A 114,519-nucleotide genomic window follows, 5' to 3' on the forward strand; every position below is an offset into this window, starting at 1 on the left:
GAGGTGACCGAGTGACGTCTCCTCCCGCGGTGGCCCGCATGATCGACCAGGCGCGCCAACCGATGCCGCGCCTGGGGTTCGTGACCGCGGTCGCCGCGACCGCGGTCACGGTCCGGTTCGCCGACGGGTCCACGACCCCGTCCCTGCAGTACGCGACCGCCTACGTCCCGACCGTCGGGGACCAGGTGCTGGTCATCCCGACGACGTCCGCGTGGGTCGTGACGGGCAAGGTCTCGGCGGCCCCGTCCCTCGTGCCGGACGAGGAGATCGTCGTCGCGTCGACGTCGGGCTGGTTCCTGGACCGTCGCGTGAACTTCGGCCCGGAACCTCGGGATTGGACGCGGTACGACAACCCGGGCCCGATCACAGGGTGGGCGCAGGGTCGGCAGATCATGCCGATCGGGTCGACCGAGGAGATCGTCGCCCAGCAGATGATCGACCACGCCACGATCGGGTACTACGGGTCGCTGGCATCGCGGGTGCCGTCCGGGTCGACCATCACCGGGGTCTCGCTCCTGTGGCGCCGCGTCGGCACCGGGGCGCCCGAGCCGCCTCTGTCCTCGCCCGTGCTGTACGGGCACTCCTACACCACCGGGTCCCCGCCGCCGGTCGCGACGCCGGCGTTCCCGTTCGGACCGTACCGGTACCCGCCCGTCGCGATGGGCGAGACGGCCCGCCTCGCGCTGCCGGCCGCGCTCATCACCGCCTGGCTCGCCGGAACCGTCACCGGGATCGCGATCTGGTCCGACGCCCCGGCGGACGCGTTCAACGCCGACGCGCGCCCGGCCGACCTGGCCATCACCTACACCCCACCCGCCTAGGAGGCCGCGTGGACGACATCGCAGGGGGCGACGAGCAGGTGCTCGTCGATGACACGACACCGGTCCCGGTACCGCAGGAGCCGATTCCCGTGGACCCCACCACCCCGCCCTCGGACGTGATCCGTGCCCTCGGATACGACCCCGAGCTCATCCAGTCCCTGGTGATCACCGCGACGCACGTCGTCGCGGTCGCCGCGGACTACCCCGAGCCACAGACCCTCGAGGAGGCCTGACATGCCCACGCCCGACACCATCCAGGGCATCGACCTGCCGACCTACGACGACCCGCCAGGCGTCCCCGACGACCTCTCGCTCATCTGGTACGCGATGATCAGCCGCGGCGTGCCCCGCTTCTCCAACGGCGCCCAGCGCGACGCCGCCTACCCGTCCCCGACCGCCGGGCAGCTGTGCGCGGTCGCCGGGGCGCTGCAGCTCTTCAACGGCACCGCCTGGACGCGCATCCAGAACCCGCTGCCGCGCCAGAGCGGCCAGTTCTTCATCGCCCAGGTGTCCAACGCCACGACGAACGCGGCCGGGGATGCGTCGATCACCATCAACGGCGGCGGTTTTGGCACCTCCCTGGGCGCGGTCTGGTTCCAGGACACCCACACCTCGATGTCCCTCGGCGCGATGACGTTCCGGTGGAACGCGTCCGCGTCCTCGGCCTCCACGGTCGCCTACCGCGTCTTCGGGACCAGCGGGCCCCTCGCGAACTTTGCCCACCGTGTGTCCCTGCTGATGGTCGGTGAGTGAGCCGATGCCGCTCATGACCGATGCCGGGATCCCCGACCTCGCCGACGTCGTGACCTGGCCTCAGGCCGTGGTCGCCGTCGTGGTCGTCTTCGCGCTGCTGATGTGGCCGAGCGTCGTCACGATGGTCAGCTCGCACCGCACGAGCAAGCGCCTCAAGAACGTCGAAGCGAAGGCCGAAGTCACCGCGCACGAGGTCCGACCCAACTCGGGCAAGTCCCTCGCGGACGCCGTGAACCGGATCGAGTCCGGCCTCGCGCAACACCTCAGCGACGCGACCGAGCACAACGCGAAGGTCGACGCGCGCCTCGACCGTCTCGAACGCCGCGGCTGGCTCGCCCGCCTGCTCGGCCTCTGACCCACCACCCAGACGGCCCGGACCGGACTACTCCCCGGCCCGGGCCGTCGCCATGCCCGAAGGAGGACACCCGTGAGCACCGATCCCAGCACCGAGCGTGACGACCTCGACTGGTCGCGCGAGCGGGACGGGCGCATGCGCGACGCCGCGACCGCGGACGACGCCGTGCCCACCCGCCCCTACGACCCCGACCAGGACGACGACTGATGCCCCGCATCACCCGCCTGCCCGCAGCGCTCGCCGCGCGCGGGCTCACGGTCGAGCTCGTCGACGGCTGGGAGGTCCGCGGCAGCGCGGACTTCGACCCCCAGGGCGCGGTCTGCCACTGGACCGCCGGCGCGCGCACCGGGGACCGGCCCTCGCTCAAGGTCGTGCGCGACGGCCGTCCCAAGCTTCCCGGCCCGCTCGCGAACGTGCTCCTCGCCCGCTCCGGCGTCGCGGTCGTCGTGGCCGCCGGGCGCGCGAACCACGCCGGCGAGGGCGGCTGGCGCGGCCTGACCGGGAACCGGTCCGTCTGGGGCACCGAGGCCGAGTCCGCCGGCGACGGCGACTGGACCGACGCCCAGCGGTGGGCCTACCCGCGCATCAACGCCGCGTACTGCGACCTGTCCGGCTTTGGCCCCGACATGGTGTGCGGCCACAACGAGTGGGCTCCCAACCGAAAGATCGACATCCGCGACTGGGACATGGCGCACATGCGTCGCGAGGTCACGGACCTACTCACCGGAGGTGGCTTCCTCATGGCCCTCAGCGAGCAGAAGCAGCAGGAGATGTACGACCGGATCATGGGCGCGCTGCCGGGCAAGGAGAACGGCCGCGCGAGGTACCCGCGCGTGCTCGACGTCGGCGACGGCGCCGAGATCGTGAAGAACCTCGGCTACGTGCGCGACCAGCTCGCGGGCTTCACCCAGACCGCGATCACCAACGCGGTCCAGGCCCTGCCCGGGACCGACCCCGACACGATCGCCGCCGCGATCACCGCGGCAGCGGACAAGGCGTTCGCCGGCTTGACCGGCACCCTCACCTTCGACAACCGGGAGATCTCGTGACCACCACCCCCACACAGCAGGAGTACCCCGGCCGCGCGTCCTGGCGCACCGCGGTGCAGAACGTCGTTTCCTTCGTGCTCGTGCTTGGGATCGTCGCCCCGCTCGTAGCGGCGATCCTGCATGAGGAGCTCGGCGGCTACCTGCCCGAGGCGTGGCTCGCGTGGGTCGTCGCCGCGGCTGCGGTCATTGCCGCTGTCTCCGCAGCCCTGGCCCGGATCATGGCGATCCCGCCCGTCGATGCCTGGCTGCGTCACCTCGGCCTGTCCTCCACCCCGACCCTCGCGGTGCCGGACGACGACGGCGTCCACACCATCACCTCTCTGACCCCCGACGAACGTGCCATGGTGAACGACCTGCGCGCGCTCGACGGCCGCGACGAGTTCCCGCCCTCCTGACCGACCGTCCAGGTACGACGAAGCGCCCCGCTCTCCTTCGGGAGGGCGGGGCGCTTCGCGGCGTTGTAGCGCGGGTCAGCGGAAGTAGCTCTCGCAGGCGATGCCGTCGCCGTCGCCGTCGAGCCCGAAGACGTCACCGTAGGCGGGGTAGTAGTAGTTGAACTCGGCCTGCGCCGCGGCCTGGCTCGGGTAGTCCTTGCAGTCCTTGTCTGCCGGGCGGGCGGGGACGTTCTTCACGGTCGGGTTGGGGCGGCCCATGGCGGACCACTCGGCGTAGTTGATCGCCCGGTTGAGCCCGGGCCCGGCGTAGTAGATCGTCGAGGACCCGTAGTTGCGGTACACCTGGTCACCGGTGACCCGGTTGACGACCTTCGGGGTGGGGAAGCCCTCGGCCTGCCACTCGTTGTACCCCAGGCGGTAGCCCTGACCGGCCGACAGGTTCGTCATACGCACGATCGTGGAGTCCCACGAGTACTTGATGAAGCCCTCGTTCCACCGGTCGACATAGGGCTTGAACCCGGTGTTCTGCCACTCGTTGTACGTGAGCTTGTGGTTCACCCCACCGTTGGGCTCCTCGATCAGGATCTCAGCCGAGGTGCCCCACTTGTACACGTAGGAGCCCTCGATCCAGCCGGCGTTACGCGGCGCGGGCTTCCCAGCGCGCTGCCAGTCGGCATACCCGAGCTCGTCCCACAGCCACAGATTCGGGTCGGCCGGGTCGAAGAACGTCACCGCGTGGATCGTGGGCGCCCAGGAGTACTTCACAAAGTCCGTCGGCGCCGCCTTCGGCGTCGGGAAGCCCTCTGCGGCCCACTCGTCGTAGGTCATCGGGTAGATACCCCCGACCGTGGAGTCGACCTTCCAGATCTCCCCGGAGTACTTCGTCAGGTAGTTCCCGTCCGGGATCCACTGTGCGCTCGCCGGAGCCGCGGCACCGACCGCGACCGTCAGTCCCAGCGCCGCCGCGGCGACCGCCGCGGATGCCTGCTGCCACTTCTTCATGTGCATGACCTTTCGTGCGGGTGGAACCGCTCCCCCCGCCGCCCGCAGCATCCACGGACCCAACCTGGTACGCCAGTACCTGAGATCAACCTGTGACCAGACTTCACCCGGCCAGACGCGCTGCGGACACCGTGTCCGTGTCCGCTGTCCGTCCGCGAACCCGGACGGACACCCTCGCCGTCACGGACATACTCACGGCGTCGCTCGCGCGAGTGCTCGCCGTCGACCTGGTCGACACGCTCGCCCTCACGGACGACCTGTCCGCCGCGGGCGGGACCGTCCACCACACCCAGGACACCGTGACCACCACGGACGTCCTGACGACGGCGCTCGCGGCGTCCCGGACGTCCGCGGACATGGTGGGCGTGGCGGACACGTTGGCGGCCGTGCTCGTGCGCGAGCTCGTCGTCGACCTGGTCGACGGGCTCGGGGTGTCCGACATCGTGACGACGTCGGGCGCGCCGCTGCCGGACGACGTCGAGCTCGTCCTCGGTCCGGGGCCGGTCGGCTCGGCGTTCGCCCTCGGGGACCCGGTCGGGCACCCTCTTTCGCTCTCGACTCCACGGAGGTAGCGCATGGACATCGACCGCCGCGGCCGCGAGTGGGCGCGCTGGCCCGACGCCACCGCGCTACCCCCCCGGACCCGCTCGAGATCTCGTTCGACCGCGGGTCGACCTGGAAGCCGTTGCAGCGCGTCGACGCGAGCACCGTCCGCGTCCTCGTCGCCGGACCTGACGTCGAGACCGAGAACCCTGACGGGACCGCGGTCCTCGCGCTCGGCCGCAACGTCGCGACCGTCCGCGTCGTCGCGGCTCTCGAGATCCTCGTCCGGGAGGCAGGCGTCATCACCGTCCGCTGACCGCACTGCCCTCGAACGCGACTGCACCCCCGCTCCTCCTAGGTGGAGGGCGGGGGTGCAGTCTTGTCGGCTAGTTAGCGGCCCTGTTGGTAGGCGTCGCTCCAACCGGCGAGGGCCTTCCGCGCGGAGGGCGACCGCAGAGCGAGCCTCTGGGCGGTGACCTTCGACGATTGTGCGCGGCTGACGACGACAGGGCGTCGAACAGTGACTCTGCGGGAGATCTCCGCGGCGCTTGCATCACTACTCATCGCCATCAGCCTCTGTCTCATCCGGGATCGCGTCATCGTGCTCTCCTCTGGAGATTCGTTCCAGTTCTGCCAGGCTGAAGAGTTGGACCAGGCTAACAGGATTGTTTCGCGCAACGCTGTGCCACGCATCACAATGGAACTCCAAGTCGTAGTCTTCGATCTTCTCGACCGGCAGACCAAGGCGGTCTCTCGCTTCGGTTCGGTCGATCACGTAGCCGTGGGTTGGGTACCGCCGAATCATGCGCTCGATTCGCGGGTAGACATCCTCCAGGTCGTCTCCCGTGCGATAGGCGAGTAGTCGCGCCCCATACTCCATCGCCACGAGCAGGCTCGTGTTCGCTGCCTTGATCGCGACGGGGTCCAGCTGCTCGAGCAGGGGCCTCATGAAGTCGCCAGCGAACTCGAGGAGGTGAGAGATCGTCTTGTCTCGCGCCAGACCGGTCTGCTGGAGCACGACGCCACCGCTGAGCAGGACCTGCGTGATGGCTTCGTCCCACAGCGCCTGGATGGAGTCTGCCGTGTCGAGAGCTGAGCGCATGCGGATCTCGCCCTCACGCACCTCCTGGATATCCAGAGGTCCAAGCTCGGCTGCCGGTGCCATGTAGATGCGATCACCTGCGAGCGAGAGCAGGGTCGCCGCACTCTTCGCGTAGTCGGGGACCACGAAGTTGATCTCACTGAATTTCGATCGAAGGTAGAGGCCGAGCTTGTACGCCGAGTGGGCGTCTCCGCCAGGCGACTCGAGCCACACATCGAGCCGCCCGCCACGCGAGCTCTCAGGCAGGCGCCCAACCTGCTCCATCACCTCCTCAACCACTCCCCGGGAGATCGACCCGTGGGCGTCGTTCGTCATCTGGAACATGACCAGGATGGCGTGAGGTGCCGGGCCCGTTTCGTCCGTCTCGCCGCACTCGGGGCTCGCCGCCGTGGCGGGGTCGTCGTCATCCTCGCTGGGGGTTTGGACCACTGCCTGCGCTTGCGCTTCGTCGTCTCCGGTTGCTGATACTGGCGCGGCCTTGCGCCGACGTCTGGCTGGGCGCTCGCCTGAGGCCTCTTCGCTCTCTCCGTTCACGGGGGGAGGCTCTCATGCATGCCGCTCGTTCGGCCAGGGTGAAATCGAACCTCACATGACCGTGCCCCCGCTCTCGCCGAGCAGGGGCACGGGAACTACTTGCTGCGTCGCGAGCTCTTCGTCGGACGCTGACTGCGGCGCGGGCTGAGGCTCGCCATGAGTGCGTTCCCTCGTCGCGCGTCTCGACGAGCCTCGTCGAGGTACTGCACGGGGTCACGACGCATCTCAGCGATGCGCCGGTCCATGTCTGTGGACCACTTGCTACTTGCCACGATGCATCACCTCCATACCTAGTCTCCTTCATCTTGAGGCCAGCGCCCGCCGGAGGTGGCCAACGCCACACCGGCGAGGACGCCAAGTACACGCATAACGCCGCGGTCGCTCTCGCTCAGCTCGTCCACGCGTGTCGCGTTGATGGTCAGAAGCCCTTCGACTCGTCCGTTCACCACGATGGGCGTGGTGATGAACGCGACGTAGGCGCGTGGGCGATCCGCATCCATGCCTGGCGGTGGGTCCTTGCGGATGTCGGGGTAGAACACCGTCTCGTCCGCCTCGGCCGCTCGCCACACCTCTTTGCCCTCGCCGCGTCGTCGGAAGAAACGCGAGACGGGCTCGTCCCCCCTGCCGTGCGTGAACATCGGGTGCGGCTCGAGACAGTCCTGGCCCTCGACACGCACTCGGCGGAAGAGCGTCGCGCGCGCACGGCTCCCCTCGGTGAGGCTGAGTGCGGCCGTCAGGACCGCCATCAAGGCGCTGACGAGTTCCTCCTTCTTCGCCCCCTCCGTCGTCTTCACCGCTAGCCGGAGAAGGCAACGAGCAAGAGGCTGGAAGCAGTCCTCGAACAGAACCTTCCACTCAGTTGCGACGTGCTGCGCCAGCCGCGTCACGGTTCGCTTGGACGAGGCGTCGAGGACGAGCGCCGCAGCCCCCAAGACGCCGAGGACAACGACGACGGGCCAGCTGGTGCCAACGAAGAAGCCGGCTGCAGTGAGGAGGAGTGCGGAGAGCGCCGCCAGCCACCACCATCGCGCGGCGGCAAGCTGTAGAGCAAACCACGCTGTCTTCACGGAGGGCGACCCTAGTGCACCTGCGGTCCAACCGTCGGGGTTGCCACGTTACGAAACGCTCACGTCACGGGTCGGGGTCGGCGCGGGATGGTGCGGAACACGTCCTCGACGCGCAGCCAGACGATGAGCTCGTGCTGGTTGTAAGGCGGCGTGAGGGCCTTGATGACGACCATGGCGTGGGAGTCGGTCCAGCGGATCGCGCGCGCGGGGAGCAGCTCCTCGTGCGTCTCCCAGAGCAGGCGCACGATCACGGGCAGGTCGCCGGACGGGCGGACGGGCGAGCGCGGCGGGTTGTCGTAGTTCAGCGGTCGCCGCTCCGACCATGGCCGGTCCTCGAGCTGGTCCGGGCGCGGGGCGGACGCGGCGACGCCAGGCCGGTCGTCGCGCTTGCGACGGATCAGACGTCGCCCGTCGTCGTGCTCTCCCACGGCACGAGGGTACGCCGCGCTCGAACACCTGTACGAATCAGCGCACGGCCCGTCGACCCTCGCGCCGGCACGCGCGGCACCGTCGCCGCCCGTCCGACGGGAAGACGACCGTGTTCTCCTCGTCGTAGGGGTGCCCGTTCGGGCAGTGCGTCTTGGCCCGCTGGTGGTCCGCGCCATCGCGCCGTTCCGTCGACCCGTGCCGGTCCCACCTGTTGTAGTGCATGACGCACAGGCCCCGCCCCTTGAGCGGTCGGTCGCACCCCTCGACCGTGCACGCGGACGGTCGAGCCTCCCGCGCCGCAGCCGTCGCGGTGAAGCGTGCCCGGACCCGTGCGGCGAGGTCGTCGTCGATCCACCACGGCCCGGTCTCCCCGCCGCGGTCGACCTCCTCGCGCAGCCACTGCCGGACGGCTGACGCGGACACGCCGAGCTCGCGAGCCAGGTCGGCAGGCGTCCGGACGTCCGTGGTCATGCGGGCGAGCATACGGCGACGCCAAGGGCACCGGGGGTCTGTCGTTCCGGTCCCAGCGGCGGTGCCTTGTGATGTCCGGTCACCAAGGGGAAGGGTGCGGGATCCCGTCAGCCGAGTTGCACTCCCAGCATTCGAGGCGGGCGTTGCTCATCGTGTCCGTGCCACCGTCGGCCAGGCGGATGACGTGTCCGACGGTTCTGTAGCGGGGGTTGCGCTCGAGGCCACGCCCGGTTTCCGGGTCGAAGACCCAGAACGCGACCTCGGGGTCGGTCTCGCATTCTTCCCCGCACCGCCAACAGGTGGGTCCGTCTCGTTCGATCAGTGCAACCACGGTGGGGCGGGGTTCACCCGGCACGCGAGCCCCGCGCACCCGCTCCGCGCGCCGCTTCCCCTTCGACCAGTTCGCCCACCATCGCGCGAGCGCGAAGGCCCTGCGGTAGTCCTCGGCGTCGAACTCGTTAGCGCCGAGCTTGCAGATCAGTCCATACTGCGCGACCCCGACGACCCCTAGGAACGTGCGCCAGTCGTCGACACCCCGGGTTCCCCGTAGCTCGAGCATCCGGTCATGCGCAGCGCGGAGCAATCCAGCGTCGAGTCTCTCCTTGAGTTGCCCGACAACGGCATCGGGCTCCTCGAGGAATCGGTTGTACGCCCGTTCCAGGGGAGTCGCTCTCCGCACCTCCCTGGCTATGTTCGGGCGTCCGGTCGTCATGCGCTCGAGCCTACGGCGACGTCGAGCATCGCGGACGGGATGCCCGTCCGTCCGGCGCGGGCCTGCGTGACGACGGGGCACACGACCGTCCGGCCAAGACCGAGCCGGTCGGCGATCGCGCGCCCGGACAGGTCCGTCGTTAGCGCGAGACGGACGATCTCCTCGCGGTGCTCGGCCACGCGCCCGCGCGCCGCCGTCCGGAGCGTCCGGACGCTGTCCGGGTGTCCGCTGTCCGTCCGGGTGTCCGTCGTCTCGGTGTCCACGGCGTGCAGCTCGGGCGCGCGCTCGCCGTCGAGCGCGATCGGCGCGACGTCGCCGACGACGGCGGGCGCGTCCGCCTGTCCGGCGCTCGCGGACGTCGCCTTGGTGTCCGCGTCCGTCGCGGCCACGGTGTCCGCCACGGTCGCGGTGTCCGCGTCCGTCGCGGCCGCGATGTCCGGGCGCGCGGTGAACGCGACGTCGACGACGACGTGCGCGGCCGCGAGCGTCATGAACGGGAACATGCCGGCCAGCGCCGCGCCGACGGCACCCTGCCAGCCCTGCGGGCCCGCGTCCCAGGCGTGCGCGGCGTTGATCGCGGATGAGACCGTGGTGAGCACCCACACGAGCGTCCACGCGAGCCGGGCGCTCTGGCCGCGGTGCGCGCGCAGGAGGGCGGCGCCGACGTAGACGAGCATCGCGACCTCGAGGACGACGGGCACGAGCCAGGCGAGCGGGGCGGGGAGCGCGACCCACGGCGCGGCGGCCGAGAGGCCGGTGAACGAGAGCGTGAAGCTCGCGGCGGCGACGGCGACGAGCACGAGCAACAGCCCGGCGAGCATGACGCGGTTGTCGGGGTTGATCCGGGCGGACGTCGTCGGACGGGGCGTGGTGGTCATGGCGGTGGTCCTCTCGTGCGTGGTGGTCAGCGGGTGGCGGTGCGACCGCGCCAGGCGATCGCCTTGACGGCGGCGACGGTCTCGGGGTCCGGGGGAGCGGCCGCGTGGGCGGCGTCCTCCGCTGCGAAGAGGTCGCGGGTGGTGGTCGTCGGGCGGTCGATCGTCCGGGGTGCGGGCGGGAACGTGGGGCCGGTCTGCGCGAGCGCGGTGAGGCGGTAGCGCAGCAGGCCGGGCCCGCGTGCGCCGGTCCAGTCCTGCGCGGCGAGCTCGCGGGCGACGTCGTCGGGCGTCCACCCGGCGGCGCGCAGCTCCCGGGCGTGCCGGCGGACCGCCGCGGCCGCCAGGCCGCGGGCGAGGGGGTGTGAGCGGATCTCCTCCACCACCCCGTCGAGCAGCGCGTCCCGCTCACCGTCGACGTCCTCGACGACGGCGAGCGACCTGGTGGGGGGATGGGGCAGGGGATAGGACAGGGGATCCGGCACACCTCGCGACACGAGTTCGTCGCGAGGCGACACGAGTCCGTCGCGAGCCGACACCTGTCGCGGCGCTCGCGGCTCGTGCGCCTGGTGCTCGACGACGTCGACGTCGTCGACCTGGTCGTCGTGGTCGAGCTCGGCGTCGGCGCCGGGCGTCGTGAGCGCGTAGCGGGCCGTGGAGCCCCGCACGCCGGCCGAGGTGAGGGTGAGCCACCCCGCGTCGCGCAGGCGCCGCACGGCGGCCGTCGTAGCGGTCCTACCGAGGCTCGTGCGCGCCTGCAGGCGTTCGGACGCGACCCACACCCTGAGCGGGCCCGTCGAGGCGTGGTCCGCGTAGGCCAGGGCTACGAGCTTGTCCGTCGCGCGGAGGTCGGAGGTCCACACGGCGTCGCGCCACGCGTTCACGTGGCGACGGGCGGACGTCGTCGGGTCGGGCGCCGTCGGCGCCGTGGGCAGGGTGCTGCTAGCGTGAGCGAGAGCCATCTCGGAGGGTCCAGTCCTCTAGTGGTGGTCAGGCCCCGCTCGGTGTTGCAACCACCGGTCGGGGCCGTTCTGTTGTGGGCCTACGGGGTCGCGGGCGACCTCGAGTTGGTGAGCCGCGCGAGGCGATCGCGCAGCGCGTCGACGCCGTCGGGGTCGACGAAAGGGCCCGCGGCGGCAGGTGCCGCGCGAGGCGTCATGTGGTGGGGGAGCGGGGCGCTCGCAGGGCGGCCGTGCCCAGCATTTGCCCAGCAATATCGAACGAACGTTCGACGGATGGGGTGTTCTCGCAGGTCAGACAGTGGGCCCCGTGGGGTTCGAACCCACAACCTACGGATTAAAAGTCCGCAGCTCTGCCAATTGAGCTAGAGGCCCCGGACGCCGACGACGTCCACGCACAGGCTACCCGCGCCGACGGATCGGCAGTTCCGCCCGAGCTCGGCACGTCCTGCTCGGATCCGGCATCTGGAACTGCCGATCTGATCCACAGTGTGCCGAGCCCGGACGGGAGTACCGACGGGTCGCGCGGGCGCGGACCCTACGTGGGTCGGCAGCCGCTGTCACGCGCAGTCTTGCTCCGTGAGAAATTCGGTGAGAAACGGGCGATTCGCTTGCGAGCGGCGCGTGTTCTTGTTTCGGTGGAGTGGACCGAGGAGCCCGCGGGAGGGTGCACCGACGGCAGGTCACGCCGGCCAGGCGTGAGCCGCACGGACGTGTCCCGCAGGCTCCGCCCGGCGACGAGAGGAGCTCTCGTGCTCACCCTGACCGACAACGCCCGTACCGCTGTCCACGACCTGCAGACCCAGGCCGGCGTCCCGGAGGGAGGCGGTCTGCGGATCGCCGAGTCCGCGGACCAGGCGGGCAGCTTCGAGCTCGCGCTCGTGCCCGCCCCGCAGCCTGACGACACGGTCGTCGAGGACGGGGAGGCGAAGGTGTTCGTGGAGTCCGCCACGGCCCCGACCCTCTCGAACCTCACGCTCGACACGGACCCGAACGCGCAGGGCCCGGCGTTCGTCCTGACTCCTCAGGGCTGAACCACCACGCACCACCGGCGCCCGCGCCGGACGACCTCGACGACGCGTCCTCCTCCTCCAGGCGCGTCCTCGGTCGCACGACGGGCCGTCCGCTCCGGCGGGCGGCCCGTCGTCGTGTGCGAAAGGGCAGGCTCAGGCCGCCGGTCCGACGATCCACGACCCGCCGAGCACGGCCGCGCCGAGCGTGACGACGAGGAACACGCCCACCCAGAACAGCCCGGGCACGTGCGTGAGGCGGGCGAGGATGTCGGCGTCGGACGTCGCCGCCCGTCCGCGCGAGCGCTCGCTCTGCAGCTCGAGCACCGGTCGGACCGCGCCGAGCAGCAGGAACCACGTGACGGCGTAGGCGACGGCGCTCTGCACGTCGGGGGACGCCCACCACGACACGCCGACGAGCGCGGCACCCGTGACGAGCACGGACCAGAGCCCGAACCAGTTGCGGATCTGCAGCAGCATGAGGGCGAGCAGCACGACGAGCAGCCACAGCAGCCCGACGGCGTAACCCTGGCGCAGGAGCGCGGCGGCGCCCAGCCCGATGAGGCCCGGGCCGACGTACCCCATGAACGCGGTGAGGATCATGCCGAACCCGCGCGGCCGACCCGACGACACCGTGAGGCCGGACGTGTCGGAGTGCAGCCGGATGCCCGAGAGGCGCCGTCCGGTGAGCAGTGCGGCGAGCGCGTGCGACGCCTCGTGCGCGATGGTCACGACATGCCGCGCGACGCGCCAGACCGGCGTGACGAGCACGACCGCCAGGGCGAGCGCGCCCATCGCGACGACGACGGCGGTCGCCGGGGGAGCGACGGGCGTCGTCGCGGCCTCCCACACCTGCCCGACGACGTCCCCCACCGAGGAGGCGACGTCACCGCCCGAGGTGGTCCCGCCGTCGGACAGCACGGCTCGGGCTACGGCGAGGGAGGGCGTCAGCGCGTGCACGCGCGCCATTCCACCACAGCCTGCTGTGCCCACGGACGGCGCGACGAGACGCACCTCACCGGCGCCCCGGCGTCGGGCATGAGACACTGGGATTCGAGGGCAGCGCGATCCCGCGCGCCCCGCGTCGTGGAGATCCCCCCGGATTGCGTGCGGCGGACCCCGACCTTGAGCCCCGAGAGGCCCATCACCTGTGACTTCCTTCGCCGACTTCGGCCTGCCCACCCCTGTCGTCCGCGAGCTCTCGCGCCAGGGCATCGACTCCCCGTTCCCCATCCAGACCGCCACGCTGCCCGACTCGCTGAAGGGCCGTGACGTCCTCGGCCGCGGCCGCACCGGCTCCGGCAAGACGCTCGCGTTCTCGCTGCCGACCGTCTCGCGGCTGTCGTGGGCGAAGTCGTCGCGCCAGGCGCGCCGACCGCGCGCCCTCGTGCTGTGCCCGACGCGCGAGCTCGCCAACCAGATCAACGCCACGATGGAGCCGGTCGCGAAGGCGCTCGGCCTCGTGACGACGACGATCTTCGGCGGCGTCGCGCAGTCGCGTCAGGTCGCCGCGCTCGACAAGGGCGTGGACATCGTCATCGCGTGCCCCGGTCGCCTCGAGGACCTCCTCAACCAGCGCCTGCTCACGCTCGACGGCGTCGAGATCACCGTGCTCGACGAGGCCGACCACATGGCCGACCTCGGGTTCCTGCCCGGCGTGAAGCGCATCATGGACAAGACCCCGAAGCAGGGGCAGCGCATGCTGTTCTCCGCGACGCTCGACAACGGCGTGGACCAGCTCGTCAAGCGCTACCTCAGCAACCCGGTGCGTCACTCGGTGGACGACGCCGCAGCCGCGCCCCCGCAGATGACGCACCACATCCTCGCGGTGCGCGACGCGGACGCGAAGAAGCAGATCGTGCACGAGCTCGCGTCGGGCACCGGTCGTCGCGTGCTGTTCATGCGCACCAAGCACCAGGCGAAGAAGCTCGCGAAGCAGCTCACCGCCAACGGCGTCCCGGCCGTCGACCTGCACGGCAACCTCGGCCAGGGCGCGCGCGAGCGCAACCTCGAGGCGTTCTCCTCGGGTGCGGTGAAGGTGCTCGTCGCCACGGACATCGCGGCGCGCGGCATCCACGTCGACGACGTCGAGCTCGTCGTGCACGTCGACCCGCCGGCCGAGCACAAGGCGTACCTCCACCGCTCGGGCCGCACCGCGCGCGCCGGGTCGGAGGGCGTCGTCGTCACGGTCATGCTCCCGGAGCAGCGCGGCGACGTGCGCGACCTCACGCGCAAGGCGAAGATCACGGCCCAGCCGAAGCCGGTCGCGCCCGGTGACGCGACCATCAAGGGCCTCGTCGGCGAGGTCGCGGAGTACGTGCGCCCCGCGGACATCACGCCGCCGCAGACGCAGGCGAAGCGCGGCACCGGGTCGACCAACGGCGGGTCGCGCGCGTCGCGCCGCAACCGTGCGCGCCAGAGCGGCAGCCGTCCGGCGGCGCAGGGGGCGAGCCAGGGCACGACGGCACAGGGCGGCCAGGGCGCGCAGCGACCGCAGCGCGCGTCCGGTGCGGGCCGTGCCGAGAGCGGCGGCCGGGACGGTCGTGGCGCGTCGGGCGCGAACGCGGCGGCCGGTGGTCCGTCCGCAGGTCGTCGTCGGGGCGGCCGCGGCCGCGCCCAGCGTCCGGCGGGCGGGTCGAGCACCGTCTACTCGACCTCCAGCCCGCGCTGACGCCCGCACGCCGGGTGCATGACTTTTTCATGCGCTCAGCCGTGGAGCGGGCCGGGAACACGGGAGCGACGCGGGCGGTTGGGATCGTCGGAGGTGGATCATGACCAGCCAGACCCACGAGAACCAGCCCTACGAGGTCGTGAAGACCGACGACGAGTGGCGCGCCGAGCTGTCCCCGCAGGAGTACGCCGTGCTGCGGCAGGCGGGGACGGAGCGCGCGTGGACGGGCGAGCTGCTCGACGAGAAGCGCGTCGGCGTCTACGCGTGTCGCGCGTGCGGCAACGAGCTGTTCCGCTCGGACACCAAGTTCGACTCGCACTGCGGGTGGCCGAGCTTCTTCAGCCCGCTCGCGGGCGACCGCGTCGAGCTCCTCACCGACCGCAGCCACGGCATGGTGCGCACCGAGGTGCGCTGCGCGCGCTGCGGCTCGCACCTGGGCCACGTGTTCGACGACGCGCCCCAGACGCCGACGGGCGACCGGTTCTGCATGAACTCGGTCAGCCTGACCTTCCAGGCCGCTTCGGAGTAGCCGAGCGGGTGCCGGCCCACGCGTCGACCGCGCACGCGAGGCCGACGCCCACGAGATAGCAGACCAGGTCCCGCACCGCGAACGTGCTGCCCAGCAGCCACGCCGCGGGCGGGACCGCGTCGTTCACGGCGGCAGCCAGCCCCGTGGCCTGCAGCGCCTCGACCGCCCAGCACCACGCGAGCGCGACGGAGCCCGCGGTGAGCGGGCGCACGCGCGCGAGCACGAGGACCACGAGCACGTAGGTCGCGACGGCGTACAGGACGTCCCCGCCGACGTCCCCCCAGGGGTCGGGCACCCGTGTCGCGACGAGGAGTCCCGCGACCACGACGAGCCCGAGCACGAGGGTGACGACGAGGCGTCGCCGGCGGGGTCGCGAGAGCACCGGCGTGGCGCCGGGGCGGGGCGAGCGGGCGCCGTCGGGCACCGTCATGCGAGGTCAGCGCGAAGCGTCACCGGTTCGCGGCCCAGCGCACGACGTCCTCGGAGTAGCGGTGCAGGAGGCTCGCGAGCGTCGCGACGTCGGCGCGGTCCCAGCCGTCGAGCGCCTCGGTGATCGAGATGACCCGGCCGCTGTGGGCGGCGTGGAGCCGAGCCTCGCCGTCCGGCGTGAGCGTGATGAGCTGGCCGCGCGAGTCGTCGGGGTCGACCTCGCGCGCCACGAGGCCCAGGGCGTGGAGCCGGCTGAGCTGGCGGGAGATCGTCGCGCGGCCGACGCCGAAGTGCGCGGCGAGCTCCGACCCGCGGATGCCGGGGTGGTCGGCGATGTGCGCGAGGAGCGGGTAGGCGCTCGCCTCGAGCCCCGGGTGGATGCGGCGCGCCATCCCCGTCGCGACGGCACCCGCTCGGCGAAGCAGGACCCGCAGCTCGCGTTCCAGGTCGACGTACGCGACGTCCGGCTCGGCGTCGCGCGCGGCGTCGGGAACGGTGCGGGTGGGAGCGGTCTCGGCGGGCACACGCCCATCATGACGCCCCGGGAGGCATGCGGTCACGTTCGTCCCGAAAACCTCACCCGCTGGACGCTCGACCAGCACGCCGGGCGCAAAGAAATGTGCGGCCCCGAGGAATCTCGGGACCGCACATTCCGTGCACCCAGCGCGGGGGCGGGATCAGCGCGACGAGCGCGCCGCTCGCTCGTCGTCGACCACGCCCGCGGGCTCGTACGCCTCGAGGAGCGTCGACTCCGTCGCCTCGGCCGGCGTGACGCGGCCGGGGGTCGCGTCGGCCGGGGGCTCGCTCCCGGCGAGCGCGGCCTCCTTCTCGAGGCGCTCCTGCAGACCGGTCTTGGTGCCGAGCGGCACCTCCTTGAGGAACGACACGGCGATCAGCGCGACGAGCGCGAGCGGCACCGCGACGAGGAAGATCTCGGCGATGCCGTCGCCGTAGGACTTCTCCACGAGGTCCTTGATCGGCGCGGGCAGGGTCGCGACGTCCGGCACGGCGTTGCCGCCGCCCATCGAGTCGGCCGGGATGCCGAGCTTCGTCAGGCCGTCCTGGATCGACGTCGTGACCTTGGTGGCGAGCACCGCGCCGAGCACGGACACGCCGATCGCGCCACCGAGGCTGCGGAAGAACGCGACGGTCGAGGTGCCGGCGCCCATCTCGTCGACGTCGAGCGTGTTCTGCACGGCGAGCACGAGGTTCTGCATGAGCATGCCCATGCTGACGCCGAGGAAGAACAGGTAGACGCTGATGAGCGTGAAGCTCGTGTGGTAGTCGATCGTCGACAGGGCGAACAGCGACGCGACGAGCACCGCGCCACCCGTGACCATGAAGGCCTTGTAGCGGCCGTACCGCGTGATGAGCTGGCCGAAGACCGTCGACGCGACGAACGTGCCGACGATCATCGGGATCGTCAGGAGGCCCGACTCGGTCGGGGTCTTGCCGCGCGCCACCTGCATGTACTGGCTGAGGAACACGGCGGTGCCGAACATCGCGACGCCGACGGCGACGGACGCGACGACCGCGAGGACGAACGTGCGGTTCTTGAACAGGTGGAGCGGGATGAGCGGTTCGGGGGTCACGCGCTCGACGAGCACGGCACCGACGAGCGCGAGGACCGCGCCGCCGACCATCGCGAACGTCTGCCACGAGAGCCACTCGAAGTTCTGCCCGGCGAACGTCACCCACAGCAGGAGCGAGGAGACGCCGGCGCTGATGAGGATCGCGCCCCAGTAGTCGATGCGGACGACGCGGCGCGCGACCTTCGGCAGGTGCAGCGTGCGCTGGAGCACGATGATCGCGGCGATCGCGAACGGCAGCCCGACGAAGAAGTTGAGGCGCCAGCTCACGACGTCGGTGAGGACGCCGCCCAGGAGCGGTCCGCCGATCTGGCTCACGGCCATGATGCCGCCCATGAGGCCCATGAACTTGCCGCGCTCGCGCGGCGAGATGATGTCCGTGATGAGCACGGTGGCGAGCGCCATGAGGCCGCCTGCGCCGATGCCCTGGAAGGCCCGGAGCGCGATGAGCGTCCCGACGTTCTGCGACAGGCCGGCGAGCGCCGAGGAGACGACCGCGACGATCAGCGCGATCTGGATGAGGACCTTGCGGTTGGTGAGGTCGGCGAGCTTGCCCCAGATCGGGGTCGAGATCGTCATGGCGAGCAGGGTCGAGGTGACGACCCAGGTGTAGGACGACTGCGAGCCGTCCAGGTCGCTGACGATCTTGGGGAGCGAGCTCGACACGATCGAGCTCGCGAGGATCGCGACGAACATGCCGAGGAGGATCCCGGAGAGGGACTCCATGACCTCGCGACGGGTCATGGACGTCTCGGTGCCGCCGGGCGGGGCGGTGCGTTCTGGTGTGGTGCTGGTCATGAGGCGCTGAGTTCCTTGCTCACGGGGCCGTGTCGGAGCGGCCGTGTCGTGTGGCGTGTCGTGTGGCGGTGTCGGTGTCGGTGGTCAGGTGGTCCGTGGTCGATCGCGCGGCGGCGCGGTCCGCGGTCGTGGGGGCGTGCCCGACGGCGGTGGGCGCCGGCGGGCGCCGTCGGTCACCCGGCCGTGCGGGGAGCGTCGTGGCCGGCGACGACCGCCGCGACGACGCGCTCGATGTGGCGCGTGGCCTCGACGATCTCGTCGTCGTGCCACTCGGCGAACGTCGTGGCGGCCAGGGCGTCGATGTGCTCGTACGCCCGCAGGACGAGTGCCCGCCCGTCCTCGGTGAGCTCGACGGTCCGGGCGCGCCGGTCGTCGTCGTCCACCGTGCGGCGGACGAGCCCCTCGTCCACCAGGTGGCTCACCTGGCGGCTCGCGACGGACAGGTCGACGCGGAGCCTCGCGGCGACGTCCCCGAGCTGGACGGGGCCGCACCGCTGGAGCATGCGGAGCAGGCCGAACGACGACCGCGGGATGTCGAGGTCGCGCGCGATGCGGACGGCCGACTCGCGCTGCGCGCGGGCCAGCTCGTCGAGCGCGCGGATGAGGCCCGCCGCGGGGGACGGGTCGGGGGCGAGCTCGGGGGCCGCGGTGGTCGCGGAGGGGGTGATGACGGGCACGGCTACTCCTTGGTTGCTGCAGGCAAGCATACTCCTCGCAGTTGCTTTCAGCAACCATTGTCTGCGGCAAGGAATTCCCGGGCTCCCTGCGAGGCCCGGAGACGGCCGAACCCGGGGCAGGTCCGCACGCGGCGGCTGCCGCGAGGACCGGTCCCGGGTTCGGGTCAGAGAGTGATCAGCTCGCGGTACGACCCACGCGCTCGTCGCCCATGTCCTCGAGCTCCACGCCCTTGGTCTCGGGGACCTTGGTGAAGACGAAGACGAACGACAGCGCCGCGAAGATCGCGTACATGAGGTAGGGGATCGTGGCGCCGAAGGCCGACAGCATCGGCGGGAACGTGAGGGTGATCGCGAAGTTCGCGAGCCACTGCGCCATCGCCGCGACGCCGAGCGCGGCCGCGCGGATCCGGTTCGGGAACATCTCGCCCAGCAGCACCCAGACGAGCGGCCCCCACGACGCCCCGAAGAACACGACGAACGCGTTCGCCGCGACCAGGGCGATGGGGCCCCAGGGGTCGGGCAGGGTGATGTCCTTGCCGCTCCCCACCGCCTGCGTGAACGCGAGCGCCATGAGGCCGAGCGAGATCGTCATCCCCGCCGAGCCGATGAGCAGGATCGGGCGACGCCCCACCTTGTCCACGAGCGCGATCGCGATGAACGTCACCGCCACGTTCGTCACGGACGTGATGGTCGAGACGAGGAACGACTGGCTCTCGTCGAACCCGACCGCCTGCCACAGCGTGGTCGAGTAGTAGAAGATCACGTTGATCCCGACGAACTGCTGGAACACCGAGAGCAGGATGCCGACCCACACGATCGGCTTGAGCCCGAACGTCGAGCCCTTGAGGGTGCCTTCCTGGGCGTTCTTCTCGTCGACCGCGATCGAGCGGTGGATCTGCGCGATGCGGTCGTCGACGTCCTCCTCGGGGCCGAGGACGGACTCCAGCACGGCGCGCGCCTCGTCGTCGCGCCCCTTGGCCACGAGGTAGCGCGGCGACTCGGGGATCCGGAGGGCGAGGATGCCGTAGACCGCGGCCGGGACCACGCAGACGAGGAACATCCACCGCCACGCCTCCCACCCGAACCACAGCTCGTTGGCGGCGCCGCCGGCCGTCTCGGCGAGCAGCTGGTCGGAGAGCAGGGCGGCGAAGATGCCGACCGTGATCGCGAGCTGCTGCAGCGATCCCATGCGGCCCCGCAGGCGGGCCGGCGCGATCTCCGCGATGTACGCCGGGGCGATGACCGAGGCGATGCCGATGCCGACGCCGGCCATGAAGCGCCAGATCGCGAGGTCGAACGCCGACCAGGCGATGGCCGACAGGATCGACGAGGCGAAGAACAGGATCGCGCCGAACACCATCACGCGTGTACGACCCCAGCGGTCGGCCAGCTTCCCACCCGACCATGCGCCGAGCGCGCACCCGAGGAGCGCGATCGCGACGACGAGGCCGGTGACCGCGGAGTCGAGGTCGAACTGGCCCTCGATCGCGGCGACCGCACCGTTGATGACGGAGCTGTCGAAGCCGAAGAGGAATCCGCCGACGGCCGCGGCGACGGCCAGACCGATCGCCTTGCGGTGGGCGCTGCGTGCGCTCACGGTCCCGTGACCTGCTGCGTCGCTGCTCGACATCTCTCCTCCGCTCCTTCCGGAGCCGGTAGGAGGCCCCTTTCGTCACTGTAGGACGGGGTGCTCGCGGCGGCGCGGTGAACGGGGTGCGGCGAACGTCACGCGCGGGGACTCGAGCCGTGTAGCGGCCGGCGGCGGGCCGCGCCGGTGCGACCGCCCCCGCGCCGGGTGGAGACTGGGCGGGTGCCCGACGACGTCCCCGCCACCCCCGGAGCCCGGCCCGACCCCGGCCGGTCCGACCGCACGCAGCGCCCCCGCCGCCCGGCGATGCTCGACCCGCGCGACGCGGACGAGCTCCCCGGCGAGCTCGACCCCGCGCTGCGCGACCAGGTCGCGCACACCACCGCGCACGCGATCGTGCACCGTGCCCGCGACACCGAGGACCCGCAGGTCGTCGAGCGTCTGGTCCACCTCGTCGAGACCGAGGGGCTCGACGTCGTCGCCGGCCTGTGGTCCGACGCGGCGCCCAACTCCCTGCCCGGCGCGCTCTGGCGGCTCTACGTGCTGCGCGAGTGGGTCCGTCGCGACCCGCAGACCGTGACGCTGCGGTACCGGCTCGGGGTCGACGCGGCCCCGGTCCACGAGGCCATCGCCGGCGTGCCCCGACCGCCCGGGCCGCAGGACGTGCGCGACCTCGCCGACGCCGTGCTCTCCGGCGTGTTCACCGGCGACCTCGCGGTCGCTCTCGAACGCGCCGGGTCCTTCTGCCGGATCCTCGCCACGGGAGCCGCGTTCGACGCCGACGCCCGCGAGGTCGCCGACCCGGACGGCGCCCTGCGCATGACCCGGGGCGCCGGCTCCCTGCTCCGCACGGCCCAGGAGCTCGAGCACGCCGCCGAGCTCTGGCGCGCGGACCGCCTCGACTGAACCGCCGAGGTAGAGCCGTGGTGGCGCGAGGTAGAGCCGTGGTTCTTGTTCTCGACGGCGTGTGGTCGCCCTGGGTGGTCGGGGGTGGTGGTGCCGCGTCTACCATCCCCGCTCGTTCCTCGCGGCTCCCGCCAGGCCCGCCACGACGCGGCACCACCACCCACCCCGCCCGGCGTCGTCCCACCCTGGTCCCTGCCCACCCGGGCGACCGCGGCCCTCCCTCGCATGACCAGGGCTCTACCTCGGTAGACCACGGGTCTGCTCCGCGCGACCGGGGCCTCCCTCGGCGGGGCCGGTGCGGAGGATGCGGGGAGACCGGGGCGTGCGCACGCCGGGTGGCGGGGTTCTCGCGGAGCGCGAACACGGGGCCGGCGAGGTACCTCGAGGGCCGGTCGGCACGTACGATGGTTCACGACGCCGGGCCGCGGTAGCCCCGGGCTCCACACTCAGCCGCTACGAGCGGCCACGCGCCGAGAGGCGCTCCCGGTCCGGCGTCACTACTTCCCTCCTCGCGCGAGCGCGACGCCGCGCAGGAAGGTCGCCGCCCCGGCGAGGACGCCGGGTGCCGGCTGTGGGCGTCCTGAGGATCCGGGACCTTCGCCTTGAGGATTCCAGCATCGCTCCGCGCGTCGGCTACATTTGACGAGAGTTCGACGTGCGTTCATCCAGAGATCATCCGACCCGAGATCGTGACCACCCCGGCCGACCGGCCCGTCCGGCGGCCGAGCGGCCATCGTGGCCGACGCCAGCTCAGACCCCTACCCCGCGTCCCTTCCGGAGCCCCCCGTGCGCCTGCGCCTGACACCGCGCGACACCTCGTTCTTCGACCTCCTCGCCGCCTCGGCGCAGCACCTGGTCACCGGATCAACGCTCCTCGCGGAGCTGCTGGGCGCGGACCGCCCGACGCGCAAGCAGCTCGCGAAGCAGCTCAGCGAGACCGAGCACCTCGCCGACGACGCGACGCACTCGATCATGCGGCGCCTCAACCAGACGTTCGTCACGCCGTTCGACCGGGACGACATCTACGCCCTCGCGTCGGCGCTCGACGACTGCATGGACTTCATGGAGGAGGCGGCCGACCTCATCGTCCTCTACAAGGTGGACGAGCTCCCGGCCCGCGTGTCCGAGCAGGTCCAGGTGCTCCAGCGCGCGTCGGAGCTCACGGCGGAGGCGATGCCGCGCCTGCGCTCCATGGACGACCTCCCCGAGTACTGGGTCGAGGTCAACCGCCTGGAGAACCAGGCGGACAAGGTCCACCGCAAGCTGCTCGCCGAGCTCTTCGACGACGTGTCCGACCCGGTCCTGCTCATGAAGCTCAAGGAGATCGTCGAGGTCCTCGAGCAGGCGGCCGACGCGTTCGAGAAGGTCGCGAACACGGTCGAGACCATCGCGCTCAAGGAGTCCTGAGCCCCGTGGAGGTAGTGCTCGTCGTCGTCGTCGTGGCGTTCGCCCTGGCGTTCGACTACACCAACGGGTTCCACGACGCCGCGAACGCCATCGCGACCTCGGTCTCGACCCGGGCCCTCACGCCCCGTGCGGCGCTCCTCATGGCCGCGGTGTTCAACCTCATCGGCGCGCTGCTCGGCACCGCGGTCGCGCAGACGATCGCCGAGGACATCGTCGCGGTCAACGACGTGCCACCGCATCAGGGCCTCGTGATCGTCCTGTGCGGTCTCGTCGGCGCGATCACGTGGAACCTCATCACGTGGTGGCTGGGGCTGCCGTCGTCGTCGACGCACGCCATCATCGGCGGCCTCGCGGGCGTCGGCATCGCGTCCGGGATCACGGTCCACTGGGACGCGATCCTCGACAAGGTCGTGCTGCCCATGATCTTCTCGCCGCTCATCGGCTTCGGCCTCGCGTTCGCGCTCATGGTGCTCGTGCTGTGGGTCTTCCGGAACGCGGCCCCGGCGCGGGCGTTCCGCCGGTTCCGCATCGCGCAGACCGCCTCGGCGGCGGCGATGGCCCTGGGCCACGGCCTCCAGGACGCGCAGAAGACCATGGGGGTCATCGTGCTCGCCCTCGTCGCGGGCGGGTTCCAGGACGACAACACCATCCCGCTGTGGGTCAAGCTCTCCGCGGCGACCGCGATCTCGCTCGGCACCTACGCCGGCGGCTGGCGCATCATGCGCACGCTCGGGCGCAAGATCATCGAGCTGGACCCGGCGCGCGGCTTCGTCGCCGAGTCGGTCTCGGCGGTCGTGCTCTACGCCAACGCGTTCATCTTCCACGCGCCGGTCTCCACGACCCACACGATCACGTCGGCGATCATGGGCGTCGGCGCGACGAAGCGGCTGTCCGCCGTGCGCTGGGGCGTCGCCAAGAACATCGGCGCCGCGTGGGTGCTGACCATCCCCGCCGCCGCGCTCGTGGCGGCGGTCGTCTACTGGATCCTCAGCCCGATCCTGCTCTGACCGTCGGCGTCAGTGCAGCGGCGGGGCGACCTTCTCCGCCGCGACGACGCGCGGGCCCTTGGGCGTGCGGGCCACGTGGGCGACGATCATCTCGCCCGGCTCGAGGAACGGGTCGTGCGTCGGCAGGGCGTTCGCGACGGGTCGCCGCGAGTGCTGGCCGAGCACGTCGAGGACGGTGGGCAGCACGGGCCGGTGCGTGCACAGCACCGTGGACCGCTCGGCCTCGAGGAGCTCGCGGACCGTCCGGGCGACCCGGGACGGCGAGCGCTCGTGCTGCGCCTCGGTGAGGTGGTCGATGCTCACGGTCTCCAGTCCCGACGCGGTCGCGTACGGCGCGATCGTCTGGGCGCAGCGGTCCCACCGGCTCGTGACGATCGTCTCGACGCCGTAAGCCGCGAGCACCGGCACGAGCGCGACCCCCTGGGCGTGGCCGGCGGGCGTGAGCGGACGGTCCTGCTCGTCGCCGTGCCACGCCGACCGGGCGACGGCCTTGCCGTGCCGCGCGATGACGACGACGTGCGTCGCGAGCCGCCCCTCCTCGCGCTCGCGCACGAGCGCGTCGAGCGGCGCCCGGTCGGCCTGGCGCGTGAGCCGGCGTGCGGCGTCGTCGGCCGACAGCCAGGCGGCGCGGTCGATCTCCTGCGGTGACACCGGGGGGACGGGCGCGCGCGCGGCGAGCGCGCCGGCGTCGGACCGGCGCGACGCCTTGCGCGCGGCCCAGTAGTGCACGCGCTTCACGCGGCCCTCGGGCGTGAGGTACTGCAGGCCGGGCAGCGGGACGCCCAGCACGACCGGCTTGCCCGTCTCCTCGGCGACCTCGCGCGCCGCGGCGGCCTGGAACGTCTCCCCGGGGTCGAGCTTGCCCTTGGGCCACGACCAGTCGTCGTAGCGCGGACGGTGCACGAGGCGGACCTGCAGGTCGCCGTCGCGCACCCGCCACACGAGGGCACCCGCCGACTCGATGACCGGGGCGTGCGAGACGTGCGTCGGGCCGAGGGCGTCCACGAGGGGAAGCCCGCTGCGCAGGGCGGGGGAGGGCACGCCCATCCGCTACCGCCTCCCGACGAGCCGGCGCCGCTGGCGCTGCACGAGGCTCGCCTGGAGGTCGACGAGGGGCGCGCCGTCGGGCCCGGACTCGGGCCGGTGCCACGTGCCGTCGGCGTCGAGGTGCCACGACGCGGTGCGCTCGGACATCGACGCGTCGAGCAGGTCGAGCAGCTCGATGACCTGGTCGGGGTCGGTGATGCGCACGAGAGCCTCGACGCGGCGGTCGAGGTTGCGGTGCATGAGGTCGGCCGACCCGATGAACACCTCCGGGCCGCTCTCCGGCCCCTCGCCGATCGCGGGACCCGCGGAGTTGGCGAACGCGTAGATGCGCGAGTGCTCGAGGAAGCGTCCGAGGATCGAGCGCACGCGGATGTTCTCGCTGAGCCCGGGCACCCCCGGGCGGACGGCGCAGATGCCGCGCACGACGAGGTCGACCTTCACCCCGGCCTGCGACGCGCGGTACAGCGCGTCGAGCGTGGTCTCGTCGACGACGGAGTTGACCTTGATCTTCACCCACGCCTCGTGGCCCTCGCGCGCGGCGGTCGCCTCGCGGTCGATGCGCTCGACGAGCCCCGAGCGGACCGTGCGCGGCGCGACGAGCAGACGGTGGAAGCGCGACTGGGGCGCGTACCCGGAGAGCTGGTTGAAGAGGCGGGTGAGGTCCTGCCCGACGTCCGGGTCGCACGTCAGCAGCCCGTGGTCGGTGTACAGGCGGGCCGTCTTCGGGTGGTAGTTCCCCGTGCCGACGTGGCAGTAGCGGCGCAGGCCGTCCGACTCCTGGCGCACCACGAGCGAGAGCTTGCAGTGCGTCTTGAGCCCGACGATCCCGTACACGACGTGCACGCCCGCCTGCTCGAGCTTGCGCGCCCACGAGATGTTGGCCTGCTCGTCGAACCGGGCCTTGATCTCGACGAGCGCGAGCACCTGCTTGCCCGCCTCGGCCGCGTCGATGAGCGCGTCGACGATCGGCGAGTCGCCCGACGTCCGGTACAGCGTCTGCTTGATCGCGAGCACCGCCGGGTCGGCCGCCGCCTGCTCGAGGAACGTCTGCACCGACGTCGAGAACGAGTCGTACGGGTGGTGCAGCAGGACGTCGCGCTCGCGGATCGCGGCGAACACGTCCGTCGGGGACGAGCTCTCCACCTCGGCGAGGAGGCGGTGCGTCGTCGGGACGAACGGCGGGAAGTGCAGGTCCGCGCGGTCGAGGTCGGCGATGAGGTTGAGCCCCGTGAGGTCGAGCGGCTCGGGGATCTCGTAGACCTCCTCCTCGACGACGCCGAGCTCGCGCACGAGCAGAGCGCGGATGCGCGGGCTGATCCCCGGCGTCAGCTCGAGCCGCACGGGCGGCCCGAACCGTCGGCGCAGGAGCTCCTTCTCCATGGCCTGGAGCAGGTTCTCGGCGTCGTCCTCCTCGACCTCCACGTCTTCGTTGCGCGTGACGCGGAACAGGTGGTGCTCGCGCACCTCCATGCCCGGGAAGAGGTGGTCGAGGTGCTGGGCGATGACCTCCTCGATCGGCACGAACGACGTCGGGCCGCGGTCCGGCGCGGCGGTCTGCGACGTCGGCGCGCTGGGGCGGCCCCGCGCGTCCACGGCGATGAACCGTGGCAGGAGAGGCGGCACCTTGACGCGCGCGAAGTGCTCCTTGCCCGTGGTCGGGTTCGCCACCACGACCGCGAGGTTGAGCGAGAGGCCCGAGATGTACGGGAACGGGTGCGCCGGGTCGACGGCGAGCGGCGTGAGCACGGGGAAGATCTGCTTGCGGAAGAACTTGTGCAGGCGCTCCTGCTCCCGCGTCTCGAGCTCGTCCCAGTGGACGAGCGTGATGCCCTCCGCGGCGAGAGCGGGCTGCACGTCGTCGGCGAAGACGCGCGCGTGCCGTGCCATGAGCTCGTGCGCGCGCTCGCTGATCGCGTCGAGCACCTGACGCGGCGAGAGCCCCGAGGCGGCGGTGACCGCGATGCCGGTCGCCATGCGGCGCTTGAGGCCCGCGACGCGCACCATGAAGAACTCGTCCAGGTTGGACGCGAAGATCGCGAGGAACCGGACCCGCTCCAGGAGCGGCTGGCTCGGGTCCTCCGCGAGCTCGAGCACGCGCTGGTTGAACGCGAGCCAGCTCAGCTCACGGTCGGCGAACCGGTCGTCGGGCAGCGGACCGAGGTCGAGCTCCGCGCCCACCGGCTCGATCTCGGGCTCCTCGGCGATGTGCTCGGCGATGTGCGCGGCGAGGTCCGGGTCGAGCGTGCGCTGCGTGGACGTGTCGGTCATGGGTTCATGGTGGCACCAGTTGGTGAACGGTGCGTGACACGGGTCACCGTGCGGTCGGGCGCGCGTACTGCACGTGCACCGCGCGGCGCGCGAAGCCGGCTCGCTCGTACGTGCGCACCGCGGGCACGTTGTCGCCGTCGACGTACAGCACCGCGGTCGTGACCCCCCGCCCGGCGAGGTGCGCGAGCCCGACGGCGGTCAGGAGCCGACCGAGCCCCTCGCCCTGTGCGGACGGCACGACGCCGACGACGTAGATCTCGCCCTCGCGCACGTCGTCGGGCTGGCCTGTCGGGATCTTGGTCCACACGAACCCGACGAGCTCCGCCGCGCCGGACCCCTGGCCCGGGGTGCGCTCGAGGAGCAGGAGCCCGGCGGCGTCGAACCAGTCCTCCCGCATCCGGGCGTGCAGGTCGTCGACGGTGAGCCGGCCCTGCTCCGGGTGGTGCGCGAAGGCGAGCGCGTTGGCCGCGACCCACGCGGCGTCGTCGTCCCCGGGCACGAACGCGCGCAGCCGAAGGCCCGCCGGGACGACCGGCCGGGGGTGCGCGCTCGGCCCGTCGAGCGGTCGTTCGAGGACCAGCAGCTCGCGCACGACGTCGTAGCCCGCGCGCGCGGCGAGGCCGCGGGCCGCGGGGAGGTCGCCATGGGCCCAGACGCGCAACGACGCGCGCGCGGGCGTGCCGTCGGGGCCGCCGTCGTGGACGGAGCCGCCGTCGTGCCGGGTCCGGTCGGCGTGGTCCGCCCCGGGGCGCGGCTCGGCCGCACGGTCGGCCGCGCTGCCGAGCAGGTGGAAGCCGAGGCCGTGCCGCCGGTGCTCGGGGCGGACGACGAGCTCGGCGCTCGGTGCGTCGCCGCGCTTGTCGACCTGCGCGTACCCCGCGAGCTCGCCGGCACGCCACGTGAGGAGGTGCACGACGTCGTCCGTCGCCTCGCGCAGGTTGAGCAGCGGCTGCTCCGAGAGGGGAGCGACGCCGTCCTCGCGCTCGGCCGCCGCGGCGAGGTCGTGGACCTGCGCGATCTCGACGTCGTCGATGAGCGGCCCGGTGTGCCAGAGGATCGCGGTCTCCACCGGTCCATCTTGCCCCCGGCGCCCACGCCGGGCCGAACCCGGGCCGCGCGGCCGACGCGTCGCGCCTGGTGCGCGTCCTGTCCGGCACGTCACCCGGTGGCGGGGAAGGTTCGGCGGGCCGGGGTCGTTGAGGCGGTCGTGAGAAAGGCGACGGACGTGCGGGAGACGGTGGACGCGGCCGCGGGGGAGCCCGGTGGGCCGGGCGACGCCGTGCGCGACGTCGTGGTCGTGGGCGCCGGGCAGGCGGGGCTGTCCGCGGCCTACCACCTGCGCCGCGCGGGGCTGGACCCGCTCGTGCTCGACGGCGGTCGCGGCCCGGGCGGGGCGTGGCAGGACCGCTGGGACGCGCTCACCATGGCCGAGACGCACGCCGTGCACGACCTCCCGGGCGTCCCCCTCCCGGCCGGGGACCCCGCGGAGCGCGCGAACGTCGCGGTGCCGCGCTACTACGCCGCGTACGAGCGCGAGAACGACCTGCGCGTCGTGCGCCCGGCCGCGGTCGACGACGTCACGCAGGACCCCGACGACCCCGCCCTGCTGCGCGTGCGCGCGACGGTCGGCGCCGGGCCCGACGCGCGCGGGCTCACCGTGCGCACGCGCACGCTCGTCAACGCGACGGGCACGTGGACCCGGCCGTTCTGGCCCCGCTACCCGGGCATGGAGACGTTCCGCGGCCGCCAGCTGCACACGCACGACTTCCGCGCGGCCGAGGACTTCGCGGGGCAGCACGTCGTGGTCGTGGGCGGCGGGGCGTCCGCGACGCAGCTCCTGCTGCAGATCGCCCCGCACGCGTCCGGCACCACGTGGGTGACGCGCCGCGAGCCCGTCTGGGTCGAGGAGGAGTTCTCGCCCGAGCTCGGGCGCGCGGCCGTCGCACGCGTCGCCGAGCGGACGTCCGCGGGTCTCCCGCCCGGGAGCGTCGTCTCGGTCACGGGACTGCCGCTCACGCCGCGCTACCGCGCGGGGATCGCGAGCGGGGTGCTGCGCCGTCGGCCGATGTTCGAGCGGGTGACGCCGTCCGGCGTCGAGTGGGCCGCGGGCGCGAACGACGACGGGCTGCTCTTCCAGCCCGCCGACGTCATCCTCTGGGCGACCGGCTTCCGCGCCGCGCTCGACCACCTCGCACCGCTCACCCTGCGCGAGCCCGGTGGCGGGATCGTCCTCGACGGCACGACGGCGGCCCGCGACCGGCGCGTGCAGCTCGTCGGGTACGGGCCGAGCGCGTCGACGATCGGCGCGAACCGGGCCGGGCGGGAGGCCGCGCGCGGAGTCCTGCGCGCGCTCGGTGCGAGACCGGAGCTCGGGTACGCGGCAGGATCTCGCCTCCCGGTGGCGGTGTAAGCGCTCGTCAGGGCGGGCCGCCGCGGCCTACCGTGCACCGGTGAGCACCGAACCGCCCTCCGCCCACCCGTCGCCCGTGCACCCCGTGGCCGCGCCCGACGACCCCGCCCTCCCGACGCAGCGCCGCACCCTCACGACGCTGGCCGCGACGCAGGTGCTCTCGGGGGTGGGCGTCGCGAGCGGGATCGCGGTCGCGCCGCTCGTCGCGTCCGCGCTCTCGGGGTCGGACGCGATCGCCGGGCTGACCTCGACCTCCGGGGTCGTCGGCGCCGCGCTCGTCGCGCTGCCGCTCGCGCACGTCGCGGGGCAGCGCGGGCGACGGCCGTCCCTGCTCCTCGGCTTCGGCGTCGCGACCGGCGGTGCGGTCCTCGCGACGCTCGCCGTGCTCGTCGGCTCGTGGCCCCTGCTCGTCGTGGCCATGCTGCTGTTCGGTTCGGGCACGGCCGCCGGGCTCGCGTCCCGGTTCGCGGCGACCGACCTCGCGACGCCCCAGCGGCGGGCGCGCGACCTGTCCGTGGTCGTGTGGGCGACGACGGTGGGTTCCGTCGTCGGGCCGACGCTCGCCGGTCTCGCGGACCGCGTCGCCGGCGCCGGCCTGCGTCTCGACGACGCGCACGCGCAGCACGGGTCGACCGCGCCGAGCGCGGCACCCTTCGTCCTCGCGGCGGTCGCGTTCGCGCTGGCGGCGGCCGTCGTCGCGGTGTGGCTGCGGCCCGACCCGCTGCTCGCGTCGCGCGCGACGTCGGACGCGGAACCCGGTGCGGTGGGCGTCGCTGCGCCCGGTGCGGCCTCGGGTCCGGTGCCGGGCGGTGGCACGGGGGCGTCGTGGCGCGACGGCCTGCGCGCGGGATGGGCCGTGGTCTCGGCCAGCCCGACGGCGCGCCTCGCCCTCGGCGCGATCGTGCTCAGCCACCTCGTCATGGTCGGGCTCATGTCCATGACGCCCGTCCACATGAACCACGGCGGCGCCACGCTCCAGGTCGTCGGCCTCGTGATCAGCGCGCACATCGCGGGCATGTACGCACTGAGCCCGGTCGTCGGGTGGCTCGCCGACCGCGTCGGCCACGCGCGCGTGCTCTACGTCGGGGGCGCGCTGCTCCTCGCCGCGGCGGTCGTGGTGGCGGGCGCGCCGGGCGAGGACTCGGCGCGGCTGACGGTCGGCCTCGTGCTGCTCGGGCTCGGCTGGTCCTGCGGGCTCGTCGCCGGGTCGGCGCTGCTCGTCGACGCCACGCCCGGTCCGTCGCGCACGTCCGTGCAAGGCCTCTCCGACCTTGCGATGAACACCGGCGGCGCGGTCGGCGGGATCCTCGCCGGTGCGATCATCGGCTTCTCGTCCTACGGCGCGCTCGCCTGGGGCGCCGCCGCGCTCGTCGTCGTGTGCGCCGTCGTGGCGGCACCGCTGGCGCGGCGGGCCACCCTGCGCTGACCGAGACCGACGAGAGATCGGCGGACCCGGTCGAGATCGGCGGTCGCGGCTGCCGATCTCGACCGTGAGTGCCGATCTCGCGGTGTGGCCGGTCGGAGCGGACTCAGGCGACGGCCGCCGGGAGGGCCGTGCGCTCGTCCCGGCGGATCGCGCCGGCCTGCGCCGGGGTGAGGAACAGCGCCCGGGAGAGGTCGGTGCCGCGCGCGTCGGCGCCGCGCAGGTCCGCGCCGAGGAGGTCGGCGGCGTCGAGCCGGGAGCCCCGCAGGTCCGCGCGGAGCAGCAGCGCGCCCCGGAGATCGGACCCGGTGAGGTCGAGCGCACGCAGGTCGGCGCCGACGAGGTCCGCGCCGGGCCGGAGGCGGCGGCGCACGGCCGCTCCGGGAGCCCGGTACCGCGCGGTCGTCCGGTGGGCGGCGGCTCGGGCCGCGTCCCGCACGAGCGCGCTCGCACGGTCGATCAGCGGCCCGACGTCGCGGCGGACGGTGCCGACGTCGAGCGCGAGGAGGGCGGCCGGGGCGAGGTCCGCGAGGGGCGCGGTCTGCGCGAGGGCCCGTCGTGCGTCGTCGTGCACGGGGGCCGCGGCGGGCAGCGACAGCACCTCGGCGAGGTACCAGAGCAGCTTTTGGAGCTGCGTGACGACGGGGAGCGTGGCGAACGCGTCGCGCGCGGCGGCGGGGTCGTCGCGCCACGTCGCGCCGCCGTGCGCGGACCGGACGGCCGCCGTCACGCGCTGTCCCGCGCCGAGGCAGTCGTACGCGACGCAGCCGGGGAACCCGGTCTCGCGCAGCCGGGCGTGGATTCCGCAGCCGAAGTCGGAGCGCAGGTTCGGGCACGGGGTGCCCGCGGGCTTGTCGATCGCGAAGTCGGCGGAGCGCACGAGGTGCAGACCCACGCAGCACAGGCCGGTGCAGCGCGCGCAGTCGCTGCGCAGGCCGAGCTGCTCGACGAGGAGGGCGCGACCGTCGGCCGCGGGAACGGGTGGCACGTCCCGACGCTACGCCGTCCGCGGGAGGTCGGGCACGGACATATCGACCGCCGGGCGCGGGAGGGCGACCGGGCCTCGGGTGATTTGGTCGCCGGTCCCGCGCCCGGCGTGCGGGCTCAGGGAGCGGTGCAGGCCGCCGTGGGGGCGGTGGTCGGGGCGGCGCCCGTCGCGATGAACCCGGCGGTCGTCGTGCCGCCCGCGGCGAGCGCGCCGTTCCACGCGGCGTTCGTCACCTGCTCGCCCGCGGCGGTCGCGCCGTGCACGCCGCCCCACAGCTGCGCGACGGCGGTGCCCGACGGCAGCGCGAACGTCGCCGTCCAGCCCGTGACCGCGGCGTCACCCGCCGTGACGACGAGCTCTCCCTGCCACCCGCCGGGCCAGGCGTTCGCGACGCGGACCGTCGCGGAGCACGCCGCGTCGTCCGAAGGATCGGTCGGGTCGGGCGGGTCGGTGGGGTCCGGCGGGTCCACGGGGCCGTCGCCGCCGAACCACGACGCCTCGACCGCGGTCTCACGCAGGCCGCCCGGCCCGTCGATCACGCGGGTGCCCCACGCGCTCGGGTTCGCGGCGTCGAACCCGAGGACCATGTCGAGGTACGGGTCGGTGTTGCCGCTCCACGACCACGCGAGCCAGCCCAGGTCGAGGCGGTTCGCCTCCGCGATGACGACGTCCGCGTCGACGTCGCCCTCGGCGCGCTTCCAGCCGAACTCGCCGACCATGATCGGCAGCCCGGCGTCCACGAAGTGCTCCAGGTAGTCCGTGACGGTCGCCGCGTGCGCGTACACGCCGTACATGTGGATGGAGAAGATCGTGTTCGCGTCCGGGTCGGCGTCGAACACGCCCTGCGCCTCGGCGCGCATGACGTTCGTCCAGTCCTGCCCCCAGTTGGGCGCGTCGACGACGATCGCGTGCTCGTAGCCGATGCCTCGCAGCCGCTGGATCGCGGCCGACGTCTCGGGCGCCCACCGCTGGTTGACCGTCGCGTCGTTGCCGAACGGCTCGTTGCCGATGTTGACGAGGACGAAGTCCTCGGTGCCGGCGAGCGTCGGGTACAGGTCCTCCCAGTAGTCGACCGCCTGGTCGAGGGTCCCGGCGTCGGGCGCGTGCTGGTCGCCGTAGCCCGTGGTGTCGTGCACCTCGAGGACGCACACGAGGCGGTTCTCCTCGCACAGGTCGACGACGTTCGCGACGTCCTCGGGGGAGTTGCGCGTCCACTGGTCGCCGCTCGACAGGACGACGCGCACCGTGTTGGCACCGGCCGCCTTGATGTCGGCGAACGACCCCGTGGCGTGCGTGTACCAGGTGTGCGCGTGGTTGACGCCGCGCAGCACGAGGTCCGTGCCGTCGGCCTCGACGATCCTCCCGTCGGCCACGTGGATGCCGGGCGGCGTGCCCGCCTCGGCGGCCGCCGCGGACCGCGCGGTCGCGGTCGCGACCGCGCCGCACGTGGCGAGGATCGCGGCGGTCGCGAGCGCGGCGACCAGCGGGGCGGACCGTCCGGTCCCGGGCGGTCGGGCGGCGCCGGCGTCGGGTGCGGGGGCGGTGCGGCTCATCGGACGACCTCGTCTCTGTCGGCTGCGCACGCCCGGGTCGGCGTGCCCGGACATCGTGCGGCGGGCCGTCGCCGTCGAGCAGGGACTGAACCGATTCAGCGAGGCGGCGTCCCGCCGAGCACGAGTCTGCCCGCACGAGAACGGGGCCGGTGCCCTTCTCGCGCGGAGAACGACACCGACCCCGTGGTCGGCGCAGGGCCGGTCAGTCCTCCGAGGACGACGGCTTCTGCAGACCGGCCGAGATGAGCTCCATCACCGACGAGTCCGCGAGGGTCGTCGCGTCGCCGACGGTGCGGTTCTCCGCGACGTCGCGTAGCAGGCGGCGCATGATCTTGCCGGACCGGGTCTTGGGCAGCTCCGGCACGACGAGGATGCGCTTGGGCTTGGCGATCGGGCCGATCTCCTTGGCCACGTGGTTGCGCAGCTCGGTCTGCACCGCGGCGGCGCCGTCGGCGTCCGACGCCCGGCTCGCGTGCTCGCCGCGCAGGATGACGAACGCGACGACGGCCTGCCCCGTGAGGTCGTCGCTCGCGCCGACGACCGCGGCCTCCGCGACGATCTCGTGCGACACGAGCGCCGACTCGATCTCCGTGGTGGACAGGCGGTGGCCCGAGACGTTCATGACGTCGTCGACACGGCCGAGCAGCCAGATGTCGCCGTCCTCGTCCTTCTTGGCGCCGTCGCCCGCGAAGTAGATCCCCGGGAAGCGGGACCAGTACGTGTCCTTGAAGCGCTCGAGGTCGCCCCAGATGCCGCGCAGCATGGACGGCCAGGGCTCGGAGAGCACGAGGTACCCGCCGCCGCCGTCCGGCACGGAGTGCGCCTCGTCGTCGACGACGTCCGCGACGATGCCCGGGAGCGGGACCTGGGCGGAGCCCGGCTTGGCGGCCGTCACGCCGGGGAGCGGGGAGATCATGATCGCGCCGGTCTCGGTCTGCCACCACGTGTCGACGATCGGCGTGCGGTCGCCGCCGATGACGCGGCGGTACCACATCCACGCCTCGGGGTTGATGGGCTCGCCCACCGAGCCGAGCACGCGCAGCGAGGACAGGTCGAACTTCGCCGGGATGTCCTCGCCCCACTTCATGCACGCGCGGATCGCGGTCGGCGCCGTGTAGAGGATCGAGACCTTGTACTTCTCGACGAGCTCCCACCAGCGGCCCTGGTGCGGGGTGTCGGGCGTGCCCTCGTAGATGACCTGCGTCGCGCCGTTGAGCAGCGGACCGTAGACCACGTAGGAGTGGCCGGTGACCCAGCCGATGTCGGCCGTGCACCAGTAGACGTCGGTCTCGGCCTTGAGGTCGAAGACGTTGCGGTGCGTGTACGCGGCCTGGGTGAGGTACCCGCCGGTCGTGTGCAGGATGCCCTTGGGTTTCCCGGTCGTCCCGGACGTGTAGAGGATGAACAGCGGGTGCTCGGCCTCGACCCACACGGGCGTGTGCGTCGTGTCGGCCGACTCGAGCGCGTCGTGCCACCACACGTCGCGGCCCTCGGTCCACGCGGTCTCCTGGCCGGTGCGGCGCACGACGAGCACGTGCTCGACCGTCGTCGGCTCCGCGCCCTCCTTCGGTGCGAGCGCCTCGTCGACCGCGGGCTTGAGCGCGGAGGCCGCGCCGCGGCGGTACCCGCCGTCGGCCGTGATGACGAGCTTCGCCTCGGCGTCGGCGATGCGGCTGCGCAGCGCGTCGGCCGAGAACCCGCCGAACACTACCGAGTGGGGCGCACCGATCCGCGCGCACGCGAGCATTGCGACGACAGCCTCGACGACCATCGGCAGGTAGATGACGACGCGGTCGCCGGTCTCGACGCCGAGCGCCGCGAGAGCGTTGGCGGCGCGCGACACGTCGCGCTGGAGCTCGGCGTACGTGACCGTCCGGGTGTCGCCCGGCTCGCCCTCGAAGTGGATCGCGACCCGGTCGCCCAGACCGGCCTCGACGTGGCGGTCCACCGCGTTGTACGCGGCGTTGAGCGTGCCGTCCGCGAACCAGCGCGCGACGGGGGCCTGTGACCAGTCGAGCGTCTCGGTGAACGGCGTGCGCCAGGTGACGAGGTCGTTCGCCTGCCGCGCCCAGAACGCGAGCCGGTCGGCCCGGGCCTCCTCGTAGAGCTCGGGCTTCGCGTTCGCCTGCGCGGCGAACTCCGGGCTCGGCGGGAAGCTGCGGGTCTCGTGGAGGAGGTTCTCCAGCCCGGGCTGAGCAGTGGTGGACTCGTTCTCTGGCACGCTGACCTCCGGTGCGCATCGACTCTGGTGCGGCGCCCGTGCGTGGGCCGCCGGGGGAGCGGCGGACGCGGGGCGGTCGGCCGCCCACCCTGTGGGCCCCGACCTTCGGGAGTCTAGACCTGTTGCGGTGAGCGCGGTCACAGGGTCCACCATTCGGCGGGGCCGCTCGCAAATGTCCCGAGCGTGGACCGCCCGGGCTGCGGTGCCGGGGCCGAGCCGGCGAGCCGGCGTCAGCGCGCCCGGCGCTGGCGGACCGCCTCGTACAGCACGACCGTCGTCGCGCTCGCGGCGTTGAGCGAGCTCGCCGAGCCGAGCATGGGGATGCTCACCATGACGTCGCACGCCTCGCGCCAGCCCGCGCTGAGCCCGGTCGTCTCGTTGCCGGTGAGGACGAGCGTCGGGCCGGTGAGGTCGTGCTCGGCGAGCTCGACGTCGCCGTGCTCGTCGGTGCCCACGAGGGTGAGGGGGACGCCGGCGGCGCGCCGCGCCGCGACCCAGTCCAGCACCTCGCGCCCGGACGGGACGCGCACGGTCGGCACGGAGAAGATCGAGCCGGTGCTCGCGCGGACGGCGCGCGGGTCGTACGGGTCGGCGGCGTGCCCGGCGACGATCAGCCCGCCGCCTCCGAACGCGTCGAGCGAGCGCGCGACGGTCCCGATGTTGCCGGGGCTGTTCGGCCGGTCGAGCACGACGCCGAGGAAGGCGGCAGCGTCCCCCTCCACGCGGCGACCCGCGTCGAGGCGCCCCAGGTCGTCCGGCGGCGTCGCGACGACGGCGAGGAGCTCGGGTGCGTCGTCCTCCTTGCCGCCGAGCTCACGCAGCAGCTCCGAGGACACGGCGAACCGCTTCGTGCGGACGCGGTCGAGCATCGCGTGCGCCCAGCTCGACAGCGACCGGTCGGCGTCGACGAGCCACGTCCGCACGGTCCAGCCCGACTCGACCGCGAGCGTGATCGGGCGCACCCCCTGGACGACCATCTCGCCTGCTCGGTGGCGCTTGGTGCGGTTGCTGAGCAGCGCCTCCCACTGCTGGAACGTGGCGTTGCGGGTCGTGACGCGCTGCACGGGTCAGGCCCCCGGGGTGGTGGTCGTCGCGACGCGCGGGAGGCCGCCGGTGAGCGCGGCCGGCTCGGCGGCGTCGGCCTCGCGCGCGGCCCGCTCGACGGCGGCGGCGACGAGCGTCGTCACCTCGGGGTTGAACACGCTCGGGATGATGTAGGTGGGGTTGAGCTGGTCCTCGTGGATCGCGGACGCGAGGGCGCGCGCCGCCGCGAGCAGCATCCCGTCGGTGATGCGGTGCGACTGCGCGTCGAGCAGCCCGCGGAACACGCCGGGGAACGCGAGGACGTTGTTGATCTGGTTGGCGAAGTCGGAGCGCCCGGTGCCGACGATCGCCGCGTGCCGCGCCGCCTCGACCGGGTCGACCTCGGGCCGCGGGTTCGCCATCGCGAAGACGACGGCGCCGGGCGCCATGCGTGCGACGTCGTCGCCCGTGAGGACGTCCGGGGCGGAGACGCCGATGAACACGTCCGCGTCCACGACGGCCTCGCGCAGCGTCCCGGTGACGCGCCGCGGGTTCGTGTTGGCGGCCGTCCACGCGAGCGACGGCGACAACCCCGGTCGCGCCGGGTGGACGACGCCCTCGATGTCGGCGACGACGACGTCGTGCGCGCCTGCCGCGAGGAGCAGCTTGAGCACCGCGGTCCCGGCCGCACCGGCACCCGAGAGGACGATGCGCACGTCCGGCAGGTCCTTGCCCACGACGTTGAGCGCGTTCGTCAGCGCCGCGAGAGCGACGATCGCCGTGCCGTGCTGGTCGTCGTGGAACACGGGGATGTCGAGCTCGGCGCGCAGACGGGCCTCGATCTCGAAGCACCGCGGCGCGGAGATGTCCTCGAGGTTGATGCCTGCGAACACGGGCGCGATGGCCTTGACCGTGCGCACGATCTCCTCGACGTCGGTCGTGTCGAGCGCGATCGGGAACGCGTCGATGTCCGCGAACCGCTTGAAGAGCGCGGCCTTTCCCTCCATGACCGGCAGCGAGGCGAGCGGCCCGATGTCGCCCAGCCCGAGCACGGCCGACCCGTCGGTGACCACCGCGATGGTGTTGCGCTTGATCGTGAGGCGGCGCGCGTCGTCGGGCTTGGCCGCGATGGCCTCGCACACGCGTGCGACGCCGGGCGTGTAGATCATCGACAGGTCGTCGCGGTTGCGGATCGGCACCTTGGAGTCGATCTGGAGCTTGCCCCCCAGGTGCAGGAGGAACGTGCGGTCGGAGACGCGGTCGACGACGACACCCGGCAGCGCGCGCAGCGCGTCGACGATCTGCCCGGCGTGCTCCTCGCCACGGGTGGCGACGGTCACGTCGACCGTGATGCGCTCGTGGCCCGACGCCGTGACGTCGAGCGCGGACACGATGCCGCCGGTGTGCTCGATCGCCGTCGTCAGCTCGCTCACGGCGGTGGGGCGCGCCTCGACCTGGAGGCGGACGGTGATGGAGGAGGAGACACTCGGCGCTGACGTCATGGGCTCCAGTATCGCGCGGCGACCAGGCGCCCGGCGCGACGACGGCGCCCCTTGCGGAGCGCCGTCCCGCCAGCATCGCGGCGGCTATCAGGCGTGCAACCGTGTCCGCTGCAACGGTGCGAGGTGGCCGTCGTGGCCGGGTCTCGTCCGGTCAGCGAGTCCCTACGTGGACTGCCTGCGCGTGGGTACCGCCGCGATGCTGTTGTCCCTCCATGACAGCCCGGGCGGTCGGCGAGCGCAACCGTTCCGCGGGGACTTCCACACCGTGTTCTACCGGCGTTCGAACGGCTCGGAGCGGTTGGTCCGGGAGGTCCGGAAAGGGCCTTTCGGCGGGCGTCGCGGCCCGTCTCGCGACCCGTCTCCGGCTCGTCTCGTGGCCTCGGAGCCGGCCCCGGTCAGCCGCGGCTGCGACGGCGCAGCGCGCGCCACACGACGCACGCCACCACCCCGAGCGCGACGACGCCCGCCGCGGCGAGGGCCGGCGTCGACCCGGCAAGGTGCGACCGCAGCGCGACGGGCTTGGAGAACGTCAGGGCACCCCAGCCGTGCTCCGCGGCGAGCCGGCGCAGCGTCCGGTCGGGGTTGACCACGAACGCGTGCCCGACGGCACCGAGCATGGGGGCGTCCGTCACGGAGTCGGAGTAGGCGTAGCTCGCGGCGAGGTCGTACCCCTCCCGCTCGGCGAGCTCGCGGATCGCGACGGCCTTGTTCTCGCCGTACGCGTAGAAGTCGATCGCGCCCGTGTACCGGCCGTCCTGGACCGCCATGCGGGACGAGATCGCGTGGTCAGCCCCGAGCACCGCCGCAATGGGCTCGACGACCTCGCTCCCGGACGCGGACACGATGACGACGTCGTGCCCGTGCTCGTGGTGGGACTCGATGAGCTCGACCGCCTCCGCGTAGACGACGGGGTCGATGTGCTCGTGCAGCGTCTCCTCGACGATGCGCGACACCGTGGCCACGTCCCACCCGGTCACGAGGCTGGAAAGGTGCGCGCGCATGCGCTCGGTCTGGTCCGCGTCGGCCCCGCCGACCATGAAGAGGAAGTGCGCGTAGGCGCTGCGCAGCACGTCCCCGCGGTTGATGAGCCCGCCCGCGAAGAACGGCCGGGAGAACGCCGCGGCCGACGACGTCGCGATGATCGTCTTGTCCAGGTCGAAGAACGCGGCGACCCGGCCGGCGCGCGGCGGGTCCGTCGGGTCCGGGAGCGGGGTCACGGTCGCGAGCCTAGCCGCGGATCGTGGCCGTCCACAGGAGCGCTCGCCGGGGCAGCCGCCCACAGGTCACGCATGCGGCCCGACGACGTCCGGCCGGTGAGGGCAAGGTGGGGCGCCGGTCGGTCGACGGGCAGCGGGGGAGGACGCGATGGGCGGAGCGGTCGTGGCGGTGGTCGGAGCGCGCGGCGGGGCGGGGGCGAGCGTCGTCGCGGCCTCGCTCGCGCGCGCGGTGGCACGGCGCCGCGCGCCCACCTGCCTGGTCGATCTCGCGCTCGCGGGTGGTGGCCTCGACGTGCTCCTCGGCATCGAGCAGGACCCCGGGGTGCGCTGGCCCGACCTCGCCGACGCGCGCGGCCGGCTCGACGGCGAGGACCTCCTCGCGCGCCTGCCGCGGTGGGGCACGGTCCCGGTCGTCAGCACCGAGCGCGGCGGCGGCCCGGAGCACGCGGCGCTCGCGGACGTCGTGGCGGCGCTCGCCGAGGTGACGTCAGCGCGGTCGGGGGTGCTCGTGCTCGACGTCGACCGCGCCGCGACCGGGTCGGGCGCGGCCGGCGCGGGGCTTCTCGGGGTATGCGACGAGGTGCTGGTCGTGACGCCGCTCGACGTGGCCGGGGTCGCGGGCGCCGCGGCGGTGCGCGACCGGCTCGCCGGTCCGGCGGCGCTCGTCCTGCGCAGGCCGGCCCCGGGGCGGTTGTCCGGCGACGAGGTCGCGGACGCCGTCGGGCTCGAGGTCGCCACGACCGTCGGCTGGGACCGGGCGCTCGCCGGAGCGATCGAGCGCGGTCAGGGTCCGTGCGTCGGTCGGGGACCGGCCGTGCGCGCCGGCCGAGAGCTCGCGGCGCGCTACGTGGGGAGCGGTCGGTGAGCGGGCGCGACCCGGCCCCGGACCGTCCCGGACGGGGACGCGGCCCGCTGCTCGACGGCGTCCGGGACCGCCTCGTGCGGGCCGGCGCCGAGCCGGGAGCGGGCTCGGGGGCGGGGTCCGACGACGCGGCCGTCGCCGACGCGCTGCGGGCGTCCGGGCGCGTGCTCGGCACGACGGCCCTGCGGGAGCTGACGCGCGCGGCGCACGCGGAGATCTTCGGCGCCGGACCGCTCCAGCGGTACCTCGACGAGCCGGGCGTGACCGACGTGCTCGTCAACGGGTCGGACGAGGTCTGGGTCGACCGCGGGGCCGGTCTGGAACGGGTCGTGGTCCCGCTCGGCGGGCCGGAGGCCGTGCGGGCGCTCGCGGTGCGGCTCGCCGCCGCAGGCGGGCAGCGCCTCGACGACGCGTCGCCCGTGGTCGACGCGCGGCTCCCGGACGGGACACGCCTGCACGCCGTGGTGGCGCCCGTGTGCGAGACGGGGGCCGTGATCTCGCTGCGCGTGCTGCGGACGCGGACGTTCGGGCTGGCCGACCTCGTCGCGTCCGGCACGGTCCCGCGCGCCTGGGAGCCGGTCCTGCGCGGGCTCGTCGCGCGGCGTGCCAGCGTCCTCGTCTCGGGCGGGACCGGCACCGGCAAGACGACGCTGCTCGCCGCGCTGCTCGCCCTCGTCCCGCCCGACGAGCGCATCGTCTGCGTGGAGGAGGCGCGCGAGCTCGACCCGGACCACCCGCACGTCGTCCCGCTCACCGCGCGCCGGGCGAACGTCGAGGGCGCCGGCGGCGTCGACCTCGCCGACCTCGTGCGCGCAGCGCTGCGGATGCGCCCCGACCGCATCGTGCTGGGCGAGTGCCGCGGGGCGGAGGTCCGCGAGGTGCTCATGGCGCTCAACACCGGTCACGAGGGCGGGCTCGCGACCATCCACGCCAACGACGTCGAGGTGATCCCGGCCCGGCTCGAGGCGCTGGCGGCGCTCGCGGGCATGGACCGCGCCGCCGTGGCAGCACAGGCGGTCGGCGGGCTCGACGTCGTGCTGCACCTGCGCCGCGTGCGCGTCGGCGGCACGACCCGGCGCGTGCTCGCCCAGGTCGGGGTCGTGCGGGGCGACCCCCGGACGGGTCTCCGGGTCGACGTCGCGGGCTCGTGGGACGGGGCGCCGGGCCCCAGCGACGGTTCCTCCGACGGCGACGACCGCAGCGGCACCGAGCCGGTCGCGGGCCCGGCCTGGGACGAGGTCGCGGCGCGGTGGTGCGACGTGAGGCGCGCGTGACGGTCCTCGTGGGTGTCCTCGTCGGGGCCGCGGTCTGGTGCTCGGCGGCGCAGGGCGGGCGCCGTGCACGCAGCGTCGTCCGCACCTCGCCGCCGCGGCCCGGGCGATCCGCGTTCCTGCGGCGCCGGTCCCAGGCTCGGGCGGTGCCGGAGCTGGTGCGCGTCGTCGTGACGCAGGTGGGATCGCTCCTGCGGTCCGGGGCCGCACCTGGGGTCGCCTGGGAGCGGGCGGTCGGGGTGCGGGTCGACGCCGCGGGCGTCCCTTGGGTCGCCGAGCTCGCGCCGCACGTGGGCGGGCCCGCGACGGCGCGGGCCCTCGTGGCGGCGTGCCGGCTGGCGCTCGAGGTGGGCGCGCCGCTCGCCTCCGTGCTCGACGAGGTCGCGGCCTCGGTGGCGGCGGACGCCGAGGCCCGCGCCGAGCGGGACGCGGCGCTCGCCGGACCCCGGGCGACCGCACGCGTGCTCCTGTGGCTCCCGGCGGTCGGTGTGCTGCTGGGCTACGTCCTCGGTGCGGACCCGCTCGGTACTGCCACCGACGGCGGTCTCGGGACGGCCGGGGTCCTGCTCGGGCTCGTGCTCCTGCTCGCGGGTCGCACCTGGTCTGGGCGCCTCGTCGAACGGGCACGCAGCGCGGGGGACGACCGGTGACCGCGCTCCTGGTGGCGGCTTGGATCCTGGCGGCGACCGCGCCGTGGTGGGTGGCGCGGGCGGCCGTCGCGCGACGGGCCACCGCGGTGTCGCGGCGTGCAAAGAGCACGGCCGGCCGCCCTGACTGGACGTGGGATGAGGGGGAGGTACCGGGCGGAGGCCGTGTGCGCACGGAAGATACCGGGCCCCTCGAGACGGGCGTGCTCCTCGAGCTCCTCGCGGCGGCGGTCCGCTCGGGCGCGGCCGTCCCGCGTGCCCTGGACGTGGTCGGGTCGTGCGTCGGTGGTCGGGAGGGTGCCGGCCTGCGGGCCGCGGGCGCTGCCCTCCTCCTGGGCGCGTCGTGGGACACCGCCTGGGCGACGGCGCCACCGCGGCTCGCGGTCGTGCAGCGCGCGCTGCGTCCGGCATGGCTGCACGGCGCGGCCCCCGCGCCCGCGCTGCGGGCCGCGGCGCAGGCGTCGCGACAGGACCGGACCGCCGCGGCCAAGGCCGCCGCGGCGCGGCTCGCCGTGCACCTCGTCCTCCCGCTCGGCGTGTGCTTCCTCCCGGCGTTCGTGCTCGTCGGCCTCGTGCCCGTCCTCGTCTCGCTGGGGTCGGGTCTCCTTGGCAGGTAGTCGACGCGAAGGGCCGGACGGCTGCGCTGACGTCGTGCGGACCCGTGCCCCCCACGAGACCGAGGAGGAGTGCGGGGACCTGCCGGCGGGCCGCTCGCTACCGTTGCTGCATGGATCCTGAAGTCGTCGGCCGGACCGAGCCGTGGCCCCTCGCGCAGGAGCTCTGGACGGAGGTCGGCAGCGGCGAGTCGTCCGCCCGGGTCTTCGTGAGCAAGGACGGTGCTCGGTACGCCAAGGTCGCGAGCGGCGACCAGGTGACCGCGCTGGCGGGTGAGCGTGACCGCGTGCGATGGGCCGCCGACCGGGGGGTGCACGGGCCGTCGTTGCTGGGATGGGTGGACGGCCCCGACGGGGCGGTCCTGACGACCGGCGCGGTGGCGGGGACGCCCGCGGACCAGGTCCGTCCCGACCAGGCCCGTCGGGCGTGGGCGAACATCGTGGCGGCGGTCAGGGCGCTCCACGACGTCCCCACAGACAGCTGCCCGTTCGATCGGGGGCTGCGCACCATGCATGCGCTCGCGCAGGACGTGGTGGCGCGTGGCGCCGTGCGCCGGGAGTTCCTGCGCCCCGAGCAGGAGTCTCGGACGGGCCACGACCTCCTCGCCGAGCTCGTCGCCGAGCTGCCCGTGCGTCAGGAGCAGGAGGCGGCCGACCAGGTGGTCTGCCACGGCGACCTCTGCCTGCCCAACATCCTGCTCGACCCCGACACGCTGGAGGTCTGCGGGTTCGTCGACCTCGGTCGCCTCGGAGTTGCCGACCGGCACGCCGACCTCTCGTTGCTGCTCGCGAGCGCGCAGGACACCTGGCCGCACGAGTCCCAGCACCTGCAGGATCAGCTCCGGCCCCTCTACGGGTCTCCGGTCGACGCGGGGCGGCTCCGGTTCCACCTCTTCCTTGACCCCTTGACCTGGGACTGACTCGCCGCGTCGCGTGCCGGGCGCCCCGACCGGCGGGTCCGTTGCCTCAGCGCCGTGCGTGCGGGCAGCGTCCTCGGAGCGGCGACGCCCCGACAGGCGGGGGCCGTCGCCGTCCACAGGTCCGTCGCGCGAGGGTCCCGTCCACCGGCGCCGCGGGGCAGGGTGCGGCTACGGTCGTCGGCCCGCCACGGTGTCCTGGACCGCCCGCGGACGCGGGCCACGAGAGGGGAGACCTGACATGCCAGGACGGGTTCGGCGCGCGCTCGCGCGCCTGACGGGGACGAGCACGGGACAGGACGCCGAGGCGGGACTCGCGACCGCGGAGTACGCCATCGCGACCGTCGCGGCGGCGGGCTTCGCCGGGCTGCTCATCGTCGTGCTCAAGAGCGGCGAGGTGCGCGAGCTGCTGCTCGGCATCGTGCGCAGCGCGCTGTCGCTGGGCTGAGCCGTGCGACGGGACGCAGGCACCGGCGCGTGGCGCGGGTCCCGCTCGCGGGCGCTCCGCTCGCCGGGGGTCCGGTCGCACGACGACCGGGAGCGGGGGGCTGTCACGGCCGAGCTCGCCGTCGCTCTGCCGGCGGTCGTCCTCGTCCTCGTCGTCGTCCTCACCCTCGCCGCGGCGGCGGGCGCCCAGATGCGCTCCGCCGACGCGGCGAGGGCCGCTGCCCGTGCCGCCGCCATCGGTGAGGACGAGGCGACCGTCCGGTCGACGGCGCTGCGGGTGGCGGGCGACGGAGCGACCGTCGGCGTCGTGCGCGGCGACCCGTGGGTGGAGGTCCGCGTCACGACGCCCGTCGTGGGCGGGTGGCTCTCCGGGTCGCCGCTGCGCGCGAGCGGCGAGGCCGTCGCGTGGGTCGAGCCGTGACCTGGGGATCGGCGGTCGGCCGGCGAGGTCGCGCCGCGACCGGGCGGCAGGACGGCCCGGCCGACGCGGAGCGTGGCGCGGGCACGGTGCTCGTGCTCGGGATCGTCGCGACCGTGCTCGTGCTCGCCCTCGGGCTGGCCGCGCTCGCGCACGCCCAGGCGGCGCGCGGGGCGGCGCAGACCGGAGCCGACCTCGCGGCGCTCGCGGCCGCCACGGCTGCCCGAGACGGCTGGGACCCGTGCGGTCGCGCCCGGGAGGTCGCCGCCCGCAACGCGGTGGCGGTCACCGCGTGCGCCGAGCAGGGCGGCGGGGTCGTCCGGGTCGACGTCGCTTCGACCACCGGAGTCACCGTCCTCGGTGTGGCGCTCGGCCGGGGAACCGCCGGCGCCCGTGCCGGCCCGGCGACCGCGCGCTGAACGTGGGCCGCGACCACCCTCGCCACGACGCGCCGTCGGGCACGACGTCGGTTCTCCCTCGGCGGCAAGGGCCCTACGAGGTGGGGGCGTGGGCGAGGACAGCGTCGAGGAGCCGGACGGCGGCGGCCTTCTCGAGCGGGGCGTTGTACGACCCGCACTTGGGGGACTGCACGCACGCGGGGCAGCCGTCGTGGCAGGGGCAGCGGGCGATGGCGTCGCGCGTGGCGCGGAGCCACGTCGCGCCGAGCTCGAACCCTCGCTCGGCGAACCCGGCGCCGCCGGGATAGGCGTCGTGGACGAACACGGTGGCCTCGCCGGTGTCGGCGTGCAGCGCGGTCGATACGCCACCGAGGTCCCAACGGTCGCACGTCGCGAGGAGCGGCAGGAGGCCGATCGACGCATGCTCCGCGGCGTGCAGCGCGCCGGGCAGCTCGTCCGCGTCGACCTCCGCCTCCTCGATCACCGACTGCGGGACGGTCCACCACACGGCCATCGTCGGGAGCGTGCGCTCGGGGAGGTCGAGGGTCTCGGTGCCGAGCACCTGCATGTCCGGGAGGCGGCGGCGCTGGAAGCTCACGACCTGCGAGCACACGTCGACCGGGCCGTAGCCCCAGCCGACGGGTCCCCAGGACCGTTCGACGACCTCGCGCCCCGCCGCAACGTCACCGTCGGCGGGATCGTCGACGATCGTGATGGACGTCGCGGACCGGGACCAGGTGCCGTAGTCGACGTCCTGCCGACGCACGAGCGCGACGTGGTCGGCGAGGTCGAGGTGCTCGACGACGTAGGTGCGGCCCTGGTGGACGTACACCGCGCCGTCGTGCACCGACCCGTCCGCGGACGCCGCGTCGACGGTCCCGAGGAGCCGACCGGTCCGCGCCTCGGCGACCCGCACGGGCGCGCCGCCCGAGCCGCGCAGGTCGGTCATGCCCGACGCGGGCTGCGCGTGCGTCCAGTACCACCCGGACGCCCGCCGGCGCAGCGCGCCCCGGGCGACGAGCACGTCGAGCAGGCCGCGCACCGCGTCGGGATCGCCGAACGCCGCGAGGTCGTCGGATCGCAGCGGGTTCTCGGCCGCGGCCGCGCACAGGTGGGGCGCGAGGACGTACGGGTTCGCGGGGTCGAACACGGTCGCCTCGAGCGGGGCGTCGAACACGGCCTCCGGGTGGTGCACGAGGAACGTGTCGAGGGGGTCCTCCCGCGCGACGAACGCCACCAGGCCGTCCGCACCCGCGCGCCCGGCGCGGCCCGCCTGCTGCCACACCGACATGCGGGTCCCCGGCCACCCCGCGATGAGGACGGCGTCGAGACCCGAGATGTCGACACCGAGCTCGAGCGCGTTGGTCGTCGCGAGGCCCAGGACGTCGCCCGTGCGCACGGCGTCCTCGAGCTCGCGCCGCTCCTCGGGCAGGTACCCGCCGCGGTAGGCGGCGACGCGCCGCACGAGCCGCGGGTCGACGACGCGCACGCTGTCCTGCGTCTGGACCGCGACCGACTCCGCCCCGCGGCGCGAGCGCGTGAACGCGAGCGTGCGGGCGCCCGCGATGACGAGGTCCGCGAGCAGGTCGGCGGCCTCGGCGGTCGCGCTGCGCCGCGGGTGCTCGGGCGCGGCGTCGACCGTCGTCGGGACGGTCGGGTCGTCGACGTGCGCCTCGGCGGTACCGTCGGAGGGTTCGTCGGCGGCGGCCGCGTCGAAGCCCACGACGACGGGCGGCTCCCACAGCGCGAACGTCTTGCGCCCCGCGGGGGAGGTGTCGCGCGCGACCGTCACGACGTCGTCGGGCTCGACCCCCACGAGGCGAGCGGCGCTGGTCGCGGGGTCGGCGGTCGTGGCCGACGCGACGACGAACGTCGGCGGCCGGTCGCCCTCGCGCGCGTAGTGCGCGGCCAGACGCCGCAGGCGCCGCAGGACGAGGGACACGTGCGCGCCGAACACGCCGCGGTAGGCGTGGCCCTCGTCGACGACGACGTACCGCAGGTCGCGCAGCAGCCGCGACCAGCCCCGGTGGTTCGGCAGGAGCGCGAAGTGCAGGAAGTCGGGGTTGGTCAGCACGACGTCGGCGTGCTCGCGGACCCAGCGGCGCTCGTCCTGCCCGGTGTCGCCGTCGCACGTCGCGACCCGCACGTCGCGCGTCCCGGCGGCGTCGAGCAGCCGCTGGAGGCCCGAGAGCTGGTCGGCGGCGAGCGCCTTGGTGGGCGACAGGTAGAGCACGGCGCCGCGGCGGGCGACCGACTCGATGCGGCCGGGGTCGAGGAGGCGCGTGGCCGCGTCGGCCCGCACCGAGGAGAGCGCAGGGAGCCAGAACGCGAGCGACTTGCCGGAGCCCGTCGAGGTGGCGAGCGCGACGTGCCGGCCCGACCACGCGGCGTCGGCCGCGACGACCTGGTGCTCCCACGGACGGTCCACGCCGAGCGCGCGGTACCCCGCGACGAGCGACGCGTCGGCCCACTCCGACCACTCGGCCTGCGTGCCCGCCCGCGCGGGCAGCTCGCGCACGTGCAGCAGCCGCTCGTCGCGCCGCCCGCCCGCGCGCAGCACGTCGAGCAGCGTCGCGCTCGTCGGTCGCAGGGAGGCGGGGGCAGGGGCGTGCGGCACGCCTCCGAGTCTCCCACCTCCGGCCCACCCTTCGGCCGACGGCGGCTGCGCTCAGGCCTCCGGTCGACCATGCGGTCGTACCTCGTCGGCGTCTCGTGAGCGTCGCGTGAGGGGAGGCGACCTCTGCTCGGCTGGGTGTGGGGGTGGGTCAGCCGCGGAAGACCTCGACCACCGCGCGGGAGAGGTACCACGGGTCGACGACGGCGGTGAGCTCGCGCGCGGAGTGCATCGAGAGGATGGGGACGCCGACGTCGACCGTGCGGATGCCCAGGCGGGTCGCGGTGAGCGGGCCGATGGTCGACCCGCACGGCACGGTGTTCTTGGACACGAACTCCTGGCTCGGCACTCCTGCCCGTGCACACGCCCGTGCCCAGGCCGCCGCGCCGTGCGCGTCGGTCGTGTAGCGCTGGTTCGCGTTGATCTTGAGGATCGGCCCGCCGCCCGCGAGGGGGCGGTTCGCCGGGTCGTGGCGCTCCGGGTAGTTCGGGTGCACGGAGTGGCCGACGTCGCTCGACACGCACAGCGACGCCGCGAGCTGGCGGTGCCGCTCCTCCTGCGTCGCACCGAGGCCGGCCGCGACCCGGTCGAGCACGTCGGCGAGGAAGGGGCCGGACGCCCCGGACCGCGACTCGGACCCGATCTCCTCGTGGTCGAACGCGGCCAGCACGGGGATCGCGGCGCCCTCGACGGGCCGGTCGGGCGTGCCCGCGACCTCGAGCAGCGCGGCGAGTCCGGCGTGCACCGACAGCAGGTTGTCGAGCCGCCCGGACGCGAGGAACGCGTCGTGGGCACCGAACACGCGGGGCGACTGGGTGTCCGCGACCACCACGTCGTACCCGGCGACGTCGCTCGCCCGCACGCCCGCGTGGTGCGCGAGCTCGGCGAGCACGTCTCCGCCGCTCGTCCCGTGCGCCGTGCCCGCGACGTCGGACCCGGCCGGCCCGGACGCCGACGCGAGCCCCCACACGGGCTGCGTGTGCTGCTGCTTGTCGAGCGTGAGCCCGTCGTTCGCGGCGCGGTCGAGGTGGATCGCGAGCTGCGGGACGCGCAGGAGCGGGCCGGTGCGGACGAGGTGCTCGACGCCGTCGGCGGTGACGAGGCGCCCGGCGAGCTCGAGCTCGCGGTCGAGCCACGAGTTGAGCAGCGGGCCGCCGTAGATCTCCACGCCCGCCTGCCACCAGCCCTCGCGGCCCACGCTCGGGCGCGGCTTGAGCTTGAAGCCGGGGGAGTCGGTGTGTGCGCCGAGGATCGCGAACGGCGTGGTCGCGGTCGCGCCCGTGGGGACGGCCCAGGCGATCACGGCGCCGTCGCGCACGACGACGTACCGCCCGCCCGCGGGGCCGCTGCCCCCGGTCGTCGACGGCCACGCCGCCGTCTCGTCGAGCCGCTCGAAGCCGGCGGCCTCCAGGCGGCGCGCGACCTCCTGGGCCGCGTGGTACGACGACGGGGACGCCTCGACGAACGTCGCGAGGTCGCGCGCGTGGGTGAGGGCGCGGTCGTGGGGGGTCGGGTCGGTCACGGGGGTGCTGGGCGTCGACACGGGTTCCACCCTACGCACGCCCAGGAGCGCTCCGTAGGGTGGTCGCGCACCGCGAGAGAAGGAGTCCGCATGACCTGGGTCGTCCTGCCCGGACTGGCGCTCGCGCCCGAGGACTTCGCGCCCCTCGCGGGCGAGCTCCGCGTCGCCGCCGGCACGGACGGCGTCCGCGTCCTCGACGCGTGGCGCACGCCCGTCACCGGCCCGGTGGACGCGGTGCGGGAGGCCCTGGGGGTCGACGGTTCCCGGCCGGTGGATCTGGTGGGTCACTCCGTGGGCGGGCTCGCGGCGATCGAGTGGGCGCTGCTCCACCCGGACGAGGTCCGCCGTCTCGTCCTCCTCGACCCGACGAGCCCGTGGGAGGCACACCACCCGGCCCTGCACCCGGGCCGTCCGACCGCCCGGGCGGGCGACGCGCTGGCCGCGGCGATCGGCGGCGCGCTCGCGACGGCCGGGCCCGCCCTGCGGCGCGGGGCGGTGCGCGTCGTCACGCGCCGCCCGGACCCGCTCGCGCGCGACGTGGCGCGGGCGCGCTACGCGAGCCCGAGCACCTGGACCATGCTCGCTCGCGAGTGGTTCGCGAGCTGGGAGCAGGCGCCGCGCGTCCGCGCCCTGCTCGACGCCGGGTGCTGCTTGCCCGCGACCGTGGACGCCCTGGTCGTCACCGGGCTGCGGGCGAGCGCGCGCTTCCTGCGCCAGCAGCGCGAGCTGTCCGACCGCCTCGCCGTCCCGCGCGTCGGCCTCGCGGGCGAGGGTCACCTGTTCCCGCTGACGCGACCCGACGTCGTCGCGCGCCTCGCGGTCGGTCGCCTCGACGTGGAGGGTGGACGGCCCGCGGCAGGTGGACGGCATGCGGTCTCCCGGCGGACGACCGGGCCGCTCCCCGGCCCGGTCACGTGATCGTGAGGCGGACCGGGGCCGAGACGAGCCAGCAGGTGCCGGACGCCGTCCGACGGGCTGCGGCGACGCTCCGACGGTTCGACGGCGGGTGGCGCGGCGCGTTTGTGACGTCCTGCACGAGTGGTCGTGACGTGCGCCACACGTGCGTAGACTCACCCCCATCGCTCCGGCAGGGGACCGGCGCGACGGTCGCGCGGTTCGTCAAGGAGGACGGATGCTCACGCTCGGTTCGGAAAGTCTCACCATCGTCGCCGTCATCGCGGTGATCGCGCTCGTGGCGCTGGTCTTCGCGTTCGTCCTGCGCAGACAGGTCCTGGCCGCCAACGACGGCACGGCGAAGATGCAGGACATCGCCCAGGCCGTGCAGGAGGGCGCCGGGGCCTACCTGAGCCGCCAGTTCCGCACGCTCGCCCTGTTCGCGGTGATCGTGTTCGGCCTGCTGTTCCTCCTGCCGGGCGACGGCGGCATCCGCGTGGGGCGCTCGGTCGCGTTCCTCGTCGGCGCGGGGTTCTCGGCCGCGATCGGCTACCTCGGCATGTGGCTCGCGGTGCGGGCCAACGTGCGCGTCGCGTCGGCCGCGACCCGGCCCGGCGGACGCACCGAGGGCGCGCGCATCGCGTTCCGGACGGGCGGCGTCGTCGGCATGTCGGTCGTCGGCCTCGGCCTGCTCGGCGCGGCGGGGGTCGTGCTGATCTACAAGGGCGACGCCCCGGCCGTGCTCGAGGGATTCGGCTTCGGCGCCGCGCTCCTCGCGATGTTCATGCGCGTCGGCGGCGGCATCTTCACCAAGGCGGCCGACGTCGGCGCGGACCTGGTCGGCAAGGTCGAGCAGGGCATCCCCGAGGACGACCCGCGCAACGCGGCGACGATCGCCGACAACGTGGGCGACAACGTGGGCGACTGCGCCGGCATGGCGGCCGACCTCTTCGAGTCGTACGCCGTGACGCTCGTCGCGGCGCTCATCCTGGGCAAGGCCGCCATGGGCGAGGAGGGCCTCGTCTTCCCGCTCGTGGTCACCGCGATCGGCGCGCTCGTCGCCGTGCTCGGCGTCTTCATCACGCGCGTGCGCGGCCAGGAGAACGGCCTCAAGGCCATCTACCGCGGGTTCTATCTCTCCGCGCTCATCGGCGCGGTGCTCGCCGCCGTCGCCGCGTTCGTCTACCTGCCGTCGTCGTTCGCCGCGCTCGACGGCACGGCGGACCTCGGCGACCTGTCGGGGATCGCTGCCGACCCGCGCGTCGTCGCGAGTCTCGCCGTCGTGATCGGCATCGTCCTCGCAGGCATCATCCTGTGGATCACGGGCTACTTCACGGGCACGACGTCGAAGCCCACCCTGCACGTGGCCGCCACCTCGCGGACGGGCGCGGCGACCGTCGTCCTGTCGGGCATCGGGGTCGGGTTCGAGTCCGCGGTGTACACGGCGGGCGTGATCGCCGCGGCGATCTGCGGCCTGTTCCTCCTCGCGGGCGGCTCGGTGTGGCTCGCGCTGTTCCTCGTGGCGCTCGCCGGGTGCGGGCTGCTCACCACGGTCGGCGTCATCGTCGCGATGGACACGTTCGGCCCCGTCTCCGACAACGCGCAGGGCATCTACGAGATGTCGGTCGGCGAGGCCGGCGACGGCGACGAGGAGGCCGCGCAGATCCTCACGGACCTCGACGCGGTGGGCAACACGACGAAGGCCATCACCAAGGGCATCGCGATCACGACCGCCGTCCTCGCGGCGACGGCGCTCTTCGGCTCGTACGCCGACGCGGTGAGCCACGCCCTGGCGGACGTCGAGGGCATCGGCACCGGCCTCGTCACGGCGATGCTCGACTACCAGATCATCTCCCCGATCACGCTCGTGGGCGTGATCCTCGGCGCCGCGACGGTGTTCCTCTTCTCCGGCCTCGCGATCGACGCGGTGACGCGCGCGGCCGGGGCGATCGTCTTCGAGGTGCGTCGCCAGTTCCGCGAGCACCCCGGGATCATGACGTTCAAGGAGCGCCCCGAGTACGGGAAGGTCGTGGACATCTGCACGCGAGACTCGCTGCGTGAGCTCGCCACGCCGGGCCTGCTCGCCGCGTTCGCCCCCATCGCCGTCGGGTTCGGCCTCGGCGTCGGCCCGCTGGCCGGGTTCCTCGCCGGGGCGATCGGCGCGGGCGTGCTCATGGCGGTGTTCCTCGCCAACTCCGGCGGCGCGTGGGACAACGCGAAGAAGATCGTCGAGGACGGCGCGTACGGGGGCAAGGGTTCCGAGGCGCACGCGGCGACCGTCATCGGCGACACCGTCGGCGACCCGTTCAAGGACACGGCCGGACCGGCGATCAACCCGCTCATCAAGGTCATGAACCTCGTGTCGGTGCTGATCGCCCCGGCGGTGGTGCTCATGAGCGTCCCGGCGGACGCGAACCACGCGCTGCGCATCGGCATCGCCGTGGTCGCGGCGGCGATCGCGTTCGGCGCGGTCGTCATGTCCCGCCTGCGGGCGGCGCGGGTCGACCGTGAGGAGTCGTCGGTCGAGCCGGAGCGCGTCGCGACCGGCGCCTGACCGTCGGCGCAACAGCACGCAGGAGGACGCCCGGGCCGTGCGCGGCCCGGGCGTCCTCGTCCGCTCTCGCGGCCGGGGCGCCTCTCAGCCCGTGACGGTGAACGGTGCGCGCAGGAGCGCGTCCTCGCGGGACGACGGGCCGACGCGGAGCTCGAACTCGCCGGGCTCGACGACCCGCCGACCCTGGGCGTCGACGAGCGTGCAGTCCGCGACGGGTACCTCGAGGTCGACGACGACGGACTCGCCGGGGGCGAGCGCGACCTTGCGGTACCCCTTGAGCTCCTTCTCGGCCCACGTCACGGACGTGACCGTGTCGCTCACGTAGACCTGCACGGTCTCGCGGACGGGCCGCGTGCCGGTGTTGGTGAGCGTGACCTGGGCGCGGACGACGTCGTCGGGTCCGTGCACCGAGCCCAGGACGCGCAGGTCCGCGTAGTCGACCGTGGTGTAGCTCATGCCCTCGCCGAACGCGAAGGCGGGGCTCTGGGTGAGGTCGGCGTACCGGTCCCCGTGCTGGCCGCGGACCACGTTGTAGTACGTCGGCTGCTGGCCGGCGTGCCGGGCGAACGAGATCGGGAGCCTGCCCTCGGGCTCGATCTGCCCGAGCACGAGCTCGGCGACGGCCTGGCCGCCGCGCATGCCCGGGTTTGCGGCCCAGACGATCGCGGCCGCCGCGTGGGCGGACGGCGGGAGGACGAGCGGCTTGGACGCGACGACGACGACCACGACGGGGGTACCGGTCGCGACGAGCGCGTCCAGCAGGGCGACCTGACCGCCGATGAGCTCGAGCGTCGCGGTCGACCTGCCCTCGCCGACGAGCTCGATCCGGTCGCCGACGACGGCGACGACGAGGTCCGCGTCGCGCGCGGCGGCCACGGCCTCGGCGATCAGCGCGTCGTCGGGCCGGGCGGGCACGACGACCCGAGGGCGCGGCTGACCGTCGGGGAACAGCTCGCCTTCGGGGTCGGGCTCGAGCGTGAGGATGTCCGCCCCGCGCGCGTGCGTGACCGTCCAGCCTTCGGGCACGAGGTCGCGGAAGCCGTCGAGGACGGTCGTGGTCATCTCGCGCGGGTGGCCGTCGGGCAGCCAGTCCGCCTGGCCCGACGCGCCGGCCCAGTCGCCCAGCTGCGTGTGGTCGTCGTCCGCGTTCGGCCCGACGACGGCGACCGTGCGGCCACCCGTGAAGGGGAGCGTGCCGTCGTTGGTGAGCAGGACGAGGGAGCGCCGGGCGACCTCGAGGTTGACGGCGGCATGCTCCGCCGACGCGATGACGGCCTCCTGGCGCGCCACGTCGGGGCGGCGCGGGTCCTCGAAGAGGCCGAGCCGGACCTTGAGCGTGAGGATGCGGCGCACCGCAGCGTCGATCGCGGACTCCTCGACGAGACCGCGGGCGACCGCCTCGAGCGCGCCCTCGAAGAACGCCGGCGTGGTCATGATCATGTCGTTGCCCGCGCGCACCGCGGCGGCGGAGGCGTGCACGTGGTCGGGCTGGATGTGCTGCTCCCAGACCATGCGGCCGACGTTGTCCCAGTCGGTGACGAGCGTGCCGGTGTAGCCCCACTCGCCCCGCAGGACGTCGTCGAGCAGCCAGCCGTTGACCGTGACGGGCACGCCGTCCATCGACTGGTAGCCGAGCATGAACGTCGCGCAGCCCTCGCGCGCGACGCGCTCGAACGGGGGCAGGAACCAGGACCGGAGCTTGCGCGGCGAGATGTCGGCCTCGCTCGCGTCGCGGCCGCCCTGCGTCTCGGAGTAGCCGGCGAAGTGCTTCGCGGTCGCGAGGATCCCGGTCGGGTCCGCGAGGCCGTCGCCCTGGTACCCGCGCACCATCGCGGACGCGAGCTCGCCGATGAGGAACGGGTCCTCGCCGAACGTCTCGTCGACGCGCCCCCAGCGCAGGTCGCGCGCGATGCACAGCACGGGGGAGAACGTCCAGTGGATGCCGGTCGCGGAGACCTCGACCGCCGTGGCGCGGGCGACCCGCTCGACGAGCTCGGGGTCCCACGTTGCGGCCATGCCGAGCTGGGTGGGGAAGATCGTCGCGCCGACCCAGAAGGAGTGGCCGTGGATGCAGTCCTCGGCGACCAGCAGGGGGATGCCGAGCCGGGTCTGCCCGGTGAGCGCGTGCGCCTCGACCACGTTCTGCGGGGACGCGTGCAGCAGCGACCCGGCGTGCTTGTCCAGGACCGCGGGCCCGACGCCGTCGCGCGCGTCGAGCTGCAGCATCTGCCCGACCTTCTCGGGGAGCGTCATCCGCGCGAGGAGGTCCTCGACGCGATCGGCCACGGGCAGAGCGGGGTCGAGGTAGGGGAGGGTGCTCACGGACGGTCCTTCCACGGCGTCGGCGACGGTTCCCCGGGGCCGTGCGTCGGGCGGGTCGCTTCCGACGTGCTCGGGAGCCCGGGCGCCGCCACCCTATCCGCAAAACTGAATAACCGGTAAGTAAGTGGGCGTCAGCGCCAGTGGTCCAGGAAACGCGCCACGGTCTCCGTCGCACGGTCCAGCACGCGCCCGTCCTCCGCCGCCGCTGCGGAGAGCAGCGCCGCGTCGACCACGTGCGCCACCAGGTCGACGTCCGTCACGTGCGCGTGCCCCGACGCGTCCAGCACGGTCCGCGCCGCTGCGAGCAGGCGCGGTCGCGACGCGCGCATGATCGGTCGCAGCGCAGGGTCGCGCATCGCCGTGAGCATCGGGTCCAGCCGTACGTCGACCACCGTGTCGTCCACGTGCGGCGCATACAGCGTCTCGATCAGCTCGCGCGCCGTCGCCGCGCTCGACCGGGCTTCCCGCGGCAGCGCGTCCGCCCGCTCCTGCGCCGCCGTCGCACGCACGTCCTCCGCGGCCTCGACCGCCGTCGAGACCAGCGACGCACTCGTCGGGAAGTAGTACGACGCCGAGCCCTGGGGCACTCCCGCCGCGCGCGCCACCTGGCGGTGGGTCACGGCACCGAAGCCCTCCTCGATGAGCAGGTGCGCCGCCGCTTCCACCATCGCGCGCTGCCGCTGTGCGCTGCGCCCTTGCACGGTAGCGCGGGCCCCGTGCGTCGCGTCGTGAACCGTCCCGCGAGCCGCCCCGGTCTCAGCGCTCGCTCCGTCGTGCCGCGCTGCCCGGTCGATGGTGCCCGCTCCGTCGTCCACGGGGCCATCGTAGTGAGGCCGCCGACTCCCGCCCGGGCTGCCGAGGGAGAGCCCTGGCTGGCCGAGGGAGAACCCTGGTCGCGCGAGGTAGAACCGTGGTTCTTGTGCTCGACGGCGTGTGGTCGCCCTGGGTGGTCGGGGTGGGTGGTGGTGCCGCGTCTACCGTCCGCCGCTCGTTCCTCGCGGCTCCCGCCAGGCACGCCACGACGCGGCACCACCACCCACCCCGCCCGGCGTCGTCTCGCCCTGGTCGTCGCTCGGCCCGGGCGACTGCCCGCCGTGCCGGCAGTCTCTTGCGGTGCCGTGCGCCCGCGCGCGGCCGGGTGCGGGTCGTCCGGTCGCCTCACGCGATCCGGCTGCGGCGGGCGACCCGCTGCCGTGGGGTGCGACCACGGTTCTCTCTCGGGGGCCCGCTGTTCTATCTCGGTGGACCACGGTTCTCTCTGGGGGGCCGTGGATCTACCTCGCGGGCCTGCGGTTTCCCTCGGCGTCGCAGGGATCTGCTTCGACAGCGCGAACCGGCCGAGGCAGCGGGCGGGGAATAATCTATACGCGCGTATGGTTATTGCTTCCGAGCCGTGAGCGCGGCTCGTGGGAACGAACGAGGAGTGGACAGAGATGGTCGCCGCCGAGGGGCTCGTCATCGACTGGGCGCAGATGCCCACCTACAACACCGTGATGTCCGTCGCCGTCGGCGCCGGGCTGATCCTGCTGGTCATGCTCGGCCGAGAGCTCCTGCGAGCGCCCGGGAAGGTCGTCGTCGAAGGCTGGTCGCTCGCGTTCGGCGTGCTGGGCACGATCCTCACGGCGACCGGGCTGCACATGACGCTCACGTGGCCGCTCGCCGCAGGCGGTTTCCCGTTCGACAACATCATCTTCGGCGAGACGAGCCTCGCGTTCGGCGTGCTCCTCCTCGCCGCCGCCTTCTACCTGTGGACGCGCGGCCGGGCGGCGCTCGAACGCGCCGACGCGACCGAGCACCTCCAGGCCGTGGCCCGCCCCGTCTCGGTGTTCGTGCTCGGCATGGGCCTGGGGCTCGTCGCCATCGCGATCGCGGGCGTGACGTACCAGCTCTTCGCCGCACCGCCGGAGGAGCCCATCTCGGGCGCGTTCGCCGCCTACCCGCTCGTCGAGGCGATCTTCATGTCCGGGCTCATCGCGCTCGTGGGCCTCGGAGCCATCCTCTTCCCGTTCGCGGTGCGTTCGGGGCGGCGTGCGGTGCGTGCCGTCATCGGTTGGGCCTGGGGGCTGTCCGGGGTGGCGTTCCTGCTGTTCGGCGCCATGAACTTCTTCACCCACATCGGCCTCATCGTCAACACGATGGGCTGACGCCGCGGCGACCGTGAGGACCCCGTGGGCCGCCCTGGCCCGCGGGGTTCTTCGCGCGCGCGGGAGGCGTCATCATAGGGGCCATGCAATCACCGGTGCGCGCCGTGGCCCACGCCGCGGTCCTCGCCGTCGTCGCCGGGCTGTGCCTCGCCGTGGTCGCGAGCGGCGCGTTCGACGTCGTGTCGTTGCCCGACGCCGCCCCCGCCGCCGTCCCCTCGCCGCCCGGCGTGTCGGAAGGCAGCGACGCCGCCCCGGTGGACGACGGCGCCGGCACCCCGGGCGCCGTGCCCGACGACGGCGCTGCCGACCCGGGGGACGGGGCGGACGCCGCGACCGCGGCCCCCGCCGCCCCGGGCGCCGTCGACCCGGTCTGCCGGGACGCCGAGGTCGCGTGGGGGGCTGCGGCCAAGGCGCAGGTCAATCTCACCGTCGAGCACCCGGAGGCGCTGGTCGAGGGCTTCACGACGGCGCGGGACGCGCTCACCGGTGCCACACCACCGGGCGAGATCGCGCGCGACTGGTCCGTCGTGACGACCTATCTCACGATGATCGCGGACGAGGTCGAGGCGACCGGAGCACGCGACACGGGCGAGCTGTCCCGGGCGATCGACCGCGTGGGGCGACGCATCGACACGGGCGCGCTCACGTCGTCGTCGCAGGCGGTCACCGAGTTCTTCCGGACCGGCTGCACCCGCTGAGCCCGGCCCGACGAAACTTCACCCGGTGGCGCTCGACACATGGGGAGCGGTCCCCACCTCGGCGGTTTGAGGGCGCGCGAGGCGCCGGCATGGGAAACCATGGGTCCCATGCGCAACCGACTGACGATCACGAAGACCACGACCGCCCTCGCGACGAGCGCCCTGCTCGTGCTCGGCCTCGCCGCCTGCAGCGGTTCGGGCGACGACGCGAGCACCGACTCCGAGACCACCGCGTCGGAGGAGACGACCCCGGCCGAGGACGAGTCCACCGACACCACCGAGTCGGAGGAGCCGACGGAGGAGGAGTCCGGCGACGTCGAGGCGTCGGGCGACTTCTGCACCGCCTACGAGACCCTCATCGACGCCCAGAGCTCCCTCGGCTCGATCGACACGAGCGACCCGGCCGGCGCCGTGACCGAGTTCGAGACGTTCACCGCTTCTCTCGAGGCCGCCGAGGCTCCCGCCGAGATCAGCGCCGACTGGGACAACGTGACCGGCGTCTTCCGCCAGCTCACCGACACCCTCAAGACCGCCGTCGACGACCCGGCCAGCGCCGACATGTCCGCCCTCACGTCGATCATGACCGACGAGGCGTTCCAGACTTCCGCGCAGAACGTCGCGGTGTACGGCACGCAGAACTGCTGACGACTCCTGCCCCTCCCGGACCCCGGCCCGCCTCGGCGTGCCGGGGTCCGGCGCGTCCGGGGCCGGACCGGCCGGGCCGTCGGCGATCCGCCAGGATGGACCCATGTCTCCCGCCGTCCCCGCCCCAGCCTCCACACCCGGCCCGCCGCGCGCCGTCGCGGGCCCGCCCCCGCCCGGCTCAGGTCTCGCCCCCGACGACCTCGCGGCGGCCACGGCCACGCTGCGCGCGGACCTCGCGGCGGTGGACTTCACGGTCGACGGCGTCGAGCGCGTGCTCGGCCCCGTCGCGTCCGCCGCGCTGCACCGCGAGCAGTCCGTCCCGGCGCTCCGAGCGCTGCGCCGCCGCGAGGACGACCCCACGGCCGCGCTCGCCGCGCTGTTCCTCCTGGGCGACGACGTCCCGCGCACCGCGCTCGACGCCGCCCTCGGACGCACGGGCGTCGACGGCGCCCGGCGCCTCGGTCTGGTCGAGGTCGCGGGCGCGGCCGACGACGACGCCGTCCGCGCCGTCGTGGACCTGCGGCCGTACGCGGCGTCGGACGCGGCGGGCCCGGTGACGTGGTGGCTCTCGTCGGACCTGGGTGAGCTCGCGACGGGTCGCCGTCTCGCCCCGGACCACGTGCTGGGCGCGGGCGGGGCGTCCGTGACGCTCGCGCAGGTCACGGTCCGCAGCCCGGTCGGGCGAGTGCTCGACCTCGGGACGGGCTGCGGGATCCAGGCGCTGCACGCCGCGCGGCACGCGCGGTCGGTGGTCGGCACCGACATCTCGCGTCGCGCGCTGGGCTTCGCGGCGTTCAACGCGGCGATCAGCACGGTGCCCGCCGCGGGGACGGCGGGGTCCGGCGCGTCGATCGAGCTCCGCGCCGGGTCGATGCTCGAGCCCGTGGCGGGTGACCGGTTCGACCTCGTCGTGTCGAACCCGCCGTTCGTCATCACCCCGCGGGGCCTCGGCGACGGGGCGGACGCGCTGCCCGAGTACGAGTACCGCGACGGCGGGCGGGCGGGCGACGACGTCGTGCGCGACCTCGTGACAGGAGTCGGCGCCGTGCTCGCCCCGGGCGGCGTGGCCCAGCTCCTCGGCAACTGGGAGCACCGCCGCGGCGTCCCGTGGGACGAGCGCGTCGGCACCTGGCTCGACGAGGCGGGGCTGGACGGCTGGGTGGTCCAGCGCGAGGTGCAGGACCCCGCCGAGTACGCCGAGACGTGGATCCGCGACGGCGGGACCACCCCGGAGCGCGAGCCCGCGGCGTGGGCGGCGGCCTACGGCGCGTGGCTCGACGACTTCGCGGCGCGCGACGTGGAGGCCGTCGGCTTCGGGATCGTCACCCTGCGGCGTCCTGTCGACGGCGCGCGCCCGACGCTGCGCCGGCTCGAGGAGCACACGGGCCCCGTTCGTCAGCCGCTCGGTGGGCACCTCGCGGCGGCGCTCGCGGCGCACGACTGGCTCACGGCCCGCGACGACGCCGCCCTCGCGGGCGCGCGTCTCGCCGTCGCGCCCGACGTGACCGAGGAACGGTTCCACACGCCGGGCGCTCCCGACCCCACGGTCGTCCTCCTGCGTCAGGGCGACGGGTTCGGGCGGGCCGTCCAGGCGTCGACGGGGCTCGCCGCGCTCGTCGGGGCGAGCGACGGCGAGCTCACGGTCGGGCAGCTCGTCGGAGCGATCGCCGCGCTCTTCGAGGTGTCGGCCGACGACCTGGCGGGCGAGCTGCTGCCGACCGTGCGGGGACTCGTGCGCGACGGCTTCCTGGTACCGGCCGGCTGAGCGCCGTGGCCTCGGCGCGACCGCCGCGAGAGAGGGCAGGGTCGCAGCGATACGTTCAGGTCGCATGGACCTCGAGGTGCGTCACCTGCGCCTGATCGTCGTGGTGGCCGAGTCCGGCAGCGTGACCAAGGCGGCCGCGTCGCTCGGGCTCGCGCAGCTGCCCTCACCGCCCAGCTCGACCGCATCGACCGCGCGCTGGGCGGGTGCGTGCTCACGCGCGACCGTCAGGGGGCGCGCCCGACCGAGCTCGGCGAGCTGGTGCTGCGTCACGCGCGCGTCGCTGCCCGCGATGGCGGCGCTCGTCGACGACGCGCGGCGGCACGTGAGCGACCGGGCGACGGCGGGGTCCGTCCGCGTGGGGACGGTGAGCTCCGCGATCGGCGGGCTGTTCCCGAGCCGCCTGCACGCGGCGCTGCCCGCGGCCCTCCCGTCCACTTTCCGGGAGCAACCCCGTGCTCGGCGGCGTGCAGGGGGAGTGCTCGGCGCGGCTCGACGGCGCGCGGGTCCCGTCAGGCGAGCAGCGCCGGGCCGTACTTGAGCACCACGAGGATCGCGAGCCCGACGAGCCACGCCGCGACCAGGTACCCGTACGAACCCGAGCGGACGAACCCGAGCAGCCGCGCCTGGGCGCCGCGCGGCAGGTACAGGTTGTCCTCCAGCACGTTCCAGTGCAGGAGCGACGCGAAGACCAGCGTCGTCGAGACCGTGATGAGCAGGCACCACGGGCACAGCGCGCCGATGACGAACATCGACTGGTAGAAGAGCCAGTACGCGAACACGACGCCGAGGAAGTACACGCACTGCGCCGCGAAGAGGAACCACCGCGGGAAGCGGGTTCCGCCGAGCGCGGCGACCGCCGTCGTGATGACGATCGGTTCCGCGATCAGGCCGAGGAACGCGTTGGGGAACCCGAAGACGTGCGCCTGCCACGACTGCGCGACCGTCCCGCACGACAGCACGGTGTTGACGTCGCACGCGAGCGTCGCGGTGGGGTTCGCGGCCAGGAGCACCGCGTCGTACGACAGCACGAACGCCGCGGTGAGGCTGAGCAGGCCGAACAGCAGCATCTCGCCGAACAGCGCCCCGCGGGAGTGCGCCCAGCCGGTCGGGCGGGCGAACGGGTCGTACGCCGCGTCCTCGGGGCGCTCCGGGCCCGACGGCGTCCGGCCGCCCGGCCGCGCGTCGTCCGCGAGCGCGGTGGTGGTTCCGGTCACGGGCGGTCCTCGGGTCCGCGGGGCCCCGCCGGGTCGATCCGGCGGGCGGGCAGAAGGTGGCGCCGGCCGGCAGGGTGGGCGCGCTGCCGGCCGGCGCCGCACCCAGGGTACGAAGCGCGCAGCCGGCGCCGACAGGGACCATGGTCCCGGATGCGGGGCCGTGCCCGGCCGCCGAGCGACGCGTCCCCGCCCGGGCGCTGCGTCCGCGGACGCAGCCGTCGCTCGCGGACGCAGCGCTCGCGGTCGGGTCGGGTCCGTCCGCCCGGTGGGTCGTCCAGGTGGTGGGGGCGCCGCGACCTAAGATCTGGGGGCGCCCGCGCTTCCCGCGGTGCCGCCCGACCGGAACCCGCTCGTCGAGAGGACCTGCGTGCAGCACGACGACGTCGACTCCCTGCGACGGTCGAGCGCGGCGTGGCGGCTCCTGCGCGCGGACACGGCGCCGCTCGTGCTGTCGTTCCTCGGCACGCTGTTCGTCGAGGACAACGTGCGCGCGATCCCCGAGAGCGAGCTCGTCGCGCGGCTCGACGACCACCTCTGGGCGATCGACGGCCGGTCCGCGCGGGCCTCCGGCGCGGAGCCGCGGTACCCGCGCGCCCCGCAGGCGTACGTCGACCACTGGGCGCACCCGGACCAGGGCTGGCTGCGCGCCTGGTACCCGCCGGGCTCCGGCGAGCCGCACTACGACGCGACCCCCGCCGTCGAGCAGGCCGTGCGCTGGGTCACGTCGCTCCGGGGCCGCGGGTTCGTGGGCACGGAGTCGCGGCTCAACACGGTCTTCGAGCTCCTGCGCCAGCTCGCCGTCGGGACGCAGACCGACCCGGCCGAGCGACTGCGCGAGCTCGAGGAGCGGCGCGCCGCCATCGACGAGGAGATCGCGCAGGTGCGTGCCGGGCGCGTCGCCGTCCTCGATGCCGCCGCGCAGCGCGACCGCTACCAGCAGCTCACCCAGACCGCCGCCGACCTCCTCTCGGACTTCCGCGAGGTCGAGGCGAACTTCCGCTCCCTCGACCGCGAGCTGCGCGAGCGGATCACCGGCTGGGACGGCGCGAAGGGCGAGCTGCTCGAGGAGGTCGTGCGGTCGCGCACCGCCATCGCGGAGTCGGACCAGGGCCGGTCGTTCCACGCGTTCTACGACTTCCTGCTCGACCGCCGACGCCAGGAGGAGTTCGCCGCGCTCGTCGAACGCGTGCAGTCCCTCGACGCGATCTCGCCGGACGTCGTCCGGTCGGCCCCGGAGGGACCGGGGGCCGTCGTGGACGCCGCCGCGGCGCAGGCCGTGGCCCGCGAGCAGGAGCACCGCCGGCTGCGGCGCGTCCACTACGACTGGCTCGACGCCGGCGAGCGCACCCAGGCGACCGTGCGGACGCTCTCGGAGCAGCTCCGCCGCTTCCTCGACGACCAGGTGTGGCTGGAGAACCGGCGGGTCATGGACATCCTGCGCGGCGTCGAGGCCAAGGCGCTCGCCGCGCGCGACGTCCGCAGGGGGCCCGGCGGGCCGCCGGGCATGGCGATCGACGCCGTCGCCCCGGACGTCGTGCTCCCGACGGAGCGGCCGCTCTTCACGCCGCGGCCCACGGCCCGGCTCGACTCCGACCACGTCGAGGTCGGCGACGACGACTTCGAGGTCGACGCGCTCTACGACCAGGTGCACGTGGACCCCGAGCGGCTCGCGCGCGCGGTCCGGGCGACGCTCACGGCCCCCGGCGGACCAGGGGAGGTCGCGCTCGCGGACCTGCTCGAGGCCGCGCCGCTCGAGCACGGCCTGGCCGAGCTCGTGACGTACCTGTCGCTGGAGGACCCGCGGTTCGTCGTCGTGCACGACGAGGAGCGGACGGACGAGGTGCGCTGGGAGGGCGAGGCCCCGGCGGGGCCGGTCGTCGAGGACGGCACGCCGGACCCCGTGGTGCGCGTCGCACGCCTGCCGCGCGTCACCTACGCGCGGCGCACGGGGGCGGGCGGCGGGGCCTCGCCGACGCCGCGCGGCCCCGCCCCGGACGGCCCGTCCGCGACCCGACCCGACGACGACCCCCGCGACACCGCCGACCCCGCCCCGGAGGAGACCCCGTGAGCACGACCCGCACCGCACGCGACCCGGAGCTGTCCGTCGTCGTGACGTCGCTGCTCAAGGGCGTCGTCTACCGCGAGTCCGGCGAGGCGCTGTGGCGCGACCTGCTCGCGCGAGAGGCGCAGGTGCGCGACGCCGTGGCGATGCTCGGGCTGCAGGTCGTCGTCGACGAGGGCGACGGCTACGCCTACCTGCGCTCGCAACCCGAGCACGAGCGCGACGAGCGCGTGCCGCGCCTCATCCCCCGGCGAGAGCTGCCGTTCGACGTGAGCCTGCTGCTCGCGCTGCTGCGCAAGCGGCTCGCGCAGGCCGACTCCGAGGGCGGGGAGACGCGCCTCGTGCTCGCGCGCACGGAGATCGTCGACCTGCTCCGGGTGTTCCTCGCGCAGGACGCGGGGGCCGCCGCCAACGAGGCGCGGCTCGTCGATCGGGTCGACGGTCTGGTGCGGCGCGTCGTCGAGCTGGGCTTCCTGCGTCCGGCGGGTCGTCCCGACCCGGACGGCGTGCCCGACGGCGGGGCCGCCCCGGGCGAGGACGGCGACCCGGCCGCCGGCGACGCACGGCGGTACGAGGTGCGCCGCATCCTCAAGGCGTTCGTCGACGCCCAGTGGCTCGCGGACTTCGACGCGCGCCTCGCGCAGTACCTGGAGCTCGCCGCGGACGGCGGGCCCCGCGGGACGGCGTCGGGCACGGCGGGCACCGGCACGAGTGCGGGCACGACGACGAGGACGGTGGCGTGATGGAAGGCCTGTTCAGCGCGGTCGAGCTGCACGACCCGGCCGCCGACCTCGACGCGCGGGCGGGCTTCCGCCTCGAGCGGCTCGAGGTCCTCAACTGGGGAACGTTCGACCAGCGCGTGTGGGCGTTCGACCTCGACGGCCGCAACGCGCTCCTCACGGGCGACATCGGCTCGGGCAAGTCGACGATCGTCGACGCGGTGACGACCCTCCTCGTGCCGTCGCACCGGATCTCCTACAACAAGGCCGCCGGGGCGGGCGCGCGCGAGCGGTCGCTGCGCTCGTACGTCGCCGGGCACTACAAGTCCGAGCGCGACGAGGCGACGGGCACGACGCGCCACGTGGGCCTGCGCGAGCGCGGCACGTACTCGGTCGTGCTGGGGCGGTTCTCGAACCGCGGGTTCGACCAGGAGGTCACGCTCGCCCAGGTGTTCTGGCTCGCGCCGGGCCAGTCGGGACAGCCCGACCGGTTCTTCGTCACGGCCGACCGGCCGCTGACGATCACCGAGGACTTCGCGGGGTTCGGCGGCGACGTCGCCGCGCTGCGGCGACGGCTGCGCGAGTCGGGCGCCCAGGTGCGCGACCACTTCCCCGAGTACGGCCGCGACTTCCGCCGCCTGCTCGGCATCCCGTCGGAGCAGGCGATGGACCTGTTCCACCAGACCGTGTCCATGAAGTCGGTCGGCGACCTCGGCGAGTTCGTGCGCGAGCACATGCTCGAGCCGTTCGACGCCGACCGCTGGACGGACCGGCTCGTCGCGCACTTCGACGACCTCACGAGCGCGCACGACGCCGTCGTGCGGGCCACCGCGCAGATCGAGCGCCTCGCGCCGCTGCTCGCGGACTGCGACGCGCACGACGAGCTGGGAGAGCGCGCAGCGGCGCTCGTGGCCCGGCGCGACGCCTTGCGCGCGTTCACGGCGTCGCGCCGCGTGGCCGACCTCGACGGCCTCATCGGCGCGCTCGACGAGCGAGTCGCGGACGGCGAGACCCGGCGCCAACGCGTCGCCGACGAGCTCGGGCTCCTCGCGGCCGAGCGGCAGCGGCTCGAGCTCGAGCGCGCGGGCCACGGCGGCGACCGCCTCGCCGCGATCGAGGGGGAGGTCGCGCGCCGCGAGGTCGAGCGCGCCGCGCGCGAGCGCCGCGTCGCCCAGCTCGCGGGCTACGCCGCCGCAGCCGGCCTCACGCTCGGCACCGAACCCGGGGTTGCAGCACCCCAAGGCGCCGAACCCGGCGACATCCCCGGGTTCGGCGGTTCTGGTGACCACAACCCCGGGTTCGGCGGCGGGGCGGCGGCGGTGGCCGCCGCGCTCGTCGATCCCGACGCGTTCGCCGCGCTGCGGCGTGCGGCCGACGACGCCGCGGTGCGCGTGCGCGAGGACCTCGCCCGGGCGGAGGAGCGCGCGAGCGAGGTCGCCGCGGAGCTGCGCGCCGTCGAGCAGGAGACCGCCGACGTCAAGGCCGAGCTCGCGAGCCTCGCCGACCGCCGCTCCAACCTGCCGCGCACCCACCTGGAGGTCCGCGACCGGCTGTGCGCCGGCGTCGGGCTCTCGCCGGGCGACGTGCCGTTCGTGGGTGAGCTGCTCGCCGTCCGCCCCGAGCACGCCGAGTGGGAGGGCGCGGCCGAGCGCGTGCTGCGCGGCTTCGCGCTCTCGCTCCTCGTGCCGGCGGCGCACTACGACGCGGTGTCCGCGTGGGTCGACCGTGAACACCTCGGGCTGCGGCTCGTCTACCACCGGGTGCCCGAGCGCGTCACCGCCGCCCGCCCGGCGCCGCGCGAGGACGGCGTGCCGCTCCTCGCCGACCTGCTCGACGTGCGCCGCCTCGACGACGCGCCGTCGCTCACCGCGTGGGTCGAGGCCGAGCTCGAGCGTCGCGCCGACCACGCGTGCGCGCCCGACCTCGACGCGTTCCGCCGGCTGCCCCGGGCGATCACGCGGGCCGGCCAGGTCAAGCACTCGCCGGACCACCACGAGAAGAACGACACGCGCGCCGTCGACGACCGCCGCGGCTACGTGCTCGGGTGGTCGACACAGGCCAAGATCGACGCGCTGCTGGAGCAGGCGGCCGAGGTGACCGCGCGCCGCGACGCGCTCGTGCGGCGTCGGGACGAGGCCGCCGCCGCGCGCGCGGACCTCCAGTCGCGGTCCGCCGCGCTCGGCCGCCTCGACGTGTACCGCGACTGGGACGAGCTCGACCGCGGCGCGGAGACGGCACGGATCGCGGAGCTCGCCGAGGAGAAGCGCCGCCTCGAGCAGGCGAGCGAGGAGCTCGGCCGCCTCGCAGCCCTGCTCGACGACAACGCGCGCCGACAGGCGGAGCTCGAGGCCGAGCGCGACCGCGTCGTCGCGACGCTCGGCGCCGACCGGCACGCGCTCGACGAGGCGAGGACGGCGCGGGAGCGGGCGCGCGCGGTGCTCGACGGCGCGCGCGAGACGCTCGACGAGGAGACGACGGCGGCGCTCACCGCGGAGTTCGAGCGCGAGCTCGCGGCGGTCGGACCCGACGGCGGGGCGGCCCCGGACGGCGGGGCAGGCGGCCCGACGCGCGCGGCCGACCTCGACGCCGTCGAGAACGCGGTGCGCTCGCGGCTCACCGCCGAGGCCGAGCAGGCGCAGCGCGAGCGCGCGGACCTCGGGACCCGGATCGCCGGACAGATGGCGTCCTTCCGCTCGGCGTACCCGGTCGAGACGGCCGAGCTCGACGCGGACGTGCGGTCGGCCGACGGCTACCGGGAGATCCACGACCGGCTCGTGCGCGACGACCTCCCGCGCTTCGAGGCCGACTTCAAGGCGTACCTCAACACCAACGCGATCCGCGACATCGCGGGGTTCGCGGCCGAGCTCGCCAAGCAGGCCGACGTCATCCGCGACCGGATCGACACCATCAACGACTCGCTGCGCGCGATCGACTACAACCCGGGCCGGTACATCCGGCTCGAGATGTCGCGCACGCCGAACCTCGAGGTGCGCGAGTTCCAGCAGGACCTGCGCGCGTGCACCGACGGCGACGGGATCCTCGCGGAGGACGACCGCGCGCTCGCCGAGGGCGACGGGTCGCTCGCCGACGGCGCGCTGTCGTACTCGGAGGACCGGTTCCTGCGGGTCAAGGCGCTCGTCGAGCGGTTCCGCGGGCGCGAAGGCATGAGCGACCTCGACGAGGCGTGGCGCCGGCGGGTCACGGACGTGCGCAACTGGTTCGTGCTCTCCGCGTCCGAGCGCTCGCGCGCCGACGACTCCGAGCACGAGCACTACTCCGACTCGGGCGGCAAGTCCGGCGGGCAGAAGGAGAAGCTCGCGTACACCGTCCTCGCGGCGTCGCTGGCCTACCAGTTCAAGCTCGACTGGGGCGCGGTGCGCTCGACGGCGTTCCGGTTCGTCGTCATCGACGAGGCGTTCGGGCGGGGGTCGGACGAGTCGACCCGGTTCGCGCTCGAGCTGTTCCGTCGCCTGGGCCTGCAGCTCCTCATCGTCACGCCGCTGCAGAAGATCCACGTGATCGAGCCGTACATCTCGGCCGTCGGGTTCGTGGACAACCCGTCGGGGCGGTCCTCACGCCTGCGGACCCTGTCGATCGCCGCGTACCGCGACGGTCGTCCGGCCGGCGAGGCAGCGGCGTCGGGCGCCGTCCCCGAGCCCTCTGCCGCGAGGTAGGACCCTGCTCGCGCGTGGGAGGACCCGGCCGTGACCGGCCTCCTGCCGCGGCGAGCCGTGCCCGACGGCGGCCGGTTCAGCCGAGCGGGCGCGGTCGCCGGGCCCCGGCGAGGGTCGAGGCGAGGACCGCCTCGATCGCGAACGCGGTGGACTCGGCGAGGTCCACGGCCTCGGGGTCGAGGAGCCACTGGATCTGGAGGCCGTCCATCGCGCCGATGATCGTCGACGCCGCGAGGTCGAGCGCGGCGTCGGTGAGCTCGTAGTCCGTGTCGGTGTCGCCCGCGGCGCGGCGCTCCTCGATCACCTCGCGCAGGGCGCCCGCGATGTCGGCACGCAGCCCCGTGAAGCGCTCCGTGACCCAGGCGCTCGCCGGGTGCCCGTCGGTGACGGCCTCGCCCGTGAGCACGGCGTAGGCCTGGACGATCCCCGGCCGCTCGGCGTTGATGGCGGCGGTCGTGACGAGGTGCCGGAAGAGGTCCAGCCCGCCCGGGATGTGCTGCCCCTCGAGGTGCTCGACGTCGACGCGGTCGCGGAACTCGAGCACCTCGGTGAGCAGCCGGTCCTTGGAGCCGAAGTGGTGCAGCACCCCCGCGTGCGTGATGCCGACCTGCTCGGCGACCTCGGCGAGCGATCCCTGGTGGTAACCCTTGGACCCGAACACGCGCATCGCCGCGCGCAGGATCTCCTCGCGGCGCTCGAGCGTCGCCGCGCGCGTGCGGCGGGGCCGGGGTGTCCGCGCGGGGGCGGCGCCGTCGTCGGCGCCCCGCGCGGGGGAGACGTCCGTCATGACGGTCACCCTACTGTGGCCCCGTCTTGCCCTGCGGGGCTGGTCGGCCCGGGTGGGAACAGCGCGCGGAGCCTCTTCCCGCCGTCTTCTCGGAACGCACACACGTGTCCTCTACGGTGGAGGGATGTCTGCAGACCCCGCCCCGACCCGGCCGCTGCCGACCAGCGGCGGGACGGGCACGCGACCGCTCCCGGCGACGCCGCCGGTGCTGCCGCCCGCGCCGTCCGGCGCCCCGCACCAGCCGGCCGCTCCGCCCCCTCCGGTGGCCCCGTACCCGCCCGGGGCGTCGCGCCCGCCGGTGCCGCAGCCGGCGTCCCGCCGCCCTCCGACCGTCGTGGCGGACGGCCCGAGCACCGTGTCGCGGGTCGTCGCGGCCGTCGTCGCGGTGCTCGCCGTCGCGGGCGCGTGGCTCGTGTGGCGGTTCTTCGTCGACACCTTCGCGGGGCAGATGCTCGAACGTGCCGCGTTCGACGGTGCGGTCACGGGGCAGGGCGAGCTGTGGAGGGTGGCCGAGCCGGTCCTCGACACGGTGTCGGTCGCGTTCGTCGTCGGCGGGCTCGGCGCCGCCATGGGCATCGCGCTCCTGCGGCGCCGCTGGGGGCTCGCCGTGCAGGTCGCGTTCCTCGTCGTGGGGGCGAACGTCACGACCCAGCTCGTCAAGCACTCGCTCCTCGGTCGTGAGGAGCTGATCGGCGGGTGGCACTGGGAGAACTCGCTGCCCAGCGGCCACACGACGGTCGCGGGCTCGGTCGCGGCGGCGCTGCTGCTCGTCGTGCCGCGTGCGGCCCGGCCGCTCGTGGCCGTCCTCGGCGGCGCGTACACGGCCGCGACCGGCGTCTCGACGCTCGTCGGCCAGTGGCACCGACCGAGCGACGTCGTCGCCGCGGTCCTCGTCGTCCTCGCGTGGGCGGCGCTCGTGTGCGCCTTCACGCCCCGCTCCGCGCTCGACCCGGGCGCCGGCGCGTCACCGGGCTCGACCGTCATGGCCGTGCTGCTCCTCCTCGGGGCGGGCGCGGCCGGCGTGGCGGCGGCGCTCGCGCTGCGGGCGACGCCCGCGACGTGGGACACGACGGCCGCGCAGGAGGTCACCGCGTACGCCGGCGGGGTCGCGGGCGTGCTCGCGGTGACCGCCGCGGCGTTCGCCGTCCTGCTCCTCGTCCGCCAGTCCACAGCCCGCCCGGACGCCCGTCCGGTTCGGCGGTAGGGTGCGGCTGGCGCGATTGGCGTAACGTCGTAGGCTGCCACCTCGGACGACCGGAGGGTCGTCCACGCGGCACCACGACGCGCCGGACGCGCCCCGGGTGGTGCCCCGGCCGCCGTCGGGCGGGGAGCGCCCGCCACGGACACGTACGCACGGACGAAAGCAGGATCGGATGCCACGCAAGCTCGTGATCGTCGAGTCGCCCGCCAAGGCTCGAAAGATCCAGGGCTACCTCGGCGACGACTACGAGGTCGAGGCGAGCGTGGGGCACATTCGCGACCTGCCGCAGCCGTCCGAGCTGCCCGCGGACATGAAGAAGGGTCCGTACGGCAAGTTCGCCGTCGACGTCGACCACGGGTTCGACCCCTACTACGAGGTCTACGCGGACAAGAAGAAGAAGGTCGCCGAGCTCAAGCGCGCGCTCAAGGACGCCGACGAGCTCTACCTCGCGACCGATGAGGACCGCGAGGGCGAGGCCATCGCGTGGCACCTCCTCGAGGCGCTCAAGCCCAAGGTCCCGGTCAAGCGCATGGTCTTCCACGAGATCACGCGCGAGGCCATCCAGCGGGCGCTGCAGAACACGCGCGACCTCGACGAGCACCTCGTCGACGCGCAGGAGACGCGACGCATCCTCGACCGCCTGTACGGCTACGAGGTCTCGCCCGTGCTGTGGCGCAAGATCGCCCAGGGGCTGTCGGCGGGCCGCGTGCAGTCGGTCGCGACGCGCCTCGTCGTCGAGCGCGAGCGCGAGCGCATGGCGTTCGTCCCCGCCGAGTACTGGGACGTCACGGGCACGTTCGAGCACGCGGACGCCTCCGCCCCCGACGCGGGGAAGGCGTTCGGCGCCCGTCTCGTGCAGGTCGGCGACGCGCGGGTCGCGTCGGGCCGCGACTTCGACGACCGGGGGCAGCTCAAGGCGGCCGCGGTGCGCGACGGCGTCGCGCACCTCGACGAGGCGACGGCGCGCTCCGTCGTGGCCGGGCTCACGGACGCCGCGTTCGTCGTGCGCTCGCTCGAGACCAAGCCGTACACGCGCCGTCCCGCGGCGCCGTTCACGACGTCGACCCTCCAGCAGGAGGCGAGCCGCAAGCTCCGCATGTCGTCGCGCCAGGCGATGCGGACGGCACAGTCGCTGTACGAGAACGGCTACATCACCTACATGCGTACGGACTCGCCGTCGCTGTCGGCCGAGGCCACCACGGCGGCGCGCCGGCAGGCCGCCGAGCTCTACGGCCCCGAGTTCGTGCCCGAGAAGCCGCGCGTCTACGCCGCGAAGAACCAGGGCGCGCAGGAGGCGCACGAGGCGATCCGTCCCGCGGGCGACTCGTTCCGCACGCCCGCGCAGGTCAAGCGCGAGCTGAGCGACGACCAGTTCAAGCTCTACGAGCTCGTGTGGAAGCGCACCGTCGCGTCGCAGATGGCCGACGCCAAGGGGTCGACGGCGTCGGTGCGCCTCGGCGCGGCCCTCTCGGCCGCCGCGGGCGACGTCGCGGGTCGCGACGCGGTGTTCGCCGCGTCGGGCACCGTCATCACGTTCCGCGGGTTCCTCGCCGCGTACGAGGAGAGCTCGGACGTCGACCGGTACGCCGAGGACGCGCCCGTCGTCGGCAGCAAGGGCGACGACGACGCGCGCCTGCCGCAGATGAGCGAGGGCGACGCGCTGCGCGGCGACGACCTCACGGCGGACGGGCACTCGACGTCGGCCCCGCCCCGCTACACCGAGGCGAGCCTCGTCAAGGCGCTCGAGGAGCTCGGCATCGGCCGTCCGTCCACGTACGCCTCGACGATCTCGACGATCCAGGACCGCGGGTACGTGCTCTCGCGCGGACAGGCGCTCGTGCCGAGCTGGCTCGCGTTCGCCGTCGTGCGGCTCCTCGAGGAGCACTTCGACCGGCTCGTCGACTACGACTTCACGGCGCGGATGGAGGCGGACCTCGACGAGATCGCGGCCGGGCGCCGCGACCGCGTCGCGTGGCTCACGGAGTTCTACTTCGGGGACGCCGCGAAGGGCGAGGACGGCGAGGGCCTGCGCGACCTCGTCGCGAACCTCGGCGACATCGACGCGCGCGGCATCAACTCCGTGCCGATCGGGGAGGGGATCCAGCTCCGGGTCGGTCGGTACGGCCCGTACGTCGAGGACCTCTCCGTCCCGGTCAAGGAGGGGCAGAACCCGCCGCGAGCGTCCGTGCCCGACGACGTGGCCCCCGACGAGCTGACCGTCGCCAAGGCGCGCGAGCTGCTCGCGGCGGGCGCCGACGACGGCAAGGTGCTCGGCACCGACCCCGCCTCGGGCAACGAGATCGTGGCCAAGGCGGGCCGCTACGGCCCGTACGTCACCGAGGTGCTCGACCTCCCGCCCATCGACACGAGCCTGTCCGCCGCCGCGCAGAAGAAGGCGAAGGCCGCGCAGCCCAAGCCGCGCACGGCGTCGCTGCTCAAGACGCAGTCGCTCGACACCGTCACGCTCGAGGATGCTCTGCGTCTGCTCTCGCTGCCGCGCGTGGTCGGGACCGACCCGGAGTCGGGCGAGGAGATCACGGCGCAGAACGGCCGCTACGGCCCGTACCTCAAGAAGGGCACCGACTCGCGCTCGCTGCCCGACGAGGAGTCCATGTTCACCGTCACTCTCGACGAGGCGATCGAGCTCTACAAGCAGCCCAAGCGCGGCCGCGGCCAGCGCGCCGCGACGCCGCCCCTGCGCGAGCTCGGCGACGACCCGAACAGCGGCAAGCCGATCGTCGTCAAGGACGGCCGGTTCGGCGCGTACGTCACCGACGGGGAGACGAACCGCACCCTCCCGCGCGACGTCACTCCCGAGTCGATCACGCCCGAGCGCGCGATCGAGCTCCTCGCGGAGAAGCGTGCGCAGGGTCCGGCGAAGAAGCGCACGGCAACGCGCAAGCCCGCCGCGCGAAAGACTGCCGCCAAGAAGTAGCCGCCTCCGCGAGGACGCTGCTCTGCCGGGGGAGAACCACGGTTCTCCCTCGGCGGACCGGGGTCCTGCCTCGGGAGACCAGGGTTCTCCCTCGGCGCAGCGGGTTCTGTCTCGCCGGCCGGGCTCGGCCGTGGTGCGGTGTGGCGATCACCCGCGGGGGAGGAGCACCGTGACGCCGGCGACGACGACCGTCGCCACCGGCACCGCGAGGAGGCCGGTGAGGACCGCGAACCGGCCGCGCGGGTCGCGGTGCGGCGCCTCGCCGTCGTGCGGCCCGACGACGGGGTCGTCGCCGTCGCGCAGCTCGATCGCCTCCCAGGCCGTGGCGCCGGCGAGGACCACCGCTCCGCCGACGAGGACGACGAGGGGCGGCAGCGTGACGACGGGCGTCCGGACCGTGAGGCCCAGCGCGACGAGCGCTCCTGCGCCGACGGCGACGGTCAGGGCCGTGAGCACCGGGTGGTCCAGGACCGCGCGCAGCACCCGCTCGGTGCGTGCGCCGAGCGTGAGGACCGCGGCGACCAGGACTGCGAGCACGAGGAGCAGCCCCGCGGAGGCCTGCAGCGGCTCGCCGTCGAGCGCCGGCGGGAGCGACCAGAGCACGGCCAGCATGCCGACGAGCTGGAGGCCGGACGCCGCGACGACGCGCGTCGTCGCACCTCGGGACTGCGCCCGCGACACGGGGAGGCCGAGAGAACGGGCGTAGGTGACCGGGTCCCCGAACGCGTCGGGCGCGCTCTCCCCGCTGTCGACGACGTGGGCGTCCACCTCCGCGAGGACTGCGCCGATCCGGTCGCCGGCGACGCCCTGGAGGCGCAGCTCGAGGACGAGCCTCTCGGCCCACCTCGGGTCGACGTGCGGCGCGTACCGGCGCTCGATCGCGTACCGGGTCGTGTCGGTCATGGTGCCGTCCTTCCGGGAAGGGTGGGTGCGGGGACCGGGTCGGCGACGCCCCGGGCGACCAGGCCGGACGCCGCGGACGTCAGGGCCTCCCACCGGGCCGCGGCCGCGCCGAGCGCGTCCCGTCCTGCGCCGGTGACCTCGTAGTACTTCCGGCTCGGGCCCCGGTCGCCCTCGCGCCACGAGGTGGTGACGAGCCCGTCGTCGTCGAGCCGTTGCAGCAGCGGGTACAGCGTCCCGCCCTTCACGACGCCGAGCCCGGCGTCCGCGAGCGAGCGCGTGATCGCGTAGCCGTAGGTCGGGCCGTCCGCGGCCACGACGGCGAGCACGCACAGCGGCAGGACCCCGCGCAGGAGCTCTCGGTCGAGCCGGTCGTCGAAGGGCATGGCTAGACAGTAGGGCGATCTAGTTAGGAAGGCAACCTAGTGGTCGCCGGTCCGTGCGCCGTGGTCGCCGGTCAGGGGGCGTCGGCTGTGCACGTTGTCCGCGCGACCCGCTTCCTCGGGAGCATGAGTGCTGTTATAACAGTCCTGTGACAAATTCCGACCCGACCGCTGTCGCCGGACGCTGGGATGCGCTGTACGCCCTGCTGCGCCGTCTCGACGACGAGATCGGCACCGTCTACACCGACCGTGGTGTCGAGGGAGTGCGCCCGCGCTTCGTCTACCCGCTGATCCGCCTCGCCCACACCGGCCCGCTCACGATCCGCGACCTCGCCGCGTCCCTCGGGCGGACGCACTCGGCCATGAGCCAGACCGTCACCGCGATGCGCCGGGAGGGTCTCGTCGAGACCAAGTCCGGCGAGGACGCCCGCACACGCCGCGTGGCGCTCACCGAGAAGGCCCGCGCGCTCGTCCCGCTGCTCGAGGCCGAGTGGCGGGCGACCGAGGAGTCGGTCGCCGAGATCGACGACGAGCTGCCGCACGCGCTGAGCGCGGTCGTCGTCGAGCTCGAGCGCGTCCTCGCGCGGAGGTCCCTGCGGGAGCGGCTCGTCGAGCGGCTCGACGCGGCGGGCTACCCGCTGCCTGCCGGGCCCGCCCCCGAGCCCACCCCGCCCGGGGGCCGCTGAGGTGCGCGACCACGTCCTCGACCTACGACCGCTGCGCGCGAACCGCGCGTACCGCGACCTGTGGGCCGGGTCCGCCGTCGGTGGGCTGGGCTTCCAGATCGCGAGCGTCGCCGTGCTGCTCCAGGTCTGGGAGCTCACGCACAGCCCGCTGTGGACGGGCACGATCGGCCTCGCCACGGCGGTCCCGCTCCTGACGCTCGGGCTCGTCGGCGGCCACCTCGCCGACGTGCACGACCGGCGCACGATCATGCGGCTGGCCGCGGCCGGGCAGGTGCTGGCCGCCGTGGGGCTCGCCGCGCAGGCGCTCGCGGGCAACCGGTCGGTGTGGGTGCTCCTCGGCCTCGTGAGCCTCGGCGCGGCGTGCAACGCGCTGGGATCCCCGGCCCGGCGGACGGTGCCGCCGCGACTCCTGCCGTCCGACCAGGTCGCCGCGGGCCTCGCGCTCCAGAACCTCTCGTTCCAGGTCGCGATGCTCGTGGGCCCTGCGCTCGCCGGCCTGGTGCTCGCGCGCTGGGACCTCCCGGCGGCGTACGGGCTGCAGGCCGCCGCGGCGGTCGTCGCGCTGCTGGGGCTCGTCCGCCTCCCTCCGCTCCCGCCGGGCAGCGCTGCTGGCTCGTCCGACGTCGTCCCCGCTCCGGCGCTGGCCGGCAGGGTTCCCGACGACCGCGCGGCGGGGCCGGACGCGCGGGGCGAGGCCCTGGTGACGGGTGCGCCGGTCGCCGCACCCGTGCCGGCCGTGGCGGTCGTGCCGCGCCGTCGGGCGGCCGCGGGCGGATGGTCGATCGTCTGGCGCAAGGCGACGCTGCGCGGCTCGTTCGCGACCGACGTCGCGGCGACCGTGCTCGCGATGCCGATCTCGCTCTTCCCGCTCGTCAACGAGCTCCGGTTCGACGGCGACCCGCGCACCCTCGGCCTGTTCCTCTCGGCCGTCGCAGTGGGCGGCATCGGCGCCGGGCTGATCTCGGGAGCGGTGACGCGCGCGACCCGCTCGGGCGCCCTGCAGCTCGCCGCGGCGGCGACGTGGGGCGTCGCGCTCGCCGGGTTCGGCCTCGCGGGGCCGCTGTGGCTCGCGCTCGCGTGCCTCGCCGTGGCGGGCGCCGCCGACACGGTGAGCGTGGTGACGCGCGGCGCCCTCGTCCAGCTCGAGACGCCCGACGAGTTCCGTGGTCGCGTGTCGTCGGTCGAGCACGTGGTGGGCGTGGCGGGACCGGAGGTCGGGAACTTCCGCGGGGGAGTGCTCGCGTCGCTCACGTCGGCGCCCGTCGCGCTGGTCGCGGGCGGGCTCGTGGCGAGCGCCGTCGTCGGGTTGGTGGCGTGGCGCAACGCCCCGCTCCGCCGCTACCGCACCCCGGTTCCGGAGACGGTCCCCGTGGGCTGAGCGCGGCGGCTGTCGCGTCGGGTGCCCGGAGCCTGACCGTCTCCCGCGCGGGTCGGGTCAGTCGACGGTCGCCGCGTCGAGCACGGGGAGGCGGGCGGCGCGGATCGCGGGCCACACGCTCGCGACGAGGCCGATGACCACGGCGACGCCGAGGATCGCGAGCACCTGGCCCCAGGGGACCGCGAGCGTGCTCAGGCCCTCGTCGGCGAGCACGCCGGGCAGCGCGGCCCCGATCCCGATGCCCGTCGCGACGCCCAGCACGGTCCCGTAGACCGCCGTGAGCACCGACTCGATCGCGATGACGCCCGCGAGCTGGAGCCGCCCCAGGCCCACGGCGCGCAGCAGCCCGATCTCGCGCGTGCGCTCGATGATCGACAGGGCGAGCGTGTTGACGATGCCGAGCAGCGCGATGACGATCGACAGCGCGAGCAGCGCGTAGAGGATGACGAGCACCTGGTTCACCTGGTCGGCGAACGCGGACGCCGTGTCCTCGCGGTCGAGCACGGTGACGACGAGGAACGGCTCGACGGCGGTCGTCAGCGCAGCGCGCAGCTCCTCGACCTCCGCCGGCGTCGCACCCTCCGCCGCCGACACGTAGACGATCCGGACGCTCGCCTGCGCGGCGGGTACGACGGCGTCGAACACGTCGTCGCGCACCAGAACGCCCGTCCCGACGAGCTGGCTGTCGATCACCGCGCCCACGCGCGCCTCGACCGCGGCGGCGCCCTCACCGAGGCGCAGGGTGTCGCCCACCTCCCAGCCTCGCTCGCGCGCGGTGCGCCGGTGCACGACGACGTCCCCGTCCTCGAGGGTCCCCGTCGGGTCTCCGGCGAGCGCCACGGGGTCGAGGGCGGTGTCGAAGAACCCGGCCGGCACGCCGGCGACGTCGGTGCCGCGCGCCGCGCCGTCGTCGGCCGCGTCGGCGCCCGACCCCTCGGCTCCGGCGCCCTCGACCGTCGCGACCGGCGCGAGGCCCAGCCGCACGGTGTCCACCACCGCGGCGCCCGGGGTCGCGGTCACCGCCTCGACGGCGCCCTCGGGGACGACGAGCGTCGCGGAGTCGACCACGAGGTCGGCGCGCACCTCGTTCTCGACGATGCTGCGCACGGACGCCTGGGTCGAGGCGGCGATGACGCCCGTGACGGACACGAGCGCCATGCCGATGAGCAGGGCACCGGCGGTGCTCGCCGTGCGGCGCGGGTTGCGCGTGACGTTGCCGCGCGCGAGGCGCCCGAGCGGTCGCAGCGCCACGACGAGCGGCCACGCGAGCACGGTGAGCACGCCGCGCGCGACCGCCGGGGAGCCGACGAGCACCCCCACGAGCACGAGGCCCGCACCCACGCCGAGCAGCAGGCGCGGGCTCAGGTCGTCGACCCACGCCCAGCCGGTCGGCGCCTCCGCGACCGACGACCCGAGGTACGCCGCGAGCCACAGCACCCCGGCGCCCGCCGCGACCAGCACGATCCCGCCCGCCGCCCGGATCCCGGTCCCGCGGTCCGGGGCGACGTCGTCACGCATCGCCTGGACCGGCGGGATCGCGGCGGCGCGCCGCGCGGGCAGGACCGCCGCGAGCACGCTGACGACCGCCCCGAGCGCGACCGCCGCGACGACCTGCGTCGTGCCGAGCGGCACGCGGCCGGAGAACTCCATGCCGGCGAGCGCGAGCCCCCACCGGATGACGCGCACGAGCCCCGCGCCGGCCAGGACGCCGAGGCCGCCGCCCACGAGCCCGACGACGAGCGCCTGCACCAGGACCGAGGCGAAGACCTGGCCCGGCGACGCGCCGAGCGCGCGCAGCAGCGCGAGCTCGCGCAACCGCTCCCGCACCGACATGGCGAACGTGTTCGCGATGATGAACGCGCCGACGAACAGCGCGATCGCGGCGAACACGAGCAGGAACGTCTCGACGAACCCGAGCACCTCCTCGACGGCCTCGCTCGCCTCGGCGCGCGCCTGCTCGCCCGTCACGGCCTCGGCACCCTCGGGCAGCACGTCCCCGACGCGCTCCGCGAGCGCGTCCTCGTCGACCTCCCCCGACGTCTGCGACGACCAGACCGAGAGCTGCGGCACCATGCCGTCCGGTGCGTACACCTCGCGCGCGGTCTCGCCGTCGATCCCGACGAGCACGGCCCCCGCCGCGGCGGCCTCGATCCCGAAGACCCCGGAGACGGTCACCGGCGTCGGCTCGCCCCCCAGCACGACCGTCGTCTCGTCGCCCGTCGACAGCCCGGCCGTCTCCGCCGCGCTCTGCTCGAGGACGATCTCGCCGCGCTGCGGCCACGCCCCGTCGAGCAGCGTGAGGCTCGGGTCCTCGGGGTCGACCGAGAACGCGGTGCTGGGCGGGCCGGTCGTCACGACGGCGGTCCCGTCGGCCGCGACGAGCACGACCGGCCCGGACACATCCGGGACTGCCCGCGCGACCCCGTCGACCGCCTCGACGTCCGCCGCGAGGTCGGCCGGGACGAGCGTGCGGTCGCCCGCGAACCCGTTGCCGCCCCCGCCGCCTCCGCCCCCTGGCGCGGCCGCGTCCCCGGTGACCTCCTGCGACCCGCGCACGTAGACGTCGGCGGTCAGCGTCGTCGCGATGATGTCGTCGAACGTGGAGGAGAGCATGCCGCGGAACGCGAACGTGCCGACGACGAACGCGACGCCGAGCGTCACGGCGAGCACGGAGAGCGCGAACCGCACGACGTGCGCGCGCACGCCCCGCAGCGCGACGCGGATCATGCGGGGTCGACCGGGGCGGCGTGCCGACCGACGGGCGCCGCGGGCACGTCGGGAGCCGCGGGCCCGGGAGCGGCGGACCCGGCCGGTTGGCCGTCGTCGTCCGCCGCGAGCGCGAGCGCGTCGAGGATGTCCTGCTGCGTCGGGTCGTGCAGCTCGCCCGCGAGGCGGCCGTCGGCGAGGAACACGACGCGGTGCGCGTACGACGCCGCGCGCGGGTCGTGCGTGACCATGACGACGGTCTGCCCGAGCTCGTCGACGGACCGGCGCAGGAACGCGAGCACCTCGCCCGCGGAGCGGGAGTCGAGGTTGCCGGTCGGCTCGTCGGCGAACACGATCGACGGCCGTGAGACGAGAGCCCGCGCGCACGCGACACGCTGCTGCTGGCCGCCGGAGAGCTCGGACGGGCGGTGGTGCAGGCGGTCGCGCAGCCCGACGGAGTCGACGACCTCGTCGAACCACCCGCGGTCCACGGGTGCGCGCGCGATGTCGAGGGGGAGCGTGATGTTCTCCGCCGCGGTGAGCGTCGGCACGAGGTTGTACGCCTGGAAGACGAACCCGACGCGCGTGCGGCGCAGGGCCGTGAGGCGGCGCTGCGAGAGGCGGCTGATCTCCTGCCCGTCGATCACGACGCTCCCGGACGTGGGCGAGTCGAGCCCGGCGAGGCAGTGCATGAGCGTCGACTTCCCGGAGCCCGACGGTCCCATGATCGCGGTGAGGCGCCCGCGCGCGAAGTCGACGTCGACGCCGTCGAGCGCGCGCACCGCGGTCGTGCCCGACCCGTAGACCTTGACGAGATCCCGCGCGCTCGCACGCGCCTCGGGCGCGTCCGGGGTGCCGGTCGGCGCGTCGGTCCGGGGGGCGGGGGGCGTCATGCTCCCCATCGTGGCGCGCCGCGCCCCACGCCGCACCACCCGCGTGGGGGAGATGCCGTGCCGCGCAGGCCGACGATCCGTGGACACCGCGGCGTGGGAGCGATCCCACCGGGATAGCGTGGGGTCATGAGCACCGTCGCCCCCACGCCCGCCGGGCAGTCCGCCCGGTCCGCCGTCCACCCCGTCCCCGACCTGTCCGCCGACGTCACGGGCACGGTCCCCGACCCGCGCAGCGCACCCCCGGTCCGCTGGGGCATCCTCGGCGCGGGCGGCATCGCGTCGTCGTTCGCCGAGGCCGTGCGCGTGCACACGCAGGGCCGTGTCGCGTCCGTCGGGTCGCGCGACCGCGTGCGCGCCGAGCGCTTCGCGACCGCGCACGGCGTGCCGACGACGCACCACGGCTACGAGGAGCTCGTCGAGGACCCGCAGGTGGACGTCGTCTACGTCGCGACGCCGCACTCGCACCACCACGAGCACGCGCTGCTCGCGATCCGCGCGGGCAAGCACGTGCTCGTCGAGAAGGCGTTCACGCGCAACGAGGCGGAGGCGGTCGAGGTGCTCGACGCCGCGCGCGAGGCCGGCGTGTTCGTCATGGAGGCCATGTGGACGCGGTTCCTGCCGCACGTCGCCGCGCTGCGCGGGGTGATCGCGCGCGGCGAGATCGGCGACGTCGTCAACCTCAGCGCCGACCACGGGCAGTGGTTCGCGTTCGACCCGGCGCACCGCCTCTACGCGCCGGAGCTTGCCGGCGGCGCGCTGCTCGACCTGGGCGTGTACCCGGTCTCGTTCGCGCACGACCTGCTGGGCGTGCCGTCGTCGGTCACCGCGGTGGGCTCGCTCACCGAGACGGGCGTGGACGGGCAGGTGAGCGTCGTGCTCGGCTACGGCGACACGCAGGCGACGCTCTCGACGACGCTGTGGTCGCGCACCGCGACGACCGCGGTGATCTCGGGCACGGCGGGGCGCATCGAGGTCGAGGGCAACTTCTACGCGCCGACGTCGTTCCGCGTGGTCCGCCACGACGGCGCGTCCTGGTACTACGACGGCTTCACGGGCGAGGGCAAGCAGTACCAGGCGGCCGAGGTCGCGCGCCGCGTCGCCGCGGGCGAGACGCAGAGCCCGCGCATGTCGTGGGACTCGACGCTCGAGGTCATGCGGACGCTCGACGAGGTCCGTCGTCAGATCGGGGTCGTGTACCCGGGGGAGTGAGTCTCGCGGGCGGTCAGTCGGTGTGCTCGACGACGTAGCTGCGGCCGTCCGGGCCCGTCACGCGCTCGAAGCGGGTCTTGAGCTCCTGGTCGCGCTCGCGTTCCGCGTCGGAGACGCCGCGCCCGTCCGCGTCCTGCCGGCCCACCTGGGCGGGGCCGAAGATCGGGAGGAAGCCCTCGGTGATGCGCATGCCGAGCGTGCGCCTGTCGTTCTTCCGCGCCACGGTGTCCTCCGCTGCAGGTCTCGTCAGATGGTTGGCACACCAATCATTGGTGTGCCAAGAATAGCGCGATCCTCGGTACCATGGCGCCATGGCGGGTGACGAGGTCGACGGGACGGGCGCGCGGGGTGCGGGCACGCTGTTCGCCGACCCCCTCGCGCTCGAGGCGCAGGTGTGCTTCGCGCTCTCGGCGGGCGCTCGGGGCATGGTCGCGCTGTACCGCCCGCTGCTCGAGCCGCTCGGCATCACGCACCCGCAGTACCTCGTGCTCCTCGCGCTCTGGCAGGACGACGCCGCGGGCACGACGTCGACCGTGGGCGACCTCGCGAGCCGCCTCCATCTCGACGCCGGGACGCTCTCGCCCCTGCTCAAGCGGCTCGAGGCGCTCGGCTTCGTGCGCCGGTCGCGCTCGCCCGACGACGGCCGGCAGGTCCGCGTGACCCTCACGGCCGAGGGGCGCGCCCGCCGCCGGGACGCCGAGAGCATCCCCCCGTCGATCGTCGCGGCCACGGGACTCAGCCTCGACGAGCTCGCCGAGGTGCACGCCGCGGCCTCGAAGGTCGTCGCCGCCGCGCTGCGCGCGGGCGTCTACTGACGAAAATGCGCCTGCTGCCCGCCGACCATGCGGTTCTGGCCCGTCAGGGGACGAGGGCGGGAGCCAATCCCATGCTCGGCGGGGTGGTCAGGCGTCGGTGACGCGGACGCCGTCGGGACCGACGACGAAGCGGACCGCCGCGAGGCCCGCCGCGAGCGCGTCGGGGGCGGGGGACGCAGTCGCGAGCTCGTCCGCCGCGTGGGTGCCCGTCACGGCGAGCGTCGCGCAGCCCGCCGCGCGCGCCGCGGCGATCCCCGCCGGGGCGTCCTCGACGACGAGGCAGCGAGCGGGGTCCACGCCGAGGCGCTCCGCGCCGAGCAGGAACGGGTCCGGGTCGGGCTTGCCGCGCGCGACGTCGTCGGCCGTCACGACGACGGACGGGGCGTCGAGCCCCGACGCCGCCATGCGCGCCGACGCGAGCGGGCGCGTGCACGAGGTGACGATCGCCTGCCGTTCGGCAGGGAGCGCGCCGAGCGCGTCCCGCGTCCCGGGCAGGATCGTCACGCCCTCGTTGTCCTCCAGCTCGAGCTCGTGGATGCGCTCGTAGGCCGACTCGACCCGGTCCTCCGGCAGGAGCTCGGCAATGAGCGTGCGCGCCGGCGTGCCGTGCTGGATCTGGAACTCCTCGGGGTCGGGCAGGCCGTGCTCCGCGGCCCAGCGCCGCCAGTTCCGGTCGACCGCCGGGACGGAGTCGATGAGCGTGCCGTCCATGTCGAACAGCACGGCGTCGAACGTGCGTCCGGCGAACGCGACGCCGGGGGTGGGCAGAGGGCGGGGCGCGGCAGCAGGGTCGGGCATGCCCCGAGGCTAGCCCGCGGCCGCACCGGTGTCCGACGGCGCGGCTAGGGTGGACGCCGTGAGCGCACCCGGGTACTTCATCTCGTTCGAGGGCGGCGACGGCGTCGGCAAGTCGACGCAGGCGCGCCTGCTCGGGCAGTGGCTCGGCGAGCTCACGGGTCGCGAGGTCGTGCTCACGCGCGAGCCCGGCGGCACCGAGCTCGGCAAGGAGCTGCGCGCCGCGGTGCTCCACGGGCAGGACATGGACCCCCGCACCGAGGCGCTGATCTACGCCGCGGACCGCGCGCACCACGTCGCGAGCCTGGTGCGACCGGCGCTCGAGCGCGGCGCGATCGTCGTCACGGACCGCTACCTCGACTCGTCGGTCGCGTACCAGGCGGGCGGGCGCGAGCTCGGCGCGGACGAGATCGAGCTCATCTCGCGCTGGGCCGTGCAGGACCTCATGCCGGACGTCACGATCCTGCTCGACCTCGACCCCGCCGCGGCCTCCGCGCGGATCCGACGGCAGCACGACCGCCTGGAGCGCGCGGGGGCAGAGTTCCACCGTCGCACGCGGGAGGCGTTCCTCGCGCGCGCGGCGGCGGACCCGGAGCGCTGGGTCGTGCTCGACGCCACGACCTCCATCGACGACCTCCAGGCGCAGATCCGCGTCGACGTCGCGGCCCGGCTCGAGCTGACGCCGGTCGTGGAGGAGGCGGAGGACACGGTCGCTGCCGAGCCCGACGACGGCTTCGACGACACCGACAGCGCGATCGGGTACACGCCGGGCCTCGGCCTCGGCCTCGGTCCGGGCGCCGCCGGGCCGGCGACGGGGAGCGGGGCCGCGTGACCGTCTGGGACGACGTCGTCGGCCAGGAGCAGGCCGTCGAGGTGCTCCGCACCGCCGCGACCGACCCCGCCGCGATGACGCACGCGTGGCTGCTCACCGGACCGCCCGGCTCCGGTCGCTCGAACGCCGCGCGCGCGTTCGCCGCCGCGCTCCAGTGCGAGCAGGGCGGGTGCGGGCACTGCCAGGCGTGCCGCACGACGCTGGCCGGGACCCACCCCGACGTGACCCTCGTCGCGACCGAGCTCGTGACGATCAAGATCGACGAGGTGCGCGACCTCGTGACGGTCGCGAGCCGCAGCCCGTCGCAGGGCCGGCGTCGCGTGATCGTCGTCGAGGACGCCGACCGCATGGCGGAGCGCACCACCAACGTGCTGCTCAAGGCGATCGAGGAGCCCGCACCCCACACGGTGTGGATCCTCTGCGCGCCGAGCCCGCAGGACGTGCTCGTCACGATCCGCTCCCGGTGCCGTGGCGTCGTGCTCCGCGTGCCTCCGGTCGAGGCCGTGGCCGGGCTGCTCGTCCAGCGCGACGGCGTCGACGAGCACGTCGCGCTCGTCGCCGCCCGCGCGGCGCAGAGCCACATCGGGCTCGCGCGGCGGCTCGCCCGGGACGCGGGGGCGCGCGAGCGCCGGACGTCGGTGCTGTCGCTCGCGCGCCGGGTCCGGGGGGTGGGCGACGCCGTGCTCGCGGCGGGCGAGCTCGTGGACCTGGCCCAGGCCGAGGCGAAGGCGGCGACCGAGGAGCGCGACGCGGCCGAGAAGGCCGAGCTGCTGCGCGCGCTCGGCGTCGCCGACGGCGAGACCCTGCCGCCCCGCCTGCGCTCCCAGCTCCGCGACCTCGAGGCCGACCAGAAGCGGCGCGCGACCCGGCACCAGCGCGACGTGCTCGACCGCGCGATGGTCGACCTGCTGTCCCTCTACAGGGACGTGCTCGTCGTGCAGCTCGGGGCGGAGGTCGAGCTCGTCAACGTCGAGCTCGCGGACGCGGTCCGCCTGCTCGCCGAGGACTCCACGCCGGAGCAGACCGTCCGCCGCATGGACGCGATCGGCGTCGCGCGCGAGCGGCTCGAGGGCAACGTCGCACCGCTCCTCGCCGTCGAGGCGATGGTCATCGCGTTGCGGCCGCAGGGCTGACGGCCACTAGCTCGACGGCGCCGCCGCGCGCAGCTTCTCCAGGAGCGGGCCCGCGGCGTCCGCGAGGAACTCGCGCTGCCCGACCTCGCCCACCTGGACCAGCGCGAGGTCCGTGAACCCCGCCTCCCACCAGGCGGACGCCGCCTCGACGATCGCGTCGAGGTCCGGGCCGCACGGGATCGACTGCGCGACGTCCTCGGGCCGCACGAAAGCGGTCGCCGCCTCGAACGCCTCGGTCGTGGGCAGGTCGGCGTTGACGCGCCAGCCGCCCCCGAACCAGCGGAACTGCTCGTGCGCACGGGCCACCGCGGCGTCCTCGTCGGGGTCCCAGCAGATCGGCATCTGCCCGACGACGCGCGACGGAGCGAGGTCCGCGCGGTCCCGGACCTCGGACCACCGCTCGACGACGTCGGCGTCGGGCTCGGTGGTCACGAGGTGGTCCGCCAGCGGGGCGAACCGCTCGATCGACTGCGGGCCGGAGACGGCGACGCCGATCTCCACCGTCTCGTCGGGGAGGTCCCACAGCCGGGCCGAGTCGACCCGGTAGTGCACGCCCTCGAACGTGAGGCGCTCGCCGTCGAGCAGCGACCGGATGATCTCCACGGCCTCCTCGAGCATGTCGTGCCGCTCGCCGACCGCGGGCCAGCGCTCGCCCGCGACGTGCTCGTTGAGGTTCTCCCCGGCTCCGAGGCCGAGGGTGAAGCGGTCGTCGGAGAGGAGGGCGACCGTCGCGGCCTTCTGCGCGACCACCGCCGGGTGGTAGCGCATGAGGGGGCAGGTCACGTAGGTCATGAGCCCGACGCGCTCGGTCGCCTGGGCGACCGCGCCGAGCACGGACCAGGCGTAGGGGGAGTGGCCCTGGGCGTCGAGCCACGGAAAGTAGTGGTCGCTCATCACCTCGAACTCGAAGCCGACGCGCTCCGCGTCGACCGCGTGCTCGACGAGCGCGCGAGGGCCGGACTGCTCGGTCATGAGGGTGTAGCCGAAGCGGGTCATACCTCGATCGTGGGACGGGCCGGCCGCACCCGCACGCGGGTGCGGCCGGTCCGTCCGGTCACGCGAAGGTCAGGCGAGCGCCTTCGCCTTGAGCTGCGCGAACTCCTCGGGCGTGATCGCCCCGGAGTCGAGGAGCGCCTTCGCGTGCGTGATCTGCTCGGCCGGCGACGTGCTCGCGACCTGGCGGATGTAGGCATCGGTGTCGTTCTTCGCCTGCGCGACGGCGGCCGCCTGCCGCTCCGCCATCCCGCGCCCGCGCGCGACGAGGTAGACGAGCGACGTCAGGATCGGCAGGAAGATGAGGAAGATGATCCACACGGCCTTCCACCAGCCCGAGAGCTCGCGGTCACGGAACAGGTCCGCGACGATCTGGAAGAGCACGATGAGGTAGGCGATGAACAGGAAGCTCCAGACGAGGAGCCAGAAGAAGTCCCAGAAGTCCACGGTCGCGCCCTTTCTCGACGATCCCGGTTCCCGGTGCGCGGCGGGCTGCCGCATACCGACAGGGCGAACCTAGCGACGACGGGGGGTTCGTGCCCGGCGAGAGCCGGGTGGAGCGCGCGAAGAGGCCGTACCTCGCCTCTCGACGCGGATCACCCCGGGTCGGCGGCCGCTCGTCGACGCCGCGCACGGGCGACGTCACCGACGATGACGGCGAGCAGGATGCCGTCGGTGACCCAGTTGAGCGTGAGGGGCGTGAGCCACGCGTGCGTCGCGTAGAGCGCGCCGACGGCGACGGCGCCGAGGAGGTGCGGCAGCGACCACGGGCCACCCGTCGCGCGGCGGAACAGCGCGTTCCCGACGAGGTACGTCGTCGCGGCCCCGCACACGAGCGCGGCCGTCCACGGGTCGGCGTGGCCCGCGCCGTCGTGCCCCGTCGGGTGGAGCAGGACCAGCTCGTCCGCCACCGCCGTGAGCACGATCCCGGCGACGATGACGAACGGTACGTACGTGTAGGCCGTCTGGGCCACCATGCCGCGCTCGTCGCGCGAGGTGAAGTACTCGGTGGCGCGCCGCTCCGAGCGGTCGAAGAACAGCAGCCACATGAGCACGGTGCTCGCGAACGCGGAGCAGAACGCGGAGACGGTCGTCGCGTCGAGCGGCAGCTCCGCGAACGCGGCGCCCGTGACGATGATCGACTCGCCCAGGCAGATGATGACGAACAGGCTGACGCGCTCGGCCATGTGCTCGCCCCGCACGACCCACGTGCTCGCGCGTGACGCGCCGATGCCGGGCAGCCAGAACATGGCGCGCGGACCGGCGACGTCGATCGCGGCCGCGACGGCCCACAGGAGCAGCCGGTGCTCCTCGACGAGGCCGCCTGCCACCCACACCGCACCCGAGAACGCGAGCCATGTGGTGACGCGGACGAAGTTCACCGCGTTCTCCGGCCACACGCGGCCCATCGCGACCATCGTGAAGACGCTGCGCCCGACCTGCATCGACACGAGCATCACGGCGAACAGCAGGCCCTTGTCGCCGAACGCCTCCGGGATCGCGCTCGCGAGGACGAGCCCGAGCAGCATGAGCACCACGAGCATCGCGCGCACCGGGGCGCGCTCGGGGTCGAGCCAGTTCGTGACCCACATCGTGTCGACCCACACCCACCACACGGCGACACCCAGGACGAGCGTGTGGGCGAGCGCCTCACCGCCCGGGTGGGCGATGAGGCCGTGCGAGAGCTGGGTGACCGCGAAGACGAAGACGAGGTCGAAGAAGAGCTCGACGTAGCCGACGCGGCTCGAGTCGCCGCCGTCGCCGTGCCGCAGGAGGTCGGTGCGCAGTCCCCAGCGCAGCGGGGACCGCCCGGTGCCGGGCGTCGTGAACGGTGCGTCCATGCTGGGATGCTCCCACCGGCGTCGGGTCACCGTCCGGTCACGATCGCCCGGCGCGTCGCGGTTCGCCGCGCACGACCGCCCCGCAGGGACCACGATGGTCGCGCCACCCGTCGTCGACCGAGGAGTCCCCATGGTTCCCGTCCGCCGCCCCGTCTCCCGGTCGGCACGTGCCGCGTCTGCGCTCTCGCTCGTCCTCGCGGTCGGCCTCCTGGGGGCGTGCGCCTCCGAGACCGACGGCGGCGGGGACGACCCGTCCGCGTCCGAGGAGTCCACCGAGCCCGGCGAGGACGCGTCCGAGGAGCCGTCGGACGACGCCACCGAGGAGGAGGGCCTGCCCGACGCCGGGACGATGGACGTCGTTGCGGGCGCGCACGGCACGGGCCTGCCGCCCGGCGTGGACGCGCCGACCGAGGGCGGGACGGGCGCCGCGTGGAGCGCGGAGCCGGGCCTGCTGTTCGTCGTGACGTACGGATCGAGCACGTGCCCCGTGCTCGCGGAGGACGAGGCCGCGGTCGAGGGGGACGACGTCGTCGTGACGTTCGTCGAGATCGCCCCGGACACGCCGTGCACCATGGACTACGTGCCCGCGACCTCGGTGGTCGGGGTGCCCGACGACGTCGACCCGAGCGGCGAGGTGAGCGTCGTCCTGGGCGACCGCGGGACCGTCGTCGTGCCGCCCGCGGCGGACGGCACGACCGGCGAGTCGGTCTGGGTCGAGGAGTAGCCGCTCCCTGCGGTGAAGAGCGCGTGAAAGGACGGTCCCGCCCGGGCGGGACCGTCCTGCGGCGACCGGGGGAGCGGCTACCGTGTGCGGGTGACGACGCCCCTCTTCCGCTCCGCCCGCCGCAGCCTGGCCGCCGCCGCGACCCTCGTGCTGGCCCTCGTCCTGGGCGCGTGCTCGGTGCCTCCGAAGCAGCAGACCGCCGTGGACGACGTCGCGACCTCCGCGTCCGGCACGGGTGAGACCGGGCCGGAGGGCTTCGAGGAGTTCTACGGGCAGAGCCTCGCGTGGGAGGACTGCGGCGCGGGCTGGGAGTGCGCGACGGCGCGCGCGCCGCTCTCGTGGCAGGACCCGGCGGCGGGCGAGATCGAGCTGGCGGTGAAGCGGCAGCCCGCGACGGGGGAGCGCATCGGCTCGCTCCTGACCAACCCGGGCGGACCCGGGGCCTCGGGGATCGACTTCGTCTCGTCCCTCGCCCCGACGGTCGGTGAGCGCGTCACCGCGGCGTACGACCTCGTCGGGTTCGACCCGCGCGGCGTCGGCCAGTCCTCGCCCGTCGAGTGCCTCGACGACGCGGCGAAGGACGAGTCCCTGTCCCGCGACTTCGACACCGACGACGCGGGGCTCGAGGCGCTCGCGGAGGATCGCCGCGCCTGGGCCGAGGCGTGCGCGGAGAACACGGGCGACCTGCTCGGCCAGGTCGACACGCAGAGCGCCGCGCGGGACATGGACATGCTGCGCGCCGTCCTCGGTGACGAGAAGCTCGCCTACCTCGGCTACTCCTACGGCACGCAGCTCGGCGCCACCTACGCGGGGCTGTTCCCGGACAAGGTCGGGCGTCTCGTGCTCGACGGTGCGATCGACACGTCGCTCGACCCCGACACGATCTCCGAGCAGCAGGCGGTCGGCTTCGAGAACGCCCTGCGCGCGTACGTCGAGGACTGCCAGGCCGGTGGCGGCTGCCCGCTGCGCGGGGACGCCGACGCGGGGATGCGGCAGATCCGCTCGCTCCTCGACGCGGCGAAGGCGAACCCGCTGCCGACGGACAGCGAGCGCAGGGTGACGCAGACGCTCGGCTTCTACGGCGTCGCGGTCACCCTCTACAACGACCAGAGCTGGCCCGTGCTCACCCAGGCCCTCACGGAGGCGTTCGAGGAGGGCACGGGCAACCTGCTGCTCTACCTGGCCGACTTCTACAACGACCGCAACCCCGACGGGACGTACTCGACCAACTCGTCGGAGGCGTTCCGCGCGGTGAACTGCCTCGACGGTCGCCAGGACGACGACCCCGACGCGATGCGGGCCCAGCTCGAGCGCCTCGAGGAGGCCGCGCCGACGATGGGCTTCTTCTTCGCGTTCGGCGGCCTCACGTGCGACGGCTGGGCGTACCCGGTGGTGGAGCAGGAGTTCGACCTGCACGCCGAGGGCGCTGCGCCCATCGTCGTCATCGGGACGACCAACGACCCCGCGACCCCGTACGTGTGGGCCGAGGGCCTCGCGGACACGCTCGACTCGGCCGTCCTCGTCACCTGGGAGGGGGAGGGGCACACCGCGTACGGACGCGCGAACGCCTGCCTGAGCGACGCCGTCGACGCCTACCTCGTGGACGGGACCGTGCCCGAGGACGGGCTCCGCTGCTGACGCCGAGCGCGCCCGACGGCGGTCCGTCCGGCCGCTTTGGAATCTGGCCCGGTCGTTGGGTACAGTAGGCGCTCGTTGCCAGCGGTTCGCGGAGCGGACCGGGACGTAGCACGCCGCCTTAGCTCAGTCGGCAGAGCGATTCACTCGTAATGAATAGGTCAAGGGTTCGATTCCCTTAGGCGGCTCCATCACGGCAGGTCAGGCCGGGTCTTCGGACCCGGCCTTCTGCGTTACCAGGCACCCACCCACCGGAAACCCACCGCTTTCACTCCGAGAAGCGCTGCAACACGTCGCTGACATCGGGCGCCAGATCCGCCGTCTCGACGTAGTGACGAGTCGTGATCCGCTGTGAGCTGTGTCCCAACTGCGCCGCCGCGTCCCCAGTCCCACGCTCCCGGTCAACCAAGGTTCCGACCGTCTTGCGGAACGTGTGGGGCGTGACCCACTTCCACGCCACGTTCCGCTCCCGGAAAAGGCGCCACTGCCGCTCGACCGTCGCGACCTCACGCAGCCCCGCCTTCGCGGTCGGGAAGACGACGTCCCACGGTCCGGCGGGCAGGCCGTTCACCGACCTGTCGAGCAGCAGCGACACGGCGAACTGGGGGAGCACCAGGCGGCGGACCTTACGGCCCTTCGTCGTGTCCTGCCGGGTCAGCCCCTGGCCCTTCACGCGGATAACCGTGCCCGTAATCGCCACCGTGCCGGCGTCGAGGTCGATGTCGGACCAGCGCAGCGCGAGCGCCTCACCGATCCGGCACCCGGTCGCGAGCATGACGTCAACGAGCGTCGGCAGATCGGCGCGCGCCGCCCGGACATCAGCCCGGAGTGCTTCGCGTAGCGCGCGCACTTCGTCGACCGAGAGGGCGCGGACCTCACGATGCTCGGACTCGATGGGCGAGACGTCGCGCAGCGGGTTCGACGGCGCCGCGTTGTGCCGCACCGCGAGCGTCAGCATGCCGGACAGCACCGACTTGCAGAGCTTCGCCGTCGCCGCGCCCTTCTCCTCGGTGACGCGGCGCAGGTAGCGATCCATCGCCGCGACCGTGCACTCGCGCACGAGCAGCCCGCCGATGCCCGGCGTGACCTGCTTCTCGACGATGTCCCGGTAGCGCTGTCGGGTGTTCGTCGAGCGCGACGAACCGTCGATCTCGGTCCGCAGCCAGTAGTCGCCCAGCGCGGAGAGTCGTGTCATCGGGGTGATGTCCGCCCCGGTCTGCGCCGCCCGGTCCGTCATCGCCACGACGAGCGCCCGTTCCGCGGCGGCACCGGACTTCCCCCACGCCTCGACCTTCCGCGTGACACCGTCGTCGTCACGGAACCGAGCGCGGGCGACCCATCGGCCGGCGTCCACCTTCGTCCTCGAGATCCGGCCCCACGTCCCGACCGGCAGCGGCCTACGAGGCATCGCTCTTCCCGTCCATCTCCGGCTCGGACCACTGGTCGGGGTACTCGCGCCCCATCCGTTCCAGCCTGCTTTTGGCGCTCTTGAAGGCGACAGCGAAGCTCTCGGCTTCTTCGCGGAGGACATCGAGAACACGGATCGTCTCCTTGGCGGCGCTCACGAGCTCAGGGTTCGGTTCAATCCCGAAGCTCTTGCAGGCGGCCAGGTAGGAGTTCAAGTAGTCGGTCGGCTCCTCGAGCGCGAACCGTGCTCGGCGAACGAACGACTCCACATCCTTCTCGTACGAGCGGAAGAGGGTCTTTGGGTCGATCTCTCGAACAAGGCCGTCGTACGCGAACGGCAAGGACAAGTCTTGAGACATCGACTGCAAGTCGGTCCCGAGGATCGCAGCGATGTGGATCGCCTCGGTGAGGCGAAGGGGACGTTGCCCCGACTCGATGCGTTGGACCGTGGGCTGGTGAAAGCTCAGGCCGCGGGCGCTCGCTCGCCGTGCGAACTCGCTTTGGGACATCCCTCGCTGCTGGCGCAGCGTCTTCATGTTCTCGACGAACGTCGTCTCGTAGCCGTAGTCGTCCCACTCGAACGGCTCCGGCCCGCTCTCGTCAGTTCCCATCATGGTGTTGAGGCTACTGCATGGGGTTGCACTTGTGCTCGTTCTCCGCCATCCTCTTACGTAGCCCCCACATCATGGCGTTGGGGAGAGGAGAGGAGTCACCGTGGCCACGGAACTGATGCCGCGACTGATGACACCAGCGGAGGTCGCTGGGCAACTTGGGGTCCCGGTCAAGACCATCTACGTCTGGCGAACCCGGGGCAAAGGCCCTCGTGGCATCCGCGTCGGGAAGCACCTGCGTTACCGGCAGTCCGACATCGATGCCTGGCTCGACAGCCAGGCCGACGATCTTCCGGCGGCGTGATGACCATGTCGACCCTGTACACGAAGAAGGCCCCCGGCACCGCGCCAACGGTGATCGAGGGCCAGTCCGAGAGCCGCGCCAACGGCTCACCGAACCACGTTCCAGTCCCCAGCAAGGAGAAGAACATGACCATCATCGCGCAGTTCGACGCGACCGCCAAGTACTCCGACGACGACGTGAAGCACCCCATGGTGCTCGACCGGCCGAAGGCACCTGACGCCGACAACGTCAACGTCGACGCGACTGACGAGGGGCAGGCCGAGCATGTCAACGTCCCCGATGTCGTCGCCCCGCACATCGCGGCGTGGAATCGGCTCAGCGAAGCCGCTGAGCCGTGGGTCTCGAACCGCGACCCGCACCCTCGGAGCGCAGGACAGTTCGTCCCCTGGTGCGCCGAGTGCGTCAGCGCGAAGGAGGAAGGCGAGGTCGCGCACCCGTTGAGCGACCGCAAGCAGGTCCACGAGTCGCACCCCGTGTACGTCTACACGGGCCACAGCGGGACTATCAAGCACCAGGGCGGAGTCTCCGGACTGCCCTCGCTCGCGATCACCGCGACCCGCACTACCAAGAGAACTCTCAACCCCGAGAGTCGGGCTCAGTTCATCGCCATCCGCCGATTCACGGACGGTGAGCACTACCGCGTCGCGGAGCTTTCGATCTCCGAGGCACAGGAACTCGTGGATGCCCTCCAGGCCGCGATCGACCTCGCTACCGGCCGCGACGACTTCGACGAGGCGGGTGCCTGACCTGAACCGGCGAAGGAAGGGAGGTGCGGAGTGGGTACCGACAACGTGCGACTGACGTTCGCGGTGTGGGGAGACCTTCCGCACCTCCCGTTCCGCGTGCTGACGTTTATGGCGCTGTGCAGCCTCGACCAGCCGACCGGTGGGAAGCCTGCCCGCGTCTACTACGGCGGGCGCGAGCATCTCTCCGCAGCTGTCCGGCACGAGCCTCTGCCGGCCGAGCCCGAGGACCCAACGAGCCCGGAGGGTGCTGCCGCCGAGAAGGAGCGGCGCGCGACGTTCCAGACCCTCAAGCGAGCCCTGGCCGAGCTCAAGCGGGCCGGCGCCATCGATGAGTCGAAGAGCCGGCGCGGCACGTACCGATCGACGGCCGAGTACGTCTTGTCATTCGACCGAACGCAGGGGGTCACTGAACGTACCCCTACGGCGCAGTCAGCGACGAGTGTCGACGCGACCAGGGGTACGGAGGCCGTACCCCTACAGGGGGTCGCTGAGCGTACCCCACAGGGGTACGGAGAACGTACCCGTAGGGGTACGCCTGGCGTACCCCCTACTACAAGCACTTCAACCCACTTCGAGGAACCACTTCAACATCCCCTTCCCGAAGCACCTCACCAGCGCGCGGCGAACGGCGGCGTCGACAAGGAGTACGAGGCCGCATCTCAAGTGCTCGTGGCCTACGGCCCGAGGTCCCATGCACTGATCGAGCAGATCCGGGACGCCAGCCCAGCGACAAGCGTCCGGGACGCCGCGGTTGAAGCGGCCCGAATCATCCGGGCCGTCGAGACCGTTGAGGCCACCAAAAAAGCGAAGGCCAGGCCGCGACCTAGCTCAGACAAGCGGCGGCTACCCAGCGGCGGAGCACTCGGCCAGCCCGGCGTGCCGACCAGCGGCGGCTACTGCGGAACCTGCCAGAAGTTCGGCCACACCCCCGACACGTGCACCGCAGAACGGAGGACGGCATGACGACGCTCCGTGTCCGCGACAAGAACCGCCTCTGCTCCTGCGGCCACGTATGGCGCATCCACGGCCGTGCGTGGATCCCTGACGATCACTGCCGCGCATGGAACACCACCGACGGCGCATGCACCTGCACAGACTTCAACGAGGAGACCACGCCATGACGACCTGGACCGACCACGAGGTTCGCGCCTACAGCCTCCTTCGCTCCGCAACGACACTCATGAAGGCGCTCGACCGGATCCCACCGGACGACCGCATCCACCAGTACGAGATCGCCGCCGGCGCCATGGACGAGCTTCAAGGGGCCATGGCGTACGCCCAGGCCGTCCAGGCACACGACGAGGGTGCGCTCGATCTGGTCGGCATCGTCTGGCCCGACGTCGTCGGAAGCGACCGATGAGCGCGATGACGAGCCGCCCCGAGACCATCGACCAGCACGGCACCCGACACCGCTACGGCTGCCGCATCCCGGGCTGGACCAGCGAGCCGTCCCCACTGCGCGGATGGCACATCTGCCGGTGCTCCGAGTGCGGGGCCGTGCGCCTCGTACGGGCTCGAGGAAGTGGTCGATGAGCGAACCCAAGCCGCCCAGCGCCTACCTCCACGGCGACGGCCCCGAAGCGATCGTGATCGTGCCCGTACGGATCGCTGCCTGGCTCGCGACGAGAACCAACCTCTCGGCCGTCAGGATCAGCGCGCGCGGCACCGATCCTGAGGTTTACGCCGTGCTCGCCGCACTGCACCGCGGTGGGCTGCAGTGGCAGACCCAGGCCAGCGGAAGCGACCAGCGGAAGCAACCGGAAGTCCCGGCACCCTCGAAGTGGGTCAGCACCAGCACGGCCGCAGATCTCCTCGGGATCACCGATCGAGCCGTCCGCCTCGCGATCGAGGAAGACCGGCTCCCCGCCGAGTGGCACGGCCGCAGCTGGCGCATCGCCCGCACAGACGTCGAGCAATACCGAGCCGCACGACGGGCGGCCTGATACGAGAGGCACTCCCAATGGCCAGGATCCTCAGCGACAAGATCGAGAGCATCCGCCGGCGATACGCCGACAAGATCGAGAGCATCCGCAACGACCGCACCCGCACCGACGAGTGGAAGACCGCCCAGCTCGCCAAGGTCTACCTCAACATCCACTCCCTCGTGGAGCAGGCCCAGGCCCGGGCGGATGCCACGGAGCGGGAGACCCTACGGGACGCCCAGCACCGGGTGCTCGGCACGGTCGGCCTCAAGGGTGACAGCGCCTCGCTCGTCATCAGCCAGCGCGACGCGGCCGACCGAGCCGCCAACATCAAGACCGCGGACCAGGCACTCCACCTCCTCGGCCGGGCCAACGCCACCGGCGACCAGGTCCTCGCCCGGGCAATCGCAGCCGTCGCCCTGCGGAACGAGTGGGTCGAGGTGGCCAACGCGTTCCTCGCCGAGTACCCCGAGCTCAACGACCCGTTCAACCTGCTTTGGGCCAACGAGCACGGCCAGCCGTCCGGCCTCGCGCAGGAGATGTACCTCGAGTCGTCCGTCGCCTCGCTGCGACCGCGCGAGCTCGCAGGCATGGGCCTGTTCCATATTCAGCACCTCGCGAACGCGGCCGAGGACGCGGCGTGATCGCACCCCACCGGGCGACCCCCAACCGACACCCCGTAGTACCGCCGGGGAGCTCTCTCGGTGGTGCGGAGGGTTCAAAACTCTCGGTTTCCGTTACACGAAGGGCCGAATCATGCGGAGCTGGCAGACGTCGAAGGTCCGGAGAGGGGTGTGTCGGCGGTGTGGGATCCGGTTCGTCGGGTCGCTCGTCGGCCGGCCCCGCACGTGGTGCTCGGAGCGATGCCGGATCGCTGAGTGGCGTGCGTCCCGGGCGCGCGCAGTACGGAACGTGAACGTGGACAAGGAGGCCGCTCATGGCGGATAGAACGATCATCAGCCCGCAGTGGCCGGTCCGGGTGGACCAACGTGCTGGTCAAACAGCCCGGATCGACATGAGGTGATCCGCGCTCGAGAGGGCATTCCTGGTGAACCCGGAGAAGAGAGGAATTAGCAATGGCTGATCGCTCGATCGTGGTGCGTCTCCGTGCGGAAGTCGCGGACTTCAAGAGGTCGATGAAGGACGCGTCTGACAGCGTGCAGGGCGCGGTGAAGTCCACGGGCGACTTCGTGAGCAAGAACGAGCAGCACATCAACACCTTGTCCAACGGGCTGGGGATCGTCGGTCTCGGCATGGCGGGCTTCGCCACTCTGGCCGTGGCGAAGTTCGCCGAGTTTGACGCCGCGATGTCGTCGGTGCAGGCAGCGACTATGGAGTCTACGGACAGCATGGCGCTTCTTCGTGAGGCCGCGATCCAGGCCGGCGCAGACACCCAGTACAGCGCGACAGAGGCCGCTGGCGCTATCGAGGAGCTCGCGAAGGCTGGCGTGTCGACTTCTGACATCCTCGGCGGCGGTCTGACGGGCGCCCTGAACCTGGCCGCTTCGGGCGCGATCGATGTTGCGTCCGCTGCGGAGATCGCCGCGTCGGCCATGACGCAGTTCGGTCTGTCGGGCGAGGACGTGACGCACATCGCGGATCTTCTCGCGGCTGGCGCCGGGAAGGCGCAGGGTGGCGTCGAGGACCTTGGCATGGCTCTCAACCAGGCGGGCCTGGTTGCGTCCCAGACCGGCCTTTCTATCGAGGAGACGGTCGGAGGTCTGACCGCATTTGCTGCGGCTGGCCTCACGGGATCGGACGCGGGGACGTCGTTCAAGACGATGTTGCAGTCGCTGACCCCGTCCTCCAGGGAAGCGGCCAAGCTCATGGAGGAGCTCGGCATCTCTGCGTACGACTCGCAGGGGAACTTCATCGGCCTTGCCGAGTTCGCTGGCGTTCTCAAGGGCTCGCTGTCTGAACTGTCGGTCGAGCAGCAGAACGCCGCTATGAAGACGATCTTCGGAGCCGACGCGGTGCGCGCCGCGAGTGTTCTCTTCCAGGAGGGCGAAAGCGGGGTCCGTGAGTGGATCGCGGCGGTCGATGACCAGGGGTACGCGGCCGAGCAGGCCGCGATCCGGATGGACAACCTCAAGGGCGACCTCGAAGGCTTGTCCGGGTCTTTCGAGACTCTCCTCATCCGCCTCGGGGAGGGCGCGGACGGTCCTCTGCGAGGCCTTGTTCAAGGGCTCGACTCCGTTGTCGACGCGCTCGGGGGGATGTCGCCGGCGGCGCAGGGCGCTCTGCTGTCGATCGTCGGTGGAGGGGGCCTGGTCGCCCTGGGGGTTGCCGGGCTGGGCAAGCTCGCGGTCGGGGTGAACGAGGCTCGGCTGGCGTTGCAGGGCCTCAACATCTCGGCGAAGACGGCCGGCATCACTGTCGGGGTGATGGGCACCGCTCTGGGCGTGGCAGGAGTCGCACTGGCCCTGTGGGCGCAGAACGCGGCAGAGGCTCGCGCACGGACCGAGGCGCTCAAGACGACGCTAGACGAGTTCGGCGAGACGACCGAGGCGACGACCGCGTCTCTCAACGACACGCTCTCCCAGGACCAGCGCAACTGGCTCGACAAGCTTCTCGGCCGCGACCCGGTGACCGCGATTGATCTTGCGAAGCGTATGGGTCTGACGGTCAAGGACCTAACGGACTACATCGTTGGACAGGCCGACGCGATCGACCGGGTGAACGACGCCTCGACGAAGTACCTCGACTCTGGGTCCTTTCTCGAGGTCGACGACCGCATCGCGGACGTGAACCGCCTCACGAAGGTCCTAGACGACCAGGCAGCATCCCTGTCGCTGGGGCAGAAGGAACAACTCCAGAAGGCGGAAGCCGACAAGGAAGCGGGGATCGCCGCTCAAGGGGCCGCTGAGGCAGCCGCGGAGCACACAGCCGCCGTCCAAGCGGACGCCGAGGCGCTGCGGCAGTGGATCGAGGACACCGCCGCGGTCCACCAGAGCTTCATCGACCTCGGTGGTGCGTACCAGGGCGCGATCGACGCGAATCGGGCTTTCGCGAAGTCCACGGCCGAGGCCACGTCGTCGTCCGAGGACTCGTGGGAGGACTTCTACGACGGGCAGTCGGTTTCGGCGGAGGAGTACATCACTCAGCTCCAGAACCAGGTGGCAGCGCAGGAGGCTTGGGCGTCGAACATGACGAACCTGTCGTCGCGAGTGAACTCGACGATGACGGGCGACATGCAGACCGCGGCCAACGCGATGATCGACGAGCTGCTGCAACTTGGGCCCGAAGGTGCCGCGGCGGTGCAGCTGCTCAACGACATGTCCGACGCGGAGTTGGCCGAGGTCGTGTCGCTGTATCAGCGGAAGGGCGCCTCGTCGGGTGCGCAGTTCGCGGCCGAGATCAACAAGACTCGCCCGAACCCGATCCCGGTTGGTGTGAACATGGATCCGGCCTACCAGGGCGTGGACACGTTCATTGCTATCGCGTCCCAGAAGACGCTGACGATCCAGGCCAGGGTTGCGGCTGACCCGAACTTCAACCCTGCGTCGTCGCCTTACATGATCCCGCGCGCTGAGGGTGGCCCGATTCCGCTGGGACTTGGGACGCCCGGCAAGGACTCGGTGCCGGTTCTGGCGATGCCTGGTGAGCACATGCTCACGGTGGAGGACGTGGACAACCTCGGCGGTCACGCTGGGGTGTTCGCGCTGCGGCAGGCCGCGAAGTCTGGGCTGCGTGGGTTCGCTCAGGGCGGCCCGGTCGCACCGACGCCGTACATGTACCAGCAGGCAGCGTCTCCTGCGCCGTCGGCCCTGTCGTCGCAGCGCATGGACGTCTCGGCTTCGGCTTACTTCACGGACGCGCAGGTCGCCGTGCTGGCGGCTGCGTTTGCGCAGGGTGCTGCGCGGTCGTCGTCGGCGGCGTTCTCGGCGTCTGCTCGTGATCTCAAGGGGAGGCGGCGGGTGTGACGCGCGTACACCTCGACGCGGCGATCCGGGAGGCAACGCGCTTCCGAATCGACGTCGACATGTGCGTCTCACGATGGCAAACAGCGCTCCCACGAGGCGCCATCGACGCAGTACTTGCCCGGGGACCTTCGCCTCGCGCTGAGCCTCAACGCGCGGTCAACACCTGACGCTCAGGCATGGGCGGCGAGGGGGCGATCAAGGAACTGGACCGCGAACCCGAAGGCACCGGATGGGGACCTGGCATCGACCCGTTCACCTGGTTCCGACCACTCGTCGCCCCCCGCATGACGCGACCTCATGCCCCAACCCCCTGCCGAAGGGCCGGCGCATGAGGTCGCGTCAGCTTGGCCTAGAAGTAGCTCTCGCAGGCGATGCCGTCGCCGTCGCCGTCCAGGCCGAAGACGTCACCGTAGGCGGGGTAGTAGTAGTTGAACTCGGCCTGCGCTGCGGCCTGGCTCGGGTAGTCCTTGCAGTCCTTGTCCTTGGGGCGTGCCGGGACGTTCTTCACGGTCGGGTTCGGGCGACCCATAGCGGACCACTCGGCGTAGTTGATCGCCCGGTTGAGCCCGGGCCCGGCGTAGTAGATCGTCGAGGACCCGTAGTTGCGGTACACCTGGTCACCGGTGACCCGGTTGACGACCTTCGGGGTGGGGAAGCCCTCGGCCTGCCACTCGTTGTACCCCAGGCGGTAGCCCTGACCGGCGGACAGGTTCGTCATGCGCACGATCGTGGAGTCCCACGAGTACTTGATGAAGCCCTCGTTCCACCGGTCGACGTAGGGCTTGAACCCGGTGTTCTGCCACTCGTTGTACGTGAGCTTGTGGTTCACCCCGCCGTTGGGCTCCTCGATGAGGATCTCGGCCGAGGTGCCCCACTTGTACACGTAGGAGCCCTCGATCCAGCCGGCGTTGCGCGGCGCGGGCTTGCCGGCGCGCTGCCAGTCGGCGTACCCGAGCTCGTCCCACAGCCACAGGTTCGGGTCGGCCGGGTCGAAGAACGTCACCGCGTGGATCGTGGGCGCCCAGGAGTACTTCACAAAGTCCGTCGGGGCCGCCTTCGGCGTCGGGAAGCCCTCTGCGGCCCACTCGTTGTAGGTCATGGGGTAGATGCCCCCGACCGTGGAGTCGACCTTCCAGATCTCCCCGGAGTACTTCGTCAGGTAGTTCCCGTCCGGGATCCACTGTGCGCTCGCCGGAGCCGCGGCACCGACCGCGACCGTCAATCCCAGCGCCGCCGCGGCAACCGCCGCGGATGCCTGCTGCCACTTCTTCATGTGCATGACCTTTCGCGCGGGTGGAACCGCTCCCCCCGCCGCCCGCAGCATCCCCGCCCGTGCCCAGGTACGCCAGTACCTGAGACCAACCCGTAACCAGACTTCACCCGGCCCTGACGAGGGTCCTGGACACAGATCGCGGGACCCTCGTCTTCTAGGCACGCAGTTATGCGATTCGTCCAGGGAGGGACCGTGATCGAGGAACCTGTCGAACCGCGCACACCGTGGTGGAAGCGTCTGACCGTCCCGCAGAAGGTCGCCATCGGCCTGGCTGTGGTGGTGCTCGTCATCATCGTCGCCACCCTCGCGACAGCGCCCGCGCGCAACGCCGCCGCCGATCGCGAACGTGAAGAACGAGTCGCAGCTCTCGTCGCTGCCTTGAGCCCGCGTGAGGTCGTGTACGAGGTCGAAGGTGACGGCCGCTACTTCGACATGACCGCCGAGACACCGACCGGCACCACGCAGGCGTCGCCCGACCTCCCACTGCGGCTCAAGTCTGGAGGGCTCGTCACTCACGCGTTCGACCCGGGGTCGTTCGTCTACATCTCGGCACAGAGCAAGGACGGGCGCACGATCACCTGCCGCATCACGGTCGACGGACAGGTCATATCCGAGAACACCGCTACCGGGCAGTACGCCATCGCGACGTGCAAGGGCAGTGCGTAGGCCCCCCACATCCGGTGACTGTTGGTGCGTCCCGGCAGACTTCGACCGTGATCCAGTGGGGAACTGTCGGCGAGTGGGTCGGTGGCGTAGGAGCCATCATCGGTGCGGGCGTTCCGCTCATGCTCTACCTGGTCGAGCGACGGGAACGGATCGCCGCGCAGGCCGAGGCCAAGGTGCTGCGGGCAAACGAGGTCGAACGAGCCAGACAACAGCAGGCGCGGCGCATCAGCGTGTCCTTCACCTGGCGAAAGGCAGATGCCTGGCACGGCATCAACTACTTCGCCGTCCTCTCCAACGGCTCGGATCTGCCGGTCCAGAGGGCTGCGCTCGTATCGACCAGTCCAAAGGGCGATCGCATCGTCGCGCGGTGGGGTGTTGTAGGCGCTGGCACGCACGAAGCAAGTCTCTTCTGGCATGCCACCAGGACATGGCCGTACAGGCTCGTGTTCGTCGATGACAACGGCGCGTGCTGGGTTCGGCGCTCGACGGGGGAGCTCGAAGAGACTGACGCCACGGCGTTCGAGGGCATCCCCGAACTCACGTTGGACGACGTCGACGACTGACCGGTCGTTAGGATCGCCGCGTGCGCCAGCGGATCACTCCGAACAGCCTCGCGGCCGAACTCGGCGTCTCCGCGTCGATCGTGCGCCGGTGGTTGCGTGAGCATGTTGACCGCGCCGGCGAGACCGGCCCGTGGCTGATCGACGATGACCTCGCCGCTCGAGTCCGCGCCCACTTCGCTTCTACGGCCGCCGTGCGCGCTGGACGCCCCGCCGTGTGCACCGCCGACGAATGCGATCGGGCCGCGGTCGCGCGAGGGCTGTGCCGGATGCACTACAACCGGTGGGACCGGCACGGGTCGACCGAGAAGCTCGACGGCGCGGACCACCAGCGCGCGAAGACGCACTGCCCGTATGGCCACCCCTACAACGAGGACAACACGATCGTGTACCCCTCGGACGGGAGGAGGCGCTGCCGCGCGTGCCGGCGCGGAGCAGGGGAATGAGATATGCCCTGAGCGGAGGCCAGCCCCGGTGTAGCATCTGCCCGCAACGGGTGTCTCGCATCGAGGGGCCGAGGGTGAACTTCCTCAGCGTGGCTTGCACGCGCCTCTCGGAGGACGCGAGTATCGGCGCAGGTTGGTCACGGAGAGGATGCTAGTGGCTGTAATTCGAGTACCAGAACGTCACCGCGACACCCTATTGGAACTGGCCTCCCTTGACCCGGAGGCTATCGCAAACCTGCGCGTCCGATTCGACGCAAGCGCGCCGAATCGTGAGGCCCTGACAGAGGCAGTGGGCGAGATTGTCGGGGAGCCCTCTGACGCGATCGAGTCGCTTCTGGCGTTGACCTCCGTGCGACTACTTAACGACATGTCGGTGGAGCGCCTAGCAATCGAATTGTTCGACGCTCTGGGAGATCCTCGGGCCAAAGGTGACCTGCGTCCGGTCCTTTCTAGCCCTCGCTTAACTGAGAGTGCCAGGCTATACGAACTTGCATCCGCCTGGGAGCGCGGCCTGCAGGACTTCCAGGTTGTAAATGATGTGAGACCGGTGTTCGGCGACGGGTCGGCCATTGAGGGCGTAATGCTGTCCCAAAAGGCGATTCTCACGTACTACGAATCGGGGAGCAGTAAGGACATCGTGTTCGAAGTCGATCTCCGCGACTTGAAGAAATTCCAGAATCGCGCGGCGCGGGCGCTTCGCGAGGCCGAGGAAATCAAGCGTGTGATGAGCGATCGCAATCTAAAGGTGCTTACGCTCGAAGAGGAGTCCACAGAGGATGACTGAGTTAGCCACTTGGGATCGACGGACAGCGGCGCGGCCGGCGCATTGGCTAGTTCCGGATGTGCCTTCGCTCGACGAATCTGCATGGGAAGCCCCTGGGCCGCGTCGACGGGCTGGCGGGGAGACGGGTGTCAGGGACGATGCTCGCCGTCGGCGATTGAGCGATACTGCGCTGCAGATCCGGGAGCGCTTGGCTGTGTCGAAAGCGGACTGGACCCGCCTTTCAACACTGGCACTCGAACTTGATCTCCCTGAATTTTATGTAGCCGCAGCTCTTGAGAGGCTGGGGGATGACGTACGTCGACCGGTTGGTGCGCAAGAGGACGAGCAAGACTGCTTTCGGCTCTCTGCCCGCGGGCTGACCTTCGGGGAGCGTCTTCGAATTCTAAAGGCTCGGGTGGGCCGCTACCCTCTGGTGTGACGTGACGGATCTCGAGGTTTTCTTTTGGGGCGCCGGGGGCGGCTTCGTCGGTGAGGTCCTGCTTGCAAACAAGCACCGCATGGGCAAGATTCCCAAGCACTGGGGCACATACCGCTATTGGATCTTCGGCGTCGTGTGGATTGTGCTTGGCGGCCTTCTTGCCTTGATGCAGGGGCAGTTGTTGGAGCTAAATACACTCGTCGCGTTCCAACTCGGGCTCACAGCGCCACTTGGACTCACTGAACTAGCTGGTCGGCTGCCCGAGCCGTCGGTTGGCCGCAAAGAATAGCCTGGCCCTCTCGAGGGTTTCGAGTCCCCGTTGCCGTGGGCGGGCGACGTCTTGGTGGTCCGCGCCGGGGCGGTGATGGTCGATGTGAGGGTGCCACGGGCGACTCGTCGATCAGCCGAGGGTCTTCATCGTCATCACGCACTAGACCCAACCGATGCCGGGCGCGCGTTCGAAGGCGGCGTACTTTCGTGCCGTGGACGCCGTAACCGAGGAATCTCGGTTAGCGTCTAGTACGGGATCCCGTACTAGACGTCCTCGAGCGACTCCCACCACTCGATAAGGTCGGCAACCCGGATCGAGTACTTTCGTCCCATCCACTTGGCCCTGAGCGGCGGAGGGTACGACGTCGGGTCCGTCGTCCTGATTGCACGGCGTATCGTCGGCGGCGACACGCCGATGAGGCGCGCGGCCTCGTTGATCCCCACTGCGACGCGGTCCTCAGGCAGCAGCATCGACACGAAGCGAAGCCTCCCGCAAGGCGGGGCGTCGCCGCAAGGCTGTCATGACCGCGAACAAGATGCGTTTGGCAGCAGCATCTCGTTCAATCGGGTACGCGCCTCCAGCGCGAAGCACATCTGCCGACGGGGTCCACGAGACGAACGCCGTCGATCCGGCGACGTCGGGCGATGTTTCATTTGAAACATCGCGTCAGGGGAACGGCCAGGGTTCTGGCAGTTCGCGAGCGAGCACGAGACGGCGGCCAGCTGACCATCACTGAGTTCTCGGCGAAGCGCCGGGTGTCGACCTGGATTGCCGGCGCGCTCGGGACGGCGGCGTGAGGCCCGAGCGATTCTCGCGCTGCGCCTTCACGCGCACGCTCTCGAGGTACTCGTCGAGGTCGATTCGGGTGACCCGGATCGCTCGGCCGATGCGGCGGTATGGCATCTCGCCCGCCGCGATCGCCCTGCGCACCGAGTACTCGGAGATGCCGAGGATCTCAGCGGCCCGGGCGACCGTGAGTAGAAGTGGCTCCATGTGGGCATGCTCCCACCCACCGTTTACCCGGCGGAATCGATGGGATCGAACGGGAACCGACGGGAGCGCGGATGTCCGCTCGGACCTGTGTCTGCGCAGGTGAGAGGCGCTATCGGGCATCCACCGGCTATCGACGGGAAGCGTCGGCTCGTAATGAATAGGTCAAGGGTTCGATTCCCTTAGGCGGCTCCGACATCGAGGCCCTGACCAGCGGAAACGCTGGTCAGGGCTTCGTCGTTCCCCGAGGGTGGTGTGCCGTCCGCCCTCGCTCGGTGCGACGTCAGGGCCTCGACGCCGCCGCACCGACCACACCCACCTCGACGTGTCGTCAGTAGCCGACCACCTGATGCCGGACCGACGGGGCGCACCGCCGGGCATCCGCCGACTGTTCGCCTTCTGGACGGGCTGTCGTCACCGGCCGGACGCGTTCACGGTCTTGGCTCGTGCCGATGCCACCCGACGAGACGAGGCCCACGATGGTCGAGAGCCCGGTGACTCTCCGCGAGACCGACACGCCGACACGTCGCCCGACCCTTCCTCTGACGGCGCGTTCCGCACACGTTCCGCGGCCGGTGGTCGCGGCGCACGACCCGTCGGACCCGGACTACACGGCGGGGGACGTCGACGAGCTGGTGCGGTGGCAGCGCCGCGCGGCCCGGGGCGCCGCGCCGCGCACGCGCTGAGCGCTCAGCCGACGCGGCGCAGGAGCAGGATCGCGCCACCGGCGGCAGCGGCGACGAGCCCGCCGACGCCGACGACGGCCAGCGTCGGGAACTCCTCGTCCGCGGGCGGGGGAGGCGCCATGCGCTCGGCGACGGACGTCAGGGGCGTGCGCGACGGCTCCGGCCGGGGCGCCGTGGGCGTCTCGGTGGGGGTGGGCTCGACGGGGGCCTCGGTCGTCGGCTCCTGCGTCGGCTCCTCGGTGACCTCGGGCTCGGGCGCCTCCGCCGTCTCGGCGGGTGCCTCGACGACCGGTGCCGGCGCCTCGACCACCGGCGCCTCGACGGGCGCCTCCGTCGTGGGGGCGGCAGGCGGCGTCGTGGGCGTGGGCGTGGCGGCCGTGGTGCAGACGGCGGCGTCGCCGTTCCACCCCGCGAACTGCCGGTCGATGCCCGTCACCAGGACCCAGCTGATGCAGTACCCCTCGCCGTACGGTCCGCGCGCCGGGACGTCGAGCTCCAGCACGCCGTCGGCCGCGTCCTCCCGCGAGTACCGGTCGCCGAGGTTGCGCGCGTGCGACCCGTCGAGCGCCGTGACGATGTAGCCGAGCCACCCCGAGGCGTCACGCAGCCGGCTCGCGTCGAAGGACACGGTATCGACGGTGACGGTGAGGCCGCCGCCGCCGTCTCGGTCGTCCGCCTCCGCCGGGGACGCGGCGAGCGCCGCAGTGACGACCCCCAGCGTCGCGAGCGCGAGCAGTCGGCCAGCGGCGCGCATCATCACCTCCGGGTCGGCTCGGGTGTGTGCTCCGCGGCACATCGTACGCAGTCCCGGCTCGCCGCCGGAAAGCCGTCGGAAGGTCGCCGGAAGGCCTGCCACGAGCCCGGACAAATCGTTCGACGGCGACGCTCGCGCCGCCCTAGCGTGGCCGTCATGTTCGTGATGACGATGGTGCGTCGTGGCCGGGCCGGCCTCGCGACGCGAGTGGGGATGGCACCCGCTCACCGCTGAGCACGCCGCGCGCGTGGTCGACGACGCCGGCGTGCGTCCCGGTCAGCTCGTCCTCGATCTCGGGGCCGGGGACGGGGCGCTCACGCGGCCCCTCGTGGCTGCGGGCGCGCGCGTCCTCGCCGTCGAGCTGCACCCGCGGCGCGCCCGCGCCCTGCGTGAGCGCTTCGCCGGTGCGGACGTGACGGTCCTGGAGATCGACCTCGCCGACCTGCGCCTGCCGCGGCGTCCGTTCCGCGTCGTCGCGAACCCGCCGTTCGGGTTGACGTCGCCCCTGCTCGCCCGCGTGCTCGCGCGGGGCTCCGCGCTCGTGGCGGCGGACGTCGTCGTGCAGCGGCAGGCCGCGCGGCGCATCGCCGCGGGCGAGGGCACGGCGGGGCGGGCCGCACGGGGCTGGGCGGTCGAGGTCGGCCGAACCGTGCCGCGCTCGGCGTTCCGGCCGCCGCCGCGCGTCGACGCGGCGGTGCTCCGCGTCCGGCGCGGGCGGCGCTGAGGCACCTCTACGCGCTCGGTCGGGTACCGAGCGTCGCGAGCCACGCGACGAGCGCCTCGCACACCGCCGCGTCCTGGCCCTTGAGGTCGTGCGCGCCCGGCAGCTCGACGCGCGTGACCGGGCCGGGGATCGCGGCAGTGTGCTCGGCGAGCTCGTCGGGCGTCGCGAACGGGTCGGTGAGCCCCGACACGAGGAGCACGGGCACGCGGAGGTCGGGGAAGTGGTCGGTGCGCAGGCGCTCGGGCTTGCCCGGTGGGTGCAGGGGGTAGCTGACGAGCGCGAGCCCGGCCGTGGGCAGCCCCTCGGCCACGGCCATCGAGCACATGCGGCCGCCGTACGAGCGGCCGCCGAGCACGAGGCGGTCCGTCGTGGTGCCGAGCTCGGCGGCGAACGCCTCGGCCTCGGCGCGCACGTGGGCGATCGCGATCGGCGGCCGGTCCGGCATCCGCCTGCCCGCGGTCCGGTACGGGAAGTCGACGCGGCGCACGGGCACGGGCGGGTCGAGCGCGGCGAGCGCGTCGTCGATCGCGACGAGCGCGCGGTGGTCGCGGCTCGCGCCGGCTCCCGGCGTGAGCAGGACGCCGGCGACGGGCCGGTCGTCGAGGTTCGGCGTGGTCACCGCCCCAGTCTCGCAGCGCGCAAGCCGTGGTCGCGGTCGGAAGCGGCGTCGAGGCCCGGGTCACCGGGAGGCGAGCCGCGCCGGGTCGAGGTCGATGCGGCGCAGGAGCTGCGCGTTGAGCGCCACGATGACCGTCGAGGCGGACATGAGGATCGCGCCCACCGCCATCGGCATGACGAACCCGACCGGGGCGAGCACGCCCGCCGCGAGCGGCACCGCCGCGATGTTGTAGCCCGCGGCCCACCACAGGTTCTGCTGCATCTTGCGGTACGAGGCGTGCGACAGCTCGATGATCGACAGCACGGCGCGCGGGTCGGAGCCCGCGAGGATGACGCCGGCCGACGCGATGGCGACGTCCGTCCCGGCGCCGATCGCGATGCCGACGTCCGCCTGCGCGAGCGCCGGGGCGTCGTTGACGCCGTCGCCGACCATCGCGACGACGCGGCCGTCGTGCTGGAGCTCCGCGACCTTCGCGTCCTTGTCCTCGGGGCGCACGCCCGCGAACACCTGGTCGATGCCCAGCTCGCGGCCGACCGCCCGAGCCACTGGCTCGGCGTCGCCCGTGATCATGACGACCTCGATGCCGCGCCGGTGCAGCGCGTCGACGGCCTCGCGCGACTCGGGGCGGATCGCGTCCGCGAGGGCGAACGCGCCCACGACCTCGCCGGTCGCGGGCTCGTGCCCCGCCACGGGCGCGACCACCACGTGCAGGACGGTCGCGCCGTCGTGGGCCCAGGCGTCGGCGTCGGGCAGGGGGTCGAGGTTGCGCTCGCGCAGGAGCGCGGGCCCGCCGACCGCGACGCGCCGCGCGCCGTGCGGCGTGGGCACCGTCGCCTCGACCCCGACCGCGGTGAGCGACCGGAAGTCGGTCGCCTGCGGGACGTCGAGGCCGTGCCCGCTGCGCTCCTCCGCCGCTCGCACGATCGCGCGCGCGAGCGGGTGCTGGCTGTCGGCCTCGGCCGCAGCGGCGAGCGCGAGGAGCTCGTCCTCGGTCGTGCCGCCCGCGGTCGCGAGGTGGGCCACGACCGGCTCGCCCGCGGTGAGCGTCCCCGTCTTGTCGAACAGGACCGTGTCCACCGTGCGCATGCGCTCGAGCGCGAGGCGGTCCTTGACCAGGACGCCGGCCTTCGCGGCGCGCTCGGTCGACAGCGAGACGACGAGCGGGATCGCGAGCCCCAGCGCGTGGGGGCACGCGATGACGAGCACGGTGATCGCGCGGATCAGCGCCTGCTCGGGCGTGCCGAAGAGGAGCCACAGGGCGATCGTCAGGGCTGCCGCGCCGAGCGCGTACCAGAACAGCCAGCCGGCGGCGCGGTCGGCGAGGCGCTGCGTCTTGGTCGAGGACGCCTGGGCGTCGGCGACGAGCCGCTGGATGCCCGCGAGCGCGGTGTCCTCGCCGACGGCCGTGATCCGCACGCGCAGCGCGTCGTCCGTCGCGACGGTCCCGGCGACGACGGCGTCCCCGACGGTGCGGCGCACGGGCCGCGACTCGCCGGTGATCATCGACTCGTCGACGTCCGCGGACCCCGACGCGACCTCGCCGTCCGCGGGCACGCGCCCGCCCGGCCGGACGACGACGAGGTCGCCCACGCGCAGGTCGGTCGGCGCGACGGTCGTGACCGACCCGTCGTCCGCCACCCGCTCCGCCTCGTCCGGGAGGAGCGCGGCGAGCGAGTCGAGCGCCGACGCCGTCTGGGCGAGCGAGCGAATCTCGAGCCAGTGGCCGAGCAGCATGATGACGACGAGGAGCGCGAGCTCCCACCACACGTCGAGCTCGTGCGCGAGCAGCCCCAGGCTCGCCCCGAGCGAGGACACGAACGCGACCGTGATCGCGAGCGAGATGAGCGTCATCATCCCGGGCTTGCGCCCGCGGAGCTCGCTCACCGCGCCCGTGAGGAACGGGCGTCCGCCCCAGAAGTAGACGACCGTGCCGAGCACGGGGGAGACCCAGGGCAGCCACGCGGCGTCGGGCAGGTCGTAGCCGAGGAGCATCGCGAACATCGGGCTCAGCACGACGGTCGGCACCGCGAGGACGAGCATGACCCAGAACAGGCGGCGGAACCGCGCGACGTGGTCGTCGTGCCCGCCGTGGCCCGCGTGGCCGGACATGTCGTGACCGGCGTGGCCGGACACGTCGTGTCCCGCACGGCCGGACACGATGTGACTGGCGTGGCCGGACGCGTCGTGGTCCGCGTGGTCCGACATGCCGTGGCCGGCGTGGTCGTCGTGCGCGTGGTCCTCCGTCGCGACCGACCGGGCCGCGTCGTGCTCGTGGCCCTCGTGCTGAGCGGCGTCGTGCGGGTGCGACGCGTGGCGCGTGTCGTCCGTGCCGTCGCCGTGCTCCCTGCGGTGGTCCACCCTTCCTCCTCCCGATACCCCTACGGGGTATCCATCCGTCTCGATCATGCCCCCGCGTACCCGTCTCGTCAACCCCTCCGGAGGGGCCGGCCCCGGACGCACGACAGCCCGTGCGCGGATCGGCGGGAGGGTGCCGAGCCGCGCACGGGCTGTGTCCGGCGGACCGGGGGCGTGGCCCCGGTCCGCCCGGTTCAGGCGCCGGTCAGGTGCGGGAGGACGTGGCGGGCGTAGCGGTCGGCCACGGTCGCGACGACGCGGCGCGGGTCGTCGTCCCAGATCTCCTGGTGGAAGATCTCGGTCTCGACGTCGCCGGCGTACCCGGCCTCGGCGACCCACCGGGTGATGGTCGCGAAGTCGACGTACCCGTCACCCACGTAGCCGCGCGAGAGCAGGGGGTCGGCGGCGAGCGGCAGGATCCAGTCGCACACCTGGTAGCCCGCGATCCGTCCCTCGGCGCCGGCGCGCGCGACGCTCGACCGCAGGTCGGGGTCCCACCACACGTGGTAGGTGTCCACGACCACGCCGACGACCGCCGGGTCGAACGGCGCGGCGAGGTCGAGCGCCTGGCCGAGGGTCGAGAGCACCGCGCGGTCCGCCGCGAAGATCGGGTGCAGCGCCTCGAGCACGAGCCGCACGCCGTGCTCCGCGGCGAACGGGGCGAGTTCCGCGAGCCGGTCGGCCACACGCCGGCGCGCAGCGACGACGTCGCGGTCGGCCTGGCCGGCGTCGGGCCGCGGACCCTGCCCGGGCGAGGCGTTCGCGGGGAGCCCGCCGACGACGAGCACGAGCTCGCGCGTGCCGACGGTCGCCGCCTCCTCGATGGCGCGCCGGTTGTCGTCGAGCGCCGCGGCGACGTCGTCCGCGCCTGTCGCGGTGAGGAACCCGCCCCGGCACAGCGACGACACGCGCAGCCCGGCATCCGCGACGACCTTGGCGGCCCGCTCGGCGCCGATCTCCTGGACGCGGTCGCGCCACAGCCCGACGGCGCCGTACCCCGCCTCGGCGGCGAGCGTCACCGACTCCTCGAGCGTCGCGCGCTTGACCGTCGCGGTGTTGAGCGAGCAGCGCGAGAGGTCGGGCTCGGCCGTCGCCCCGTCGGTCACGACGCTGCCCCGTTCGCCTCGAGGAACGCGCGCGTGCGGCGCGCGGCGAGGTCGGGGTCGAGCAGGAGCCCGGCCCGGTCGGCCAGGCGGACGAGCGCGACGAGGTGCGCGACCGAACGCCCCGACTGCAGGCCGCCGACCATCTGGAAGGCGGGCTGCGTGCCGTTGAGCCAGGACAGGAACGCGATCCCCGTCTTGTAGTAGTACGTCGGCGCGGCGAACACGTGGCGCCCCAGAGCCTCGGTCGACGCGAGGATCGCGTGCGCGCGGTCGGGGTGGCCGGCGTCGAGCGCCCCCAGCGCGGTGGACGCGGCCGGGTAGATCGCCGCGAAGATGCCGAGCAACGCGTCCGAGTGCGCGCGGCCGTCGCCGACCACGAGCTCCGGATAGTTGAAGTCGTCGCCCGTGTAGAGGCGCACGGGGCCCCCTGCGGCGGCGTCGAGCCCCGCGAGGCGGGCCCGCAGGTCCTTCTCGTGGGCGGCGTCGAGCAGCGACACCTTGACGCCGTCGACGCGGCCCTGGTGGGCACGGACCAGGTCGACGAACACGTCGGTGGCCGCGGCGACGTCGTCGCCCGTGCCCCAGTACCCGGCGAGCGCGGGGTCGAACATCGTGCCGAGCCAGTGCAGGATCACGGGCGCCTCGGCCTCGGCGAGCACGGCGTCGTAGACGCGCGCGTACTCCTCGGGCGAGCGGGCGACGCGGGCGAGCGCGCGCGACGCCATGACGATCACCTGGGCGCCCGCGTCCTGGACCACGCTCACCTGCTCGCGGTAGGCGTCGGTGACGGCGGCGAGCGCGGCGGGGTCGCCCGGCTCCCAGCCCGCGACGACCGCGGGGTCGAGCTGGTCCGTGCCTGCGCCGCACGCGACGCGTCCGCCGACGGTCCGCGCCTCGGTCGCCGAGCGCCGCACGAGCTCCTGGGTCGCGGCCCAGTCGAGGCCCATGCCGCGCTGCGCGGTGTCCATCGCGTCGGCGACGCCGAGCCCGTGCTCCCAGAGCCGGTGGCGGTAGGCGAGCGTCGTGTCCCAGTCGACGGCGGCCGGCGCGCCGGGCACGTTCTCCGCGCCCACCTGCGGCACGACGTGCGCGGCCGCGAAGGCGACGCGCGAGCGGAACGGCGCGGCCGGCGTCGTCCACGGGCCGGGGACGAGCAGCTCGCGCACCTCCGTCCCGGCGACGCGGCCGTCGTCGGCGAAGCGGGGCAGGCGCACGACCGCGCCGCTGCCGTCCCGGTCGCGCAGCTCGCGCGCGCCGGGAGCCTCGGTCGTCGGCGCGGTCACAGCACGATCTCCGGCACGTCGAGGCGGCGGCCCTCGGCCGACGAGCGGAGCCCCAGCTCGGCGAGCTGGACGCCGCGCGCCGCGGAGAGCAGGTCGTAGCGGTGCGGGCGGCCGGCGGCGACGTCGCGCAGGAACTCCTCCCACTGGGCCTTGAAGCCGTTGTCGAGGTCGGCGTTCGCGGGGACCTCGAGCCACTGGTCGCGGAACGGCTCGGTGACGGGCAGGTCGGGGTTCCACACGGGCTTGGGGGTGTGGGCGCGCTGCTGGGCGACGCACCTGCGCAGCCCGGCGACGGCGGAGCCGTGCGTGCCGTCCACCTGGAACTCGACGAGCTCGTCGCGGTAGACGCGCACGGCCCAGGAGGAGTTGATCTGCGCGACGACGGGGTCGCCGCTCGGCGTCTCGACCTCGAAGATCCCGTACGCGGCGTCGTCGGCGGTCGCGGCGTACTCCGTGCCCTGCTCGTCCCAACGGGTCGGGATGTGGGTCGTGGTCTGCGCGGTGACGGTCTTGACCGACCCGAGGATGCCCTCGAGCACGTAGTTCCAGTGGCAGAACATGTCGGTCGTCATCCCGCCGCCGTCCTCGGCGCGGTAGTTCCACGACGGGCGCTGCGCGGCCTGGTGGTCGCCCTCGAACACCCAGTAGCCGAACTCGCCGCGCAGGGACAGGATGCGACCGAAGAAGCCCTCGTCGACGAGGCGGCGGAGCTTGACGAGGCCGGGCAGGTACAGCTTGTCGTGCACGACGCCGGCGGTCACGCCGGTCTCCTCGCGCAGCCGGGCGAGGTCGATCGCCTCGGCGAGCGTCTCTGCCGTCGGCTTCTCGGTGTACACGTGCTTGCCGGCCTGCATCGCCTTGGTGAGCGTCTTGGCGCGCAGCGCGGTCATCGAGGCGTCGAAGACGACGTCGGTCGCGGGGTCGACGATCGTGCCGTCGAGGTCCGTGGTCCAGTGCTCGACGTCGTGCCGTGCGGCGAGCTCGCGGAGCTTCGTCTCGTTGCGCCCGACGAGCACCGGCTCGACCTGGAGTCGCGTGCCGTCGGGGAGCTCGACGCCGCCCTGCTCGCGGATCGGCAGGATCGAGCGGACGAGGTGCTGGCGGTACCCCATGCGGCCGGTCACGCCGTTCATGGCGATCCGCAGGGTTCGGGTGGTGGTCATCGATCGGCTCCGTCGTCGGTCGGGCGTCCGGCGCCTGGCCGAACGCGGAATGCGCTTTCCGCGAGCGTAGGGGAACCGTTTTCTCGCGTCAACAGGGTGCGTCAGAGCCGGGGCGTGGACTCGCGGAGCACGACCTCGCCGCGGATCTCGACCCGCGGGGGCTCGGAGTCGGCGTCGGGCGGCGCGAGCGCCAGCGCGAGGGCCTGCTCCCCGACCTGCGCGAGCGGGATGCGCACCGTCGTGAGGCCGGGCGTGACGTCGCGCAGGGTCACGATGTCGTCGAAGCCCGCCACGGCGACGTCCTCGGGGACGCGCAGCCGCGCCTCGCGTGCCGCGGCCATCGCCCCGACCGCCATGACGTCGTTCACCGCGAAGACGGCGACGGGCGGGGTGCCCGCGGACCGGCGTGCCGGGCCGACGCGGTCGAGCAGCTCGCGCATCCCGCCGTGGCCGCCGTCGCGCGTGAACGCGCACTCGACGACCGCCTCCGGAGCGACGGGAGAGCCCAGGGTGGCCAGCGCCTCGGTGAAGCCGCGTGCCCGGTCCAGGGCGGTGCGGTGGCCGGCCGGGCCCGCGAGCACGCCGAACGCGCGGTAGCCCAGGCCGTGCAGGGCCCGCGCGAGGTCCGCGGCGCCGTCGGCGTTGGCGATCTCCACCGCGGGCAGGTCGCCGAGCGGCTGGCCCACGAGCGAGACCCCGCCCCCCGACGCGCGGTAGCGCTCGAGCGCGCCGCGCAGCGCGCCGTCGGCGTCCTCCGCGAGCCGCCCGCCGCCCAGCACGACCGCTCGCGCGCGCTGGCGGTCCATGAGCTCGACGAACGCGCGCTCGCGCTCGGGCGAGTGCCGCGTGCTCGTGAGCGTGACGATGAGCCCGTCGCGGTCGGCCGCGTCGGCGACACCCGCCGCGAGGGAGGAGAAGTACGGGTCCGCGATGTCGTGCACCACGAGGCCCACGCTCGTCGTGCGGCCGCGCGCCATGGCCTGGGCGCTCGGGTCCGGCGAGTAGCCGAGCCGGCGGGCGGACGCGAGCACTCGTTCCCGGAGGTCGGGGCGCACCGTGCGGTTCGCGCTCCCGTTGATCGCGCGGGAGGCGGTCGCGAGGGAGACGCCGGCGTCGCGCGCGACCTCGCTCAGAGTGGGTCCGGGCACGGACCCAGGCTAGCGGGACCGCTCCCGCAGCCCGGGTGGGCCGCGCCCGGAGCGGTTACGTTCGACGAGACCGGCACCCACCGCACGGCCGACGAGCCGCAGGAGGAACCCCATGACGTCTCACGGTGCAGCACCCAGGCCCGGCACGACGGCGCTCCTCGCCCGGGCGCTCGCGCTCGGCGTCGCCGCGGGGTCGCGCAGCAGCCTCGGTGTCGCGGCGCCCGTGCTCGCGGGGTGGGTCGCGGGCGGGTCGCGGGACGGGTCCGGCGGGCCCGGCCTCCTCGCGCGCGCCGGCGCCGCCGCCGGGGTCGTGGGAGAGATGGTCGGCGACAAGCTGCCGCAGACGCCGAGCCGGCTCGCCGGGCCCGGACCCGTGTTCCGGCTGGGGAGCGGCGCGGTCGGCGGGGTCCTCCTCGCCCGGCGCCGCACGGGTCCCGCGGGCCTCGTCGCCGCCGCGGCGGCCGGTGCCGCGGGCGCGGCCGTCGGGACGTGGGGCGGCGCGGCGTGGCGACGCCTCGCCGTCGGGTCGCGCCCCGACTGGCCCGGCGCGGTCGCGGAGGACGCCGTCGCGCTCACTCTCGCGGCGTGGGCCGTGCGGCGCTGACGACCCGCAGAACCCGGGGTCGCCGCGCACGGTCGAGCCCGACCCGAGAACCCGGGCTCGGCGCGACCGAGATCGTGCGCCGTCGCTCAGGCGTCCGGGATGCTCGTCACCGTCGTGAGCAGGAACGCGGAGTCCTCGATGGCTCCCACGGCGTGCCGCTCGTGCGTGAGGACGCGCAG

At 73.4% G+C, this 114,519-nt stretch carries 111 protein-coding genes and 2 tRNA genes (2 of these 113 only partly in view); 60 read left to right on the forward strand and 53 right to left on the reverse strand.

All coding sequences use genetic code 11. The features are described from left to right. The 8 genes from JN535_RS04275 to JN535_RS04305 form a co-directional block, all read left to right on the forward strand. A protein-coding gene (locus JN535_RS04275; protein ID WP_205202535.1) for a DUF5047 domain-containing protein crosses the window boundary here: on the forward strand, positions 1-15 show its 3' portion. 1,149 nt of this gene lie to the left of the window's left edge; only the last 15 of its 1,164 coding nucleotides appear in the window; the start codon falls outside the window, past its left edge; it ends in the stop codon at positions 13-15. Continuing rightward, entirely contained in the window at positions 12-821 is an 810-nt protein-coding gene (locus JN535_RS04280) for a hypothetical protein (RefSeq protein ID WP_205202537.1), read from the forward strand. Before JN535_RS04275 ends, JN535_RS04280 begins: the two co-directional genes overlap by 4 nt. Before the next feature lie 8 nt (positions 822-829). Next, a complete protein-coding gene (locus JN535_RS04285) occupies positions 830-1,054 on the forward strand; it encodes a hypothetical protein (protein WP_205202539.1) in 225 nt (74 codons plus the stop codon). Position 1,055: 1 nt separating this feature from the next. Continuing rightward, positions 1,056-1,574, forward strand: a complete 519-nt coding sequence (locus JN535_RS04290) for a hypothetical protein (RefSeq protein ID WP_205202541.1) — start codon at positions 1,056-1,058, stop codon at positions 1,572-1,574. A gap of 4 nt (positions 1,575-1,578) precedes the next feature. Next, complete coding sequence (locus tag JN535_RS04295) at positions 1,579-1,929, forward strand: hypothetical protein (protein ID WP_205202543.1); 351 nt, start codon at positions 1,579-1,581, stop codon at positions 1,927-1,929. Between the two features lie 72 nt (positions 1,930-2,001). Beyond that, positions 2,002-2,136 carry a hypothetical protein gene (locus tag JN535_RS21155; RefSeq protein ID WP_275892131.1) on the forward strand — a complete coding sequence of 45 codons (135 nt, stop codon included), beginning with the start codon at positions 2,002-2,004 and terminating at the stop codon, positions 2,134-2,136. After that, entirely contained in the window at positions 2,136-2,978 is an 843-nt protein-coding gene (locus JN535_RS04300) for an N-acetylmuramoyl-L-alanine amidase (RefSeq protein WP_205202552.1), read from the forward strand. The genes JN535_RS21155 and JN535_RS04300 overlap by 1 nt, the downstream gene beginning before the upstream one ends. After that, positions 2,975-3,373 carry a hypothetical protein gene (locus JN535_RS04305; RefSeq protein WP_205202554.1) on the forward strand — a complete coding sequence of 133 codons (399 nt, stop codon included), beginning with the start codon at positions 2,975-2,977 and terminating at the stop codon, positions 3,371-3,373. The genes JN535_RS04300 and JN535_RS04305 overlap by 4 nt, the downstream gene beginning before the upstream one ends. A 75-nt stretch (positions 3,374-3,448) precedes the next feature. Here JN535_RS04305 and JN535_RS04310 read toward each other — a convergent pair whose 3' ends face one another. Next, positions 3,449-4,375, reverse strand: a complete 927-nt coding sequence (locus JN535_RS04310; RefSeq protein WP_240200435.1) for an excalibur calcium-binding domain-containing protein — start codon at positions 4,373-4,375, stop codon at positions 3,449-3,451. Between the two features lie 137 nt (positions 4,376-4,512). Between JN535_RS04310 and JN535_RS04315 the strand changes: the two genes are divergently transcribed. Beyond that, the gene (locus tag JN535_RS04315) at positions 4,513-4,947 is read left to right on the forward strand and encodes a hypothetical protein (protein WP_205202558.1); all 435 of its coding nucleotides are present in this window, start codon (positions 4,513-4,515) and stop codon (positions 4,945-4,947) included. A gap of 113 nt (positions 4,948-5,060) precedes the next feature. After that, a complete protein-coding gene (locus JN535_RS04320; RefSeq protein ID WP_205202560.1) occupies positions 5,061-5,234 on the forward strand; it encodes a hypothetical protein in 174 nt (57 codons plus the stop codon). Positions 5,235-5,474: 240 nt separating this feature from the next. On the opposite strand, the gene JN535_RS04325 is transcribed toward JN535_RS04320, so the two are convergent. The 8 genes from JN535_RS04325 to JN535_RS04360 form a co-directional block, all read right to left on the reverse strand. Beyond that, a complete protein-coding gene (locus JN535_RS04325; RefSeq protein ID WP_205202562.1) occupies positions 5,475-6,554 on the reverse strand; it encodes an SDH family Clp fold serine proteinase in 1,080 nt (359 codons plus the stop codon). A gap of 290 nt (positions 6,555-6,844) precedes the next feature. Continuing rightward, entirely contained in the window at positions 6,845-7,621 is a 777-nt protein-coding gene (locus tag JN535_RS21455; protein ID WP_205202564.1) for a GAF domain-containing protein, read from the reverse strand. 59 nt (positions 7,622-7,680) lie between these two features. Beyond that, positions 7,681-8,049 (reverse strand): hypothetical protein, encoded by a 369-nt coding sequence (locus tag JN535_RS04335; RefSeq protein WP_240200436.1) that lies wholly within the window; start codon positions 8,047-8,049, stop codon positions 7,681-7,683. 37 nt (positions 8,050-8,086) lie between these two features. Then, positions 8,087-8,521 carry a hypothetical protein gene (locus tag JN535_RS04340; protein WP_205202566.1) on the reverse strand — a complete coding sequence of 145 codons (435 nt, stop codon included), beginning with the start codon at positions 8,519-8,521 and terminating at the stop codon, positions 8,087-8,089. A gap of 79 nt (positions 8,522-8,600) precedes the next feature. Beyond that, entirely contained in the window at positions 8,601-9,233 is a 633-nt protein-coding gene (locus JN535_RS04345) for an HNH endonuclease (RefSeq protein WP_205202568.1), read from the reverse strand. Further along, the gene (locus JN535_RS04350; protein ID WP_205202570.1) at positions 9,230-10,111 is read right to left on the reverse strand and encodes a DUF2637 domain-containing protein; all 882 of its coding nucleotides are present in this window, start codon (positions 10,109-10,111) and stop codon (positions 9,230-9,232) included. The genes JN535_RS04345 and JN535_RS04350 overlap by 4 nt, the downstream gene beginning before the upstream one ends. A 26-nt stretch (positions 10,112-10,137) precedes the next feature. After that, complete coding sequence (locus tag JN535_RS04355; RefSeq protein WP_205202572.1) at positions 10,138-11,070, reverse strand: hypothetical protein; 933 nt, start codon at positions 11,068-11,070, stop codon at positions 10,138-10,140. Positions 11,071-11,369: 299 nt separating this feature from the next. Beyond that, positions 11,370-11,442: transfer RNA gene (locus tag JN535_RS04360), tRNA-Lys, on the reverse strand. 377 nt (positions 11,443-11,819) lie between these two features. Between JN535_RS04360 and JN535_RS04365 the strand changes: the two genes are divergently transcribed. Then, the gene (locus JN535_RS04365) at positions 11,820-12,101 is read left to right on the forward strand and encodes a HesB/IscA family protein (protein WP_047231388.1); all 282 of its coding nucleotides are present in this window, start codon (positions 11,820-11,822) and stop codon (positions 12,099-12,101) included. 132 nt (positions 12,102-12,233) lie between these two features. On the opposite strand, the gene JN535_RS04370 is transcribed toward JN535_RS04365, so the two are convergent. Beyond that, positions 12,234-13,046, reverse strand: a complete 813-nt coding sequence (locus JN535_RS04370; RefSeq protein WP_205202574.1) for a M50 family metallopeptidase — start codon at positions 13,044-13,046, stop codon at positions 12,234-12,236. Between the two features lie 181 nt (positions 13,047-13,227). Here JN535_RS04370 and JN535_RS04375 point away from each other — a divergent pair, with 181 nt between their 5' ends. After that, on the forward strand, positions 13,228-14,748 hold the full coding sequence (locus JN535_RS04375; RefSeq protein WP_205202576.1) for a DEAD/DEAH box helicase: 1,521 nt from the start codon (positions 13,228-13,230) through the stop codon (positions 14,746-14,748). 100 nt (positions 14,749-14,848) lie between these two features. Next, entirely contained in the window at positions 14,849-15,277 is a 429-nt protein-coding gene (gene msrB / locus JN535_RS04380; RefSeq protein ID WP_205202579.1) for a peptide-methionine (R)-S-oxide reductase MsrB, read from the forward strand. Here the strand turns inward: msrB and JN535_RS04385 are convergent. The 5 genes from JN535_RS04385 to JN535_RS04405 form a co-directional block, all read right to left on the reverse strand. After that, positions 15,246-15,707, reverse strand: a complete 462-nt coding sequence (locus tag JN535_RS04385; RefSeq protein ID WP_205202582.1) for a ribosomal maturation YjgA family protein — start codon at positions 15,705-15,707, stop codon at positions 15,246-15,248. The two genes, msrB and JN535_RS04385, sit on opposite strands and share 32 nt — an antisense overlap. A 19-nt stretch (positions 15,708-15,726) precedes the next feature. Next, positions 15,727-16,230, reverse strand: coding sequence for a MarR family winged helix-turn-helix transcriptional regulator (locus JN535_RS04390; protein ID WP_307868184.1), 504 nt, complete (start codon positions 16,228-16,230; stop codon positions 15,727-15,729). A gap of 153 nt (positions 16,231-16,383) precedes the next feature. Then, positions 16,384-18,093 carry an MDR family MFS transporter gene (locus JN535_RS04395; protein WP_205202584.1) on the reverse strand — a complete coding sequence of 570 codons (1,710 nt, stop codon included), beginning with the start codon at positions 18,091-18,093 and terminating at the stop codon, positions 16,384-16,386. 173 nt (positions 18,094-18,266) lie between these two features. Beyond that, positions 18,267-18,770, reverse strand: coding sequence for a MarR family winged helix-turn-helix transcriptional regulator (locus tag JN535_RS21160; protein WP_205202586.1), 504 nt, complete (start codon positions 18,768-18,770; stop codon positions 18,267-18,269). A gap of 175 nt (positions 18,771-18,945) precedes the next feature. Further along, positions 18,946-20,400, reverse strand: coding sequence for a sugar porter family MFS transporter (locus JN535_RS04405; protein ID WP_205202588.1), 1,455 nt, complete (start codon positions 20,398-20,400; stop codon positions 18,946-18,948). Between the two features lie 264 nt (positions 20,401-20,664). Here JN535_RS04405 and JN535_RS04410 point away from each other — a divergent pair, with 264 nt between their 5' ends. From JN535_RS04410 to JN535_RS04420, 3 genes are all read left to right on the forward strand, one after another. Continuing rightward, positions 20,665-21,264 carry a hypothetical protein gene (locus JN535_RS04410; protein WP_205203068.1) on the forward strand — a complete coding sequence of 200 codons (600 nt, stop codon included), beginning with the start codon at positions 20,665-20,667 and terminating at the stop codon, positions 21,262-21,264. A 786-nt stretch (positions 21,265-22,050) separates the two neighbouring features. Continuing rightward, positions 22,051-22,671, forward strand: a complete 621-nt coding sequence (locus JN535_RS04415) for a DUF47 domain-containing protein (RefSeq protein ID WP_047231395.1) — start codon at positions 22,051-22,053, stop codon at positions 22,669-22,671. A gap of 5 nt (positions 22,672-22,676) precedes the next feature. Next, positions 22,677-23,678, forward strand: a complete 1,002-nt coding sequence (locus JN535_RS04420) for an inorganic phosphate transporter (protein WP_205202589.1) — start codon at positions 22,677-22,679, stop codon at positions 23,676-23,678. A gap of 9 nt (positions 23,679-23,687) precedes the next feature. On the opposite strand, the gene JN535_RS04425 is transcribed toward JN535_RS04420, so the two are convergent. Genes JN535_RS04425 through mshD form a run of 3 tightly spaced genes read right to left on the reverse strand, consistent with a single transcriptional unit; the run spans position 23,688 to position 28,062 of the window. Next, entirely contained in the window at positions 23,688-24,725 is a 1,038-nt protein-coding gene (locus JN535_RS04425) for an NUDIX hydrolase (protein ID WP_205202591.1), read from the reverse strand. 3 nt (positions 24,726-24,728) lie between these two features. Beyond that, complete coding sequence (locus JN535_RS04430; protein WP_205202593.1) at positions 24,729-26,993, reverse strand: RNA degradosome polyphosphate kinase; 2,265 nt, start codon at positions 26,991-26,993, stop codon at positions 24,729-24,731. A gap of 43 nt (positions 26,994-27,036) precedes the next feature. Continuing rightward, the gene (gene mshD / locus JN535_RS04435; protein WP_307868187.1) at positions 27,037-28,062 is read right to left on the reverse strand and encodes a mycothiol synthase; all 1,026 of its coding nucleotides are present in this window, start codon (positions 28,060-28,062) and stop codon (positions 27,037-27,039) included. A gap of 210 nt (positions 28,063-28,272) precedes the next feature. Here mshD and JN535_RS04440 point away from each other — a divergent pair, with 210 nt between their 5' ends. Together JN535_RS04440 and JN535_RS04445 are read left to right on the forward strand one after the other, a co-directional pair. Then, positions 28,273-29,403 carry an FAD-dependent oxidoreductase gene (locus JN535_RS04440; protein WP_205203072.1) on the forward strand — a complete coding sequence of 377 codons (1,131 nt, stop codon included), beginning with the start codon at positions 28,273-28,275 and terminating at the stop codon, positions 29,401-29,403. A gap of 40 nt (positions 29,404-29,443) precedes the next feature. Further along, a complete protein-coding gene (locus tag JN535_RS04445) occupies positions 29,444-30,829 on the forward strand; it encodes an MFS transporter (RefSeq protein ID WP_307868189.1) in 1,386 nt (461 codons plus the stop codon). A gap of 103 nt (positions 30,830-30,932) precedes the next feature. On the opposite strand, the gene JN535_RS04450 is transcribed toward JN535_RS04445, so the two are convergent. From JN535_RS04450 to JN535_RS04475, 6 genes are all read right to left on the reverse strand, one after another. Then, positions 30,933-31,814 (reverse strand): pentapeptide repeat-containing protein, encoded by an 882-nt coding sequence (locus JN535_RS04450; protein WP_307868190.1) that lies wholly within the window; start codon positions 31,812-31,814, stop codon positions 30,933-30,935. 116 nt (positions 31,815-31,930) lie between these two features. After that, complete coding sequence (locus JN535_RS04455) at positions 31,931-33,367, reverse strand: cellulase family glycosylhydrolase (RefSeq protein ID WP_205202595.1); 1,437 nt, start codon at positions 33,365-33,367, stop codon at positions 31,931-31,933. 202 nt (positions 33,368-33,569) lie between these two features. Continuing rightward, complete coding sequence (acs, locus tag JN535_RS04460; protein WP_205202597.1) at positions 33,570-35,588, reverse strand: acetate--CoA ligase; 2,019 nt, start codon at positions 35,586-35,588, stop codon at positions 33,570-33,572. 230 nt (positions 35,589-35,818) lie between these two features. After that, positions 35,819-36,652 carry an RNA methyltransferase gene (locus JN535_RS04465; RefSeq protein ID WP_307868192.1) on the reverse strand — a complete coding sequence of 278 codons (834 nt, stop codon included), beginning with the start codon at positions 36,650-36,652 and terminating at the stop codon, positions 35,819-35,821. 3 nt (positions 36,653-36,655) lie between these two features. Continuing rightward, a complete protein-coding gene (locus JN535_RS04470; RefSeq protein ID WP_205202599.1) occupies positions 36,656-38,113 on the reverse strand; it encodes an NAD-dependent malic enzyme in 1,458 nt (485 codons plus the stop codon). Positions 38,114-38,508: 395 nt separating this feature from the next. Then, positions 38,509-39,330: an HAD family hydrolase gene (locus JN535_RS04475; RefSeq protein WP_205202601.1), complete on the reverse strand. Its 822-nt coding sequence runs from the start codon at positions 39,328-39,330 to the stop codon at positions 38,509-38,511. 148 nt (positions 39,331-39,478) lie between these two features. On the opposite strand from JN535_RS04475, the gene JN535_RS04480 reads away from it, so the two are divergent. The 8 genes from JN535_RS04480 (at position 39,479) to JN535_RS04515 (ending at position 44,925) form a co-directional block, all read left to right on the forward strand. Then, complete coding sequence (locus JN535_RS04480) at positions 39,479-40,195, forward strand: pilus assembly protein FlpE (RefSeq protein WP_205202603.1); 717 nt, start codon at positions 39,479-39,481, stop codon at positions 40,193-40,195. Further along, on the forward strand, positions 40,192-41,466 hold the full coding sequence (locus tag JN535_RS04485; RefSeq protein ID WP_374100467.1) for a TadA family conjugal transfer-associated ATPase: 1,275 nt from the start codon (positions 40,192-40,194) through the stop codon (positions 41,464-41,466). The genes JN535_RS04480 and JN535_RS04485 overlap by 4 nt, the downstream gene beginning before the upstream one ends. Then, positions 41,463-42,113 (forward strand): hypothetical protein, encoded by a 651-nt coding sequence (locus JN535_RS21460; RefSeq protein WP_205202605.1) that lies wholly within the window; start codon positions 41,463-41,465, stop codon positions 42,111-42,113. Before JN535_RS04485 ends, JN535_RS21460 begins: the two co-directional genes overlap by 4 nt. A 164-nt stretch (positions 42,114-42,277) precedes the next feature. After that, positions 42,278-42,727 carry a type II secretion system F family protein gene (locus JN535_RS21465; RefSeq protein ID WP_307868194.1) on the forward strand — a complete coding sequence of 150 codons (450 nt, stop codon included), beginning with the start codon at positions 42,278-42,280 and terminating at the stop codon, positions 42,725-42,727. A gap of 110 nt (positions 42,728-42,837) precedes the next feature. Next, positions 42,838-43,644 carry an aminoglycoside 3'-phosphotransferase gene (locus JN535_RS04500; RefSeq protein WP_205202606.1) on the forward strand — a complete coding sequence of 269 codons (807 nt, stop codon included), beginning with the start codon at positions 42,838-42,840 and terminating at the stop codon, positions 43,642-43,644. Between the two features lie 238 nt (positions 43,645-43,882). Further along, positions 43,883-44,089, forward strand: a complete 207-nt coding sequence (locus JN535_RS04505) for a DUF4244 domain-containing protein (RefSeq protein WP_205202608.1) — start codon at positions 43,883-43,885, stop codon at positions 44,087-44,089. A 3-nt stretch (positions 44,090-44,092) separates the two neighbouring features. Further along, positions 44,093-44,509, forward strand: a complete 417-nt coding sequence (locus JN535_RS04510) for a TadE family type IV pilus minor pilin (RefSeq protein WP_307868198.1) — start codon at positions 44,093-44,095, stop codon at positions 44,507-44,509. Continuing rightward, positions 44,506-44,925: an Rv3654c family TadE-like protein gene (locus tag JN535_RS04515; protein WP_205202610.1), complete on the forward strand. Its 420-nt coding sequence runs from the start codon at positions 44,506-44,508 to the stop codon at positions 44,923-44,925. The genes JN535_RS04510 and JN535_RS04515 overlap by 4 nt, the downstream gene beginning before the upstream one ends. Positions 44,926-44,998: 73 nt before the next feature. Here JN535_RS04515 and JN535_RS04520 read toward each other — a convergent pair whose 3' ends face one another. Beyond that, on the reverse strand, positions 44,999-47,521 hold the full coding sequence (locus tag JN535_RS04520) for a DEAD/DEAH box helicase (RefSeq protein WP_307868199.1): 2,523 nt from the start codon (positions 47,519-47,521) through the stop codon (positions 44,999-45,001). Positions 47,522-47,669: 148 nt separating this feature from the next. Beyond that, positions 47,670-49,061 carry a M18 family aminopeptidase gene (locus JN535_RS04525; RefSeq protein WP_307868201.1) on the reverse strand — a complete coding sequence of 464 codons (1,392 nt, stop codon included), beginning with the start codon at positions 49,059-49,061 and terminating at the stop codon, positions 47,670-47,672. Between the two features lie 69 nt (positions 49,062-49,130). Between JN535_RS04525 and JN535_RS04530 the strand changes: the two genes are divergently transcribed. Together JN535_RS04530 and JN535_RS04535 are read left to right on the forward strand one after the other, a co-directional pair. Continuing rightward, complete coding sequence (locus JN535_RS04530) at positions 49,131-49,958, forward strand: alpha/beta fold hydrolase (RefSeq protein ID WP_205202612.1); 828 nt, start codon at positions 49,131-49,133, stop codon at positions 49,956-49,958. A gap of 214 nt (positions 49,959-50,172) precedes the next feature. After that, positions 50,173-52,488 carry a sodium-translocating pyrophosphatase gene (locus tag JN535_RS04535; protein ID WP_205202614.1) on the forward strand — a complete coding sequence of 772 codons (2,316 nt, stop codon included), beginning with the start codon at positions 50,173-50,175 and terminating at the stop codon, positions 52,486-52,488. 84 nt (positions 52,489-52,572) lie between these two features. Here the strand turns inward: JN535_RS04535 and JN535_RS04540 are convergent, their stop codons facing one another. Continuing rightward, positions 52,573-54,810 carry an exo-beta-d-1,3/1,6-glucosidase gene (locus JN535_RS04540; protein ID WP_307868203.1) on the reverse strand — a complete coding sequence of 746 codons (2,238 nt, stop codon included), beginning with the start codon at positions 54,808-54,810 and terminating at the stop codon, positions 52,573-52,575. 131 nt (positions 54,811-54,941) lie between these two features. Next, on the reverse strand, positions 54,942-55,478 hold the full coding sequence (locus JN535_RS04545) for a TetR/AcrR family transcriptional regulator (RefSeq protein WP_205202618.1): 537 nt from the start codon (positions 55,476-55,478) through the stop codon (positions 54,942-54,944). Between the two features lie 765 nt (positions 55,479-56,243). Here JN535_RS04545 and JN535_RS04550 point away from each other — a divergent pair. The 4 genes from JN535_RS04550 to JN535_RS04565 all read left to right on the forward strand — a co-directional run bounded on the left by JN535_RS04550 (position 56,244) and on the right by JN535_RS04565 (position 60,062). Then, positions 56,244-56,954 (forward strand): DUF981 family protein, encoded by a 711-nt coding sequence (locus tag JN535_RS04550; RefSeq protein WP_240200438.1) that lies wholly within the window; start codon positions 56,244-56,246, stop codon positions 56,952-56,954. A gap of 83 nt (positions 56,955-57,037) precedes the next feature. Then, positions 57,038-57,652: a hypothetical protein gene (locus tag JN535_RS04555; RefSeq protein ID WP_205202620.1), complete on the forward strand. Its 615-nt coding sequence runs from the start codon at positions 57,038-57,040 to the stop codon at positions 57,650-57,652. A 108-nt stretch (positions 57,653-57,760) separates the two neighbouring features. Further along, complete coding sequence (locus JN535_RS04560) at positions 57,761-58,297, forward strand: hypothetical protein (protein ID WP_205202622.1); 537 nt, start codon at positions 57,761-57,763, stop codon at positions 58,295-58,297. 103 nt (positions 58,298-58,400) lie between these two features. Beyond that, positions 58,401-60,062 carry a DUF7059 domain-containing protein gene (locus JN535_RS04565; RefSeq protein WP_205202630.1) on the forward strand — a complete coding sequence of 554 codons (1,662 nt, stop codon included), beginning with the start codon at positions 58,401-58,403 and terminating at the stop codon, positions 60,060-60,062. A gap of 81 nt (positions 60,063-60,143) precedes the next feature. Here the strand turns inward: JN535_RS04565 and JN535_RS04570 are convergent, their stop codons facing one another. Together JN535_RS04570 and JN535_RS04575 are read right to left on the reverse strand one after the other, a co-directional pair. Next, positions 60,144-60,497 (reverse strand): hypothetical protein, encoded by a 354-nt coding sequence (locus JN535_RS04570; protein WP_205202632.1) that lies wholly within the window; start codon positions 60,495-60,497, stop codon positions 60,144-60,146. A 74-nt stretch (positions 60,498-60,571) separates the two neighbouring features. Next, entirely contained in the window at positions 60,572-61,276 is a 705-nt protein-coding gene (locus JN535_RS04575) for a vitamin K epoxide reductase family protein (RefSeq protein ID WP_307868206.1), read from the reverse strand. A 367-nt stretch (positions 61,277-61,643) separates the two neighbouring features. Between JN535_RS04575 and JN535_RS04580 the strand changes: the two genes are divergently transcribed. The 3 genes from JN535_RS04580 to JN535_RS04590 are packed head-to-tail and all read left to right on the forward strand — an operon-like array spanning position 61,644 to position 67,731. Beyond that, on the forward strand, positions 61,644-63,344 hold the full coding sequence (locus JN535_RS04580) for a DUF3375 domain-containing protein (RefSeq protein ID WP_205202634.1): 1,701 nt from the start codon (positions 61,644-61,646) through the stop codon (positions 63,342-63,344). Beyond that, complete coding sequence (locus JN535_RS04585; RefSeq protein WP_205202636.1) at positions 63,341-64,081, forward strand: DUF4194 domain-containing protein; 741 nt, start codon at positions 63,341-63,343, stop codon at positions 64,079-64,081. Before JN535_RS04580 ends, JN535_RS04585 begins: the two co-directional genes overlap by 4 nt. Further along, positions 64,081-67,731 carry an ATP-binding protein gene (locus JN535_RS04590; RefSeq protein WP_205202638.1) on the forward strand — a complete coding sequence of 1,217 codons (3,651 nt, stop codon included), beginning with the start codon at positions 64,081-64,083 and terminating at the stop codon, positions 67,729-67,731. The genes JN535_RS04585 and JN535_RS04590 overlap by 1 nt, the downstream gene beginning before the upstream one ends. 76 nt (positions 67,732-67,807) lie before the next feature. Here the strand turns inward: JN535_RS04590 and JN535_RS04595 are convergent, their stop codons facing one another. Further along, positions 67,808-68,518 (reverse strand): TetR/AcrR family transcriptional regulator, encoded by a 711-nt coding sequence (locus tag JN535_RS04595; protein ID WP_205202640.1) that lies wholly within the window; start codon positions 68,516-68,518, stop codon positions 67,808-67,810. A 124-nt stretch (positions 68,519-68,642) separates the two neighbouring features. Here JN535_RS04595 and JN535_RS21165 point away from each other — a divergent pair, with 124 nt between their 5' ends. Then, positions 68,643-69,722, forward strand: coding sequence for a phosphatase PAP2 family protein (locus JN535_RS21165; RefSeq protein WP_275892133.1), 1,080 nt, complete (start codon positions 68,643-68,645; stop codon positions 69,720-69,722). Between the two features lie 169 nt (positions 69,723-69,891). Continuing rightward, on the forward strand, positions 69,892-72,654 hold the full coding sequence (topA, locus tag JN535_RS04605; RefSeq protein ID WP_205202642.1) for a type I DNA topoisomerase: 2,763 nt from the start codon (positions 69,892-69,894) through the stop codon (positions 72,652-72,654). A gap of 147 nt (positions 72,655-72,801) precedes the next feature. On the opposite strand, the gene JN535_RS04610 is transcribed toward topA, so the two are convergent. Further along, positions 72,802-73,557: a hypothetical protein gene (locus JN535_RS04610; protein ID WP_205202644.1), complete on the reverse strand. Its 756-nt coding sequence runs from the start codon at positions 73,555-73,557 to the stop codon at positions 72,802-72,804. Beyond that, entirely contained in the window at positions 73,554-73,940 is a 387-nt protein-coding gene (locus JN535_RS04615) for a PadR family transcriptional regulator (RefSeq protein WP_205202645.1), read from the reverse strand. The genes JN535_RS04610 and JN535_RS04615 overlap by 4 nt, the downstream gene beginning before the upstream one ends. A 146-nt stretch (positions 73,941-74,086) precedes the next feature. Here JN535_RS04615 and JN535_RS04620 point away from each other — a divergent pair, with 146 nt between their 5' ends. Then, the gene (locus tag JN535_RS04620) at positions 74,087-74,623 is read left to right on the forward strand and encodes a MarR family winged helix-turn-helix transcriptional regulator (protein ID WP_205202647.1); all 537 of its coding nucleotides are present in this window, start codon (positions 74,087-74,089) and stop codon (positions 74,621-74,623) included. A 1-nt stretch (position 74,624) separates the two neighbouring features. Then, positions 74,625-76,001 (forward strand): MFS transporter, encoded by a 1,377-nt coding sequence (locus JN535_RS04625; RefSeq protein ID WP_205202649.1) that lies wholly within the window; start codon positions 74,625-74,627, stop codon positions 75,999-76,001. A 57-nt stretch (positions 76,002-76,058) separates the two neighbouring features. On the opposite strand, the gene JN535_RS04630 is transcribed toward JN535_RS04625, so the two are convergent. After that, positions 76,059-78,728: an ABC transporter permease gene (locus JN535_RS04630; RefSeq protein WP_205202658.1), complete on the reverse strand. Its 2,670-nt coding sequence runs from the start codon at positions 78,726-78,728 to the stop codon at positions 76,059-76,061. Next, positions 78,725-79,600, reverse strand: a complete 876-nt coding sequence (locus JN535_RS04635; protein WP_205202660.1) for an ABC transporter ATP-binding protein — start codon at positions 79,598-79,600, stop codon at positions 78,725-78,727. Before JN535_RS04635 ends, JN535_RS04630 begins: the two co-directional genes overlap by 4 nt. A 126-nt stretch (positions 79,601-79,726) precedes the next feature. Here JN535_RS04635 and JN535_RS04640 point away from each other — a divergent pair, with 126 nt between their 5' ends. After that, on the forward strand, positions 79,727-80,809 hold the full coding sequence (locus JN535_RS04640) for a Gfo/Idh/MocA family protein (protein WP_205202662.1): 1,083 nt from the start codon (positions 79,727-79,729) through the stop codon (positions 80,807-80,809). Between the two features lie 13 nt (positions 80,810-80,822). On the opposite strand, the gene JN535_RS04645 is transcribed toward JN535_RS04640, so the two are convergent. Next, the gene (locus JN535_RS04645) at positions 80,823-81,032 is read right to left on the reverse strand and encodes a hypothetical protein (RefSeq protein WP_047231422.1); all 210 of its coding nucleotides are present in this window, start codon (positions 81,030-81,032) and stop codon (positions 80,823-80,825) included. 88 nt (positions 81,033-81,120) lie between these two features. Between JN535_RS04645 and JN535_RS04650 the strand changes: the two genes are divergently transcribed. After that, positions 81,121-81,624, forward strand: coding sequence for a MarR family winged helix-turn-helix transcriptional regulator (locus JN535_RS04650; protein ID WP_205202664.1), 504 nt, complete (start codon positions 81,121-81,123; stop codon positions 81,622-81,624). Between the two features lie 87 nt (positions 81,625-81,711). Here JN535_RS04650 and JN535_RS04655 read toward each other — a convergent pair whose 3' ends face one another. After that, a complete protein-coding gene (locus JN535_RS04655) occupies positions 81,712-82,422 on the reverse strand; it encodes an HAD-IA family hydrolase (RefSeq protein ID WP_240200439.1) in 711 nt (236 codons plus the stop codon). 58 nt (positions 82,423-82,480) lie between these two features. Between JN535_RS04655 and tmk the strand changes: the two genes are divergently transcribed. Together tmk and JN535_RS04665 are read left to right on the forward strand one after the other, a co-directional pair. Next, positions 82,481-83,251 (forward strand): dTMP kinase, encoded by a 771-nt coding sequence (tmk, locus tag JN535_RS04660; protein ID WP_205202666.1) that lies wholly within the window; start codon positions 82,481-82,483, stop codon positions 83,249-83,251. Further along, a complete protein-coding gene (locus JN535_RS04665; protein ID WP_205202668.1) occupies positions 83,248-84,384 on the forward strand; it encodes a DNA polymerase III subunit delta' in 1,137 nt (378 codons plus the stop codon). Before tmk ends, JN535_RS04665 begins: the two co-directional genes overlap by 4 nt. 6 nt (positions 84,385-84,390) lie before the next feature. Here JN535_RS04665 and JN535_RS04670 read toward each other — a convergent pair whose 3' ends face one another. From JN535_RS04670 to JN535_RS04680, 3 genes are all read right to left on the reverse strand, one after another. Next, positions 84,391-85,380: a TIGR03557 family F420-dependent LLM class oxidoreductase gene (locus JN535_RS04670; RefSeq protein ID WP_205202678.1), complete on the reverse strand. Its 990-nt coding sequence runs from the start codon at positions 85,378-85,380 to the stop codon at positions 84,391-84,393. 69 nt (positions 85,381-85,449) lie between these two features. Further along, on the reverse strand, positions 85,450-85,824 hold the full coding sequence (locus tag JN535_RS04675) for an SHOCT domain-containing protein (RefSeq protein WP_307868208.1): 375 nt from the start codon (positions 85,822-85,824) through the stop codon (positions 85,450-85,452). Positions 85,825-85,973: 149 nt separating this feature from the next. Then, entirely contained in the window at positions 85,974-87,218 is a 1,245-nt protein-coding gene (locus JN535_RS04680; protein WP_205202682.1) for a low temperature requirement protein A, read from the reverse strand. A 130-nt stretch (positions 87,219-87,348) separates the two neighbouring features. Here JN535_RS04680 and JN535_RS04685 point away from each other — a divergent pair, with 130 nt between their 5' ends. From JN535_RS04685 to JN535_RS04695, 3 genes are all read left to right on the forward strand, one after another. Next, positions 87,349-87,942 (forward strand): hypothetical protein, encoded by a 594-nt coding sequence (locus JN535_RS04685; protein WP_205202684.1) that lies wholly within the window; start codon positions 87,349-87,351, stop codon positions 87,940-87,942. 90 nt (positions 87,943-88,032) lie between these two features. Then, positions 88,033-89,580, forward strand: a complete 1,548-nt coding sequence (locus JN535_RS04690) for an alpha/beta hydrolase (RefSeq protein WP_205202693.1) — start codon at positions 88,033-88,035, stop codon at positions 89,578-89,580. Positions 89,581-89,692: 112 nt separating this feature from the next. Beyond that, positions 89,693-89,768 (forward strand) — tRNA-Thr (locus JN535_RS04695). 77 nt (positions 89,769-89,845) lie between these two features. Here JN535_RS04695 and JN535_RS21470 read toward each other — a convergent pair. Then, positions 89,846-90,931: a tyrosine-type recombinase/integrase gene (locus JN535_RS21470; protein WP_205202696.1), complete on the reverse strand. Its 1,086-nt coding sequence runs from the start codon at positions 90,929-90,931 to the stop codon at positions 89,846-89,848. Between the two features lie 43 nt (positions 90,932-90,974). Further along, positions 90,975-91,598 (reverse strand): helix-turn-helix domain-containing protein, encoded by a 624-nt coding sequence (locus JN535_RS04705; RefSeq protein WP_205202698.1) that lies wholly within the window; start codon positions 91,596-91,598, stop codon positions 90,975-90,977. Between the two features lie 100 nt (positions 91,599-91,698). Here JN535_RS04705 and JN535_RS04710 point away from each other — a divergent pair, with 100 nt between their 5' ends. The 7 genes from JN535_RS04710 to JN535_RS04740 all read left to right on the forward strand — a co-directional run bounded on the left by JN535_RS04710 (position 91,699) and on the right by JN535_RS04740 (position 98,490). Beyond that, complete coding sequence (locus JN535_RS04710; protein WP_307868210.1) at positions 91,699-91,899, forward strand: helix-turn-helix transcriptional regulator; 201 nt, start codon at positions 91,699-91,701, stop codon at positions 91,897-91,899. Next, the gene (locus JN535_RS04715) at positions 91,896-92,645 is read left to right on the forward strand and encodes a hypothetical protein (RefSeq protein ID WP_205202700.1); all 750 of its coding nucleotides are present in this window, start codon (positions 91,896-91,898) and stop codon (positions 92,643-92,645) included. Before JN535_RS04710 ends, JN535_RS04715 begins: the two co-directional genes overlap by 4 nt. A 30-nt stretch (positions 92,646-92,675) precedes the next feature. Then, on the forward strand, positions 92,676-93,608 hold the full coding sequence (locus JN535_RS04720; RefSeq protein ID WP_205202702.1) for a hypothetical protein: 933 nt from the start codon (positions 92,676-92,678) through the stop codon (positions 93,606-93,608). 154 nt (positions 93,609-93,762) lie between these two features. Beyond that, positions 93,763-94,005 carry a hypothetical protein gene (locus tag JN535_RS04725; RefSeq protein WP_205202704.1) on the forward strand — a complete coding sequence of 81 codons (243 nt, stop codon included), beginning with the start codon at positions 93,763-93,765 and terminating at the stop codon, positions 94,003-94,005. A gap of 169 nt (positions 94,006-94,174) precedes the next feature. Beyond that, positions 94,175-94,588 (forward strand): helix-turn-helix domain-containing protein, encoded by a 414-nt coding sequence (locus JN535_RS04730; protein ID WP_205202705.1) that lies wholly within the window; start codon positions 94,175-94,177, stop codon positions 94,586-94,588. A 17-nt stretch (positions 94,589-94,605) separates the two neighbouring features. Further along, positions 94,606-95,211 carry a hypothetical protein gene (locus tag JN535_RS04735; protein WP_205202707.1) on the forward strand — a complete coding sequence of 202 codons (606 nt, stop codon included), beginning with the start codon at positions 94,606-94,608 and terminating at the stop codon, positions 95,209-95,211. A 432-nt stretch (positions 95,212-95,643) separates the two neighbouring features. Further along, a complete protein-coding gene (locus JN535_RS04740) occupies positions 95,644-98,490 on the forward strand; it encodes a phage tail tape measure protein (RefSeq protein ID WP_205202714.1) in 2,847 nt (948 codons plus the stop codon). A 349-nt stretch (positions 98,491-98,839) separates the two neighbouring features. Here JN535_RS04740 and JN535_RS04745 read toward each other — a convergent pair whose 3' ends face one another. Beyond that, positions 98,840-99,763, reverse strand: a complete 924-nt coding sequence (locus JN535_RS04745; protein ID WP_240200440.1) for an excalibur calcium-binding domain-containing protein — start codon at positions 99,761-99,763, stop codon at positions 98,840-98,842. Between the two features lie 192 nt (positions 99,764-99,955). Between JN535_RS04745 and JN535_RS04750 the strand changes: the two genes are divergently transcribed. From JN535_RS04750 to JN535_RS04770, 5 genes are all read left to right on the forward strand, one after another. After that, positions 99,956-100,429: an MmpS family transport accessory protein gene (locus tag JN535_RS04750; protein ID WP_307868212.1), complete on the forward strand. Its 474-nt coding sequence runs from the start codon at positions 99,956-99,958 to the stop codon at positions 100,427-100,429. A 47-nt stretch (positions 100,430-100,476) separates the two neighbouring features. After that, positions 100,477-100,992 carry a hypothetical protein gene (locus tag JN535_RS04755; RefSeq protein ID WP_205202720.1) on the forward strand — a complete coding sequence of 172 codons (516 nt, stop codon included), beginning with the start codon at positions 100,477-100,479 and terminating at the stop codon, positions 100,990-100,992. Between the two features lie 20 nt (positions 100,993-101,012). Then, positions 101,013-101,435: a hypothetical protein gene (locus JN535_RS04760; protein WP_205202721.1), complete on the forward strand. Its 423-nt coding sequence runs from the start codon at positions 101,013-101,015 to the stop codon at positions 101,433-101,435. 154 nt (positions 101,436-101,589) lie between these two features. Next, positions 101,590-102,219, forward strand: a complete 630-nt coding sequence (locus JN535_RS04765; RefSeq protein ID WP_205202723.1) for a hypothetical protein — start codon at positions 101,590-101,592, stop codon at positions 102,217-102,219. A 419-nt stretch (positions 102,220-102,638) separates the two neighbouring features. Then, on the forward strand, positions 102,639-102,926 hold the full coding sequence (locus JN535_RS04770) for a hypothetical protein (RefSeq protein WP_205202725.1): 288 nt from the start codon (positions 102,639-102,641) through the stop codon (positions 102,924-102,926). A 245-nt stretch (positions 102,927-103,171) separates the two neighbouring features. Here the strand turns inward: JN535_RS04770 and JN535_RS04775 are convergent, their stop codons facing one another. The 3 genes from JN535_RS04775 to JN535_RS04785 form a co-directional block, all read right to left on the reverse strand. After that, positions 103,172-103,384: a helix-turn-helix domain-containing protein gene (locus tag JN535_RS04775; RefSeq protein ID WP_205202727.1), complete on the reverse strand. Its 213-nt coding sequence runs from the start codon at positions 103,382-103,384 to the stop codon at positions 103,172-103,174. Positions 103,385-103,637: 253 nt separating this feature from the next. Next, positions 103,638-104,021, reverse strand: coding sequence for a helix-turn-helix domain-containing protein (locus JN535_RS21690; RefSeq protein ID WP_374100474.1), 384 nt, complete (start codon positions 104,019-104,021; stop codon positions 103,638-103,640). Between the two features lie 567 nt (positions 104,022-104,588). After that, complete coding sequence (locus JN535_RS04785; protein WP_205202731.1) at positions 104,589-105,338, reverse strand: hypothetical protein; 750 nt, start codon at positions 105,336-105,338, stop codon at positions 104,589-104,591. 181 nt (positions 105,339-105,519) lie between these two features. On the opposite strand from JN535_RS04785, the gene JN535_RS04790 reads away from it, so the two are divergent. Continuing rightward, positions 105,520-106,062, forward strand: coding sequence for an rRNA adenine N(6)-methyltransferase family protein (locus JN535_RS04790; protein ID WP_205202733.1), 543 nt, complete (start codon positions 105,520-105,522; stop codon positions 106,060-106,062). 7 nt (positions 106,063-106,069) lie between these two features. On the opposite strand, the gene JN535_RS04795 is transcribed toward JN535_RS04790, so the two are convergent. The 6 genes from JN535_RS04795 to JN535_RS04820 form a co-directional block, all read right to left on the reverse strand. After that, the gene (locus JN535_RS04795; protein ID WP_205202735.1) at positions 106,070-106,681 is read right to left on the reverse strand and encodes an alpha/beta hydrolase family protein; all 612 of its coding nucleotides are present in this window, start codon (positions 106,679-106,681) and stop codon (positions 106,070-106,072) included. 60 nt (positions 106,682-106,741) lie between these two features. Then, positions 106,742-109,039: a heavy metal translocating P-type ATPase gene (locus JN535_RS04800; protein ID WP_374100475.1), complete on the reverse strand. Its 2,298-nt coding sequence runs from the start codon at positions 109,037-109,039 to the stop codon at positions 106,742-106,744. A 191-nt stretch (positions 109,040-109,230) separates the two neighbouring features. Continuing rightward, the gene (locus JN535_RS04805) at positions 109,231-110,142 is read right to left on the reverse strand and encodes a sugar phosphate isomerase/epimerase family protein (RefSeq protein ID WP_205202739.1); all 912 of its coding nucleotides are present in this window, start codon (positions 110,140-110,142) and stop codon (positions 109,231-109,233) included. Continuing rightward, positions 110,139-111,350 (reverse strand): dihydrodipicolinate synthase family protein, encoded by a 1,212-nt coding sequence (locus JN535_RS04810; protein ID WP_205203142.1) that lies wholly within the window; start codon positions 111,348-111,350, stop codon positions 110,139-110,141. Before JN535_RS04810 ends, JN535_RS04805 begins: the two co-directional genes overlap by 4 nt. 71 nt (positions 111,351-111,421) lie before the next feature. Continuing rightward, positions 111,422-112,588, reverse strand: a complete 1,167-nt coding sequence (locus JN535_RS04815; RefSeq protein ID WP_205202741.1) for a Gfo/Idh/MocA family protein — start codon at positions 112,586-112,588, stop codon at positions 111,422-111,424. 101 nt (positions 112,589-112,689) lie between these two features. Continuing rightward, positions 112,690-113,736: a LacI family DNA-binding transcriptional regulator gene (locus JN535_RS04820; protein WP_205202743.1), complete on the reverse strand. Its 1,047-nt coding sequence runs from the start codon at positions 113,734-113,736 to the stop codon at positions 112,690-112,692. A 112-nt stretch (positions 113,737-113,848) separates the two neighbouring features. Here JN535_RS04820 and JN535_RS04825 point away from each other — a divergent pair, with 112 nt between their 5' ends. Further along, positions 113,849-114,340 (forward strand): hypothetical protein, encoded by a 492-nt coding sequence (locus JN535_RS04825; RefSeq protein ID WP_205202745.1) that lies wholly within the window; start codon positions 113,849-113,851, stop codon positions 114,338-114,340. Positions 114,341-114,426: 86 nt separating this feature from the next. Here JN535_RS04825 and JN535_RS04830 read toward each other — a convergent pair whose 3' ends face one another. Beyond that, positions 114,427-114,519 carry the end of a cupin gene (locus JN535_RS04830; RefSeq protein ID WP_205202747.1) on the reverse strand. 240 nt of this gene lie beyond the right edge of the window, so only the last 93 of its 333 coding nucleotides appear in the window; the start codon falls outside the window, past its right edge; it ends in the stop codon at positions 114,427-114,429.

Source organism: Cellulosimicrobium cellulans (genome assembly GCF_016921195.1).
Taxonomy (GTDB): domain Bacteria; phylum Actinomycetota; class Actinomycetes; order Actinomycetales; family Cellulomonadaceae; genus Cellulosimicrobium; species Cellulosimicrobium cellulans_F.

Excerpts from the sequence above, each read along its gene's own strand:
- JN535_RS04355 (WP_205202572.1), bottom strand. The coding sequence starts at position 11,070 with ATGGCTCTCGCTCACGCTAGCAGCACCCTGCCCACGGCGCCGACGGCG.
- JN535_RS04310 (WP_240200435.1), bottom strand. The coding sequence starts at position 4,375 with ATGAAGAAGTGGCAGCAGGCATCCGCGGCGGTCGCCGCGGCGGCGCTG.
- topA (WP_205202642.1), top strand. The coding sequence starts at position 69,892 with ATGCCACGCAAGCTCGTGATCGTCGAGTCGCCCGCCAAGGCTCGAAAG.
- JN535_RS04470 (WP_205202599.1), bottom strand. The coding sequence starts at position 38,113 with ATGACGTCAGCGCCGAGTGTCTCCTCCTCCATCACCGTCCGCCTCCAG.
- JN535_RS04345 (WP_205202568.1), bottom strand. The coding sequence starts at position 9,233 with ATGACGACCGGACGCCCGAACATAGCCAGGGAGGTGCGGAGAGCGACT.
- JN535_RS04615 (WP_205202645.1), bottom strand. The coding sequence starts at position 73,940 with ATGCCCTTCGACGACCGGCTCGACCGAGAGCTCCTGCGCGGGGTCCTG.
- JN535_RS04535 (WP_205202614.1), top strand. The coding sequence starts at position 50,173 with ATGCTCACGCTCGGTTCGGAAAGTCTCACCATCGTCGCCGTCATCGCG.
- JN535_RS04740 (WP_205202714.1), top strand. The coding sequence starts at position 95,644 with ATGGCTGATCGCTCGATCGTGGTGCGTCTCCGTGCGGAAGTCGCGGAC.
- JN535_RS04785 (WP_205202731.1), bottom strand. The coding sequence starts at position 105,338 with ATGCGCGCCGCTGGCCGACTGCTCGCGCTCGCGACGCTGGGGGTCGTC.
- JN535_RS04530 (WP_205202612.1), top strand. The coding sequence starts at position 49,131 with ATGACCTGGGTCGTCCTGCCCGGACTGGCGCTCGCGCCCGAGGACTTC.
- JN535_RS04670 (WP_205202678.1), bottom strand. The coding sequence starts at position 85,380 with ATGACCCGCTTCGGCTACACCCTCATGACCGAGCAGTCCGGCCCTCGC.
- JN535_RS04555 (WP_205202620.1), top strand. The coding sequence starts at position 57,038 with ATGCAATCACCGGTGCGCGCCGTGGCCCACGCCGCGGTCCTCGCCGTC.
- JN535_RS04685 (WP_205202684.1), top strand. The coding sequence starts at position 87,349 with ATGGTTCCCGTCCGCCGCCCCGTCTCCCGGTCGGCACGTGCCGCGTCT.
- JN535_RS04630 (WP_205202658.1), bottom strand. The coding sequence starts at position 78,728 with ATGATCCGCGTCGCGCTGCGGGGCGTGCGCGCGCACGTCGTGCGGTTC.
- JN535_RS04405 (WP_205202588.1), bottom strand. The coding sequence starts at position 20,400 with ATGTCGAGCAGCGACGCAGCAGGTCACGGGACCGTGAGCGCACGCAGC.
- JN535_RS04395 (WP_205202584.1), bottom strand. The coding sequence starts at position 18,093 with ATGACCAGCACCACACCAGAACGCACCGCCCCGCCCGGCGGCACCGAG.
- JN535_RS21690 (WP_374100474.1), bottom strand. The coding sequence starts at position 104,021 with ATGCCCGATAGCGCCTCTCACCTGCGCAGACACAGGTCCGAGCGGACA.
- JN535_RS04560 (WP_205202622.1), top strand. The coding sequence starts at position 57,761 with ATGCGCAACCGACTGACGATCACGAAGACCACGACCGCCCTCGCGACG.
- JN535_RS04545 (WP_205202618.1), bottom strand. The coding sequence starts at position 55,478 with ATGGTGGAAGCGGCGGCGCACCTGCTCATCGAGGAGGGCTTCGGTGCC.
- JN535_RS04565 (WP_205202630.1), top strand. The coding sequence starts at position 58,401 with ATGTCTCCCGCCGTCCCCGCCCCAGCCTCCACACCCGGCCCGCCGCGC.
- JN535_RS04815 (WP_205202741.1), bottom strand. The coding sequence starts at position 112,588 with ATGACCACCACCCGAACCCTGCGGATCGCCATGAACGGCGTGACCGGC.
- JN535_RS04550 (WP_240200438.1), top strand. The coding sequence starts at position 56,244 with ATGGTCGCCGCCGAGGGGCTCGTCATCGACTGGGCGCAGATGCCCACC.
- JN535_RS04655 (WP_240200439.1), bottom strand. The coding sequence starts at position 82,422 with ATGCCCGACCCTGCTGCCGCGCCCCGCCCTCTGCCCACCCCCGGCGTC.
- JN535_RS04300 (WP_205202552.1), top strand. The coding sequence starts at position 2,136 with ATGCCCCGCATCACCCGCCTGCCCGCAGCGCTCGCCGCGCGCGGGCTC.
- JN535_RS04745 (WP_240200440.1), bottom strand. The coding sequence starts at position 99,763 with ATGAAGAAGTGGCAGCAGGCATCCGCGGCGGTTGCCGCGGCGGCGCTG.
- JN535_RS04410 (WP_205203068.1), top strand. The coding sequence starts at position 20,665 with ATGCTCGACCCGCGCGACGCGGACGAGCTCCCCGGCGAGCTCGACCCC.
- JN535_RS04500 (WP_205202606.1), top strand. The coding sequence starts at position 42,838 with ATGGATCCTGAAGTCGTCGGCCGGACCGAGCCGTGGCCCCTCGCGCAG.
- JN535_RS04295 (WP_205202543.1), top strand. The coding sequence starts at position 1,579 with ATGCCGCTCATGACCGATGCCGGGATCCCCGACCTCGCCGACGTCGTG.
- JN535_RS04425 (WP_205202591.1), bottom strand. The coding sequence starts at position 24,725 with ATGGGCGTGCCCTCCCCCGCCCTGCGCAGCGGGCTTCCCCTCGTGGAC.
- JN535_RS21165 (WP_275892133.1), top strand. The coding sequence starts at position 68,643 with ATGTCTGCAGACCCCGCCCCGACCCGGCCGCTGCCGACCAGCGGCGGG.
- JN535_RS04370 (WP_205202574.1), bottom strand. The coding sequence starts at position 13,046 with ATGGCGCGCGTGCACGCGCTGACGCCCTCCCTCGCCGTAGCCCGAGCC.
- JN535_RS04650 (WP_205202664.1), top strand. The coding sequence starts at position 81,121 with ATGGCGGGTGACGAGGTCGACGGGACGGGCGCGCGGGGTGCGGGCACG.
- JN535_RS04340 (WP_205202566.1), bottom strand. The coding sequence starts at position 8,521 with ATGACCACGGACGTCCGGACGCCTGCCGACCTGGCTCGCGAGCTCGGC.
- JN535_RS04730 (WP_205202705.1), top strand. The coding sequence starts at position 94,175 with ATGAGCGAACCCAAGCCGCCCAGCGCCTACCTCCACGGCGACGGCCCC.
- JN535_RS04680 (WP_205202682.1), bottom strand. The coding sequence starts at position 87,218 with ATGGACGCACCGTTCACGACGCCCGGCACCGGGCGGTCCCCGCTGCGC.
- JN535_RS04610 (WP_205202644.1), bottom strand. The coding sequence starts at position 73,557 with ATGACCGACACGACCCGGTACGCGATCGAGCGCCGGTACGCGCCGCAC.
- JN535_RS04640 (WP_205202662.1), top strand. The coding sequence starts at position 79,727 with ATGAGCACCGTCGCCCCCACGCCCGCCGGGCAGTCCGCCCGGTCCGCC.
- JN535_RS04430 (WP_205202593.1), bottom strand. The coding sequence starts at position 26,993 with ATGACCGACACGTCCACGCAGCGCACGCTCGACCCGGACCTCGCCGCG.
- JN535_RS04595 (WP_205202640.1), bottom strand. The coding sequence starts at position 68,518 with ATGACGGACGTCTCCCCCGCGCGGGGCGCCGACGACGGCGCCGCCCCC.
- JN535_RS04635 (WP_205202660.1), bottom strand. The coding sequence starts at position 79,600 with ATGACGCCCCCCGCCCCCCGGACCGACGCGCCGACCGGCACCCCGGAC.
- JN535_RS04825 (WP_205202745.1), top strand. The coding sequence starts at position 113,849 with ATGACGTCTCACGGTGCAGCACCCAGGCCCGGCACGACGGCGCTCCTC.
- JN535_RS04385 (WP_205202582.1), bottom strand. The coding sequence starts at position 15,707 with ATGACGGTGCCCGACGGCGCCCGCTCGCCCCGCCCCGGCGCCACGCCG.
- JN535_RS04725 (WP_205202704.1), top strand. The coding sequence starts at position 93,763 with ATGACGACCTGGACCGACCACGAGGTTCGCGCCTACAGCCTCCTTCGC.
- msrB (WP_205202579.1), top strand. The coding sequence starts at position 14,849 with ATGACCAGCCAGACCCACGAGAACCAGCCCTACGAGGTCGTGAAGACC.
- JN535_RS04455 (WP_205202595.1), bottom strand. The coding sequence starts at position 33,367 with ATGAGCCGCACCGCCCCCGCACCCGACGCCGGCGCCGCCCGACCGCCC.
- JN535_RS04735 (WP_205202707.1), top strand. The coding sequence starts at position 94,606 with ATGGCCAGGATCCTCAGCGACAAGATCGAGAGCATCCGCCGGCGATAC.
- JN535_RS04290 (WP_205202541.1), top strand. The coding sequence starts at position 1,056 with ATGCCCACGCCCGACACCATCCAGGGCATCGACCTGCCGACCTACGAC.
- JN535_RS04480 (WP_205202603.1), top strand. The coding sequence starts at position 39,479 with ATGGGCGGAGCGGTCGTGGCGGTGGTCGGAGCGCGCGGCGGGGCGGGG.
- JN535_RS04705 (WP_205202698.1), bottom strand. The coding sequence starts at position 91,598 with ATGATGGGAACTGACGAGAGCGGGCCGGAGCCGTTCGAGTGGGACGAC.
- JN535_RS04590 (WP_205202638.1), top strand. The coding sequence starts at position 64,081 with ATGGAAGGCCTGTTCAGCGCGGTCGAGCTGCACGACCCGGCCGCCGAC.
- JN535_RS04350 (WP_205202570.1), bottom strand. The coding sequence starts at position 10,111 with ATGACCACCACGCCCCGTCCGACGACGTCCGCCCGGATCAACCCCGAC.
- JN535_RS04505 (WP_205202608.1), top strand. The coding sequence starts at position 43,883 with ATGCCAGGACGGGTTCGGCGCGCGCTCGCGCGCCTGACGGGGACGAGC.